The following is a 112,652-nucleotide window of genomic DNA, read 5'->3' on the forward strand; positions in this document are numbered from 1 at the left end:
CGAGAAACCCCAGCGCTGCGTGCGCTGGGGTTTCTCGCGCGAGAAGGCCGCCCACCGGTCCGCGAGGACCGCGCTCCCCGGACAAACAAACTGGGCACACGCCCGTCGCGTGTGCCCAGCTGCTCCCCCTGCGGTGCCTGCTTCAGGCAGCGCAGTCACGGCAGATGAACTGACCGTTCTTCGTCTCGGCCAGCCGGCTGCGGTGGTGAACGAGGAAGCAGCTCGAGCAGGTGAACTCGTCAGCCTGCTTCGGGAGCACCTTGACGGTCATCTCCTCGCCGGACAGGTCCGCGCCCGGCAATTCGAAGTTCTCCGGAATCGCACCTTCGTCTTCGTCGACGACCCCGGATTGCGCATCGTTGCGTCGCGCCTTCAGCTCCTCCAACGAGTCCTCCGCCAAGTCGTCGGACTCGCGGCGCGGAGCATCGTAGTCGGTCGCCATCGTGATTCACCCCTGCGTTTGTGGAGACTGCAATGGTGTGCCGCTGGTCAACGTTCCAGGAACCGGATTTGTGCCCGAGCGGGCAGTGATCGCGGTCTCTCCCTGCAACGTGCTTTAGTTCCCCCGTGTTGAGCGACTCGCCTCATCCGGCACTCCGTGAGGCGCCGAGAGGGTAGCTCATAACTTCTGCGAACATGCATCAGGTCACCCTCGGGTGTGTTATTCGGCGCATCCGGGCGGCGACGAAGATCGAACCCGGAGGTGCGAGCGCCCCGTCGCCCAGAAGCCTCCGCACTGCGGTTGCCCGCCCGAAACCCGCGTGATGCGATGCTCCAGCGGCGGCGTGCTCAGCATCGATTCAGCCGGAACTCACGGCATCGAGCGCGACACGGCGGCACCGGCCGACACCGCGCGCCGCACGATCAACACCTACGCTGATCGTGTGCGGAGGCGCACGCGATCGAGGCATCCAGGGAGGGGCGGGACGTGGCAGCCGCAGGTGCAAGGTGGGGACGGCGAGCCGGATACCGTCGGCGGCGGCCGCTGCCCGCACTGGCCGTACTGGTGGCCCTTGTCGTGCTCTCGGGCCTGGTGTGGACCAACGTGTTCGATTCCATCCCGAGCCTCGAAGCCGCCACCACGTGCAACAAGCCGGGACGCGCCACCCAGCCGCCGGAGGCCTCCGGCATGCCCCCGCAGGTGCCGCTCGGCGAGATGAAGAACCGCGACGCGCTGAACTCGGTCACCCCGATCCCGCCGGAGGACGTGCACGTGCGGGTGCTCAACGGGAACGGGGAGAGCAGGCAGGCCACGCTGGTCAGCGACGAGCTGGAGAGCCTCGGGTTCACCCCGATCGGCGCGGACGACGACGCGGTCTACGTCAACTACGACCTCAAGTGCCACGGCCAGATCCGCTACGGCGGCGCCGGGGTCAGCGCCGCGCGGACGCTGAGCCTGATCGCGCCGTGCGCGCAGCTGGTCCGCGACGAGCGCGCGGACGCGGGGGTCGATCTCGCGCTGGGCTCGGAGTTCGACGACATCAAGACCACGCAGTCGGCCAAGCAGGTCCTGCAGCAGCTGGAGAGCTGGGTGCCGCAGCGCGAGGCCCAGGACGACGGGCGCGGCGAGGTCAGCCCGCCCAAGATCGACAAGAAGCTGCTGCAGGACGCCCGCGACGTGCACTGCTGAGCCCGTCCCGACGCGCTTCGCGAGCGCGGGCCCGGAGCCGGTCGGCCCCGGGCCCGCGCTCGATCACACCTCGCCGGCACCGACCTCGCGCAGGACGTCGGTGAGCTTCCGGGTGATGCCCGGCGTGGAGCACACCACCATCTCGTCGCCGAGGCCGTCCTCGGCGCCCTTGGCGGGCAGGCGCAGGTCCGCGCCCGCCTCGGCGGCGACCAGCGCGCCCGCGGCCCAGTCCCAGCGGTTGAGCCCGACCTCGTAGGCGCCGTCGATCCAGCCCGCCGCGACCGCGCAGAGGTCCAGCGAGGCCGCTCCGGCGCGACGAACATCACGCACCTCGCCGAGCAGTTCGCCGACCACGCGCGCCTGCGCGGTGCGGCGCTGCACCGAGTAGGAGAACCCGGTGGCGAGCAGCGACAGCTCCAGCCGCTCGGTGCTCGACACGCGCAGCGGCTCGCCGTCCAGGAACGCCCCACGCCCCTTCGCCGCGCTCCACACGCGTCCGGAGACGGGCTCGACGACCGCGCCCGCGATCGACTCGCCGTCGAGCTGGGCGGCCAGCGAGACCGCGTAGAAGGGGAACCCGTAGAGGTAGTTCACCGTGCCGTCGATCGGGTCGACGACCCAGCGCAGACCGTCCAGAGCGTCCTCGCCGCCCCCTTCCTCGCCGAGCACGGACTCACCGGGCCGCAGCTCGGCCAGCCGGTCGCGCACCAGGCGCTCGACGGCCCGGTCCCCGGCCGTCACGACGTCGGTCTCGCTGCTCTTGGTGTCCACACCGTCGGTGATCGCCTCGTCACGCACGGTCTTGGCCAAATCGGCCGCCTCGCGCGCGATCCGGACCGCGACCTCGGACAGAGCTGTTGCGTCGACTTCATTTCCCAATCCCACGCAGACATCGCAACACAGCACCGTTAAGGTCTGCACACCTTGGTCTGAATCGAATAGGAAGGATCAGCCATGGCGGAAGCCCGCGGTTTCGGCGTGGATATCGGCGGGTCCGGTATCAAGGGGAGCCTGGTCGACACCGAAGGCGGTGTGCTGGCCGAGGAGCGCATGCGCATCCCCACGCCACAACCATCGACACCGGACGCCGTGGCCGATGCCGTGGCCGAGATCGTCGAGAAGTTCGCGTGGTCCGGTCCGGTCGGCGTCACCCTGCCCTGCGTCATCAAAGACGGCGAAGCGCTCACCGCTGCCAACATCGACAAGAACTGGATCGGCACCGACGCCCAGTCGCTGTTCGCCGACCGGCTCGGCCGCCCGCGCGACGAGATCGTCGTGCTCAACGACGCCGACGCCGCCGGCATCGCCGAGATGCGCTCCGGCGCGGGCGTGGGCCACCGCGGCCAGGTCGTGGTGCTCACCTTCGGCACCGGCATCGGCAGCGCGATGTTCATCGACGGCAAGCTCGTGCCCAACACCGAGTTCGGCCACATCGAGGTCGACGGGCACGACGCCGAGACCCAGGCCGCGGCGTCGGTCAAGGACGACCTGGAGCTGAGCTACGAGGAGTGGGCTCCCCGGGTCACCCGCTACGTCCAGGGCCTGGAGAAGTTCCTGTGGCCGGACCTGATCATCGCGGGCGGCGGCGTCAGCAAGAAGGGCCACAAGTGGATCCCGCTGCTGGAGACCCGCACGCCGGTGGTCGCGGCCGCGCTGCGCAACGACGCCGGCATCGTCGGTGCCGCGATGGCCGCGGAGACCAGGGGCAACAACTGACCTCGCGGCCGTTTAGCACATCGGGGACTCGCGGAATCCACCTCACAGCGGAACCGCACCCCCGTGTCGCGGTTACAATGGAACACGCCCCACCTGATCCGAAGTCGTAATGGCTGGTGAGCGCTGGTGAGCCGCCTTCGCGGCGAACATCGGCGCCCACTGCGCAGGATGCAGGGTCCGGTGGGTTGTTCCCGACCTTTGGCGGCCGAGGTTTCGCGCCCTCCGGCCCGCCCTGATCGACCGTCGCGAAAGGGCGTACGTGGCAGCCGCAGAAACCGCAACCCGACGCTCCAGCTCCGCCGCAACCGACGGTGGCGCCCAGACCGAGTCGGGCCAGTCCCAGGCCACCCCAGCTTCGGAGGCGGCTGCTTCGTCTGAGGCCCAGACGAAGCCCGCTACGCGCAAGAGCACCGCCAAGAGCTCGACGGGTGCGAAGTCGACGACCCGAAAGACCGCGGCCAAGTCCGGCGCGGCCAAGAAGGGCACCGCCAAGACGGCGAAGAAGTCGGACCAGTCGGCTTCCTCCGCCGCGCCAGGCGAGGGCATGGAGATCGACGAACCGATCGAGACCGACCTGACCTCCCCGGAGGTCGGCGATCTCGGCGACGTCGAGGTGGAGATCCCCGAAGAGCCGGTTCCGGACGAGAACGACAAGCAGTCGGGCGACTTCGTCTGGGACGAGGAGGAGTCCGAGGCGCTCCGCCAGGCGCGCAAGGACGCCGAGCTCACCGCCTCCGCGGACTCGGTGCGCGCCTACCTCAAGCAGATCGGCAAGGTGGCGCTGCTCAACGCCGAGGAAGAGGTCGAGCTGGCCAAGCGCATCGAGGCCGGCCTCTACGGCACCGAGCGGCTGCGCCAGGTCGAGGAGTCCGGCGAGCAGCTCAGCACCCAGATGCGGCGCGACCTGCGTTGGATCGTGCGGGACGGCGAGCGGGCCAAGAACCACCTGCTGGAGGCCAACCTCCGACTGGTGGTCAGCCTCGCCAAGCGCTACACCGGCCGCGGCATGGCGTTCCTGGACCTCATCCAGGAGGGCAACCTCGGCCTGATCCGCGCAGTCGAGAAGTTCGACTACACCAAGGGCTACAAGTTCTCCACCTACGCGACCTGGTGGATCCGGCAGGCCATCACGCGCGCGATGGCCGACCAGGCGCGCACCATCCGCATCCCGGTGCACATGGTGGAGGTCATCAACAAGCTCGGGCGCATCCAGCGCGAGCTGCTGCAGGACCTCGGTCGTGAGCCCACGCCGGAAGAGCTCGCGAAGGAAATGGACATCACCCCGGAGAAGGTGCTGGAGATCCAGCAGTACGCCCGGGAGCCCATTTCGCTGGACCAGACGATCGGCGACGAGGGCGACAGCCAGCTCGGTGACTTCATCGAGGACTCGGAGGCCGTCGTCGCGGTCGACGCGGTGTCCTTCACGCTGCTGCAGGACCAGCTGCAGTCGGTCCTGCAGACGCTGTCCGAGCGCGAGGCCGGCGTGGTCCGGCTGCGCTTCGGGCTCACCGACGGTCAGCCGCGCACGCTGGACGAGATCGGCCAGGTCTACGGGGTGACCCGGGAGCGGATCCGGCAGATCGAGTCCAAGACGATGTCGAAGCTGCGCCACCCGTCCCGCTCCCAGGTGCTGCGCGACTACCTGGACTGAGCGCGAAGACCCGGGAAGGGCCGCCGACCGCTCCGGTCGGCGGCCCTTCTCGTCGTTCGAGCCACCCGCTCCGGCCGGCGCTTTGCCTGATTTGTCGTCCGCGGAGTGGGATTCGCCGTTCGCTTCCAGCGGAACGCCGCGTGATCACCGACCCCCGAAACTGTGATCCGGGACACCGAAATGGGGGCATCGACGGGACTCCGTCATCCCAGCTAGATCGACCGGATTCGGCGTTTTGGCTCGTCACAGCGCTGCCGCTGAAAATGATCACACTCCGCGCAGGGCGCTGCTGCAACCGGGTACTTCATGGTGACCGGGCTCTCCGGTCCGAAAAGGAACACTGACTCCGGCCAAAACGTCTGGAAGAGTAGGGCCAACGAGCACCGACCCCGCAGCCAGTGGGACACCGGTGGTCGTAGCAGGATCGAGGGCGTCGGGATGAAATCCGACGCCGGGACGGAGGGAGATATCGATGCCGGGAACGCTCACCCGCCCCGAGCTGACCGCCGCCGACCGCTGCGACCGCTGCGGGGCCGCTGCCAAGGCTCGCGCCGTACTGCCGTCCGGTGGCGAGCTGCTGTTCTGCGGGCACCACTACCGGGCCTTCGAGTCCGGGCTGCGCGATGTGCAGGCCGATGTCCAGCAGGACGAGCAGTAATGACCTGAACAGCCAGACGCGAAGCCCCCGCGGTCCCGGACCGCGGGGGCTTCGCCGTCTCCGGGGTCAGCCGGCCAGCTCGCCCAGCGCGTCCAGCAACCGCGCCACGTCCTCGGCGCTGCTGTAGTGCGACAGGCTCGCGCGGACGCCGCCCTGCGGACCGAGGCCGAGGGCGTGCACGGTCTCCCAGGCGTAGGAGTGGCCCGCGGAGACGTTGATCCCGCGCTCGGAGAGCGCCTCGGCGACCGCCCTGGGGGTCTTGCCGTCGACGCTGAAGAAGGCGGTCGGCGTGACGCGCCCCCGCGGGGCGCCGTGCCGGGTCACCCCGTCGAGGTTGGCCAGGCCGTCGAACAGCTCGGCCGCCAGCTGCTCCTCGTGCTCCCGCGCGGACGCGCGGGAGACCGCAAGCCGCTCCGCGCGGGTACCGCTCGCCGCGCCGTCCAGGTCGGCCAGGTGCTCCACAGCGGCCACCGCACCGGCCAGCTGGGCGAAGGGGTTGGTGCCGCGCTCGAAGCGCTCGGGCGAGCTCTCCGGGGACGGGACGAGCTTGTCCGGGTGCAGGTTCTGCAGCGTCCACGGGTCGTCGGCGACCACGGCCGCCAGGTGCGGGCCCGCCCACTTGTAGGCGCTGGTGGCGTAGAAGTCCGCGCCCAGCTCGGCGATGCGCACGTGCTCGTGCGGGCAGTGCTGCACGCCGTCGACGAACGAGATCGCGCCGACCTCGCGCGCCCGGTCGGTGATCGGCTTGAGGTCGGGCACGGTGCCCAGCACGTTCGACGCGGCCGTCACCGCGACCACCTTGGTGCGCTCCCCGATGAGGTCCACCACGCCGTCCACGGGCAGCTCACCGGTGACCGGATCGAGCTCGGCGGTGCGCACCGCCGCACCGGCCCGCTGCGCGTGCTGCACCCACGGCCGCACGTTCGCGTCGTGGTCGAGCTGGGTCACCACGACCTCGTCGCCGGGGTTCCAGCCCGCCGACAGCGTGGCGGCGAAGCGGTAGGTCAGCGCGGTCGTGGTCGGCCCGAACGTCACGCACGCGGGATCCGGGGCGCCCACCAGGTCGGCGACCGCGGCGCGCGCCTCGGCCACGAGGCCGGCGGAGCGCTCGCTCGACTCGAACGGCGCGCCCACGTTCGAGAGCCCGGCCCGGTAGGCGTCGCTCATCGCCTCGATCACCGGCTCCGGCACCTGCGTGCCGGCCGCACCGTCCAGCCAGGCCCTGCCGTCCGCGAGCGCCGGGTACAGCGCGCGGACCTTCTCCACGTCGAATCCCATACCGGCACCCTAAGACCCGCGGCCCGGGGAAATGATCACCGGGCGCCGGCGACCTCCGGCGCGGTGAAGGCCTCCGCGGTGGCATCGCGGACCAGCTCGACCACGCTGGGACCGTAGGCGTGCGACTCCACCACCCGCAGCACCAGGCAGAAGCGCCCGCGCAGCCCGTGCGCGCGGGCCAGCTCCCGGTAGTGGTCCTGCAGGTAGCGGGTGGCAGCGCGGTTGGAGATCGAGGACTGCCCGCAGATCAGGAACGCGGGGCGGTCCTGGTCCCGGCGCACGATCTTGGCCAGCACCACGTGCTCCAGCCGCCCGGTCTCGGCCGGGTGCTCGTGCTCGCCGACCGCGATGGTCAGCTCCTCCGGATCCCGGTCGTGGCGCGACACCCGCACCCCGGGAAGCATCGATCGCAGGTGCGCCGCGGTGCGCTCGTTGGCGTCGGGCCCGCCGATGCAGAACTCCGCCTTGCCCGCCAACCCCTGGTAGACGTCGTCGTGGAAGACCACCTCGGGTCGCGCTCGGCAGTCGCCCAGCACCGACGAGAGCTCCAGCAGCGCGGCCGCGTCGTTGCGGTGCACGCTGCGCCGCCGGTCCGACGAGGCGTGCCGGGGAACCACCACCAGGCACTCGTCGCCACCGGTCAGCCCGAAGAAGACCTGCTCGCGCCGCAGCCTGCGCAGGGCGAGCGCCTTGGTCGAGAGCCACACCGCCGAGCCGGTGATCGCGCTGGCGATGATGTTCAGCGCGATGTTCCACGCGTCGCCGCTCACAGCCCCCACCCGAGATCGCTTCCGTCCCGGTCGCAGACTAGCGAGCGCGCCACGGGCTCGTACCCCTTTTCGGCCGATCACCAGGAGCGCAGGGTGGCGATCCGCTCCTCCAGCTGCTCGACCGTGGCCATCGCGGTGGGCGGTCCGCCGCAGGCCTTCTGCAGCTCGTTGTAGATCTTGCCGTGCGGTTTGCGGGTGCGGTGGTGGTGCAGCGAGACCAGCGTGTTGAGCTCCTTGCGCAGCTTGGCCAGCCGGTCCTGCACGCTCTGCGGCTTGGCGCGCTGCTCGGCCTGCTCGGCGGCCTTCGCGGCCTTGGCCTCGGCCTCGCGCTTGCCCACGTCCTCGAGCTGCTGCTCCTGGCGCTGCTTGAGCAGCGCGCGCACCTGGTCGGGTTCGAGCAGCCCGGGGAGCCCCAGGTAGTCCTGCTCCTCCTCGGTGGTGCTGAACGCGGCGGTGCCGAACGAGGAACCGTCGTAGATGACCTGGTCCAGCTCGGCCTCGGCGCCCAGGGAGGTGTAGGTCTTCTCCTCCTCCCCCGGCTCGTCGCGCTGCGCGTTGGCCTGGGCCAGCAGCTCGTCGTCCCAGCCGTCCTTCTCCCGGTGCGGCTTGCCGAGCACGTGGTCGCGCTGCTGCTCCAGCTGACTCGCCAGCTCCAGCAGCACGGGCACGCTGGGCAGGAAGATGCTGGCCGTCTCGCCCTTCCGCCTGGCCCGCACGAAGCGGCCGATGGCCTGGGCGAAGAACAGCGGCGTGGAGGCGCTGGTGGCGTACACGCCGACGGCCAGCCGCGGGACGTCGACGCCCTCGGAGACCATCCGCACCGCGATCATCCACCGGTCGTCGGACTCGGCGAACTCGCCGATGCGGCCGGAGGCCTGCGGGTCGTCGGAGAGCACCACGACCGGCTCGGTGCCGGTGATGCGCTCCAAGGTCTTGGCGTAGGCCCGGGCCGTCTGGTGGTCCGAGGCGATCACCAGCCCGCCCGCGTCGGGCATGCCGCCCTTGCGCAGCTGAGTCAGCCGGGTGTCGGCGGCCTGCAGCACCGAGGGGATCCACTCCCCCGCCGGGTCGAGCGCGGTGCGCCAGGCCCGCGCGGTCTGCTCGGCGGTCAGCGGCTCGCCGAGGCGAGCGCTGAACTCGTCGCCGGCGTTGGTGCGCCACCGGGCCTCGCCGGAGTAGGCGAGGAACACCACGGGGCGCACGACGCCGTCGGCCAGGGCGTCGGAGTAGCCGTAGGAGTGGTCGGCGCGACTGCGCAGCGAACCGTCGGCGTCGGGCTCGTAGCCGATGAACGGGATCGGCGAGTCGTCGCTGCGGAACGGCGTACCGGTCAGCGACAGCCGCCGCACCGCCGGGGTGAAGGCCTCGCGGATCGCGTCGCCCCAGGACTTCGCGTCACCGGCGTGGTGGACCTCGTCGAGGATCACCAGGGTCTTGCGCCGCTCGGTGCGCACCCGGTGCAGGTTCTCGTGCGCGGCCACCTGCGCGTAGGTGACCGCCACGCCCAGGTAGTCGCCGGAGGTCACGCCGTCGCTGTTGCTGAAGTTCGAGTCCAGCGGGATGCCCGCACCGGCGGCCGCGGCGGCCCACTGGTGCTTGAGGTGCTCGGTCGGCGCGACCACGGTGACCGCGTCCACGGTGCGATCGGCCAGCAGCTCGGCGGCCACCCGCAGGCCGAAGGTCGTCTTGCCCGCGCCGGGCGTGGCCACCGCGAGGAAGTCCTGCGGCCTGCTCGCCAGGTACTTGGTGAGGGCTCGCCGCTGCCAGTTGCGCAGTGGCCGGGCGGACGCTTGTGCGGGGTCGCTGAGCACCGATCGGACGGAATAGTCGAGTTGCGCTTCGGACACGCCGGCTCGCCGCTCCTTCCCTTGTCTCCCCAAACCGGAATGGCGCGGGCACACCCATGAGCCCCGCGGCCCGGCCACCGCTCCCCCAGCGCGAGTCGATCAGAAGTGGATCGACCAGCACCGATCAACTTGTGGCGGGCCGCCGTGCAGCTTACCTTCGCGCCTCGGTCGTCACCGGTTCGGCCGCTCGAGATGGATCCGACACTCCGGTTTCAACACCTCGACGCCTCACCGCACGATCTATGGCGCATCCTTAGGGGTGACATGGGTTCGCCGAGTTCGTCAGACAGGCAGAGGCGCAGCGCCCCCGCACCGGCCGCGGAGCCACCGGTGCGACGAGGTCCGCTGCGCCTGCTCGTGCGCACCGTCGACAAGGCCTGGTGGGACAACATCTTCTCGGAGTCGGCCGCGGCCGCCTTCTGGCAGACGCTGTCCATGCCGCCGCTGCTGCTGGGCCTGCTGGGCAGCCTCGGCTACCTGGGCGACTGGTTCGGCCCGGCGATGGTCGAGGCCGTGCACGACAAGATCCTGGCGTTCTCCCGCACGGTGTTCACCAGCAGCGTGGTCGACCAGATCATCGGTCCGACGGTCAACGACATCCTGACCACGGGCAAGGGCGAGGTCGCCTCGGTCGGCTTCCTGCTGTCGCTGTGGGCCGGCTCCTCGGCGCTGGCCTCGCTGGTGGACTCGATCACGCTGGCCTACGACCAGTACCTGGTGCGCAACAGCATCTGGCAGCGGATCTTCGCGCTGCTGCTCTACGTGGTCTCGCTGGTCCTCGCGATCGTCGGGCTGCCCGTGGTGGCGCTGGGCCCGGAGTGGCTGCCGACGGTGTTCCCGCCGTTCTGGCAGGACGACGTGACCTGGCTGATCCAGGGCCTGTACTACCCGGCGACTGGCGTGGGGCTGGTGCTGGCGCTGGCCACGCTCTACAAGCTGTCGCTGCCGCGCAAGCTGCCCTGGCACCGGGGCCTGCCGGGAGCGCTGCTGGCGATGGTGATCTTCCTGGTGTCCAGCTACGGCCTGCGGGTCTACATCAGCTGGATCACCAGCACGGGCTACACCTACGGCGCGCTGGCCACCCCGATCGCGTTCCTGCTGTTCGCGTTCTTCATCGGCTTCGCGATCCTGATGGGCGCGCAGTTCAACAACGCGATCCAGGAGATGTGGCCGGCCAAGATGACGCGCCGGGAGCGGCGCCGCTGGCGCAGGCTGGAGATGCGCAGGCTGGCCCAGCGGATGCACACCGAGGAGGGCTACCGGGCCTGGCGCGAGGACCCCGCGAACGAGGCGCGCTCCGCCCAGCCGGAACGGCCGGACGGAGCCGCGCAGTCGGACTCGCCGAGCAGCAGGAACGACAAGCCCGCGGTGTTCAAGCACACGACGGGGCAGCCGGAGCCGCGCGGCGGCTAGCACCACCGCGCGGGTGCGTCACTCGTCGTCGCCACCGCCGGGCGGAAGACCGTTGAAGATCTCCTTGCAGGCGGGGCAGACCGGCGAACCGGGCTTGGGCGATTTGGTGACCGGGAAGACCTCACCGCACAGCGCCACCACGTGCGTGCCCATGACCGCGCTCTCGGCGATCTTGTCCTTCTGCACGTAGTGGAACACCTCCGGACGATCATCACTGGTCTGATCAGTGGTCTCGGTCCGGGTGTCGGTATCCGGCAGCGTCATCGTGCTCATGCCCCAATGATGCCGCACGCCGCGCGCGGATGTCTCCGGGCTCGCCCTTCGCGCCGGCGCGCGCCGCTCGGGTCAGGTGCCTTCGATGACCTGGTGACCGGCGGGCTCGATGCTGCGCCGCGAGCGGTGGAAGCGGTTGACGTCCTCGCTCTTGCGCGCCGGGCGGTCGTTGGCGATGAGCACCGCCATCCACGGCAGCGGGATCGAGATCGCCAGGATGATGAGTGACAACCACCACAGCTGCCACAGCTGGAACACCACGACCGCCGCCACCAGGCAGGGAATCCTGCTGGCCATCATGATCGCGTACTTGCGGCGCCGGGCCGCCTGCTGATCGTCCATCGACGGCTGTGCCTCGGTGATCAGAACCGGGGAGTCGTCACTGTGTGAGCTGTTCACGACGCTACCTCCGCCTTCATGCTCCCACTCGCGTCCGCACCCCGATACCCCTGGGGCGGGCTGTTCCTCACCTCTTCGGAGTGACCGGCGGGACACGTGCTCGAAACCCGCGCAGGCTAGATTCGAGCGGAACCCGTCGTCTGGGGCCCGGGAACGGGCGAGGAGATGTCCATGTCGCTGTACGCGGTGAGCAAGCGAACCTTGGGAGCGCTGGCCAGGGCGGTGTACCGGCCGGAGGTCATCGACGCGGACAAGGTGCCCGCCGAAGGACCGGTGATCCTGGCGCCGAACCACCTGGCCGTGCTGGACAGCTTCATCGTCCCGCTGGTGCTGCCGCGGCCGGTGTCGTTCCTGGCCAAGGCCGAGTACTTCAGCGGAACCGGCGCGAGGGGCGCGCTGACCAGGTGGCTGTTCAGCTCGCTGGGCGCGATCCCCGTCGAGCGCGGCCGCGGCCGGGCGGCCATGGAGGCGATCGGCACCGCCGAGGAGGTCCTGCGCAACGGCGGCGCGTTCGGCATCCACCCGGAGGGCACCCGCTCGCCGGACGGGAAGCTCTACCGCGGCCGCACGGGAGTCGCCCGGCTGACGCTGGCCACCGGCGCCCCGGTCGTCCCGGTCGCGCTGACCGGCACCGACAAGCTGCAGCCGCGCGGAACCAAGATCCCCCGGCCGGCGCCGGTGACGGTGCGCTTCGGCGACCCGCTGGACTTCTCCCGCTACGCGGGCATGGACTCCTCGCTGCCGGTGCTGCGCTCGATCACCGACGAGATCATGTACGCCATCTCCGAGCTCTCCGACCAGCAGTACGTGGACAAGTACCAGAAGCCGGGCTCGGCGGCGGCCTGAGCGGTTCGGCCCGGAACCGCGGGCCTCAGCACGCGCGGTTCCGGGCCGAAGCGCCCGCTCACTTCTTCGCGGCGGCCTTCTGCTCCTTCTTGAAGGCCCGCACCTCCTGCAGCGTGTGCTCGTCGACGACGTCGGCGATGGAGCGACGCGCGCCGTCCTCGCCGTAGGCGCCCGCGGCCTCCCGCCAGCCCGCGGGCTCGACACCGCGCTGCTTGCCCAGCAGGGCGAGGAAGATGCGGGCCTTCTGGTCGCCATAACCCGGCAGCGCCTTGAGCCGCTTGAGGACTTCCTTGCCGTCCGGATCGCCGTCGGTCCAGATCCGCTCGGTCTCGCCGTCGTAGTTCTCGACGACGTACTGCGCGAGCGCGTGCACCCGCTTGCCCATCGAACCGCCGTATCGGTGGATCGCCGGCTTCTGCACGCAGAGCTCGACGAACTCGTCGAGATCCCACTCGGCGATCCTGGCGACGTCGAAGCCACCCATCCGCTCGGCGATCTTCTTCGGCCCGGCGAAGGCCACCTCCATCGCCACCTGCTGGTCCAGCAGCATGCCCGTCAGCAGCGCGAACGGGTCCTCGGACAGCAGCTGGTCCGCCTCGGCGTCACCGGTGAGATTGAGCTTGCTCGCCATGCGCCCATCTTCGCACGCACAGCGGCCGGGCAACGCGCGTCGCGGCCGCCTCCGGACAACCCGGCTCCGGACCACAAACACCGCACACGTGTGCTCCATCGTTCTACGACGTGCTACGTGCTCGACGAGCTTCGGTGGGATGACGAGGATGCCACCCACGTACGCAGACGCTCGGTGCGATGTCCCGGTGCGACCGACCTCGAACCTGCGTGGACGCTGCCGCCGATCCGCACTGCATCGTGCGCAACCCCGACCCCGAGAGCCGCATCGGCCACGTCCGACTGATCGGGTAGTCGGTCGAGGAGATCGCCCGCCGCATCGCCCGCGAGGAACTTCAACGCTGATCCGCAGCGGCGTCGCCCGCCACCCCTGAGCCGGTTCGCCCGGGGTGGAGCCACCTGCGATCCGGCGGCGTGCCCGTCAGCAGCGCGTCCGGTCGCGGTCAGGCGAAGTCGAGGTCGCGGGTGCTCGTCGTGGTGGCCGTGCGTCCCGGTGCGGTCTGGTACTGCCAGTAGAGGTTGGTGTGCGCGATGACCTCCGCGGGCCCGGGGGCTCCGTGGGCGGAGAGGTCTTCGGTGGTGTGCGCGTCGCCGACCAGGGTGACGTCGTAACCGCGGACGAAGCCGCCGTGCAGCGTCGAGCGCACGCAGGCGTCGGTCTGCGCCCCGGTGATGACCAGGCGCCCGACCGCGCGTTCGGACAGCACCTGTTCGAGATCGGTGGCCTCGAACGAGTCGCCGTGGGACTTGTGCACCAGCGGCTCGCCGTCCTGGCGGGACAGCTCGGGCACGTGCTCCCAGTCCTCGCTGCCGACGGGCAGGCCCTCGTCGCTGTGCTGGATCCACACCACCGGCACGTCCCGCGCGCGAGCGCGATCGACCAGCTCGCCGATGTTGCGCACCACTCCGTCCCGGTCGTGCGCCCGCGCGACCACTCCCCGCTGCACGTCGATCACCAGCAGCGCCGTGTTCGGCCGATCGTCCAAGGTGGTCATGCTGCCTCCCGAGCTGCGCGAACGCGATGCCGGGAACGCTAGCCCTCCCCACCGACGAATCCGGCGAACCTGCCCACCCCTTCCCCCATCGGCTGAACCTCCGAAGACCCTCGGATTCGCCACGCGGATTGGGAGGTGATTCGGGGTGCGGATTGGGAGGTGATTCGGGTGCGGAGGGTTAGCGCGGGGTGAGCGGGGTGCCCGGGGTGATCCAGTAGCGGTGCTTGGGCGGTTCGCCGTCGCCCACGTCGATGGTGGACTCGTAGCGGCCGCCGCAGGCCTCGATGACCTTGGCCGAAGCCGCGTTGCCGACGTCGCAGGTCAGCAGGGCTTCATCGACGCCCAGCGAACTCGCGACGAGCAGGCTCTGGCGCAGGATCTCGGTAGCGCAGCCCTTCCTGCGGTGCGCCGGCACCACCGCGTAGCCGATGTGCCCGCCGACCCGCGCCAGCGATTCGTTGAGCTCGTGCCGGATCGAGCTGCGCCCGACGATCTGCCCGTCGACCTCGGCGACCAGGAACGTCGCGGGCACCAGGCCGGGCGGCAGGTTCTCGCCGCGCCGCTGGTCCTCCAGCATCTTGAGGTACACGTTCCAGTCCATCGCCGGATCATCGCCCAGCAGGAAGTTGAACTCCCCGCGCATCTCCCGGTGCACCGCGCGGGCCGCGACCTCGTCGGCCGGCCGCAGCGGCCGGAGCCGCAGCGTCGTCATGCGAGCAGTGTGCCGCACCCGGTGACCGGATTCGCGGTGGTGGGGGTGCGTCGTGAGCGATCCGGAGCGCGGACGTGTGAGGATTCAGCACGTGATTCCAGACCTGTCCCCCGATCGCATCGACCGACTCCGCGAAGCCTTCCGCGCGGCGAACTACGACGCCGACGGCGTCCTCGACCTGCTCGGGCCGTCCGCGCACGCGGCGCTGGGCCGCAACGAGCCGGTGCCCGCGCTGCGGGCCACCACCGACGCGGGCCCGCTGGGCACCCTGGTCCGGCTCTTCCTGCTGGGCGTGGCCGAACCGCGGGAGGAGGTGCAGGTCGCGCTCGGCGAGCTCGGCGTCGACGAGGCGCTCGACGCGACGATCGTCGTGGCCGACGGCGACCAGCTCCGCGCCGGGCTGGACATCCGCCCCCACGGCACCGGCGAGGACTCCTGGTGGGTCGTCTCCGACCTCGACTCCGAGCTGCGCGGCGGGCGCACCCTGGAACCCGAGCACGTGCTGGGCGTGGGGCACGCCTCGCTGAGCCTGGTGCGCGCCACCTCGCGCCGCCCGGTCGGCTCCGTGCTGGACCTGGGCACCGGGTGCGGCGTGCAGGCGCTGCACGCCGCCACCCACGCGCGCTCGCTGACCGTCACCGACGTGTCCGAGCGGGCGCTGGCGCTTGCCGAGGCGACCTTCCGGCTCAACGACGTGGAGGCCGACGTGCGCGGGGGCGAGTGGTTCGACCCGGTGCGCGGCCGCAAGTTCGACCTGATCGTGTGCAACCCGCCGTTCGTGGTGGGCCCGGCGCGCACCGACTTCACCTACCGCGACTCCGGCCTGGCCGGCGACGACGCGAGCGCGCTGGTGGTGCGGCAGGCGCCGTCGTTCCTCGAGGAGGGCGGCACCGCGCAGCTGCTGGCCTCCTGGGTGCACAAGGACGGCGAGGACTGGGAGGACCGCGTCGCGCGCTGGCTGCCCCCGGGCGCCGGGGTGGATGCCTGGTTCGTCCAGCGCGACGTGGCCGAGCCGGACCTCTACGTGGGGACCTGGCTGCGCGACGCCGGCTACGACCTGCGCTCCCCGCAGGGCATCGCGAAGGCGAACGAGTGGCTGGACTGGTTCGCCGCCAACGACGTGATCGGGGTCGGGTTCGGGTTCATCACGCTGCGCCGCACCGACGGTCCCGGCGAGGTGGTCTGCGAGGACCTGCGACAAGCCTTCGACGACCCGCTGGGTCCGGAGTCCGACGCGTGGCTGCGCCGCGTCGACTGGTTGCGCGCGCACGGCTCCGACGAGGAGCTGCTGGCCGCGCGCCTGCGCACGGCCGACAGCACGGTGCTCGAACAGGTCTCCAGCCCGGGCGAGGAGGGCTGGGAGACCTTCGTGCACCGGCTGCACCGCACCGACGGCCCCGGCTGGCAGCACGAGGTCGACGAGCTCGCCAAGTCGCTGCTGGCGGGCTGCCGCGGCGCGCTGCCCACGGGCGAACTGCTCGAACTGCTCGCGATGGGATACGGCGAGGACGTCGAGGAGTTGACCGCCAACGCGATTCCGATGGTGCGCGAACTCGTGCGCCACGGAATGCTCCTGCCCGCCGAATGGTCGGGAGAGGATCAATGAGAGCAATCGTCACGCGGGTCACTCGCGCCTCGGTAACCGTCGCCGGCGAAGTCGTCGGCAAGATCGACGAACCCGGCCTTATGGTGCTTTTGGGCGTGACGCATTCCGACGGCACCGAAGAAGCGGCGAAAATGGCGCGGAAACTCCACGAGATTCGAGCGCTCCGGGAGGAGGAGTCCTGCGCCTCGTCGGGCGCGCCGCTGCTGGTGGTCAGCCAGTTCACCCTCTACGGCTCCACCCGCAAGGGACGCCGCCCCTCCTGGACCGAGGCGGCCCGCCCGGAGCAGGCGGAACCGCTGGTCGAGGCGGTCGTGGCGGCGCTGCGCGAGCGCGGCGCGAGGGTGGCCACCGGGGCCTTCGGGGAGATGATGTCGGTCGAGAGCGTCAACGACGGGCCATTCACACTTTTGGTTGACGTCTAAATGTAACGGGGGCTCTCAGGAAATCCTCAGGCTTGGCGGGCCAAAGGTGTGACTCGCGCGACGTCCATCAATCGCCGACTCCGGGAACGAATTCGCGAACCCGCTCGTTTTCCAGGTAACCAAGCTTCGACGGCGCCACAGGCGCGGGGCCGATCCCCGATGGATCGACCCGGCCGGCCGGAGAAGCGGACGCGGAAGCCCGCACTACCGAGCGTACGCGTCTTCGCGCCGCGCACGGACGCGCAGCGCGAATTGCGCCCGCCAAGCCAGCCCGTCAGGGAGGGAGCACATGACCGTCCCGCAGACCACCAAGCCAGACGCCCCCGTCTCCGAGGAACTGGACACCCAGGGCCCATCGGCAGACCTCGTGCGCGTCTACCTCAACGGCATCGGGCGCACCGCGCTGCTCACCGCGCAGGAAGAGGTCGACCTCGCCAAGCGGATCGAGGCCGGGGTCTTCGCCAAGCACCTGCTGGAGACCGAGGACGACCTCTCCCGCGAGCGCCGCAGCGACCTCAATGCCGTGGTGCGGGATGGCCGGCGCGCCAAGAACCACCTGATGGAGGCCAACCTCCGCCTGGTGGTCAGCCTCGCCAAGCGCTACACCGGCCGAGGCATGCCGCTGCTCGACCTCATCCAGGAGGGCAACCTGGGGCTGATCCGGGCGGTGGAGAAGTTCGACTACACCAAGGGCTTCAAGTTCTCCACCTACGCGACCTGGTGGATCCGGCAGGCCATCACGCGCGGCATGGCCGACCAGAGCCGCACCATCCGGCTGCCCGTGCACCTGGTCGAGCAGGTCAACAAGCTGGCCCGGATCAAGCGCGACCTGCACCAGAAGCTGGGCCGGGAGGCCACCGACGAGGAGCTCTCCGAGGAAGCCGGCATGCCGGTGGAGAAGATCCTCGACCTGATGGACCACTCCAAGGACCCGGTGAGCCTGGACATGCCGGTCGGGGCCGAGGAGGACGCCCCGCTGGGCGACTTCATCGAGGACGGCGAGTCCGCCGACGCCGAGAACGCGGTGATCTCCGGGTTCCTGCAGGACGACCTGCGCCGGGTGCTGGGCACCCTGGAGGAGCGCGAGCAGGCGGTCATCCGGATGCGCTACGGCCTCGACGACGGCCAGCCGCGCACCCTGGACCAGATCGGCAAGGCCTTCGGCCTCTCCCGCGAGCGGGTCCGCCAGATCGAGCGAGAGGTCATGTCCAAGCTGCGCCAGGGCGACCGGGCCGACCGGCTCCGCGCCTACGCCAGCTGACCCGACGTCCCAGCGGCCCGGCTTCCCCAGCGGAAGCCGGGCCGCTCCGCTTTCCGCTGGACGGATGTCCCGTTGCCGCCACCCGATCGGCTCGTTGACTCGGCACCGGACCGGGGCGAGGATCTTCACCCCCGCTTTTTCTCGGCGGTGCTTCGCCACCGCCTGCTCGGGAAGGTCGGGCTCGCCACCAGCGCGGGTCCGGCCTTCCCACCCCCGCGGTCGCGCACCTTCCCGTCGTCGGTTGACGGTCATCCGAACCGCCGACGACGCGCGCTTCGCCGGCTTCGCGGTCGAGGTCGGCGACGAAACCCCGCCGCCGACCGCTGACGAGCGCGGCGAGGACATCACCGGCCCCGCGGCGATCGGGTTGCGGGCGCGGCGCCTCAGCCCGCGAGGAACTTGTCGTGCCAGCGGCCCAGCTCCGCGCTGGTCACGCCGTGCGAGCGCAGCCAGCCCGCGGCGGCGCCCGGGTGCTCGCCGAACTCGGCGATCACGCCCTGGATCGCCTCGATCGGCGCGGCCATCAGGTCGGCGACGATGTCCTCGGTCACCCCCGGCGGCAAGCTCGGGGCCAGGTTGAGCCGCTGCAGCACGCGGTACATGTTCTTGTCGGTGCGCGCGTAGTCGGCCACGATCGCGTCCGGGAGCACTCCCGCGGCGCTGAGCAGCATCGCCGAGACCACCCCGGTGCGGTCCTTGCCCGCCGCGCAGTGCACCAGGACCGGACCGTCCGCCTCCACCGCGATGCGGAACACCTCCACCAGCTTGTCGGCCGCTTGGCGCACCATGCGCTGGTAGAACACGGACAGCTCGTCGGAGGTGTCCGGAGCCGACCTGGGCAGGTCGGTCAGCACCGGGACGCGGCGGACCTCGGTGACATCGGCCATCGGGTGCGCCCGTCCCAGGAGCTCGTCGTCCTCGCGCAGATCGACCACGACATGCGGCGGCCACTTCTCCAGGCCCTCCGGGTCGCGGTCGCCGGACCGCGGCGCGTCGCTGCGATAGACCACGCCTGGCCTGGTCAGCACGCCGTCGTCGGTGGGCTGCCCGCCCAGGTCGCGCAGGTTCACCAGGGCGCCGAGGTGATCCGTGCTGGACAATGCGGCCTCCATCGGTCAGGTGGAGCGGGCCCGCGGCGATGGGTGCCGCGGCCGCGGCGGTCCGCCCAGGATCCCAGCCCGGCGGTGCTTCGTTCCAGGTCCCGCCAGGTGAGTCGCGAATCCGGTGCTCCGTCACACCTGGAGCACCCCGGTGGACTCGGTGATCGCGCACGCGGTTACATGGGTTCAACGCGTAACCCGAACGCGCGCAAAGGAGCCGCGACCGTGTCCACCACGAATTTCGATTACACCGACGTGTTGCCCCTCGGCCCGGACGAGACCGAGTACCGCAAGGTCACCGACGAAGGCGTCCGCGTCGTCGAGGCCGCCGGGCGCCGCTTCCTCGAGATCGAACCCAGCACGCTGACCTCGTTGGCCTCGGAGGCCATCAAGGACATCCAGCACCTGCTGCGCCCCTCGCACCTGGCCCAGCTGAAGTCGATCGTCGAGGACCCCGAGGCCAGCGGCAACGACCGGTTCGTGGCCACCGACCTGCTGCGCAACGCGTGCGTGTCCGCCGGCGAGGTGCTGCCGATGTGCCAGGACACCGGTACCGCGATCGTGATGGGCAAGCGCACCGAGTCGGTGCTCACCGGCGGCGGTGACGAGGAAGCCATCGCCCGGGGCATCTTCGACGCCTACCAGGACCTCAACCTGCGCTACTCGCAGATGGCGCCGCTGAACTTCTGGGAGGAGCGCAACACCGGCAGCAACCTGCCCGCCCAGATCGAGCTCTACAACAAGCCGGGCACCGACCCGGTCTACGAGCTGCTGTTCATGGCCAAGGGCGGCGGCAGCGCGAACAAGACCTTCCTGTACCAGGAGACCAAGGCGCTGCTGAACCCCAAGCGGCTGGGCCGGTTCCTGGAGGAGAAGCTGCGCTCGCTGGGCACCTCCGCGTGCCCGCCCTACCACCTGGCCATCGTGGTGGGCGGCATGTCGGCCGAGTACAACCTCAAGGTCGCCAAGCTGGCCTCGGCCCGCTACCTCGACGGCCTGCCCACCGAGGGTTCGTCCTCCGGGCACGCGCTGCGCGACCCGGAGATGGAGCAGCAGGTCCTGGAGATGACCCGCCAGTTCGGCATCGGCGCGCAGTTCGGCGGCAAGTACTTCTGCCACGACGTGCGGGTCATCCGGCTGCCGCGGCACGGCGCCTCGCTGCCGGTGGGCGTGGCGGTGTCCTGCTCGGCCGACCGGCAGGCCAAGGCCAAGATCACCCCGGAGGGCGTGTTCCTGGAGCAGCTGGAGCGCGACCCGGCCAAGTACCTGCCCGAGGTCACCGACTCCGACCTCTCCGACGAGGTCGTCAAGATCGACCTGACCCGCCCGATGGACGAGATCCGCGCCGAGCTGTCCGAGCTGCCGGTCAAGACCCGGGTGTCGCTGACCGGTCCGCTGGTGGTGGCGCGCGACATCGCGCACTCCAAGATCGCCGAGCGGCTGGAGGCCGGCGAACCGATGCCGCAGTACATGCGCGACCACCCGGTCTACTACGCCGGTCCGGCCAAGACCCCCGACGGCTTCGCCTCCGGTTCCTTCGGCCCGACCACGGCGGGCCGGATGGACTCCTACGTGGAGCAGTTCCAGGCCGCGGGCGGCTCCATGGTGATGCTGGCCAAGGGGAACCGGTCCAAGCAGGTGGTCGACTCCTGCAAGACCCACGGCGGGTTCTACCTGGGCTCGATCGGCGGCCCGGCCGCCCGGTTGGCCCAGGACTGCATCAAGAAGGTCGAGGTCCTCGAGTACCCCGAGCTCGGCATGGAGGCCGTCTGGAAGATCGAGGTCGAGGACTTCCCGGCCTTCGTCGTGGTCGACGACAAGGGCGACGACTTCTTCGCCAACGCGACCGAGCCGGTCCTGCAGATCTCGTTCAACCGGTGATCCCGCCTCGCTCGGGCTCACCCGCGGGTGAGCCCGAGCGGGCTCGCACCGGCATCAGCGCGGGACCTTGACGTCCCGGTGCTCCAGGACGATCTGGCGATCGTCCAGGGGTTCGCTCAACCGCAGGGCCAGCGGAGGGTAGCGGAGGTCCATGGTGCAGATCCCCGGAGGCTCCGGGGTCTCCTCCACGAACACGATCTTGACGTGGTGCTCGGTCTGCTCGGCCAGCTCGGCGTGCACCTTGCTGCACCCGCCTTCCTGCCCGACGGCCCCGACCGCCCGTCCGTCGTCCTGGGTCCAGACCTTCTTCGGGTAGCTCTTGGGCAGCGCGGTGAAGTCGACGGCGTCCTGCTGCACGGGCTGCCGCTGGGCCTGCGGTGCGGGCTCAACCGGTCCGGGCGGGGCGGGCGGCTGACCGCCGAACCCCACGTCGTTCGGCTGTTGACCACAGGCTGCCAGCGCCAGGAGCAGCGTTCCCGCGCCCACTGCGGAGGTTAGGCGTCTCATGCCCTGAAGACGGACCGACGCGAACCTCCGGTTGCGTCCGGGGCGGGCCGATGGCTCGCCGTCTTTCCCACAATTCACCGCCGCAGCACGCCGCGGATCCACTCGTCGATCCAGGTGGCGAGCTCACCGGCGTTGCGCGCCCACTTGAAGTGGTCCAGGCGCGCCCCCGCATCGGCCTCGGAGTAGTGCCGCCGGGTGCGCGGCGCGGGCGTGCTGCCCGCGAGGTCGTCCATGGCCGATCCGGGCGCCAGGGCATCGTTGTCCACGGTCACCGTCAGCAGCGGCGTGCTCAGCCGCGCCAGGGCCGCGTCGTAGTCGACGTCCGAGCCGCTCAGCCGCCAGCGGGCGGTGCGGCCCTGACGCGCCCAATCGCGCATCAGACCGGTCGCCTGCCTGCCGCCGAAGCCGAACCGCTCCCCCGGCCAGCAACCCAGCAGCGTGGACAGCGCGGCGATGGCCTGCGGGCCCAGCAGGTTGTAGTAGTAGCGCCGCAGCCGTCCCGGGTAGGCGCGGTAGTTGACCGAGCCGGAGGCGATCAGCACCGCCCCGCGCACGCGACCGGGGTGGGCGGCGGTGTGCAGCATGGTGATCTGCCCGCCGAGGCTGTGGCCGAGCGCGAAGCGCGGTGCGGTGGCCGGGACGACCTGGTCGACGACGTCGAGCACCCCGTCGAGGTCGTCGACGAAGTCCTGGTAGCCGAAGCGGGTGCCGCGGGTGGCGCGCGGCCCGGTCTCGCCCTGCCCGCGCACGTCGTAGGAGACCACCTGCAGGCCGAGTCGGTGCAGGTGTGCGACGAACTTCAGGTAGTAGCCCGCGGGCACGCCCATCGCGGGCGCGAGCACCACGACCGGGCTCTCCGGGTCGTCCTGCAGCGCGGCGCGCACCTTGATCCGGTGCTCGCCCGCGGCGACCTCCCCGATCACCGGGGCCGGGGCGTCGAGCTTCTCGGCGATGACCTCGTCCACGCCGGACAGATTAACGGAACCGGCCAGTTTCGAGATGATGAGCTCGATCACCGCAGCCGGCGCGGCCCCCGGTCGGGCAGCTGCGCGGAACCGCCGAGCGAGATCCGCGCACCGGTCACGGACGCACCCCGCGGCGAGGCCAGCACGGGGTGCAGCGACAGCTCCCGCACCTCGGGCAAGTCCTCGGCCAACGTCGCCACCCGCAGCAGCAGGTCCTCCAGAGCCGCAAGGTCGGCCGGCTCGGCGCCCCCGTAGCCGTCCAGCAGCGGAGCCGCCCGCGGCGCCCGCACCAGCGAGGCCACGTCGACGTCGGTGAGCGGCAGCGAGCGGTAGGCCTTGTCCCCCAGCAGCTCGCTGGCCACCCCGGACAGGCCGAAGGCCACGAGCGTGCCGAACGAGGGGTCGTCGAGCAGGTCGATCACGCACGAGGTGCCGCGCTCGGCCATCCGCTGGACGTAGACCTCCTCGGAACCGGAGACCTCGCGCACCGCCTCGTAGGCCGTGCGCACCGCCTCGGCGTTGTCCAGGTCGAGCCGGACGCCGACGAGGTCCTGGCGGTGCCGCAGCCGCGAACTGGTCGACTTCAGCGCTACCGGGTGGCCCAGCGCCTCGGCCGCGGTGACCGCCGCCTTGGCGCTCCGCACCCGCCAGAAGGCCGTGACCTCGATGCCGTAGCACCCCAGCAGCTGCACCATCCGCTGGTCGTCGAGCCGGGTCAGCCCTTCGGAGATCCACTCCTCGACCAGCGATTTCGCCTGCTCGGAGTCGATGCCCTCCGGGCGCACGAAGTGACCCTTGGGCGCCGCGCGCCACTCCGCGTAGCGGGTGACGCGGGCCAGCGCCGCCACCGAGCGCTCCGGGCTCGGGTAGGAGGGCACCGAGCCCTTGCCCGCCATGCCGTCCGCTCCCGGCACGACCAGCTCGTCCGGCACGCCCTCGGCGGCCAGGAAGGTGGTCACCACCGGTTTGCAGCTCGACACGCCCGCTTCCTGCAGCGCCTCGCGCAGGGCGCGGGCGTAGGCCGCGCCGGGCACCGCCACCGGCGGTGCGAACACCGTCACCAGGGCATCGACGTCGTCGCGCAGCGCCGCGTCGCGCACCGCCGCGGCGAACTCCTTCGGCCCGGCCGAAGCGCCCACGTCCACCGGCTCGTGCGCCAGGGTCAGGTCCTGCGCTTGCGCCACGTCGGCGGCGATCATCCCCAGCGCCGCGGAGTTGCCCACGATCGACACCCGGTCGCCCTGCGGCAGCGGCTGGTGGGCCAGCAGCAGCGCGGTGTCGAACATCTGCGCCACGGACTCCACGCGGATCACGCCGGACTGCTCGAACAGCGCCTGCACGCTGTTCTCGTCGACCTGCACCGAGGTCGCCGCCAGGCCCGGTCGCACCGCGTTGCGACCGGACTTGACCACCACCACCGGCTTGTTGCGGGCCAGCCGCCGGGCCAGCCTGCCGAACTTGCGCGGGTTGCCGAACGACTCCAGGTACAGCAGCACCACGTCGGTGGCCGGGTCCGTCTGCCAGTACTGCAGCAGGTCGTTGCCCGAGACGTCGGCGCGGTTGCCCGCCGAGACGAAGGTCGACAGGCCCAGCCCGCGCTCGGTGGCCGTTTCCAGGATCGCCACGCCCAGCGCACCGGACTGGCAGAAGAACCCGGTGCGACCGCGCCCCGGCAGCTGGGGCGCGAGGCTGGCGTTGAGCCGGAACTCGGGATCGGTGTTGACCACGCCGAGCGCGTTCGGGCCGACCACCCGCATGCCGTGCACCCTGGCCGCGCGCACCATCTCGCGCTCCACCTCGCGTCCCTCCGGACCGGTCTCGCTGAACCCGGAGCTGACGATGACCAGGGTCTTGACGCCCTTGGCCAAGCAGTCGTCGAGGACCTCGTCGACCCCGGCCGCCGGGATGGCCACCACGGCCAGGTCGACCTCGTCGGGGATGTCGAGCACCGAGCCGTAGGCCCGGACGCCGCGCACCGAGCGGTGCTCGGGGTTCACCGGGTACACCGGCCCGGTGAAGTCGGCGGTGAGCAGGTTGGTCAGCACCGCGTGGCCGATCTTGCCGTGGTCGGTGGAGGCGCCGATGACGGCCACCGAGTGCGGTCGCAGCAGGTTGTGCACGCTGCGCGCCTCCGCGGCCTGCTCGCGGGCGCGCGCCACGGCGACCGATTCCTCGGTGGGGTCGATGTCGAACTCGAGGTGCACCACGCCCTCTTCCATCGCGCGGCTGACCTGGTAGCCGGCGTCCCGGAAGACGCGCACCATCTGGGAGTTCTCGGCGAGCACCTCGGCGACGAAGCGCTGCAACCCGCGTTCCTGCGCAGCGGCGGCGAGGTGCTCCAGCAGGATCGAACCGAGGCCCCGCCCCTGGTGGTCGTCGCGGACCACGAAGGCGACCTCGGCCGAGTTCTGCTCGCCCAACCGGTCGAAGCGGCCGACCGCCACGATGTCGTCGCCGAGCAGCGCCACCAGCGCGACCCGGTTCTCGTAGTCGACCTCGCTGAAGCGCCGGACGTCGCGCTCGGGCATCCGCGGGTAGGGCCCGAAGTAGCGGTAGTAGCGGGTGCGGTCGCTGAGCTTGCCGTGGAAGGCGACCAGCTTGTCGGCGTCCTCCGGGACGATCGGTCGCAGGTGCACCGTCCCCCCGTCGGAGAGGACCACGTCGGCCTCCCACTGCCGCGGGTACTGCTGCTGCGGCCCCGTTGCCTGTTCCTCCACTTCGGACTCCTCAGTCGCGGCTGTCCGCCGGGTCGAGCCCGTGCAGCGGGAACACCGCGTGCCGGGCGTCGCGGATCGCGGTGTCCACAGCGGAAGTGGTCACCCCGGTCCAGGGCTCGTAGGACGGGTCCGCGCCATCGCTCATCGAGGTCGGCAGCGGCACGTTCTGCGAGCGGCGAGCGGCGTAGGCCATCCAATCCTCGGGGATCGTCGTCTCCGGCGCCACGTCCCGGTTCAGCAGCGTCGCCAGCAGGTGGGCCCAGGCGCGGGGCACCACGCGGAACAACGAGTAGCCCCCGCCGCCCAGCGCCAGCCACCTCCCTCCTGCGCAGCGCTCGGCGAGCTCGCGCAGGTCCTGGTAGATCGCGCGCTGCCCGTCGACGGTCAGCGACAGGTCCGCCAGCGGATCGTCGCGGTGCGGGTCCGCGCCGCACTGGGTGACCAGCACCTGCGGGCCGAACTCCGCGAGCACCGAAGGCACCACCGCGTGGAAGGCCCGCCGCCAGTCGGCGTCCCCGGTCCCCGGGGGCAGCGGGATGTTGACCGCCGAGCCGTCGGCGCCGGTCCTGCCCACCTCGGTGGCGAACCCGGTTCCCGGCCACAGGGTCACCGGGTGCTGGTGCAGCGAGATGGTCATCACCCGCGGGTCGTCGTAGAAGGCCGCCTGCACGCCGTCGCCGTGGTGCACGTCGACGTCCAGGTAGGCGATGCGCTCCACCCCCTGTTCGAGCATCCAGGCGATGGCCACCGAGCAGTCGTTGTAGACGCAGAACCCGGCCGCGTGGTCGGCCATCGCGTGGTGCAGTCCCCCGGCGATGTTGACGGCGCGGTCGGTGCGGCCCGACACGATCTGCTCGGCCGCGTGGATCGAGGCCCCCGCGATCAACGCCGATGCCTCGTGCATCCGCTCGAAGATCGGGTTGTCGTCGGTGCCCAGACCGTGCCCGGCCTCGTAGCCGGTCAGCGGCGCGGAGCGCACCGCGGCGAGGTACTCGGGCGTGTGCACCCGCAGCAGGTCGGCCTCGGTCGCCGGCTCCGGTTTGAGCAGATCGACCCCGTCGAGCAGGCCCAGCGAGCGGGCCAGCCGCATGGTCAGATCAAGCCGGATCGGGTGCAGCGGGTGGTGCCCGCCGAGGTCGTACTCCAGCAGCGTTTCGTCCCAGACGACGGCCAACTCAGAACCCATGCCCGGACGCTACCGTGACTGTGGCCGCTCCCACAGCGCCTCGCGGTGTGTGGCATCGATCTCCCGGACGTGCGGGCCTCTTGCGCGAGTTGCCCGCTGCGCTGGTCGTCGAGCTTTGACCTCCAGCCGCGGCCCCGGGAGCTTCAGCCCGGTTCCTCGCCGGTGGCCGCCGGACGGTCGGGGTCGGCCGACCAGTTCGACCAGGAGCCCGCGTAGAGCGCCGCCGGATTGCGGGCATCGGTGATGCCCGCGTGCTCCAGGGCGAGCAGCACCGAGCAGGCGGTCACGCCGGAGCCGCAGTAGGCGCCGATCGGTTGCCCCGCTCGCACGCCCAGCCCGGCGAAGTGCTCGGCGAGCCGCGCGGGCGAGTGCCACCGCCCCGACTCCCCGGTGTGCGCGCTGAACGGCGCGTTGCGCGCGCCGGGCACGTGACCGGCGCGGGGATCCATCGGCTCCACCTCACCGCGGTAGCGCTCCGGCGCCCTGGCGTCCAGCAGCACGCCCACCCGGGCGAGCTTGGCCGCCTCGTCGGCGTCGACCACCGGCATCGAACCGGGCCGCACGCGGAACCCGCCGTCGCCCGGTTCCGGGACGTCGGTGGCCGTCGGCTTGCCCTCGGCGGTCCAGGCCGCGTAGCCGCCGTCGAGCACCGCGACGTTGCGGTGCCCCGCCCAGCGCAGCAGCCACCAGGCGCGGGCCGCCGAGGAACCGTCGCCGGCGTCGTAGACCACCACCCGTCGGTCGGCGTCGACGCCGGCGCGCCGCAGCACGGCCTGCAACCCCTCCGGCTCGGGCAGCGGGTGCCGCCCGGCCGGTCCGGGATCGCCCGCCAGCTCGGCGTCCAGGTCGACGAACACCGCTCCGGGCAGGTGGCCCGCTTCGTAGGCCTCGCGACCGGGCGGGCCCTGCAGGGACCACCGCACGTCCAGGACTGTCGGGTGCGGCTCCGCGCGCAGCGCGGACATGAGATCATCGGTACTGATCAGAGGATGCATGGCGGCCTTTCCGAGCCCGGCGACAAGGTCTGTCGACAATCCTCGCCTGTCAACTCCCCGGCCACTGACCGTTGTCGCTGGTAGCGACTAGCATCGTGGTTGGGACTTGAATGGGGAGCCGACGTGAACGATCTCATCGATACCACTGAGATGTACCTCCGCACCATCTACGACCTCGAAGAGGAGGGCGTGGTGCCGCTGCGGGCCCGCATCGCCGAACGACTCGAGCAGAGCGGCCCGACCGTGAGCCAGACCGTGGCCCGCATGGAGCGGGACGGGCTGCTGGCCGTCGCCGAGGACCGTCACCTGGAGCTGACCAAGGCCGGGCGCGCTCGCGCGATCAGCGTGATGCGCAAGCACCGGCTCGCCGAGCGCCTGCTCGTCGACGTGATCGGGCTCGAGTGGGAGCACGTGCACAACGAGGCCTGCCGCTGGGAGCACGTGATGAGCGAGGCCGTCGAGCGCAAGCTGGTCAAGCTGCTCGGTGGCCCCACCACCTCCCCCTACGGCAACCCCATTCCCGGTCTGGACGAGCTGGGCGTCGACCACATCGACAACCCCCCGGAGGGCGACCTGCAGCGGGTCGACGAGCTGGCCCGCAGCGGTGGCGGCCGCGCGGTCATCCGCCGGATCGCCGAGCACGTGCAGCTCGACCCCGACCTGATGACCGACCTCAAGGAGGTCGGCGTGCTGCCCGGCAACGAGGTGGAGATCAAGCCGGTCTCCGGCCCGAACAAGCCCATCGAGGTGCAGGGGCAGCACGGCAGCGCCGAGCTGACCTCGGGCATCGCGCACGCGGTGATGGTGGTGCTCGCCCGGTGAGCCCCTCCGAGCGCGCGGCGCAGTTGTTCGCCGAGGCCCACGACCGCGCCCCCGACGCCGTGTTCTCCGCTCCCGGCCGGGTGAACCTGATCGGCGAGCACACCGACTACAACGACGGCTTCGTTCTTCCCTTCGCGCTGCCGCACCGGGTCGCGGTCGCCATCGGCCACCGCGAGGACCGCGTGCTGGCGGCCACCACGCTCGGCGACGACGGGCAGCTGCACACCGCCGACGAGGCCGCGATCGAGGAGCTCGCGCCGGGCAGCCACACCGGGTGGGCCGCGTTCCCCGCCGGGGTCGCCTGGGCCCTGCGGGAGGCCGGCTACCCCGTCGCGGGCGCCGATCTCACGATCGTCGGCGAGGTCCCCACCGGCGCCGGGTTGTCGTCCTCGCACGCCCTGCAGTGCGCGATCGCGCTGGCCCTGCTCGACCGCGCGGGCTTCCCGCAGGACTCGCCGGAGGCCCCGAGCCTCGCCCGGGTGGCGCGGCTGGTGCAGATCTCGGAGAACGACTTCGTCGGCGCGCCCACCGGGCTGCTGGACCAGACCGCCTCGCTGCGCTGCGTCGAGGCCCACGTGCTGTTCCACGACGTGCGCAGCGGCGAGTCCGAGCAGGTTCCGTTCGACCCGCGCGGCGCGGGACTGGAGCTGCTGGCCATCGATACCCGCGCCAAGCACTCGCACAGCGAGTCCGGCTACGGCGACCGGCGCAAGGGTTGTGAGCGCGCGGCCGAGCTGCTGTCGGTGAAGGCACTGCGCGACGTATCCGTGGACGAACTCCCGGCGGCGCTGGACGCGCTCCCGGAGGAGCTTCGGCCGCTGGTACGCCACGCGGTCACCGAGAACGACCGGGTGCTGCGCACCGTCGAACTGCTGCGCGCCGACCGGTACGCCGAGGTCGGCCCGCTGCTGGACGCCTCGCACACGAGCCTGCGCGACGACTACCGGGTCTCGTGCGCCGAGCTCGACCTCGCCGCCGCGTCGGCCAAGTCGGCGGGCGCGCTCGGCGCGCGGATGATCGGCGGCGGGTTCGGCGGCTCGGCCATCGCGCTGATCAACACCGCGGACCGGGACGCGGTCGAGCAGGCGGTTCTGCGGGCCTTCGCCGAGCAGAACCTCGCCGAGCCGCGGATTTTCACCGCGGTACCCTCCGCCGGCGCGGGTCGGGACCGCTGACCGCGGACCGCTCGCCGTCCCCCGAACAGAACTCCCACGGAAGGCAACAGGCACGTGAAGCTCCTCGTCACAGGCGGCGCCGGGTACGTCGGAAGCGTGTGCGCCGCGCGGCTGGTGGAATCCGGGCACGAGGTCGTCGTGGTCGACGACCTCTCGACCGGGCACGCCGACGCGGTCCCGGACGGCTGCAAGTTCGTGCAGGCCGACATCGCGGAGGCGGCGAGCGGCCTGCTGGCGGAGTCGTTCGACGGGGTGCTGCACTTCGCGGCCAAGTCGCTGGTCGGCGAGTCGATGGAGAACCCGCAGAAGTACTGGCAGGGCAATGTGGTGACCTCGCTGCGCCTGCTGGACGCGATGCGGGAGCACGGCACGCCGCGCCTGGTGTTCTCGTCGACGGCCGCCACCTACGGGGAGCCGGACAGCGAGCTGATCACCGAGGACTCGTCGACCCGGCCGACGAACACCTACGGGGCGACCAAGCTGGCCATCGACCACGCGATCAGCTCGTACGCTTCGGCGCACGGCATCGGGGCGGTCAGCCTGCGCTACTTCAACGTCGCCGGTGCGCACGGGTCGATCGGTGAGCGGCACACCGTGGAGACGCACCTGATCCCGATCGTGCTGCAGGTCGCCCTCGGGCAGCGGGAGCAGGTGCAGATCTTCGGCGAGGACTGGCCCACCGAGGACGGCACCTGCGTGCGCGACTACATCCACGTCACCGACCTGGCCGACGCGCACCTGCTGGCGCTGCGGAACGCGCAGGCCGGGCAGCACCGGATCTACAACCTCGGCAACGGCACCGGGTTCTCGGTCAAGCAGGTCATCGACACCTGCCGCGAGGTGACCGGACACCCGATCCCGGCGAAGGTGGCGCCGCGCCGCGCGGGCGACCCGGCCACGCTGGTCGCTTCCAGCCGGGCCGCCCGCGAGGAGCTGGGCTGGCGGCCCGAGCGCGCCGACCTGGGCGTGATCGTCCGCGACGCGTGGGAGTTCACCAGGGCGCGCCACCAGGCCTGACCGCCGTCCACCGGTGGTCCTGCCCGCCGCGCGCATCAGCACGCACCTTCCTCGTCCAGCACCAGCCGAGCGTCCTCGGTCGCGTTGCGGGCGATGGCGCTCAGCTCGGCGGGCGGGATCCCGGCCTCCATGGCCTGGCGCAGCAGCACGCCGAGCCGGTGGTCGGGCTGGACGCGCTCCGCGCGCTCCAGCGCGACCGAGGCCAAGCCGCCCTCGCCGCGCAGGTAGGCCGAGAAGGCCAGCAGCACGGCGACCTCGGGAAGCTCGGCGTCAGGAGCCTTGCGCACCAGGGAGAGCCAGAGCTCCTCGGCCGCCCGGGCGTGCTCGCCGAGCGCGGTGCCCAGCACGATGTCGCGCACCCGGTTGTCGGAGACCGCGAGCAGCACGCCCTGCAGGTCACCCTCGGTGAGCGCGGACCCGGCGGCGGAGCGCCGGATCGCCGCGTGCACCGCGCGCACGTCCCGGGCGACCCGGTCCGGAACTTCTTCGTCTAGGTCGTCCTCGGCCAGCGCGTCCAACTTCGCCGACCAGCGGGCGACGACCTCCGGCGACTCCGGGGCGACGAGCTCGCGGAGCTCGTCCTTGCTGCCGAAGGTCACCGCGCCCCGCGCGGCCAGCACCGCACCGATCGGGGACTCCTTCGGATCGGCGACGGTTCCGGTGCACTCGACGTCGTCGTAGCAGCGCCACGGCGCGCCTTCCCGGATCTCCGAGGTCCACACCGCGTGGGCGGGGACGATGCCGTTGTGCTGCAAGGTTTCCTTGACCACCTCGATCACCGAGCACATCGGCGGCCCCGCTTCCTCCAGCAGGCGGATCCGCTCGGCGTCCTCGGCGGTGGACTCCTGGCAGGTGTCCTCGCAGGTCTCGGCGCAGGCCGCCTCGTCGGCCCGCTCGCCCACCACGATCAGCAGCACGGCTTCGGCGTCCTGCTGGCGAAGCGGGCCGTGCAGCAGGAACTCGCCGAACGCGCGCGCTTGCATCGGGCACGGCAGGTCCAGCCGCATGGTCACGCCGAAGCGCGGCGCGACCGCCAGGTCGTGCAGGGTCACCAGCACGAAGGAATCTTCCGGGTGGAAGCCGAGCAGGTGCGGCAGGGCGGCGAGCACGTCGCCGGGTTCGCTGACCGAGATGCGGGTGTTGAGTCGTGTCGTCATGCCGACCAGGTTGGCCGCGAAAGCCCCTGCGGCGGAACGGTGTTCGGTCAATCTCCGGATGCGCGAGGCCGATGTGGACAACCGGGTCCTGAACCCGCCGGAACAACACCGCGGAGTGACGTTCGACCGGGTGGAATTTCGGCCTGAATCTCCGCGCTCACCGGAAGCGCGGGGATTCAGGCCGACCTGATCACCGCTCCGCGATCGGCAGTCGAAGCCGGGTTCGGGACAGGTCCAGCTCCAGCCCCGTCCCCGGATCGGGCCGCAGCGTGAACTCGTGATCGCTGGAGAGCACCACCAGACCGAGGCGGTGTCCGGGCTCGAAGACGTAGTCGTCGGGCTGCATCCGCACGGTGATCCGGTAGTCCTCCCCCGGCTCGATCGGCACCGTGCGGTCGACGGCCTCGCGGTTCTGCGGATCGGTCCAGCCGCGGGTCACCACCGAAACACCCCCGTCCGGCGCCTGGTCGACCAGCAGGGCGGTCACGTTCGCCGCGGGCCGGTCGAAGCGCAGCGCGAGCTCGGCGCGCACCTCCCCGCTGACCCGCGAGGGCTCGGCCAGCGGCGAGGTGAAGTAGGCCAGCCGGTTCGGAGAGCTCGGCGCGGCTGCCAGATCGCGAGCGAGCCGCCTCGCGTCGTCGGTCAGCCCCTCGACGACCGGTTCACCGGCCCCGCGCGCGGCCAGCCCGCCGCGCTGCCGACCACCGGCGGTCGGGCGCAGTTCGACCGACCGCGCCCCCGGCGCGGGCCACTCCGGCTCCTCGACCCAGCTGCCGTCCTCGCGCTGCACGGTGGCTCGGGGCTCGTCCTCGACGCCGTTGGGCACGTCGTGGAGGTAGCGGGTGAACCAGCGGTTGAGCTCGCGCAGCCACTCCTGCTCGCGCAGCTCGATCGGGTCGGTGTGCCCCGACCGGTGCCACCAGATCTTGTGCGGCACACCGCGTTCGCGCAGCTCCGCGTACCACTGGGCGGCCTGGCGGGTCTTGACGTTCCAGTCGTTGAGGCCGTGCACCTGCAGCACCGCGGCGCGGACGTCGTCGACGTCGTCGAGGTAGTTGCGCTGCGCCCAGAAGGAGTTGTAGTCACCGGTGATCCGGTCCTGCTCGGCGGCGATCCGGTCGATCACCGGTCGGCAGACCTCGCGATCGGCCCGCGTGTGGACGAACTTCGCCAGCACGTCCGCGTCCTCGCCCTGGTAGCCGCCGGGTGCCACCACGGCGCCGTCGCTGCGGTAGTAGTCGTACCAGTTCGAGATCGCCCCGATCGGCACGATCGCGTCCAGCCCCTCGACACCGGTGCTGGCCACCGCGTTGGGCAAGGTGCCGTTGTAGGACACGCCCATCATCCCGACCTGCCCGCTCGACCAGTCGGCCCGCACCGGTCTACCCGCGGTGTCCCGGGCGGGGGCGCGATCGTTGAGCCAGTCCACCACCGCCTTCGCACCGATCGTCTCGTTCCGGCCGCCGGTGGTCGGGCATCCGGTGGACCCGCCGGTGCCCAGCGACTCGGCGTAGACCACCGCGTATCCCCTGGCCAGGAAGAACTGCTCGTACTCCCAATCGATCCGCGCTGCCGCGGCGGTCCGGCGGTCGCCCGCGCTGCTGCGCGCCGACCGCGCTCCCGGCTGCTGCTCGGGCACGTGCAGCTCGGTGTCGACGTCGTGGTTCGCCACCTCGTTCCCGCCCGCGAAGTAGGGGCTCGCCCGGTAGACGACCGGCACCCGCAGACCTCGTTCGGTCTCGGCCGGCCGCACGACCTGCGCGTGCACCCGATCCGGTCGCCCATCTCGGTCGCTGTCCACCGGAGCGGTGACGTGCAGGTCCTCGCGCACCGCCTCGGCCGGGTCGAACACCGGCTGCGCCTGCCCTTCCCGGAAGACCGGCCGCTGCGGCGGGTCCGCGCTCGCGGTCGCGCCGACCAGGGGCAAGGCGAACAACGCCGCGAACAGGACCGCCGCACACCGCCGCATACGCAACTCCCGGGTTGGGTTCGCAAATCGGGCACAACACTGGCAAGCCGTGATCAGCGCGGCAACTCCGTGTCCGGTTCCCGAAGCGGCGACACCGGCACGCGTAAGCTCGTCGACGTGCGAGACCACCGCCCAGCGAGGAGAGCGACCATGTCCATTCCGTCCAGCGCGCTGACCTCCGCCGGTTTGATCGGCGGGTTCGCGGTCGCGCGGGCCAGCGAGCACCGGCACTGGGGCGGCGTGGTCGCGGCGGGTCTCGGCCTGGCCGCGGTGGAGGTCTGCCGCCGCCGCGCTGGTGCCGTGCCCGCGCTCGCCCTCGGCGCCACCTACGCCGGCGCGCTCTACAGCTCGCACCCGTTGGCCAAGAAGGTCGGCGCTTGGCCGTCGGTGTTCGCGGTCACCGGCGCGACGGCCGCTGCCGCCACCGTCCTCGCCCGCCAGCGCTGACCGCGCGAGTCAGTTCGCCAGGAACTCCTCGAACGTTCGGCGACCGGTGGCACCGTCGGGCACCAGGTTGCTCCCCTCGCGCAGCGCGCGGAAGAACCCGCCGGGCGGGCGCACCGGGACCACCAGCCTGCGCCGCCCGGTCGCGCGCAGGTAGGCGCGGGTGAGCGACGCGTGGCTGCGGATCTGCGGACCGCCCACGTCCGGCACCCTGCCGGCGGGCTCGGCGACCGCCAGCTCGGCCAACCGCTGGGCCACCTCGCCCGCGTCGACCGGTTGGAACCGCACCCCGGACAGCGCCGCGAGCACCGGCGACCGGGCCTGGATCCGGGTGAGCCCGGCGATCAGGTCGTGGAACTGGGTGGTGCGCAGGATCGTCCACGGCAGGCCCGAGTCGATCAGCAGCTGCTCGGCCTCCAGCTTGGCGCGGTAGTAGAACATCGGCAGCCGGTCGATGTCCACGATCGAGATGAACACCAGGTGCGGTGATCCCGCGCGTCGCGCCCCGGCCAGCAGGTTGCGCATCGCGGCCACGTCACCGGTGCCGTTGGTGGTCGCGCAGTGCACGATCGCGTCCACGGGATCGACGACGACCCGGTTGCGCAGGTCGCCCACCACGCGGCCGGGTCCTTCCCGCCGGCTCAGCACCCGCACGTCGTGCTCCCGCGCGCGCAGCGCGCGCGCCACGCCGCTGCCGAGGGTGCCGGTACCACCGGTGACCAGAATCGACTTGCCCACAGTCACGCCTCCTCGATCTCGCCCGTGAGACGAGATGCCACCCGCAGGTGTGACGACCGATCAGCTGGCCGACGCACCCGCATCCCGCCGACCCGAGCCGCCGCGAACGAGCTGGACGGTCGCATTAGGCTGTTTACCGGACCGTTGCCCGACGATACGGCTAAGGAATACCCGGTGACCGATCCAGCTTCATCCCTCGAAGAGCTGACCGCCCAGCGCGACCAAGCCCGCAAGGACCACGCCGACCTCGTCGCCCGCGGCCTCAAACTGGACCTCACCCGGGGCAAGCCGTCGCCCAAGCAGCTCGACCTGTCCGACGCGCTGCTCGACATGGGCGGCCCGGCGGTCGGCGCGGACGGCACCGACCTGCGCAACTACGGCGGCCTGAACGGGCTGCGCGAACTGCGGGAGATCTTCAGCGAGGGCCTGCAGGTCCCGACCGACCAGCTGCTCGCCGCGGGCAACTCCAGCCTCGAGCTGATGCACGACGCCATCGTGTTCGCGCTGCTGCAGGGCGTGCCCGGTGGCGAGCGCCGGTGGGCCGACGAACCCGAGATCGCCTTCCTGTGCCCGGTGCCCGGGTACGACCGGCACTTCGGGGTCTGCGAGAAGCTCGGCATCGAGATGATCACCGTGCCGATGACCTCCGAGGGCCCGGACATGGACGCCGTCGAGCGCCTGGTGGCCGAGGACTCCCGGATCAAGGGCATCTGGTGCGTGCCGAAGTACAGCAACCCGGACGGCACCATCTACTCGGACGAGACCGTGCGCCGCCTGGCCGCCATGACCACCGCTGCCCCGGACTTCCGGGTGTTCTGGGACAACGCCTACGCGGTGCACCACCTCACCGAGACCGAGCACGAGATCGCCGACCTGCTGTCGCTGTGCGCCGAGCACGGCAACCCGGACCGCGCTTTCGTCTTCGGGTCCACCTCGAAGATCACCTACGCGGGTGCGGGCGTGTCCTTCTTCGGTTCCTCGCAGGCCAACGTCGACTGGTGGCTGGCCTCGACCGCCAAGCGCAGCATCGGGCCGAACAAGGTCAACCAGCTGCAGCACGTGCGGCTGCTGCGCGACGCCGAGGGCCTGCGCGAGCACATGCGCAACCACGCGGCGCTGATCCGCCCCAAGTTCGAGGCCGTCGACAAGATCCTCGGCTCCGAGCTCGGCGAGACCGGCCTCGCCAGCTGGAGCAAGCCCGAGGGCGGGTACTTCATCAACCTGGAAGTTCCCGAGGGCTGCGCCAAGGCCGTGGTGGCCAAGGCCGGGGAAGCGGGGATCGCGATGACGCCTGCCGGGGCGACCCACCCCTACGGCGAGGACCCGACGGACTCGGTGATCCGGATCGCGCCCACCTACCCCGAGCTGCCGGACGTCGAGGCCGCCACGCAGGCGCTGGCGACCTGCGTGCGCCTGGTGGCCACGGAGAAGCTGCTGGCCGACGAGCAGGGCTGATCCTCAGCGAGAAGCGGGTGGCTCGACTCCACGTCGAGCCACCCGCTTCTCGTCGCGGGGTCGTTCCCGGCGCGATCACGACCTCGGTGCTCAGCGGCGTTCGAACGAATGCGAGCGCCCCACGACCGAGAAGCCCCGGCGTTCGTACCACTGATGCGGCCAGTCCTGCGCATCGGCGATCAGGAACCGGATGCCGCAGGACGCGTCGGCGGCCAACCGAAGCGCGGTGTTCAGAACCGCGCCGGCATGGCCCCGCCGGAGGTGGGGTTCGGCGGTGATCAGGTCTTCCACCTGGGCGGTTCCGGTCGCCGGGTCCAAGTAGAGGTCGGCCCAGAAGGCGAGTTCGCCGTCGCGCGTGCGCGCGCCGAGGAAGAGCACGGCCTCGGCCGCGCGCCTACGGGCCTCGCGCCGGTCGACGAGCTGCCGCACGACCTCGTCCTCGGCATCGGGGAGCATTCCCCGCAGGCGCAGCTCCAGCGGGACGGACAGCTCCGCGAGATCCACCACCTCGGTGGATCCACCGGTCGGCACCCGGCCGACGTGCACCATGATCAGCTGCGTGGACCCGACGTACCCGGCTCGGCGCAGCGGGTCCGCGACCGCGGCTCCCACCGTCTCGTCGAGGACGGTGATCGAGCGGTGCGGCAGGTGCCCCAGCGCTCCCTCGGCGATGGCGGGCAACGCCTCGCCGTCCACCGCACCGTCGATGATCAGCTGGTTGTCCGCGCGGGACCGGGCGAAGGCCTCGTCGTACACCGCGAACCCGCCCGGGACCTCGGCGCTGCGCGCGGCGCGACGACGGGCGAAGGCCGCGCGAGAGGCGTTGATCCGCTGAAGCGCTGCGCTCGGCACGGCGGGGACCCTAGCCGTCCGGACGTTCCGCCCGCCTCGTGCCGGCGCGACGACGAAGGGCCTGGACCCGGTGGAGCACCGAGCCCAGGCCCTTCATCCTGCCTGGCCGTTCAGTTGCGCTTCCCGAGCGTCAGCTGCAGCCGGAGGTGGCGCCGCAGCCCTCGCAGAGGTAGCAGGAGCCCGAGGGGCGCATCTTGGTGCCGCAGGTCATGCACAGCGGCGCGTCGGCCGCCTTGCCGAGCTGCAGCTCCAGCAGCTCGGTGGAGCTGCCCGCGTTGCGCTTGTCCTCGTCCTGGGGCTCGGACTTCTGGTAGTCCACCGTGGACCGCAGGGTGTCCAGGTCGACGTCGTCACCGCCCTGCGCCGGGGCCGGCTCGCCGTTGACCTGGGCGTCCCGCTCCTCGGTGGTGAAGATGCCCAGCTGGGCGCGCTTCTCGTAGGGCAGGTAGTCCAGCGCCAGGCGGCGGAACAGGTAGTCCAGCACGCTGCTGGCCATCCGGATGTCCGGGTCGTCGGTCATGCCGGCCGGCTCGAAGCGCAGGTTCTGGAACTTCGAGACGTAGAACTCCAGTGGGATGCCGTACTGCAGACCCACCGAGATCGACATCGAGAAGGCGTCCATCACACCGGCCAGGGTGGAGCCCTGCTTGCCGAGCTTGACGAAGATCTCGCCCAGCCCGTCGTCCGGGTAGGAACCGGCGTGCAGGTAGCCCTCGGCGCCGCCGACGGTGAACGAGACCGTCTGGCTCGGGCGCTTCTTCGGCAGGCGCTTGCGGACCGGGCGGTACTCGATCTGCTTCTCGACCGCCTTGTCCTGCTCGCCCTTGTCGCCCTTGCCCGCCGACAGCGGCTGGCCGACCTTGCAGTTGTCGCGGTAGATGGCCAGGGCCTTCAGGCCCAGGCGCCAGCCCTCGAAGTAGAGCTCCTCGACGTCCTCGACCGAGGCCTCCTCGGGCATGTTGACCGTCTTGGAGATCGCACCCGAGATGAACGGCTGCACCGCGGCCATCATCCGCACGTGGCCCATCGGCGCGATCGAGCGCTGACCCATCGCGCAGTCGAAGACCTCGTAGTGCTCCGGGCGCAGGCCGGGGGCGTCGATCACGTGGCCGTGCTCGGCGATGTACTCGACGATCGCCTCGACCTGCTCCTCCTGGTAGCCCAGGGCCTGCAGGGCGCGCGGCACGGTCTGGTTGACGATCTGCATGGAGCCGCCGCCGACCAGCTTCTTGAACTTCACCAGCGCGAGGTCGGGCTCGATCCCGGTGGTGTCGCAGTCCATCATCAGGCCGATGGTGCCGGTGGGGGCCAGCACCGAGGCCTGGGCGTTGCGCCAGCCGTTCTCCCCGCCGATCTCCAGGCAGTCCTGCCACACCTTGGTCGCCAGCTTGTGCACCGCGTTGTCGTTGGTGTGGTAGGTCCGGACCAGGTCGTTGGCCGCGGCGTGCTTGCGCATGACCCGCTGGTGGCCCTCGGCGTTGCGGGCGTAGCCCTCGTAGGTGCCGACGACGCCGGCCATCTCGGCCGACCGCTTGTAGGCGGTGCCGGTCATCAGCGAGGTGATCGACGCGGCCAGCGCGCGGCCGCCGTCCGAGTCGTAGGCGTGACCGGTGGCCATCAGCAGCGCGCCCAGGTTGGCGTAGCCGATGCCCAGCTGGCGGAACTTGCGGGTGGTGTCGCCGATCGCCTCGGTCGGGAAGTCCGCGAAGCAGATCGAGATGTCCATCGCGGTGATGACGAACTCGACGGCCTTGGAGAAGGTCTCGGCGTCGAAGGTCAGGTCCTCGTTGAGGAACTTCATCAGGTTCAGCGACGCGAGGTTGCAGCTGGAGTTGTCCAGGTGCATGTACTCCGAGCACGGGTTCGACGCGGCGATCCGGCCGGTCTCCGGCGAGGTGTGCCAGTCGTTGATCGTGTCGTCGTACTGGATGCCCGGGTCGGCGCACTCCCACGCGGCCTTGGCCATCTTGCGGAAGATGTCGCGCGACCGCACGGTCTCGATCACCGAGCCGTCGGTGCGGGCGCGCAGCCCGAAGTCGCCGTCGCTCTCCACCGCGCGCATGAACTCGTCGGAGACGCGGATCGAGTTGTTGGCGTTCTGGTACTGCACGGAGTTGGAGTCCGCACCGCCCAGGTCCATGTCGAACCCCGCGTCGCGCAGCGCGCGGATCTTGTGCTCCTCGCGCGACTTGGTCTCGATGAACTCCTCGACGTCGGGGTGGTCGACGTCGAGCACGACCATCTTGGCCGCGCGGCGGGTGGCGCCACCGGACTTGATGGTGCCCGCCGAGGCGTCGGCGCCGCGCATGAACGACACCGGCCCGGAGGCGGTGCCACCGGAGGACAGCAGCTCCTTGGAGGAGCGGATCCGGGACAGGTTCAGCCCGGCGCCCGAGCCGCCCTTGAAGATCAGGCCCTCTTCCTTGTACCAGTCGAGGATCGACTCCATGGTGTCGTCGACCGACAGGATGAAGCAGGCGGAGACCTGCTGCTTCGAGGCGGTGCCGACGTTGAACCACACCGGCGAGTTGAAGCTGAACACCTGGTGCAGCAGCATCCAGGTCAGCTCGTGCTCGAAGATCTCGGCGTCGGCGTCGCTGGCGAAGTAGCCGTTCTCGACGCCCGCGGCGACGTAGGTCTTCACCACGCGGTCGATCAGCTGCTTGAGGCTGCTCTCGCGCTCCTCGCTGCCGACCGCGCCGCGGAAGTACTTGCTGGTGACGATGTTGACCGAGTTCAACGACCAGAACTCGGGGAACTCGACCCCGCGCTGCTCGAAGTTGACCGAACCGTCCCGCCAGTTGGTCATCACCACATCGCGGTGCTCCCACTTGACCTCGTCGTAGGGGTGCACTCCCTCGGTGGTGTAGACGCGCTCCACCCGGATGCCCTTGCGGGCACCTGCTTCCGGCTCCCCCGCTGCGCCGGCCGGGCTACCGACGGTCTCTGTCATGACCTGCCCCTTTTCCTTCTTCATCGCTCGCTGGTCAGTCGCTCGTCGCGTTACGTCGGCCCCGTCCGGGCTCCCCGTCCGGTTCGGTCGTGACTCTTCGTTTCCGGTGTTCCGCGACGCCCCGCTCCGGGACGTCGCCTGCCGTTTAGCGCTTCCGCCCCCACCGCGGGACGAACGCCGGCGCGGCTTACTCACCGCTGCTCCCCGTGTCCGCTACCTCGCCGACCGGCTCGGCCTCCCGCGCCGCGCGCAGGTCGGCGATCTCCTTCTCGAAATCCTCCACCGAGGAGTAGGCGCGGTAGACGCTGGCGAAGCGCAGGTAGGCGACCTCGTCCAGCTCCCGCAGCGGGCCGAGTATGGCCAGCCCGACCTCGTGGCTGGGCAGCTCGGCCATCCCGGACGACCGGATGGCCTCCTCGACCTTGTGCGCCAGCTGCTGCAGCGCGTCCTCTTGTACCGGACGCCCCTGACAGGCCCGGCGCACGCCGCGGACCACCTTCTCCCGGCTGAAGGGCTCGGTGACCCCCGAACGCTTCACGACCGACAACACCAGCTCTTCGATGGTCGTGAACCGGCGGCCGCACGCCGAGCAGGACCGCCGACGCCGGATCGCCTGGCCCTCCTCGACCTCTCGCGAGTCGACCACCCTGGAGTCGTCACCGCGGCAGTACGGGCACCGCACCGGCCATTCACCCCCTTCCCCCTCGGCACGCCGCCGACCGACTCCCACCAGTCGACGACCGGTTACGCCCATGGGTACCCGCACACCGGGCAGCCCAACCTGTGGACTAAACACATGGACGTAACTACTAGATGTTGTGGTCGACTTTAACCCCAGCCAGATCGTCAAGCAAACCGACACACCCGTGTCCGCCGAGCAGGTTCCGCTACCTGCCGCTGCGCTGCGAAGATCCGCTGTTCGGTAGTCAAACCACAACATGTTGTGGCCGAGTCAGGAGGCCTTCGGCACCACCAGGTGACGACCGACCTCCGCCGAAGGAGCGCCGAGACCGTTCAGCTCGACGATCCGCTGAACCACCGCGCGGGGGTCGGCGTCCGGCGCCACCCGGTTCGCGATGCCCCACAGAGTGTCACCCGAGTGCACCCGAACCACGGCGGTCTCGCCCGCCCCCGGCGCGTCGCCGCCGACCCCGAAGAGGCCCACCATGATGACAAACCCGCAGCTGATCATCGCCACCGAGGCCAGCCAGAACCACTCCCCCGGGCACGCGGCGACGCGCGGGCGGGAGCACGATCTCGCGGTCGCGCCGCTCCACCTGCCACGACCCCGGGGAGCCGCCCCGGCGCGGCGCTCACGGCGCCCCGCATCGCGCGGCCACCCGATCGGTTCGACTTCGGGCCGAGCGGGCAGGACGGCCCGTTCGACCGGGCGAAATCGCCGTACGGTGTCGATGGACGTGGTCATGCCGCCTCCCGCGCGAACGAACGATGATCGAATGACTGTTCGATCGAACCTACGTGCGATTGTGTACCAGGAGCACACCCGTGCGCGATACCTGCGCCCGAAATTAACTCGAACAGGTGTTTGATCTCGGCGTTTGTCCCGTCTACTGTGGAAAGCGGGCGGCGAACCAGGTCTCCGGGGCGATCCCGGGCGGCGGCTGCGCCGGCCACGACGTCCCAGGACCCCACGAGTCCAGCACCGCAGTTCACACGGACAACAGGAGGCAGCGGTGGCGAGCAATGCGACCGGCTCGATCAGGAGCCGCGTGACCGACATCAAGGACGCCCCGGCCGAGGTTGACGAGCTGCCGGAGCAGCCCAGCGGGGCCGAAGAACTCAGCGACCGCCAGCTGCGCGTGCTGCAGGCCATCCGCGAGTGGATGCACGAGCACGGCTACCCGCCGAGCGTGCGCGAGATCGGCGACGCCGTGGGGCTCACCTCGACGTCATCGGTGGCCTACCAGCTCCGCGTGCTCGAGCGGAAGGGCTACCTGCGCCGCGACCCGCACCGGCCGCGCACGGTGGGCGTGCTGGTCGGCAGCGAGGAGGACGCGGACACCGAGTCCAAGCCCGCGGCCTACGTGCCCGTGGTCGGCCGGATCGCGGCCGGCGGCCCGATCCTGGCCGAGGAGTCGATCGAGGACGTCTTCCCGCTGCCCAAGGAGATCGTCGGCGACGGCACGCTGTTCCTGCTGAAGGTCGTCGGGGACTCGATGGTCGACCTGGCCATCACCGACGGCGACTGGGTGACCGTGCGCCAGCAGCCCGATGCCGAGAACGGCGACGTGGTCGCGGCGATGATCGACGGCGAGGCCACCGTCAAGACGTTCAAGCGCACCGACGAGCACGTCTGGCTGATGCCGCACAACGCCGCCTACGAGCCCATCCTGGGCGATGACGCGAAGATCCTGGGCAAGGTCGTGGCGGTGCTCCGCCGGCTGTGAAGACCGCTCCGTCGGTGACCGCGCGCCCGCCGGGCACGCGGTTGCCGGCTGAGACGCTCAGCTCCGCCGCCGGCGCCAGCCGATCAGGTAGACGAACAACCCCGCGGCCAAGCCCGCCAGCAGCAGCGAGCTGCCGGTGGACAGGTCGTCGTCCTCGGCGCCCGGCTGCGCCTCGGCAGAACCGCCGGGCGGGGCTCCAGCGGCCTCGTCAGCGGTCACCGGGCCGCCGTCGGCGCCCGGGATGCGGCGGATCGGGTCGTACTCCTCGGAGCCGGACAGCAGGCCGCCGCCGGGCTCCCAGGCGATGGCCTCGCCCTGCGCCTCGTCGGGCAGCGGGATGCGGACCGGCTCGGTCTTCAGCGCCTCGACCACGTCACCTCCCGGCGCGCGGTAGACGTAGGCGTCGGTGTACGTGCGCAGCGCCACCAGCGCGCCGTCCGCGCTCACCGAACCGCCGGTGACCATCACCGAGCCGACCGACCCGTTGACCGGCCCTCCGGGCGTGCGGGTGGAGCGCAGCGAGACCGTTCCCACCCGCTCCATCGGCACCGTGCGCGCGGCATCCAACGGCCCCGCCGGGCGGTACACGCCCGCCGCGCCGAGCGGCTCCTTGGTGACCACGTGCGGCACGCCGCGCCCGTCCAGCAGCAGCGCCTCGGCGTCGTGCGGGCCGTCCGGGTAGGACATCCGGTACAACGCAGCTCCCCCTCCCGGCGGCAGCACGTGCAGCGCCACGTCGTCGCGCCGGGCGCGGTTGTCGCCGGTGTCGGCCAGCCACAGCGCACCGTCGCGAAGCGCCAGGTCCTCCACGTCGTAGGGGTTCTGCGCCGCGCTGCGCACCCCGCGCACCTCGCAGGTGGCGGGATCGAGCTCGAACACCCGCACCGAGGAGCCGCCGTCGCCGACGGCGTACCAGCGCGACCCGTCGGAGACCAGGCCGGAGAGCTCGGCGAGCCGGGAGTCCTCGGGCGTGCACACCTCGACCGGGTTGATCCGGTCGACCTCGACGGCCCGCGCCGGGCCCGAACCGGCCGCGGTCAGCAGCAGCGCGACCGCCAGCGGGCCGCCGATGCGATCAGACCGCACCACTCGCCGAGAACGATTCGAGCAGCGCGGCCAGGTCCGGGCGGACCTTGGCGCGCAACCGCGTGCCCTCCGGGGTGTGGTCCTCGTCGACGACCTCGCCCTCCGAGTGCACCCGGGCCACCAGCTCGCCGCGGGTGTAGGGAACGAGCACGTCGACGAACACATCCGGCCGCGGCAAGCGGTCGGCGATGATCTCGCGCAGCGACTCGATGCCCTTGCCGCTGTGCGCCGAGACGAACATCGCCTCGGGGAGCAGCCTGCGCAGCTCGGTCATCCGGGTCTCGTCCACCGAGTCGATCTTGTTGACGACCAGCAGCTCCGGCGGCATCGCGGAGTCCTGCTGCTCGGCGATCTCCCCGAGCACCTCGCGGACGGCGGCGACCTGCTGGTGCGGCGACTCCTCGGAGCCGTCCACCACGTGCACCAGCAGATCGGCCTCGCCGACCTCCTCCAGGGTGGAGCGGAACGCCTCCACCAGCTGGTGCGGCAGGTGCCGGACGAAACCGACGGTGTCGGTGAGCGTGTAGGGTCGCCCGTCCGGGGCGACCGCCCGGCGGGTGGTCGGGTCCAGGGTCGCGAACAGCTCGTCCTCGACCAGCACGCCGGCACCGGTGAGCGCGTTGAGCAGGCTGGACTTGCCCGCGTTGGTGTAGCCGGCGATGGCCACGCCCGGGACCTGGTTGGCGTGGCGGCGCCCGCGCTTGGTGCCGCGCACGGTGCGCATCGCGGCCAGCTCCTTGCGCAGCTTGCTCATCCGCTTGTGCACCGCTCGGCGGTCGGTCTCCAGCTTGGTCTCACCGGGTCCGCGGGTGCCCACGCCGCCGTTGGCGCCCGCGCGACCACCGGCCTGCCGGGACATCGCCTCACCCCAACCGCGCAGGCGCGGCAGGAAGTACTGCAGCTGGGCCAGCTCGACCTGGGCCTTGCCCTCCTTGGAGGTGGCGTGCTGGGCGAAGATGTCCAGGATCAGCGCGGTCCGGTCGACCACCTTGACCTTGAGCTTCTCCTCCAGCTGGCGCAGCTGGCCCGGGGACAGCTCACCGTCGCAGATCACGGTGTCCGCGCCGTTGGCGGCCACCAGGTCGCGCAGCTCGCGGACCTTGCCGGAGCCCACGTAGGTGCCCGGGTCGGGCCGGTCGCGGCGCTGGATGACGCCTTCGAGGACCTGCGAGCCAGCGGTCTCGGCCAGTCGCCCGAGCTCGGCGAGCGAGGCGTCGGCCTGCGCGGCGTCGCCCTCGGTCCAGACCCCGACCAGCACCACGCGCTCCAGGCGCAACCGCCGGTACTCGACCTCGGTGATGTCGTCGAGCTCGGTGGACAGCCCGGCGATCCGGCGCAGCGAGGCTCGGTCCTCGCGCTCCATATCACCCGCGGACGGCTCGCCCCCGGGCAGGATCGGTTCGTATTCGTCCGCGTCGAGCTCGGCGGACTCGAGCTCGGCGGGGTCCCATTCGGTGGCGTCGAACTCGGCGGGTGCGGTCAAGGATTTCTTCATATCGACCCCAGTGTCCCACGACCCGCGACCGAATTTCACTGGAGAAACCGGGTGACCCTCGTTGCCCTGGGGTTCCGGCGGCTCAGGGGTGCTGCCACCAGTCGGCGTCGAGCTCGCCGCCGGCGACCAGGACCGCGGGCCCGGTGAGGGTCGATCCGGTGGGGGTGATCTCGACCTCGACCGTGCCGCCGGGGATGTGCACGACGCGCCGACCGGTGTCCTGACCAGCGGCGCGCAGCGCGGCCGCGGTGGCCGCGACGGTGCCGGTCCCGCAGGAGCGGGTCTCGCCCACGCCGCGCTCGTGCACCCGCATGCGCACCTCGTCGCCACCGAGCGGGCGGACGAACTCGACGTTCACGCCCTCCGGGAACAGCGCCGCGTCGTGCAGCGGTGCGGTGGTGAGGTCCAGAGCCTCGACGTCGACCTCGGACACGCAGGCCAGGTGCGGGTTGCCGACGTCGATCGCGACGCCGGCGAGGCGCACCCCGGAGACGGTGGTGGACGACTCGCCGAAGAACTTGACCTGCCCCATCTGCACGGTGACCCGGCCGTCGTCGTGGGTGCGCACCGGCCGAACCCCGGCCCGGGTGCCGACCAGCAGCTCACCGGGCTCGGCGAGACCCGACTCGACCAGGTAGCGGGCGAACACGCGCACGCCGTTGCCGCACATCTCGGCGATCGAGCCGTCGGCGTTGCGGTAGTCCATGAACCACGCCTCGGCCGGGACGTCGGCGGGCGCGTCGGGCAGCGCGGCGGTGCGGATCACGCGCAGCACGCCATCGGCGCCGAGGCCCCGCTGCCGGTCGCACAGCGCGCGCACCCGCTCGTCGGTGAGCTCCAGCTCGCCGTCGACGTCGGGCAGGATGACGAAGTCGTTCTGGGTGCCGTGCCCCTTGACGAACGCGGGTCCTCGATTGCGCACGTGCCCAGTCTACGGACCGAGCAGCCGGCCAACGCGCTCGACCAGCGCCTCCTCGGCGGCGTCGAACCAGCGGATGCGGTGGTCGCGCTTGAACCAGGAGCGCTGCCTGCGCACGAAGCGACGGGTCAGGCGCGCGGTCTCGCCCGCGGCTGCGGCCATGTCGCCCGCTCCGTCGAACTCGGCCAGGACCTGCTGGTAGCCCAGGGCCCGGGAGGCCGTCTTGCCGTGCCGCAGGCCCCGTTCCTCCAGCGCCCGCACCTCGTCGACCAGCCCGGCGTCGAACATCCGCGTCACCCGCCGGTCGACCCGGTCGTCGAGGTCCTCGACGGGCCGGTCCAAGCCGATCAGCGCGGTCCCGTAGCGGGGCTCGCCCGGCGTGGGCAGGTTCGCCGAGAACGGCTCGCCGGTGATCTCGATGACCTCCAGCGCGCGCACGATGCGGCGACCGTTGCCGACCAGGATCGACTCGGCGGCCTTCGGGTCGAGCTCGGCCAGCCGCCGGTGCAGCTCGGCGGGGCCGACCCGGGCGAGCTCCTCCTCGTAGCGCTGCCGCACCTGCTCGTCGGTGCCCGGGAAGGACAGGTCGTCGACCACGGCCTGCACGTACAGCCCGGACCCGCCGACCAGCACCGGGGTGCGCCCGCGGGCCAGGACGTCCTCGACCGCGGCGCGGGCGTGCCGCTGGTAGGCGGCCACCGAGGCGGGCTCGGTGACCTCCAGGACGTCGAGCTGGTGGTGCGGGACACCGCGCCGCTCGGCGACGGACAGCTTGGCGGTGCCGATGTCCATGCCGCGGTAGAGCTGCATCGCATCGGCGTTGATCACTTCGCCGTCGTAGCGCTCGGCCAGCTCCAGGGCCAGCTCGGACTTGCCGGTCGCAGTAGGACCGACCACGGCGATCGGATGAGCGAGTGCGGGCACACGAGAACCTTAAGAGCGCCCGGAAGCGGGATCGAGACGGGCCGCAACACGCCGCCGGGTGAAATTGATCTGTGGAATCGGCCACCCATTCGGCCGGGAAATCCGCCAGACTGGACACGGCGCGCGAACAGGCTCGGCGCGGTCGTCGGCGGAGATCGGCACCCCTGCCCACTGCAGCCGAACGGGTGACCGATGACAATGAGGCCGTGCAGGTCATGGGATCAGCCGGAGGCCTTCGGTGATCCCAACCGGGCACCGGTTCGGGCACGGAGTACCGCATCGGCGCCTGACCTGTTTGAATGCGCCAGCGACGGCCGGACCATCGAGGGGTTCGGGTCGACGCTTGCTGGGCCCCGCCTCGGCGGGGCGCCCGTGCCGGACACGGGCATCGGAGCGGGCACGCAAGGAGGAAGCCGGCCATGACGCACCAGGACACGACCCCCGAGGCGGTCGCCAAGAAGGCGGCCGAGGACTCGACCGCCAGCGCCACCGGGTCACCCGCGGCTGCGCCGGTGGTGCCGAACGCCTCCCAGGACCCCACCAAGTGGGGACGGGTGGACGACGACGGAACGGTCTACGTCAAGACCGCCGACGGCGAACGGGCGATCGGTTCCTGGCAGGCCGGGGACGTCTCCGAGGGGCTCGCGCTCTACGCGCGCAAGTTCGACGACCTGCTCACCGAGGTCGAGCTGCTCGAAACCCGGTTGAACACCCACGCGGGCGAGCCCAAGCACACCCTGTCCAACGCCAAGCACCTGCGCGAGTCGCTGACCGACGCCGCGGTGATCGGCGACCTGGCCGCGCTGGCGGCCCGCATCGACCACCTGGTCGCGCGCGCCGAGCAGGCCGTGGAGGGCGCCAAGCACGAGAAGGAGCGCGTCCGCGCCGAGGCGGTGGCCCGCAAGGAGGCCCTGGTCGCCGAGGCCGAGGAGATCGCCAGCGAGGCGACGCACTGGAAGTCCGCGGGCGACCGGCTGCGCCAGATCCTGGAGGAGTGGAAGAAGGTCAAGGGCGTCGACCGCAAGACCGACGAGCAGCTGTGGCGCCGGTTCTCCAAGGCCCGCGACGCCTTCAGCCGCCGTCGCGGCTCGCACTTCGCCGAGCTGGACCGGCAGCGCGCCGCGGCCAAGGCCCGCAAGCAGGAGCTGGTCGAGGAGGCCGAGGCGCTCACCGAGTCCTCCGACTGGGGCGAGACGGCCACCCGCTACAAGCAGCTGATGTCGGAGTGGAAGGCCGCGGGCCGCGCGCCCAAGGACAGCGACGAGGCCCTGTGGCAGCGGTTCCGCGCCGCGCAGGACCACTTCTTCAGCCGCCGGTCGGCGGCGTTCTCCGAGCGGGACGCGGAGTTCGCCGAGAACGCCAAGCTCAAGGAGGAGCTGCTGGTCGAGGCCGAGCAGATCGACCCCTCCGCGGACCTCAAGGCCGCGCAGAACCAGCTGCAGCGCATCCAGGAGCGCTGGGACGAGGTCGGCAAGGTGCCGCGCGAGCGGATGCGCGAGCTGGAGGGCAGGCTGCGCGCGGTCGGCGACCGGGTCCGCCAGGCGGCCGACGCCCAGTGGCGGCGCACCGACCCCGAGGCCCAGGCCCGGGTGGATCAGTTCCGCGAGCGGGTCGAGCAGTTCGAGGCCCAGGCCGAGAAGGCCCGCGCGGCCGGCGACGAACGCCGGGCCAAGCAGGCCGAGGACCAGGCGGCCCAGTGGCGCGAGTGGCTGACGGCGGCCGAGCAGGCGATCGCGACCCGCTGACCAGACGAGAACGGGGCCCGCACCAGCACCGGTGCGGGCCCGCTTCGTTCGAGGGGGTTTTGGGGATTGCGTTGCTCGGCGGTGCGGGTGGCAGCACCTGCCGCGGTGCCGGCTGAGCCCCGCACCTGAAACAGCGGCTCGGCCGCATCCTCGAACGGCCGCTCGGGTGTTCGAGGTCGTTCGACGAGCCGCCGCGGTGCGGTCAGTCCTCGCGGGTCCAGAGGACGCGGAGCCACTGGACGGCGAGGACGACCATGCAGATTACCGCGAGGCTCAGGCCGATCCCCGGGCCCGCGTGCCCACCGGTGTTGCGCGACCAGATGGCGACCATGCCCTCGAAGGCCACGACCACCCCGGCCACGCCCGAGACGAAGGCCAGCAACCACAACCGCGTCATCAGCGCCAGCGCACCGCAGGCCAGCCCGATGATCGTGCAGTTGATGGCGAACAGCCTGGGCAGCAGGCCCACGTCCTCGGAGGGGTCCGACTGACCGGTGAGCACCTCCCAGCCCGCGCTGTCCGAGGTCCACGGCAGCAGCGCGCTGACCACCAGCACCAGCAGCACGATCGCGATCACGAGCGCCTTGGGCCCCGGGTCGATCCGGGAGGTGATCAGGATCTTCGGCTTGGTCCGGCCGGACCGGGCCGCGTCGTCCGACTCGCTCAACATGCACATCCCTGCTGCTCCGGCTGCGCGGCCGGTGCGCCGATCGTGGGCAGTCCCAGGCTGACCCCGGAGGTCTTGGGCTTGACGCCCTCCTCCCAGTGGTCGCCCGCGCGGGTGCGGCGGTGGCCGCCGATCTCGGTGTCGGCGACCAGGTGGTGCGGGGCGGCCTTGGTGATCGTGGTGCGCACCAGGTCACCGGGCCGGACTTCGCGGTCCACGGCGCCGGTCGGGGTGAAGTGCACCAGTCGTCCGTCGCGAGCGCGCCCGGACATCCGGTGCGTCTCGGCGTTCTTGCGCCCCTCGCCCTCGGCGACCAGCAGCTCGACCTCGCGCCCGACGAGCTTCTGGTTCTCCTCCCAGGAGATCTCGTTCTGCAGCGCCACGAGCCGGTCGTAGCGCTCCTGCACGACCTCCTTGGGCAGCTGGTCGGGCAGCTCGGCCGCCGGGGTCCCGGGGCGCTTGGAGTACTGGAAGGTGAAGGCGCTGGAGAACCGGGCCCGCCGCACCACGTCGAGGGTCGCCTCGAAGTCCTCCTCGGTCTCACCGGGGAAGCCGACGATGATGTCGGTGGTGATGGCCGCTTCCGGCATCGCCTCGCGGACCTTGCCGACGATGTCGAGGAAGCGGGCGCTGCGGTAGGAGCGGCGCATCGCCTTGAGGATCCGGTCCGAGCCGGACTGCAGCGGCATGTGCAGCTGCGGGCACACGTTCGGCGTCTCGGCCATGGCCTCGATGACGTCGTCGGTGAAGTCGCGCGGGTGCGGGGAGGTGAACCGGACGCGCTCCAAGCCCTCGACCTCGCCGCAGGAGCGCAGCAGCTTGCCGAACGCGTAGCGGTCGCCGAACTCCACGCCGTACGCGTTGACGTTCTGGCCGAGCAGCGTCACCTCCAGCACGCCCTCGGAGACCAGCGCCTGCACCTCGTTGAGGATCTCGCCGGGGCGGCGGTCCTTCTCCTTGCCGCGCAGCGAGGGCACGATGCAGAAGGTGCAGGTGTTGTTGCAGCCCACCGACACCGAGACCCAGCCGGAGTAGGCCGAGTCGCGCTTGGCGGGCAGCGTCGACGGGAAGACGTCGAGCGATTCGAGGATCTCGACCTCGGCCTCCTGGTTGTGCCGCGCGCGCTCCAGCAGCGTCGGCAGCGAGCCGAGGTTGTGCGTGCCGAAGACGACGTCGACCCAGGGGGCCTTGCGCACGATGGTGTCGCGGTCCTTCTGCGCGAGGCAGCCGCCGACGGCGATCTGCATGTTCGGGTTGCGGTCCTTCTGCGGCCGCATGTGCCCGAGGGTGCCGTAGAGCCGGTTGTCCGCGTTCTCCCGCACCGCGCAGGTGTTGAACACGACGACGTCGGCGGGGCTCCCCGCACCGCCGTCGGTGCGCACGTACCCGGCGTCTTCCAGCATGCCCGCGAGACGCTCCGAATCGTGCACGTTCATCTGGCAGCCGAAAGTTCGGATCTCGTACGTCTTCGTGCTCACCGTTCCACGGTAGCGCCTGGTCAGATCGCAGATTCACCCGCCCGGAGCACTGCGAGGACACCTTCGAGGAGCGGATCGGGCATCGAGCGCGGATCCGGATACCCGCGCGTCGACGCCTCGCCCGGACGGACGAGCGGGCGCTCGGCCGTTCCGCAGACCGTGATTACCGCGCGCAACCACCGCCCGCGCAATCGGGCGAAGTGCGAGCCCTGCGACTCCGTTGCGTAACCATTTTGCAACAACGCATCAGTTGTTCCCTATGGACTATCGCCCACCTGGCGGCTTAAGTTTCGGCCAACGAAAACCATTCGTCGCTTTTTGGGAGATTGCATGACCGCAGCCCCCACGGACGTTCCGATGATCCGGATGTCCGCGGTCGAGAAGCATTTCGGCTCGTTGCACGTGCTGCGGACGATCGATCTCGAGGTGCCCCGGGGCCAGGTCGTCGTGGTGCTCGGTCCGTCCGGCTCGGGCAAGTCGACGCTGTGCCGCGCGATCAACCGGCTGGAACCCATCGACTCCGGCGAGATCGCCATCGACGGCACCCCGCTGCCGGCGGAGGGGCGCTCGCTCGCCGAGCTGCGCGCCGACGTCGGCATGGTCTTCCAGCAGTTCAACCTCTTCGCGCACAAGACGATCCTGGAGAACGTCACGCTCGGGCCGATCAAGGTCCGCAAGGTCGGCGGCGAGGAGGCCCGCAAGGACGCCATGCGGCTGCTGGAGCGCGTCGGCATCACCGACCAGGCCGACAAGTACCCGGCCCAGCTCTCCGGTGGCCAGCAGCAGCGGGCGGCGATCGCCCGGGCGCTGGCGATGAAGCCGAAGGTGATGCTCTTCGACGAGCCGACCTCGGCACTGGACCCCGAGATGGTCAACGAGGTCCTCGACGTCATGGCCGGTCTGGCCGACGAGGGCATGACCATGCTGGTGATCACCCACGAAATGGGCTTCGCCCGCCGTGCCGCGCACCGCGTGCTGTTCATGGCCGACGGCGAGGTCGTAGAGGACGCCAAGCCCGAGAAGTTCTTCGAGGACCCGAAGAGCGACCGGGCCAAGGACTTCCTCGGAAAGATCCTCACGCACTAGTCACGACCACACAGGAAGGGCGGAGCGAGATGCGAGGCAAGAGGTTCCGGCTCCTCACCGGGGTGACCGCCGCGCTGGCGCTGGCGCTGACCGCATGCGGCGGTGGCGGCGGCGGCCAGGACCAGCTCAGCGGTGGCGGCGACGCTCCCGAGGTCAAGGTCGAGGAGAACGCCCAGTTCGAACCCGGCACGACCATGGAGAAGCTGCAGAAGGCCGACAAGATCCGGGTCGGCACCAAGTTCGACCAGCCGCTGTTCGGCCTCAAGGGCGGCGACGGGAAGCCGCACGGCTTCGACCCCGAGATCGCCAAGATCATCGCGGCCAAGATGGGCATCGCGCCGGACAAGATCGAGTGGGTCGAGGCGCCGAGCAAGACCCGCGAGGAGATCATCGCCTCCGACCGCGTCGACATGGTGGTGGCCACCTACACCATCAACGACGAGCGCAAGGAGCGGATCAGCTTCGCCGGCCCGTACTACCAGGCCGGTCAGGACCTGATGGTCAAGTCCGAGAACAAGGACATCACCGGGCCGGAGTCGCTGCGCCAGACCGGCGCCAAGGTGTGCTCGGTGACCGGATCGACCCCCGCCGAGGAGATCAAGAAGTACGTCGACCCGGCCAACCTGGTGCTCTTCGACGTCTACTCGAAGTGCGCCGACGCGCTGCGCACCGGTCAGGTGCAGGCGGTGACCACCGACAACGTCATCCTGATGGGCCTGGTCAGCGAGAGCGGCGGCAAGTTCAAGCTCGTGGACAAGCCCTTCACCGAGGAGCCCTACGGCATCGGCATCAAGAAGGGCGACGTGAAGTTCTGCGAGTTCATCAACCAGAGCCTGCAGCAGGCGAGCCAGGACGGCAGCTACGCCAAGGCCTGGGAGGCCACCGCGGGCGAGGTCGCCAAGCAGACCCCGCAGCTCCCGCAGCCCGACCCCTGCAGCTGACCTGATCGCGGAAATGAGGGTGCCGTCCGGCGCGGTCGGCACCCTCATCGCATGGCCGGAGTGAGATTTGCAAGTCATCATCGACAACCTGCCGCTGTACGCCAGCGGGCTTCTCCGCACGGTGCACATCTGCCTGCTCGCGGGGGTTCTGGCACTGGTCATCGGCACCATCGCCGCCGGTTTCCGGGTCTCGCCGCTGCCACCCCTGCGAGCGGCGGGCACCACCTGGGTCAACGTGCTGCGCAACTGCCCGCTGACCGTGGTCCTGTTCTTCATGGCCTTCGGCCTGCCCGAGCTGGGCTTCAACGGCTCGTACTTCTGGTTCGGCACGATCGGCCTGGCCCTGTACACCTCGGCGTTCGTCTGCGAGGCGATCCGCAGCGGGATCAACGCGGTGCCGGCCGGGCAGGCCGAGGCCGCCCGTTCGGTCGGGCTGACCTTCGGCCAGACGCTGGGGGAGGTCGTGCTGCCGCAGGCGGTGCGCACGGTGGTGCCGCCGCTGGGCAACGTGATCATCGCGATGATCAAGAACTCGGCGCTGGTCGGCGCCTTCGGCGTCGGCGGTGACCTGTTCTTCGTCGGCGAGACGCTGACCTCGGCGCGCGGCCTCGCGGCGCTGCCGGTGCTGATCGGGGTGGCGCTGGGTTACCTCGTGCTGACCATCCCGGCCGGCCTGCTGCTGGGCTACCTGGAGCGGAAGGTGGCGATCGCGCGATGAGCAACAACGCCGTGCTGTACGAAGCTCCGGGCCCCAAGGCCAAGCGCCGGTCCGCGATCTACAGCGTGATCGTCGGCCTGCTGCTGCTGGCCGTGATCGGCTGGATCGTCTACACGCTGGCCGTGCAGGGCCAGATGACCGCCGAGAAGTGGGGTCCGCTGCTGGACCCGACCAACGCCACGTTCGGCTCGCTGTGGAGCCTGATGGGCCAGGGCCTGCTGAGCACCTTGACCGCCGCCGGGCTGTCCATGGTGTTCTCCCTGGTCATCGGCACCCTGCTGGCGGTCACCAGGCTGGTCAGCGCGCCTTGGTACCGCTGGGCCGTGGTCGGCGTGGTCGAGCTGCTGCGCGGTATCCCGGTGGTCATCATGATCTTCTTCGCCTTCCGGGTGCTGCCCTCGTTCGGGCTCGACCTGGAGCCGATGTGGTTCCTGGTGATCGGTCTGACCGCGTACAACTCGGTGATCATCGCCGAGATCGTGCGCGCCGGGATCCTCTCGCTGCCCAAGGGCCAGAGCGAGGCCGCCTACGCGATCGGCATGCGCCGCGGTCAGGTGCTGACCAACGTGCTGCTGCCGCAGGCGTTCCGGGCGATGCTGCCCGCGCTGATCAGCCAGCTCGTGGTGATCCTCAAGGACACCTCGCTGGGCTTCATCGTCTCCTACGAGGAGACGGTCCGGACGGCGCAGTACATCATCCAGAACCTGAACAACCCGATCCAGACCTACGCGGTGGTCGCGGCGCTGTTCATCCTCATCAACTACCTGCTGAGCAGGCTGGCGACCTACGTCGAACGACGGCTCAGCAGCGGCCGCAAGGGCGCGGGCAAGGCCGTGCACGTCGAGGACGCGGGCAGGGCGGGCGGCACCGCCGCCTGACGCGACCTGCGCGCGCAGGGGGCGCTCCCGGTGCGGGAGCGCCCCCTGCGCGTTGTTGATCCACTACCACGTCCGGGTTTCGCCCGCTCGACGAAAGCGTGTCCGATCGTCATCCCATTTGGCTGGATCGATTGTGAAACGCACAACACACCGGTTAGTGTGACTGCCGCCATGAGGCGCCAACGTCGTCGCCCGGTTCCCGAGCTCAACTTCCGGAGGCGAAATGACGCCGCCATTGCATCCCGTGGTCGAGCAGGTCACCCGGCGGATCGCCGCACGCTCCGCCCGGACCCGCACCGCCTACCTCGAACGCATCCGCGCGGCCGCTGCCGAGGGCCGTCCGGCCCGCACCGAACTGCCCTGCAGCAACCTCGCGCACGGCTTCGCAGCCTGCAGCGGCTCCGATCGCATCGCGGTGCGCGGCACCGAGAAGCCGGGCGTGGCGATCGTGTCCGCCTACAACGACATGCTCTCGGCCCACCAGCCCTACGCCGACTACCCGGCCTGGCTGAAGGACGCGGTGCGCGAGGCCGGCGGGGTCGCGCAGGTCGCGGGCGGAGTTCCGGCGATGTGCGACGGGATCACCCAGGCCCGCACCGGCATGGAGCTCTCGCTGTTCTCCCGCGACGTGATCGCCATGGCCACCGGTGTCGCGCTGTCCCACGAGATGTTCGACGGCGCGCTGATGCTGGGCGTGTGCGACAAGATCGTGCCCGGCCTGCTGATCGGAGCGCTGACCTTCGGCCACCTGCCGACCGTGCTGGTCCCAGCCGGGCCGATGCCCTCGGGTCTGCCGAACGGGGAGAAGAGCCGGATCCGCCAGCTGTTCGCCGAGGGCAAGGCGACTCGCGAGGACCTGCTGGAGGCCGAGTCGGCCTCCTACCACTCCCCCGGCACCTGCACCTTCTACGGCACCGCGAACTCCAACCAGCTGGTCGTCGAGGTGATGGGCCTGCACCTGCCGGGGTCCAGCTTCGTCGCCCCGGGCACGCCGCTGCGCCGGGCGCTCACCGACGAGGCCGGCCGCCAGGTCGTGCGGCTCGCGCGGGACGGCGGCGCGCCGATCGGTGAGCTGCTCGACGAGAAGGCGATCGTCAACGGCGTGATCGGGCTGCTGGCCACCGGCGGTTCGACCAACCACACGCTGCACCTGCCGGCCATCGCCGCGGCGGCGGGAATCGAGCTGACCTGGGACGACTTCTCCGAGCTGTCGTCGGTGGTGCCCTCGCTGGGCAAGGTCTACCCGAACGGTTCGGCCGACATCAACCACTTCGCCGCGGCCGGCGGGGTGCAGACGCTGGTCGGGCAGCTGCTCGACGCCGGTCTGCTGCACCCGGACGTGCGAACCGTCGCCGGGCAGGGGCTCGACCGCTACCGGCAGCAGCCCTTCCTGGAGGACGGCGAGCTGGTGTGGCGCGACGGCCCGGCCAGGAGCCAGGACCCGGACGTGCTGCGCGACGTCGACGAGCCGTTCGCGCCCGAGGGCGGGATGCGGGTGCTGGAGGGCAACCTCGGCCGCGCGGTGACCAAGGTGTCGGCGGTGGCCGCCGAGCACCGCACCGTCACCGCCCCGGCCCGGGTGTTCGACGACCAGCACGCGTTCTCCGCGGCGTTCAAGTCCGGCGAGATCGACCACGACGTCGTGGTGGTCATCCGCAACCAGGGGCCGCAGGCCAACGGCATGCCCGAGCTGCACGGCCTCACCCCCGCGCTGGGCGTGCTGATGGACCGCGGCCACCAGGTCGCGCTGGTCACCGACGGGCGCATGTCCGGCGCCTCCGGCAAGGTGCCCTCGGCCATCCAGCTGACCCCCGAGGCCACCGCGGGCGGCCCGCTGGCCAAGGTCCGCGACGGCGACGTGGTCCGGTTCGACGCCGAGCGCGGCGCGCTGGAGGTCCTGGTCCCCGACGACGAGCTGGAAGCGCGGGAACCCGCGGCCGGGGCGGACCCCGCGCCGTTCGGTACCGGGCGGGAGCTGTTCGCCGCGTTCCGCAGCTCGGTCGGCCGGGCCGATCGGGGCGCGAGCGTGTTCACGCAGTTCCAGCCGGAGAACTCCCAGGTGCGAGCATGAACGGCGGCGGGAAGCACCGCCGCGAGATGAGGAACGGATGAAGATGAACACCGCAGCCGACGTTTTCGACCTGGCACCGGTGGTCCCGGTCGTGGCGCTGGAGGACGCGGGGCACGCGGTCCCGCTGGCCGAGGCGCTGCTGCGCGGCGGGATCCGGACCATCGAGGTCACCCTGCGCACCCCCGCGGGACTGCCCGCGATCGAGCGCATCGCCGCCGAGGTGCCCGGCATGGTCGCCGGGGCCGGCACCGTCACCGAGGTCGGGCAGGCCAAGCAGGCCGCCGACGCCGGCGCGCAGTACTTGGTCACGCCCGGCGCGACCGACCGGCTGCTGGACGACGTGGAGGCCTCCGGCGTGCCCTGCCTAGCCGGGGCGGGCACGGTCTCCGAGGCGATGCGGCTGGCCGAGCGCGGGGCAAGCGCGATGAAGTTCTTCCCGGCCGAGGCCAGCGGCGGCGTGCCCTTCCTGAAGGGCATCGCCGGGCCGCTGCCGAAGCTGCGCTTCTGCCCCACCGGCGGGATCAGCATCGGCAACGCGCCGGACTACCTCGCGCTGCCCAACGTCGGCTGCGTGGGCGGTTCCTGGCTGGCGCCGAAGGACCTGCTCGCCGCGGGCGACTGGGACGAGATCGAGCGGCTGGCAGCCGAGGCGGCCGCGCTGCGCTGACGTCGACCCTTTTTCATCGGAGTCCCCTGCGAGCGGCGCTCGCAGGGGACTCCGATGAAAAAGGGCCAGCGGCACCCCGCTCAGGCCAGGAGCTTCATCGCCTCCGGGATCGAGTCGACGACGGGGAACCCGGCGGCCTCCAGCTTGTTCCGGCCCATCACGCCGGTGGTGACCAGCACGCAGTCCGCCCCGGCCTCGTCGGCGGCGTGGGCGTCGTCGAGGACGTCGCCGATGAGCACCACCTCGGCCGGGTCGAGCTGCTGGGTCCGCAGGTGCTCGCGCAGGTGCGCTGCCTTCGAACCGCCGCCGATCGAGCTGCGCAGGCCGTCCATCCTGGCGAAGCGCTCGTGCAGGCCGCGCGCGGTGACCAGGTCGACCAGCTCCTCGTGGAACCACATCGACAGCAGGGACTGCGTGCCGCCGGCCCGCGCCCAGTCGTCCAGGGCGTGCGGAACGCCCTCGGCCATGCCGCAGCTGTCCAGGAGCCCGCGGTAGGCCTCGTGGTAGAGCACGTCGATGCGCGCCCAGTCCTGCTCGGAGAGCTCGCGGCGCAGCAGGCTGGCGTAGCACTGCGACAGCGGGCGCTTGTACAGCGCGCGCCACTCGTCGATGTCGACGTGCTCCCGGTCGTACTCGGTGCAAACCACGTTCACCGCCGAGACCACGGCGTGGTTGTCGTCGAGCAAGGTGCCGTTCCAGTCCCACACGATGTGCCGAGGAGTCGTCGCCATGGCGGCGACTCTACGAAACCACCCCGACGGACCGGTACCACCGTCCCAGTTCCAGAGACGCGTCCCACGCTCGACGGCCTCGGCACACCGGCCCGGCTCTCCGGACCAGCGGCTCCCCGCGACGTCGCGCCCTCCTCGGCGCGGGCAGGTGCCCGGCGGGCAAGCCCCTGGCCGCGGATCACGGGAGGTCGAGGTCTTCGCCCTCCGCCGAACCGTGGGCTTCGACCTGCTCGCGGACCACGCGGTAGGCGAGGCCTTCCGAGTAGCCCTTGCGGGCGAGCATGCCCACCAGGCGGCGCATCTTGGTCTGGTAGTCGGCCGCGCGCATGCTGCGGAGCTTGCGCTGGACGAGTTCGCGGGCGCGGTCCTCCTCGGCTTCCGCGTCCACGTTGGCCAGCGCGGCTTCCACGTGCTGCTCGTCCACGCCCTTGCGGCGCAGCTCGAAACCCAGCGCCTTGCGGCCCAGCCCCTGGTAGCGCTGGCGAGCGCTGACCCACTCCTCGGCGAAGGAGGCGTCGTCGACCAGGCCCGCGTCGACGAACTTCTGCAGCACGGCGTCGGCGACGTCCTCCTCGATCTCCTTGCGCAGCAGGGCCTGCCGCAACTCGGAGCGACTGCGGGCGCGGGTGGCCAGCAGCCGGTAGACGACATCGCGAGCCTTGGCCGCCGGGTCGTCCGGCTGGCGCTGGGACTTCTTCTCCTCCGGCCCGCCGACGTCGTCGGACCCGGCCGGTCCGGAGGAGCGGCGACCGCTCCTCCGGGTCGCGCCTTCGTCGTTCATCCGAGCTCGGCGGATCAGAACTCGACCGGGGCCGGCTCGGCGGCCTCCTCGGTGCTCTCCTTGTCGAGGGAGGCCCCGATGCCGAGCTTCTCCTTGATCCGCTTCTCGATCTCGTTGGCCACGTCCGGGTTCTCCCGCATGAACTTGCGGGCGTTCTCCTTGCCCTGGCCCAGCTGGTCGCCCTCGTAGGTGTACCAGGCACCCGACTTGCGGATGATGCCCTGCTCGACGCCCATGTCGATCAGCGAGCCCTCGCGGCTGATGCCGACGCCGTAGAGGATGTCGAACTCGGCCTGCTTGAACGGCGGCGCCACCTTGTTCTTGACGATCTTGACGCGGGTGCGGTTGCCGACCGCGTCGGAGCCGTCCTTGAGCGTCTCGATCCGGCGCACGTCCAGCCGCACCGAGGAGTAGAACTTCAACGCCTTACCACCGGTCGTGGTCTCCGGGGAGCCGAACATCACGCCGACCTTCTCGCGGAGCTGGTTGATGAAGATCGCGGTCGTCTTGGCGTTGTACAGCGCGGAGGTGAGCTTGCGCAGCGCCTGGCTCATCAGCCGGGCCTGCAGACCCACGTGGCTGTCGCCCATCTCGCCCTCGATCTCGGCGCGCGGCACCAGCGCGGCCACCGAGTCGATGACGATGCAGTCCAGCGCGCCGGAGCGGATCAGCATGTCGGCGATCTCCAGCGCCTGCTCACCGGTGTCGGGCTGGGAGACCAGCAGCGAGTCGGTGTCCACGCCGATCGCCTTGGCGTACTCGGGGTCCAGCGCGTGCTCGGCGTCGACGAACGCCGCGGTGCCGCCCAGCTGCTGCGCGTTGGCCACCGCGTGCAGCGCCACGGAGGTCTTACCGCTGCTCTCCGGGCCGTAGATCTCGACGATGCGACCGCGCGGGAGACCGCCGATGCCCAGCGCGACGTCCAGCGAGATGGATCCGGTCGGGATCACCTCGACCGGCGGCCGGGAGTCGTCGCCGAGCCGCATGACCGATCCTTTGCCGAACTGCTTGTCGATCTGGGCAAGCGCCAGCTCCAGCGCCTTGCCCTTGTCAGGTGTCGCTGCTGCCATCGGGGTCCACCTCGGTCGGAATCTCAGGGGGTCTCTTCGTCGGTTCAGACGCTACGGGCAGGGACCGACAATCCGGCTCCCGGGGCTGACGGTGCTCCGGTCCCGCGCCGCCCATACTAGGCGAACGGATGTTCGATCATCTGCCCGACACGCCGGCCGGATCACTCCGTCGTGTGATGGTGCGATCTACGGCCCCGCGGTGGACACTCGGAGTCCAGGCTCCTCGCAGAGCGAGAGGAGGTGCGGACCATGCGCATGGACCGCTACCTGCCGCCGGAGCACCCGCTGAACCGCTTCTACCGGGTGGCCGCAGCCATCTTCGGCGCCTGCCTGCTGGCCTTCGGCGTGCTCGGGCTGGCCGACCGCGTCCCGCTGTTCTCCACCAGCGGCATCGACGTCATGGGCCTGTCCAGCAACGGCCTGCTGGCCGTGGTCTCGGTCGCGGTCGGCGCGATCCTGATCGGGGCCGCTGCCTGGGGCGGGCCGGTCGCCTCCACCACCACCGCGGTGATCGGCGTGCTGTTCTTCCTGTCCGGGCTGATCAACATCGGGCTGATGAACACGGCCTGGAACATCCTGGCCTTCGACATCCGCAACGTGGCGTTCAGCTTCGCCGCGAGCATCGTGCTGATGTTCATCGGCTTCTACGGGCGGCTCAGCGGCGGCCTGCCCGAGGACAACCCCTACGTCCGCTACCGGCACCACGAACCCCCGGTTCAGGAGGACACCGACCGGGTCCGGGCCGAGGAGCGCCGCATCGAGGAGCTCGGGCCGATGTGCACCGACGAGATCGCGGTCGCCGAGGGCCACGCGTCCCCGCAGCAGCAGCGCCGGGTCAGCGCGGAGCGCTGGCGCCGGATGCAGGAGGAGCGCCGCCGCGCCTACGAGGCCTACGAGTCGGCGGGCAAGACGCCGCAGCAGCGGATCAGCTCGCAGAACCCGTGGGCCGACTTCGAGCAGGAGAAGAAGCAGATCGGGTCCTGATCGGCGGCGGCGCCGCGAACCGGTCCGGAACTGCTCGAGGACGCGGCGGAGCCGCCCGCACCGAGCGGAGCCTAGCGGCGGACCGCGGGCACCTCGAAGGCGTCGCAGACCGCCTTCCAGACCGCCTTGGTGGACACGCCGGCTTCCAGCGCCTCGTCCACCGTGCGCCCGCCGAGCTCGGAGAAGACGTGGTCCTGCGCGAGCATCTCGGCCCGCACGCGGCCGAACTCGTCGGCCATTCGAGAGCGGAAATCGGTGTGACGCATCGCCGGCCAGCGTACTCGGCCCCGCGGGGCTCCCGTCCCGAACTCGACCCCCGCGATCGGTCGCGGCGGCGGCTCCCGGCCCCGCGGGACGTCTAGGCTGGTGACGTGCTGTTGCTGCTGCAGACCGACCCGACCGGGATGTCCACTCCGCTCGGCAAGATCGTCGTGGCCGCGATGCTGCTGGCCGTGATCGTCGTGCTGGTGCGCTTCCTCTGGCAGAACCGCGGCAAGTAGCGACGTCGGTGCTCTGGTCCAGCATGGGGGGCGTGAACGACGTGCTGGACGGTTTCTCGGCGGCGACCCGCGACTGGTTCCGCGGCGCCTTCGACGCGCCCACCGAGGCGCAGCGGGGCGCGTGGGAAGCGATCGCGGAGGGCGAGCACGCCCTGGTGGTGGCGCCGACCGGTTCCGGCAAGACGCTGGCGGCGTTCCTGTCCGCGCTGGACCGGCTGGCCGCCGAGGGCGAGCCGGCCGACCCCAAGCAGCGCTGCCGCGTGCTCTACGTCTCGCCGCTGAAGGCGCTGGCCGTCGACGTGGAGCGCAACCTGCGCGCGCCGCTGACCGGGATCCGGCAGGCGGCGCAGCGGCTCGGCTCCGCGCCGCCGGAGATCGAGGTCGGGATCCGGACCGGCGACACCCCCGCCGACCAGCGCCGCTCGTTCGCCCGCAAACCGCCGGACGTGCTGGTCACCACCCCGGAGTCGCTGTTCCTGCTGCTCACCTCCGCGGCACGGGAGTCGCTGCGCGGGGTCGAGACGGTGATCGTCGACGAGGTGCACGCGGTGGCCGGAACCAAGCGCGGCGCGCACCTCGCGCTGTCCCTGGAGCGCCTGGACGAGCTGCTGGCCGAGCCCGCGCAGCGCATCGGGCTGTCCGCGACGGTGCGACCGGTCGAGGAGGTGAGCACCTTCCTCGCCGGTGGTCGACCGGTGCGCACCATCCAGCCGGCCCACCCCAAGGAGGTCCAGGTCCGGGTGGAGGTGCCCGTGCCGGACCTCGCCGAGCTGGGCACCGGCGACCAGGACCAGGAGCAGCAGACCTCGATCTGGCCGTCGGTGCAGGACCGGATCCTGGAGCTGATCCGGCAGCACCGCTCCACGATCGTGTTCGCCAACTCCCGGCGACTGGCCGAACGGCTGACCGCGGGCATCAACGAGCTGGCCGCCGAGCAGCCCGAGGAGATGACCCGGTTCCCCGCCGAGGCGGTCGGCGGCTCGGGCGTCGGCGGCGGAGCGCCGCCGGTGGTTGCCAAGGCGCACCACGGCTCGATGTCCAAGGAGCAGCGCGGACTCGTCGAGGAGGAGCTCAAGTCCGGGGAGCTGCCCTGCGTGGTGGCGACCTCCTCGCTGGAGCTGGGCATCGACATGGGCGCGGTCGACCTCGTGGTGCAGGTGGAGGCGCCGCCGTCGGTGGCCTCCGGGCTGCAGCGCATCGGCCGCGGCGGGCACCAGGTCGGCGCGGTCTCCCGCGGCGTGGTGTTCCCGAAGTTCCGCGGCGACCTCGTGGGCTGCGGGGTGGTGGCCGAGCGGATGGCCGACGGGCTGATCGAATCGATCTCCTTCCCGCGCAACCCGCTGGACGTGCTGGCCCAGCAGGTCGTGTCGATGGTGGCCATGGACGAGCTGCCGGTCGCGCGGCTGGCCGCGCTGGTGCGGCGCGCGGCGCCGTTCGCCGGGCTGCCCGACTCGGCGCTGCACGCGGTGCTGGACATGCTGGCCGGGCGGTACCCCAGCGAGGAGTTCGGCGAGCTGCGGGCGCGCGTCGTGTGGGACCGGATCGAGGACGTGCTGCGGCCCCGTCCGGGCGCGCAGCGGCTGGCGGTCACCTCCGGGGGCACCATCCCCGATCGCGGCCTGTTCACGGTGACCACGCCCGGGGACGACGAGGCAGGGCGCGGCGGCGTGCGGGTCGGCGAGCTCGACGAGGAGATGGTCTACGAGTCCCGGGTCGGCGACACGTTCCTGCTGGGCACGAGCTCGTGGCGGGTGGAGGACATCACCCACGACCGGGTGGTGGTCACCCCGGTTCCCGGCACGCCGGGCCGGATGCCGTTCTGGCGGGGCGACCAGCCCGGGCGCCCGCTGGAGCTGGGCCGGGCCCTGGGCGCGTTCGTGCGCGAGCTGACCGGCGCGGGCGAGGAGCGCGCGCGGGAGCGCGTCGCCGCGGCCGGACTGGACCGGTGGGCGCAGGACAACCTGCTCTCCTACCTGGACGAGCAGAAGCGGGCGACCCGGCACGTGCCCGACGACCGCACGATCGTGGTGGAGCGCTTCCGCGACGAGCTCGGCGACTGGCGCCTGGTGGTGCACTCCCCGTTCGGCGCGCAGGTCAACGGGCCGTGGGCGCTGGCCATCGGCGCGCGGCTCCGGGAGCGGCGGGGCGTCGAACCGCAGCTGGCCTCCTCCGACGACGGGATCGTGCTGCGGCTGGCCGACGCGCTCGACGAGTCGGGCGCCGAGGTGCTGCCCACCGCCGAGGACGTGCTGCTGCCGCCGGACGAGGTGCAACAGGTGGTCACCGACGAGGTCGGCGGTTCGGCGCTGTTCGCCGCGCGGTTCCGGGAGTGCGCGGCGCGGGCGCTGCTGCTGCCGCGCCGGGACCCGCGCAAGCGCACCCCGCTGTGGCAGCAGCGGCAGCGCGCCGCGCAGCTGCTCGCGGTCGCCGCGCAGTACGAGCAGTTCCCGATCGTGCTGGAGGCGATGCGGGAGTGCCTGCAGGACGTCTACGACGTGCCCGGGCTGACCGAGCTGATGGGGCAGGTCGCGCAGCGCAAGGTGCGGGTGGTCGAGGTCGAGACGCCCGCGCCGTCGCCGTTCGCGCGCAGCCTGCTGTTCGGCTACATCGGGATGTTCCTCTACGAGACCGACGCCCCGCTGGCCGAGCGTCGTTCGGCGGCGCTGAGCCTGGACTCGACGTTGCTGGCCGAGCTGCTGGGTTCGGAGGCGATGCGGGAGCTGCTCGACCCGGACGCGCTGGCCGAGATCGAGCAGCAGCTGCAGCGGATCGAGCCCGATCGCCACGCGCGCGACGCCGAGGGCGCCGCGGACCTGCTGCGCTGGCTCGGAGATCTGTCCACATCGGAGGCCGAGAAGCGCGGCGTGCGGCCGGAATGGCTGGACCAGCTGGCCGCGCAGCGGCGCGCGCTGCGGGTGCGCATCGCAGGCGAGGAGCGCTGGATCGCCATCGAGGACGCCGGCCGGGTGCGCGACGCGCTGGGCGTGGCGCTCCCGGTCGGGGTGCCGGAGGCGTTCACCGAGCCGGTCGCCGATCCGCTGGGCGACCTGCTCATCCGCTACGCGCGCAGCCGCGGGCCGTTCCCGGCCGAGCAGGCCGCGCACCGGTTCGGGCTGGGCGTCGCGGTGGTGCACGGGGTGCTGGACCGGCTGACCGGGACCGGGCGGCTGGTGCGCGGCGAGCTGCGGCCGCTGGCCTCCGGGGGCGGCGGAGTGCTGGAGTACTGCGACGCCGAGGTGCTTCGCCGGCTGCGACGCGCCTCGCTGGCGCGGTTGCGCGCCGAGGTGGAGCCGGTGGAGCCCGAGGCGCTGGGCCGGTTCCTGCCCACCTGGCAGGGCATCGGCACGCGGTCGAGGAGCGCGCCGAACGTCGATGACGTGTACGCGGTGGTGGAGCAGCTGGCCGGGGTACCGGTCCCGGCGAGCGCGCTGGAGTCGCTGGTGCTGCCCGCGCGGCTGCCCGGCTACTCCCCCGCGCTGCTCGACGAGCTGACCTCGACCGGCGAGGTGACCTGGGTCGGGGCTGGTGCGCTCGCCGGTGGCGACGGCTGGATCGCGCTGGCGCCGACCGATGTGGCCGACCTGCTGCTGCCGGACCTGCCCGAGGAGGCACCGGACTCACCGCTGCACCGGGCCGCGCTGTCCGCACTGGACGGTGGCGCGCTGTTCTTCCGGCAGCTGGCCGACCGCGTCGGGGAGGTGCTGCTGGCCGACGGCGGGCAACCGCCCGCGGACGACGAGCTGACCACCGCGCTGTGGGACCTGGTGTGGGCCGGGCTGATCACCAACGACACGCTCGCGCCGCTGCGCGCGCTGGTGTCCGGGCGCGGTGCCGCGCACAAGCCGCGCCGGAGCGCGCCGCGCGGGCGCTACGCGCGGTTGCGCGCGGGCCGACCTTCGATGCCCAGCCGCACCGGTCCTCCGACGGTCTCCGGCCGCTGGTCGCGGGCACCGCGACCGGAGGCCGCTCCGACCCGCCGGGCGCACGCGCGGGCCGAGGCGTTCCTGGAGCGGCACGGGGTGCTGACCAGGGGCGCTCTGGACGTCGAGCGGGTCAGCGGCGGGTTCTCCGCGGTGTACAAGGTGCTGCGGGCGATGGAGGAGTCCGGCCGGTGCCGCCGCGGGTACGTGGTCGAGGGCCTGGGCGGCGCGCAGTTCGCGGTGCCCGGGGCGATCGATCGGCTGCGCGCCCTGTCCGGCGACGACCGGGAGAGCGGGCGGGCGGTGGTGCTGGCCGCCGCGGACCCGGCGCAGCCCTACGGCGGGGCGCTGGAGTGGCCCGCGCCGGTGGGCGACACCCGGCACCGCCCGGGGCGCAAGGCGGGTGCGCTGGTGGTGCTGGTCGACGGGGCCGTCGTGTTCTACGTCGAGCGCGGCGGCAAGTCGCTGCTGTCGTTCACCGAGGACGAGGCCGCGCTGCGCACCGCCGCGGAGGGGCTCGCCCGGGTGGTCCGGGACGGCTGGCTGGACCAGCTCGCGGTGGAGCGGGCCGACGGCCAGGACGCCTGGAGCTCGCGGCTGGCGGCGGTGCTCACCGAGGCGGGCTTCCGCGCCACCCCCAAGGGCCTCCGGCTGCGATCCTGACCGCGCGGGTCCTTTCGATGAAAAGGGGACGGAGGCCGGGGTTCAGAGCCGCATGAAGGGGTCCGCGTAGCCGAACTCGCCGCGGATGGCCGGGTCGTGGGCGGCCAGCGGCCGCACCTGGAAGTGGGTGGCCCAGTCCGGCACGGGCGGGGTGATGCCGTGCTCGGCCGCCGGCACGAAGCCGAAGCGCGGGTAGTAGTCGAGGTGGCCGAGCAGGCCGACCAGGGGTTCGCCGAGGGCGTCGGCGGCGCCGAGCACGGCGTGCATCAGGGCCGATCCGACGCCCCGCCGCTGCACGCGCGGGAGGACGCCGATCGGGCCCAGCGCCAGCACCGGGACCTCGCCGACGCTGGCCCGGCTGCCCACCACGTGCCCGACGACGTCGCCGTCGAGCTGCGCGACCAGCGCCAGCTCGGGGATCCAGGCGTCGCCGGAGCGCAGCTCGTCGACCAGCCCCACCTCGGCTGGCAGCGGTCGCTCGGGATCGGCGAAGGCGGCGGTGTGCACGGCCCGGACCGCCGGGATGTCGGCGGCCGTCTCGCGGCGGATCAGCATGGGCCCATGCTTCCGGTCGAGCGCGGTGGCGCGGCAAGCGATTTTCGGTGCCGCTCCCCGTCACCGGGTGGCGAGCTGCAGCAGGCCCCAGAGCTGGGCGATGGCGTCCTGGTCCCCGGTGGTTTCGATGGCGCGGTTGGGCAGGCGGCCCCACGCCCAGAGGTAGACCGCTGCCGGATCGCCGCTGACGACGGCGTCCGGGGTGGTGCTCGCGACGTCCTCGGAGCCGAGCACCGCGGTGCCCTCCTCGTCGGCGGTGACCAGCCAGTTGCGGCCCGGCACGTGCACGCCGACCGAGCAGGCGCGGGTCGCGGTGATGCCCAGGGCGCGCAGCCGGTGGTCGAACCAGACCCGCAGCACCTCGTCCACGCCGTCGGCGGCCACCTCCGGGTCGATCTCGGTGACCTCCACCCGGGCGGCGACCTGCACGTCGACCCGGTGCAGGGTCACCGCGTGCAGCAACCGCCGCACCCAGAACCGCACCGTGTGGTCCTCGGGCCACCACGTGGGGCAGCGCGACTCCGGTGGGCGGGCGGCGAACTCGGCGAGCACCTCGGCCAGCCGGACCGAGAACCGGCCGACCGCTTCCGGCAGCTCCGGCTCGGCGGGCAGGTCCCAGCGCCGTTCGGCTTCCGGGGACCCGAGCCAGCACAGCACGTCCTCGCACAGGTCGCCCAGCTGGCGCACGGTCTGCCCGAGCGTGCGGCCCGCCGCGTTGTGCACCGGGGTGTCCGCGTCGACGTCGTGGGTTGCGGCGGTCAGCAGCTGCGCTTCGCTGCTCAGCAGGTCGAGCATCCGCTCGTGGTCGAGTCGCACTTCGGTCCCGTTCACCTCGTCGCCCCCAGCAGGCTGTGGCCCACGACGTCGAGGAAGCGCCTGCTGCGCACGAGCAGTTCGTCCGCCTCCGCGGTGGTCGTGGTCGGCACGCCGGCCTCGGCGGCCGCCCTGCGGTCCGAGCGCGCGGCGAAGTAGGCCGCCCACTCGCGCAGCTCCGGTGCCGCAGCGGTCAGCAGGGTCCACACGCTGGCGGGCTTGCCCTCGCGCTGACCGGCGCGCGCCACCACCACCGCGGAAGCGGCGCGCAACGCCGCGACGTGCGCGGCGACGAACCGGTCGCCGGGCTGGTCGGCCTGGTCGGCCTCGCGCAGGCGGGCGCGCGCGTCGAGCAGCAGCGACACGGCCCCGGCCGGAGCCTCGGCCTGGGGCGAGGGCCGCTCGCCCGGCTCTCGGTCGTCGGCGGAGTGCCGCGGCCACGGGATCAGGTCGGTGGGACAGGTCATCACGCGCTCCCCTCCTTCGTCGGCCGGGTCCGGCGGCGGGGCACTTCCCCTACCCCACCGCCGGACCGCTGTTCGAACTGACGTTCATCGAACTCGCGTTCGAACGACTCCAGATTAGCGGCGGCCGGTGATCGACTCAAGCGATGCGCTGTAGCTCACCTGTTCGAGTCGTGAGCTGCGCGGATGATCACCACGATCGGGTGAGGACCCCACGCGCGCTCCGCACGGGTTACTGTTCGAGCCGTGACCGCCGCGCCATCCCCCAGCTACGACCGGATCGTCGAACTGACCGCAGCGGAACTGCGGGAGAGACTTCCGGAGGCCCTGCGGATCTACGTCGACGCGATGGGATACCCGCCGTCGACCGCGCAGCAGCGCGGCCCGATGTGGGCGGCGCACATGCTGCGCCCCGGCTGGCGCTGCATCGGGGCGTTCAACGACGCCGACGAGCTCGCCGGCGTCGGGTACGGCTACCTCGGCGCGCCCGGCCAGTGGTGGCACGAGCAGGTCCGCCGCGGCCTGCTGTCCACCGGCGGGGACCCGGACAGCTGGCTGGCCGACTACTTCGAGCTCACCGAGCTGCACGTGCGCCCGGACTGCCAGGGCGCCGGCCTCGGCGAGGAGATCCTGCGGCGGCTGCTCGACGGGGCTCAGGGCGCGCGGGTGCTGCTGTCGACCCCGGAGGGCCCCACCCGCGCCTGGAACCTCTACCGCCGCGTCGGCTTCGGCGACGTGCTGCGCAACTACCGCTTCACCGGCGACCCGCGCCCCTTCGCGGTCCTCGGCCGACCGCTGCCGCTCTGATCCCGGCGGCGGGCCGGCCGGCGCCTCCGCGGGCCCGGCCCGCGGAGGCGCCCGCTCCCGCTCAGACCGCGAGCTGGTCGCGGAGGGTGTCGAGCCCCATCGAGCCCATCCGCAGGGCGCTGGTGTGGAAGGCCTTCGGGTCGAAGGCCGCTCCCTGGCGCTTGCGCACCTCGTCGCGGGCCTGCCGCCACAGCCGCTCGCCGAGCTTGTAGGACGGGGCCTGGCCCGGCCAGCCCAGGTAGCGGTCGATCTCGTCGCGCACCCAGGCAGGATCGGTGACGGTCCGGCTGAGCATGAACTCCAGCCCCAGCTCCGGCGTCCAGCGCTCGCCCTCGTGGAAGCCGAACCCGGCCGGGATCGGCAGTTCGAGGTGCATGCCGATGTCGACGATCACCCGCGCGGCGCGGAAGAGCTGGTCGTTGAGCATGCCCAGCAGATCTCCGTCGTCGGCGAGGTAACCGAGCTCGCGCATCAGCCGCTCGGCGTAGAGCGCCCACCCCTCGCCGTGCCCGGAGACGAAGCAGGCGAGCCGCTGGAACTTGTTCAGCCGCTCGGCCTCGTGGACCGCGGTGGCCACCTGGAGGTGATGCCCCGGCACGCCCTCGTGGTAGACCGTGGAGACCTCGCGCCAGGTCGGGAACTCCTGCCGGTCGGCGGGCACCGACCACCACATCCGGCCCGGGCGGGAGAAGTCGTCGGTGGGCCCGGTGTAGTAGGCGCCGACACCGCCCCCGGGCGGGGCGATCTTGCACTCGAGCTTCATCAGCTCGTCGGGGATGTCGAAGTGGGTGCCGCGCAGGTCGGCCAGCGCGGAGTCGGAGAGCCGCTGCATCCACTCGGCGAACTCCGCCTGCCCGCGCACCACGTAGCGCGGGTCGTGGTCGAGCAGCTCGGCGGCCTCGGCGAGGGGCGCGCCGGGCTTGATCCGCTCGGCGACCTGCTTCATCTCGGCCTCGATCTCGGCGAACTCCTGCCAGCCCCACTCGTAGGCCTCCTGCAGGTCCAGCTTCGCCCCGGTGAAGTACCGCGACCACAACCGGTACCGCTCCTCGCCGACGGCGTCCTTCTCCGGCGCCTTGGGCAGCAGCTCCGCGCGCAGGAAGTCGGCCAGGCCCGCGTAGGCCTCGGCAGCGCCCTCGGCGGCGGTGTCCAGCTCGCGGCGCAGGCTCTCGTCGACCTCGTCCGCGCGGCCGACCAGCGAGGCGAAGAACGAGCCCGCCCCGGAGCGCCCGGACCAGGTGTCGCACTGCTCGGCGACCTTGCGGACCTGCCGCTGGGCAGAGACGTTCCCCTCGGCGGCCGCGGCGGTCAGCCCGGCGCGCAGCCCCAGCACCGCCTCGGGCATCTTGGCCAGCCTGCGCGCGACGGTGCGCCAGTCGTCGGCGGTCTCGGTGGGCATCAGGTCGAAGACCTGGCGCAACTCCTGCACCGGGCTGGCGATCACGTTCAGCGCGGACATGTCCGCCCCGATCTCGTGCAGCTCGAGGTCCAGCCCGACCCGCTCGGTGAACACCGCCTCGGCCACCCGCTCGGACTCGTCGGCGGGCTCGGCGGCCGAGACCGCGTCGTAGCTGCGGCGCGCGAGCTCGGCGCGCGCCCGGTGCCCGCTGGGCGAGTAGTCGGTCAGCTCCTCTTCCCCACCGGGCACCCCCAGGTAGGTCGCGGCGATCGGGTCCAGCGCGGCCAGCTCGTCGACGTAGCGGTCGCTGATCGCGTGCACCCCGTTGTGGTCAACTCCCATGGGGCCACGCTAGCGCGGACCGGACGGCCGGACGCACTACGACGGGAAGACGACGAGCGCACGGACGGCGAAGGTCGCGATTCGGTGCGAACATCCACGCGTGGTGGGGAACAGATCGCGTCGCGCGCTCCTGGCCGTCCTGGTCACGGTGCTCGCCACGCTGCTCGGGGGATGTCTGAACGTCAACGCCGCGCTGACCATCTCCGGTGAGGACACGGTCTCCGGCGAGGTCGTGGTGGCGACCGAGACGGTCGACGGCAAGGTGCCCTTCGAGCTGCGGCCGCCGCCGAAGCTGGCCGACCGGGTCAAGGTCGAGCCGTTCACCGAGGGCCAGGAGGCCGGGGCGACCGTGTCCTTCCGCGACCTGGAGTTCGACGAGGTCGGGCAGCTGGCGGCCGCGCTGAGCCCGAACGACTCCCGCTACCACCTGGAGCTGCGGCGGCAGGGTTCGCTGGTCCACTTCGAGGGCGAGGCCGACCTCACGCCGCTGGCCGAGACCGACTCCTCGATCGAGCTCAAGATCAGCGCTCCCGGCGAGATCACCCGCACCAACGGCGAGGAGAGCGCGGGCACGGTCACCTGGAACCTCGAACCCGGTGAGGTCACCCAGCTCTCGGCGGCCTTCCAGTTCTCCGGGGCCGGCGGCCTCGGCTGGTGGCTGTGGGTGTCGCTGGTCGGCGGGCTGACCGTGCTCACCGCGGTGCTGGTCGGGTTGCTGGCGCTACGCACCCACCTGCGCAACCGGCCGCCGGTCAAGGCCTAGCGAGGTGACCACCTCGCGCGTCGCCCTGGAGCGGTTGAGCGTGTAGAAGTGCAGCGCCGGAACGCCTTCGGCGATCAGCCGCTCGCACCAGCCGGTCACCAGCTCGACGCCCGCGGCGCGGAAGGCCGCCGGGTCGTCGGCCAGCGGAAGCAGCCGGTCGGACAGCGACCGCGGGATCTCCACCCCGGCCAGCTCGCCGAACTTGGCCAGCACCTTCGGCGTGGTGATCGGCATGACGCCGGGCAGCAGCGGCACGTCGCAACCGCGCGCGGCCATCCGGTCGCGCAACCGCAGGAAGTGCTCCGGCTCCAGGAACAGCTGCGCGATCGCGAAGCCCGCCCCGGCGTCGATCTTGCGCACCAGGTGGTCGGCGTCGACCTCCGGGTCGCCCGAGCGCGGGTGCCCGTGCGGGAAGGCGGCCACGCCGACGCAGAACTCGCCGAGCTCGCGCACCAGGCGCACCAGCTCCTCGGCGTAGGTCAGGCCTTTCGGGTGGGCCACCCACGGCCCGGTGGGGTCGCCGGGCGGGTCGCCGCGCACGGCGAGCACGTTGCGCACGCCCGCGGCCGCGTAGCTGCCGATCACGTTGCGCAGCTCGGCCACCGAGTGGTCCACCGCGGTCAGGTGGGCCATCGGGGTCAGCGTGGTCTCCTGCGCGATGCGCCCGGTGGTGCGGATCGTGCGGTCCCGGCTGGACCCGCCCGCCCCGTAGGTGACCGACACGAACGCGGGGTCCAGCGGTTCCAGCTCGCGCACCGCGCGCCAGAGGATCCGCTCCTCCTCGTCGTTGCGCGGCGGGAAGAACTCCACCGAGAATCCCGTCCGGCCGCCGTTCAACCGGTCCACCACCGTCGTCATGCACGCCAGAATAAGGCCCACCGGCGAGCCCGATTCACGATGTGGAACGCGCGGGCTCGGGCCGAGCGCACCGGGCCCGAGACCGCCCCCGCACGAACGGGTGAGGGGGCATCGAAGAGTATGTAGGGGTGGCTCCCATTCATCCGGTGACCGTGCGGACGCCCGACGGCGACACCGACTTCGAGAAGGACCTCCCGGGGCACGTCCGGCAGACGCTGGCCGACCACCTGCAGCAGCGGCGCCGCGAAGCGGCCGAGCTCGACCCGGCGGTCGGCGAGGCGGCCGAGCAGCTCAGCGAGTTCGTCCTCGGCGGCGGCAAGCGGATCCGCCCGACCTTCGCCTGGTGGGGGTGGCGCGCCTGCGGCGGCGCCGCCCGGGGCCCGGAGGCCGCCTCGACGCTGCGCGCCGCCAGCGCGCTCGAACTGCTGCAGGCCTGCGCGCTGCTGCACGACGACCTCATCGACGAGTCCGACACCCGCAGGGGCAATCCGACCGCGCACCGGCGGTTCGAGGCGATGCACCGGGAGAACGACTACGCGGGCGACGCATCCAGGTTCGGCATGGCCGCCGCCGTGCTGCTCGGCGACCTGGCGCTGGCCTGGTCCGACGACATGCTGCACAGCTCGGGGATCGGCGCCGAGGCGATGGCCCGCGCGCTGCGGCCCTGGCGGGCGATGCGCACCGAGGTGCTCTCCGGGCAGTACCTGGACGTGCTGGGCCAGGTGCGCGGCGACGAGACCCCCGAGGCCGCGCTGCGCATCTGCGAGCTGAAGTCGGCCTCCTACTCGGTGCAGCGGCCGCTGGAGCTGGGCGCGCAGATCGCCGGGGCGGACCAGGAGGCGCTGACCGCGCTGCACCGCTTCGGCACCGACATCGGCGTGGCCTTCCAGCTGCGCGACGACCTGCTGGGCGTGTTCGGCGACCCCGAGGTCACCGGCAAGCCCGCTGGTGACGACCTGCGCGAGGGCAAGCGCACCGTGCTCGTGGCCGAGGCCGTGGCAGCCGCTCGCGAGCGGGGCGACGACGCCTCGCTGCACCTGCTGCGGGGCGTGCTGGGCGACCCGGACCTCGACGAGGACCGGGTCGCGCAGGCCCGCGAAGCGCTGGAGTCCCTCGGCGCGGCGAGCGCGGTGGACAAGCGGATCGCGGAGCTGACCGGCTCGGCGATGCTGGCGCTGCACGCGGCGGGCCTGGACGAGCCCGCCGCCTCGCGGCTCGCCGAACTGGCCGTGGCGGTCACCGACCGCACCCACTGACGCCGTGCGCACCGTTCCCGGTCCCACCGAGCACGTGGTCGTCGTCGGTGCGGGGCTGTCCGGGCTGTCGGCCGCGCTGCACCTGGCCGGTGCGGGGCGGCGGGTCACGGTGGTCGAGCGCGAGGCGACGCCGGGCGGGCGCGCCGGGCTGCACGAGCTCGACGGCTACCGCATCGACACCGGGCCGACGGTGCTGACCATGCCCGAGCTCGCCGACGAGGCGCTGCGCGCGGTCGGCTCCTCGCTGTCCGAACGGCTGGAGCTGATCGAGCTGCGCCCGGCCTACCGGGCGCAGTTCGCCGACGGCTCGGCGCTGGACGTGCACACCGACGGCGCGGCCATGGAGCAGGAGATCCGCGAGTTCGCCGGAGCGACCGAAGCCGCCGGCTACCGGCGCCTGCGCGACTGGCTGACCAGGGTGTACCGGGCGGAGATGGACCGGTTCATCGACGCCAACTTCGACTCGCCGCTGGACCTGGTCTCCCCCGAGCTCGCGCGGCTGATCGCGCTGGGCGGCTTCGGGCGGCTGGGCCCGGCGATCGGGCGCTTCCTGCGCGACGAGCGGCTGCGCCGGGTGTTCTCCTTCCAGGCGCTCTACGCCGGTTTGGACCCGCGTCGGGCGCTGGCGCTGTACGCGGTGATCTCCTACATGGACACCGTCGGCGGCGTGTGGTTCCCGCGCGGCGGCATGCACGCCCTGCCGCGCGGGATGGCCGAGGCCGCGGCCGAGGCCGGCGTGCGCTTCCGGTACGGCGCCGAGGTCACCGGGCTGGAGCGGAGCGGCGACCGGATCACCGCGGTGCGCACCGCCGAGGAGCGCGTCGCCGCCGACGCGGTGGTGCTCACCCCGGACCTGCCGGTGGTGCGAGAGCTGCTGGGCCTGCGCTCGCGGCGCCGGCTGCGCTGGTCGCCCTCGGCGGTGGTGCTGCACGCGGGCACCACCCGCGGCTGGTCGGAGGCGCACCACACGATCTCCTTCGGCGCCGCCTGGCAGCGCACCTTCACCGAGATCATCCGCGACGGCGCGCTGATGACCGACCCGTCGCTGCTGGTCACCCGGCCGACGGCGACCGACCCGGGATTGGCGCCGGAGGGCCGCGAGCTGCACTACGTGCTCGCGCCCTGCCCGAACCTGGCCACCGGACCGCTGGACTGGGAGCGCATCGGCCCGGCCTACCGCGACGAGCTCGTCGCGGTGCTGCAGCGCCGCGGCTTCCCCGGCTTCGGCGAGTCGGTCGAGGTCGAACGCCTGATCACGCCGCGGGACTGGGCCGCCCAGGGGCACGCCGCGGGCACGCCGTTCTCCGCCGCGCACACCTTCGCCCAGACCGGGCCGTTCCGGCCGCGCAACCTGGTTCCCGGCCTGCGCAACGCGGTGCTGGCCGGTTCCGGGACGACGCCGGGCGTGGGAGTGCCGCCTGTCCTGGTGTCGGGCAAGCTCGCCGCGCAGCGGATCACCGGGTCACGACGAGCGCGCAAGATCGTCGCGGCGTAGCGTCGGCCCCGGCGCGACCCGATCAGCATCCCGCGCCGGGACGTGGCCGCGCCGGATCGACACGACACGACCGAGGAGTTCCTCCATGTCCAAGCCGCCGCTGCCGTCCGACGCGATCGAGATGCTGCGCAAGGCCAACCCGTCGGTCATCACGACGCTGCGCAAGGACGGCACCCCGGTTTCCACGCCCACCTGGTACCTGTGGGACGGCGGCCGGGTGATGGTCAACCTCGACGCCGGACGCGTGCGACTCAAGCACATGCGCAACGACCCGAGGGTCACGCTCAGCGTGATGGACTCCGGCGACTGGTACACCCACGTCACCGTCGTCGGCCGGGTCGTGGAGTTCCGCGACGACGATGGCCTGGTCGACCTCGACGCGCTCGCCCACCGCTACCTGGGCCAGCAGTACCCGAACCGGGACAACCCGCGGGTGAGCGCGTTCATCGAGATCGATCGCTGGCACGGCTGGGGTTCCCTGAAGGACAACGACCAGCCGGGCTGAGGCGCCGGGCGGGCTCCCCTCCCTTCCGGGGAGCCCGCCCGCTTCCGCTTCAGCGCGTGTTCCGCGAGTCCGGGAGCGCGAACGGCCGCGCGCGACGGTCCGCAGGCGGAGCCGTCGGCACACCCGAGCAGCCCGCATTACCGCCGGTTCCCGCGCGCGGCGAGGACGGCCGCGCGAGACGACCGCAGGAACGTCGAAGAGCTAGAAGCCCATGGCCTGGGCCCTTCTCTTCACCTCTCGGCCCCGGTCGCCGCGGAGGGCGTCGATCGGGGAACCCGGGAGGGTCTCGTCTTCGGTGAACAACCACCGGAGGATCTCGTCCTCGTGGTATCCGGCGTCCCGGAGCAGGGTGATCGTGCCGGGAAGGCCCTTCACGATCCCCTCCCCCGCGAAGAACGCCTTCGGCACGCCCAGCTCAGCGTTGCGCTTGAGGGCGAGCAGTTGACCATCGCGAATCATTTGGTGCACCCGGGTCACCGACCGTCCGAGGAGCTTCGCCACGTCGGGCAGCGGGATTACCTCCACATCGGGAGCGAGCACGTCCGGGGCAGCAGGGATAGCAACCACACCGCCACCCTGCCACACGACCGAGCGTGGCGCTGTGCACCGGCTGGGTAAGATTTCAAGATCATGTCCATCCTCGCCACCTCGGCCCGCCCCCGGTGCGGAACCTGCGACAATCGAAGCCGGAATCGGAACCGGGAGTTGGCGCGCGCATGACATCGGAGACGCAGCAGGGACGTGGCAACGGCCTCGTCGGCTCGATGCTGGAGGGGCGCTACCGGGTCGACTCGCTCATCGCGCGCGGCGGCATGTCCACCGTCTACCGAGGCCTGGACACCCGTCTGGAGCGCCCGGTGGCGCTCAAGGTGATGGACGAGCGCTACTCCGGGGACCGGTCCTTCGTCGAGCGCTTCGAGCGGGAGGCGCGCTCGGCGGCGAAGCTGCACCACAACGACATCGTGGCCGTCTTCGACCAGGGCGTGGACCGCGGGCCCGACGGCGACCGCGTGTTCCTCGTCATGGAACTGGTCGAGGGCTGCACGCTGCGCGACCTGATCGTCGACCGGGGCGGCCCGCTGCCGCTGGCCATGGCGCTGAGCGTGCTGGAGCCGCTGCTGTCCGCGCTGTCCGTGGCGCACCGGGCCGGCATGGTGCACCGCGACGTCAAGCCGGAGAACGTGCTCATCGGCACCGACGGCTCGATCAAGGTCGCCGACTTCGGCCTGGTCCGGGCCGCCGCCGAGGCGGGCACCACCAGCGGCAGCGTCATCCTGGGAACCGTCGCCTACCTCTCCCCGGAGCAGGTCACCACCGGCGCCGCCGACGCGCGCACCGACGTCTACGCCGCGGGCATCGTGGCCTACGAGATGCTCACCGGCCGCCCTCCGTACTCGGGCGACACCGCGATGTCGGTGGCCTACCAGCACGTCAACGAGGACGTCCCGCCGCCGAGCGCCTCCTCCGAGGTCCCGACGGTCGTCGACGCTCTCGTGCTGCGCGCCACCCGGCGCGACGCCCAGCAGCGGCCCGCCGACGCCGAGGCCTTCCTCGCCGAGGTGCAGCAGACCCGGAACGACCTGGGCATCGCCCCGGTGACCGTGCCGGTGCCGACCTCGGAGGCGCGCACCGCGCTGCTGCCCCCGGTCGCCGACGGTCCGACGACCGAGGAGTTCACCGCGGTCCGCGCCGAGCCGACCCGGATCGAGCCGGCCGCGCCGGTCCCGGCGACCGCCCAGGCGCAGCCCCCGCGCCAGCACACCCGCGCGCTGGCGCGCCCGGCCACGGGGCAGGACTACGACACCCCGCCCCCGCCGGAGGAACCGCCGTACGCGCCGCCGCGACGCCGCAACCGCCGCCGCGGCGCGATGTGGACGACCGTGGTGCTGGTGCTGGCCGCGCTGGTCGGCGGCGCCGCGTTCTGGCTCGGCCTGGGCAGCAGCGTCGCGGTGCCCAAGGTCGTTGGCCTGTCCGAGGCGGAGGCGCGGCAGAGCGTCGAGCGCGCCGGGCTCAGCGCCAACGTCACGCGGGAGAACGACAACGACGTCCCCGAGGGCATCGTGCTCAGCGTCTCGCCGGAGGAGGGCTCGAACGCGCGCAGCGGCAGCGCGGTCGACCTGGTGGTCTCGCTGGGCAAACCCGCGGTGCCGCAGATCGAGCCGGGCACCTCGCTGGCCCAGGCGCAGACCGCGATCCGCAACGCCAAGCTCAAGCCGGTGCACGACGGCTCGTCCGACGAGTACCACTCCTCGGTCCCGGAGGGCCGGGTGATCCGCACCGACCCCGCGGCGGGCGCGCGGCTGAACATCAGCGAAGAGGTCCAGCTGGTGGTCAGCAAGGGCCCGGAGCCGGTCCAGGTGCCCGACGTGCGCGGCATGGGTCGCGACGAGGCGTTCGCGACGCTGACCAACGCCGGGTTCGCCCCGTACGACGCGGGCCAGCAGTTCGACGCCGACGTCGAGGCCGGGCACGTGATCAGCACGGATCCGGCCATCGGCGCCGAGGTCAAGCTGGTCGGCAAGCCCGAGATCGGCGTGGTGACCTCCAACGCGGTGCCGGTGCCCAACCTCAGCGGCATGCAGGTGGCGCAGGCCCAGCAGCAGGTCGCCTCGATCGGGCTGACGCTGGACGTCAAGTCGCTGTTCCAGCGCGAGGGCATGGTCATCTTCGGCCAGTACCCGACTCCGGGCAGCCGCGTGCAGCCCGGATCGGCGCTCCACGTGACGGCCTTCTGATCCGGACGAATCTCGCCGTTTCGGTGGAAAACCACCGCCGCTGGTGTGATCCTGATCTCCGCGCGGCGCCGTAACGATCCCACCCCTCGCGGGTCTACCTGCGGCGACCGCGCGCCGGAGATCCACTCGATGCTCGCTCGCGCGTGCGATCTCGGCTGGTCAGAGCCGGACGGACCGGCGCCTGTGGAAATATGGGAGCACCATGCCCCCGAGTGCCTCGATCGAATCGGCGCCCGATTGGTCCGAGCGGACCCGCGGTGCCGGCCAGTTCAGCCCCAGCGGAGACCACGACGGTCGTCCGCTGCCGTTGCGCACCATCGCGCTCGGCACCATCGGCTCGCTGATGATGCTCCTCGGCGCCCTCGGCGCGGGCGGCACCCTGATCCACGACCCGATCCTGGGCGACGGCCCGCTGTCGGCGCTGCGCTACGGCCACGGCCGCTACATCGCCACCGCCGTGCTCTACGCGGGCTTCGCGCTGCTGGTGTGGGCGTGGGTGCGGCTGGGCCGGGGCGTGCTGGCGCACCTGGTGGAGTCGCGCGGGGTGCTGCACGCGATGGCCGCGTGGATCGCGCCGATGATCGTGGCGCCGCCGCTGTTCACCCGCGACGTCTACAGCTACCTCGGCCAGGGCCTGCTGGCGCTCAACGGGCTCGATCCCTACGGGGTCGGTCCGGCGATGCTCACCGGCACGATCCCGGAGAACGTGCACCCCACCTGGCAGACCACCCCGGCGCCCTACGGCCCGCTGTTCATGGGGATCGCCAAGGGCGTGATCCTGCTGTCCGGGCACAGCATCATCGCCAACGTCATCGTGATGCGCCTGGTGCTGCTGACCGGGCTGGCGCTACTGGTGCTGTCCCTGCCCGGCCTGGTCCGGCACCTCGGCGGCAGGCTGCCGGTGGCGCTGTGGCTGGTGGCGGCGAGCCCGATGACGGTCGTGCAGCTGGTCGGGGGCCCGCACAACGACATGCTGATGATCGGCCTGCTGGCGGTCGGGACGCTGGCCGTCCTGGACGGGCGCAACGCGACCGGGATCGCGCTGGTCTCCGCGGCGATGGCGATCAAGGCCACGGCCGGCCTCGCGCTGCCGTTCCTGGTGTGGATCTGGGCTTCGCGCTACTCGGGCTCGCTGTGGCGCCGCTTCCTGCACGGGCTCGTGCCCGCGCTCGCCGTGTTCACCGCCGTCTTCGGCTCGTTCACGCTGCTGGCCAAGGTCGGCCTCGGCTGGTTGGGCGCGCTGTCCGCGCCGGGCATGATCGTCAACTACCTCTCCGCCCCGACCGCGCTCGGGCAGGCGGTGCACTCCCTGGCCTCGGTGTTCGGCGAGCTGAACATCTGGCCGTTCGTGGGGACCACGCGCGCGCTGGGCTCGCTGGTGCTGGTGGCGATCCTGGTGTGGAACTGGTGGCAGGCCCGCGAGGGCGGCCCGGAGGCGGTGCGCCGCGCGGCGATCGTGCTGTGCTGCGGCGCGCTGCTCTCGCCGGTGCTGCTGCCCTGGTACCTGAGCTGGGGCCTGGCGATGGGCGCCGCGTTCGCCTGGACGCCGCGCGCCCTGTCCTGCGTCGTCGGCGGCTCGGTCCTGCTGATCCTCGCCTACTACCCCGACGGCGAGGAGGCGATGTACAACTGGCCGTTCATGGCCGTTGCCGCGGCCACCGCGGTCGTCGGGGCCCTCTCGCTGGTCCGCTTCGACCCGCTGGGCCTGAGCGCCCCGCTCCGCGAGCTCGTCCGGGGGAACCCGAAGGTTCCGAGCTGAGCGAGCCCTTTTCCATCAGAAGTCCCTGAGCGCCTTTCGCGCGCTCAGGGACTTCTGATGGAAAAGAGGGACCGCGTGCCCGTGCTCCCTAGCCGCGCAGCATCTCGGCGACGAGGAACGCCAGCTCCAGCGACTGCTGGGTGTTCAGCCGCGGGTCGCAGGCGGTCTCGTAGCGGCCGGAGAGGTCCGAGTCGGAGATCTCCTGGGCACCGCCGACGCACTCGGTGACGTCCTCACCGGTGAGCTCGATGTGGATGCCGCCGGGGTGCGTGCCCAGCTTGTGGTGCACCTCGAAGAAGCCCTGGACCTCGTCGACGACCCGGTCGAAGTGCCGGGTCTTGTAGCCGGTGCTGGCCTCGTGGGTGTTGCCGTGCATCGGGTCGCACTGCCAGATCACCTGGTGCCCGGAGGCGGTGACCTTCTCCACGATCGGCGGCAGCAGATCGCGAACCTTGCCGTTGCCCATCCGGCTGATCAGCGTGAGCCTGCCGGGCTCGTTGTTCGGGTCCAGCCGCTCGACGTACTCCACGGCCTGCTCGGGCGTGGTGCTCGGGCCGATCTTCAGACCGATCGGGTTGGCGATCGTCTCGGCCAGCGCGACGTGCGCGCCGTCGAGCTGGCGGGTCCGGTCGCCGATCCACAGGAAGTGACCGGACAGGTCGAACAGCCGAGGCTTGCCCGCGGAGTGGTCCAGGCGCAGCATCGCCCGCTCGTAGTCGAGCACCAGGGCCTCGTGGCTGGCGTAGAACTCCACCGAGTGCAGGCTGGAGTCGTCCACGCCGCAGGCCTGCATGAACCGCAGACCGCGGTCGATCTCGGCGGCCACCGACTCGTAGCGCTCCCCGGCCGGGGAGTTGAGCACGAAGTCCTTGTTCCAGTCGTGCACCTGGGTCAGCGCGGCCATGCCGGCGCTGGTCAGCGCGCGGGAGAGGTTCATCGCGGCGCTGGCGTTGGCGTAGGCCCGGATCAGCCGCGAGGGGTCGTGCCTGCGGGCCTCCTCGGTGGCGACCAGCGAGTTGACCATGTCGCCGCGGTAGCTGGGCAGGCCGAGGGCGTCGGTGTCGCTGGAGCGCGGCTTGCCGTACTGCCCGGCGATCCGGCCGACCTTGACCACCGGCATGCTCGCGCCGTAGGTCAGCACGACGGCCATCTGCAGCAGGGTGCGGATGTTGCCCCGGATGTGCGGCTCGGTGTTGTCCGCAAAGGTCTCCGCGCAGTCACCGCCCTGCAGCAGAAACGCCTCACCCCGGGCGACCGACGCGAGGTGTCGGCGCAGCCGGTCCACCTCGGAGGGCACGGTCACCGGCGGGACGCTCTCCAGCACCTTGCGCACCGGCCCGACCTCTTCGGCCGGCCAGGAGGGCTGCTGGGCCGCGGGGCGCGCCAGCGCGTCGTCCAGCTGGGCGCGCATCTCCGACGGCAGCGGAGGCAGTTCGGGCAGGTCATCTACGGGGACATCGACGGTCCAGTTCACCCGATTAAGAATAAGGGTTCGCCGCCACCGGATTTCCAGCGGGAGCGCAGTCTCACACCGGACGCCCCGACCTTCCCACCAGGCGGAACGGTCTAGGCCACCCGTCCTGGGGCCACCGGGCGATCGCAGTTCAGTACGCGCCGCCGAGCTTGCGGTGGTCCCAGGAGATCGTTCTCGTCGGGGTGAAGCGCAGGCCCACGCGCTTGGCAGCGCGGCCCCGCATCATCTCGCGCACGCCCGGGTCCTGGGCGTCGGACTCGGAGAGCTGGCCGTAGCGGACCGCGAGCGCCAGGCCGAGGCGTTCGACGTCGTCGGGGTCCTCCAGCAGCTCGACGTCGCACTCCAGGGAGACGCCGCGCAGCTCGCCGTAGTCGGTGCCGGTTTCCACCAGCAGCGTGGCCCGCGGGTCGCGGCGCAGGTTGACCGTCTTCTGCGAGCGGCCGTAGGACCACACCTCGATGGTCTTGCCGTCCGGGACGAACCACATTGGCACCAGGTGCGGGCGGCCGTCGGACTTCACCGTCGCCAGGATCACGACGCGCCGGCTCTCGACGAACTCGGCGATCTCGTCCTCGGACATGGTGATCTGACCGCGTCGCGACATCCGCACGCTCCCCGCTCCCGCCCGTACCGGTGATCAACCGATCCTGCGTCCCGCCGGGTTCGAAGTCAACGCGCCCGCGGGCGCCGGGTGATCGCGGAACTTCGCGAATCGGCCCCTCGGGCCGCCCGGCGGCGCTAAGCTCCCGCCCGGTCGCAGCACGAGAGGAGCAGCGGTGCCGGACACCCGCCAGGAACCGAGCGCGCAGCCGGAGCGGCGCAGCGCCGTCTCGCACCCGGTGTGGGCGCTGCTCGGCATCGCCGCCAACGTCGTCGGCATCGCCGGATACCTGAACAACCCGACGTCGATGGCCACCGCCGCGCTCGCCGTCGCGGCGATCCTGTTCGGGGTCGTGCTGCTGTGGTCGAGCCGCGGGCAGGTCGTCGGCGCGAAGGTCGTGCTGGCGGTGGCGGTGATCGTCGTGGGCGCGGTGCTGGCCGCGGTGATCGTCACGCGCTCCGTGGTCAGCGCGCCGTCGGAGCAGGCGGGGCGGGGCACGCCCGACCCGGCACCGCCCGCGCAGGAGGAGAGCACCGCTCCGCCGACCGGGACCGCGCGTCCGACCAGCAGCGCACCCGGCGCCCCGGAGGTCAGCCGGGCCAGCGGCGAGAAGCCGATCGTGCTCACCGAGGGCTACGGCCTGGACCTCGACTCCCAGGAGCCCTACTGGGTGGCCGAGCCCTCCGGCGAGGACGGCGAGGACCTCACCCTCTCCTCGTCGCACCTCTACGCGCACGAGGACCTCGCCGCCGCCGCGCCGGACTCGACCCTGGAGGACTGCATCCGGGCCGGGTACTACAGCAGGGTCGAGATCGACGAGGTCACCGCCGGATCGGCCTACTGCGCGAAGACCGACGGCGGCGCCTACGCCCGCGTGGTGGTGCGCGAGCGCCGGGAGAACGAGATGGCCCTGGACGTCGTGGTCTGGACGAAGCCGTCCTGAGCCCGGTTCAGACCGCCGCCTTCGCCTGCTGCCACTCGGCCTCCAGCGCGTCCGCGTCGTGGCCCACCGGTTCCCAGCGCTTGGCCAGCAGGGCGACCAGGCCCATCAGGGGCGCCACCGCGATCACCCAGAACACCCCCGAGGCGAGCGCGGAGCTGAGCACCGGGAAGAAGAACAGCGCCAGGGTCGAACCCACGCGCAGCGTCCCCTGGTTGAAGCCCAGCCCGGTGCCGCGCATCGTCGTCGGGTAGCTCAGCGACGCGAAGCTCATGAAGTGCGCGCCGGGGCCCGCGGCCTGGGCGAACATGAACGCGCCGAGGGCGAAGATCGCGAACAGCACGTAGGCCGTGCCCTCCGGGCGCCCGACCAGCGCCAGCACCACCAGCGCGGCCAGCTGCACCGCGAAACCGCCGAAGGTCAGCTTCCACGCGCCGACGGCGTTGGCCAGCCGCATCCCCAGCAGGCCACCGGTGACCGCGAAGACCAGGTTGAGCACCAGCGAAGCGCTGATCGTGTTGAGGTCGCCCTGCGCCAGGATGCTGGCGATGATCACCGGCAGGCCGTAGGCGACGGCGTTGTAGCCGAAGGTCTGCGCCAGCCCGATGGTCAGCGCCTGGAAGGTGCGGGCGCGGTAGCGGGACCGGAACAGCCGCGCGAACTCGGCCAGCCCGGGCCGATCCCGCTCCGGCCGGACCGCCTCGGCGTCCTCGGCGACCACCGCGCGCACCCCGTAGGAGCGGGTCAGGATCTCCGCAGCGCGGTGGAGGTCGCCCTGGTTGGCCGCCCAGGACGGCGACTCGTTCATGTACTTGTTGCGCACCAGCAGGATCACCAGGGCGGGCACGGCGCCGAAGCCGACGGTGAACCGCCACAGCAGGCCGTGCTGGGCCTCCGGCAGCAGGAAGTACAGCGCCATGATCACCACGTAGCAGCCGCTGGTCGCCACGTACCAGGCCGTCGACCAGGACGCGGTGCGCGAGCCCTTGCTGCCCTTGCCGCGAAGCCGGGAGAACTCGGCGAGGAAGGCCATCGCGACCGGGATGTCCATGCCCACGCCGATGCCCATCAGGAACCGGAACAGGATCAGCACCTCGGCGTTCGGCGCCAGCGCGCAGCCCAGCGCCGAGACCACGAAGAACAGCATGTCGGCCATGAAGACCCGGTAGCGGCCGAGGCGGTCGACGAGCACGCCGCCGAACCAGGCGCCGAGGATGGCGCCCACGCTGATCGAGGCGGTCACCGCGCCCGCGCCCACCGAGGTGAGCTCGAACTGCTGCTTGATGTCGGTGATGCCGTAGGCCAGCGAGGTCAGGTCGTAGGCGTCCAGGAAGATCCCGCCCAGCGCCAGCAGCACGATCAACTTCGCGTGGCTGCCCCGCGCCGCCCCCGAGTTGACCAGGTCGCCGACGTCCTGCGCCGAGCGGATGACCACCGGCTCGGCGGCGGATTGCGTTGACACGCGGGCTCCTTCGCGTAGATCGGGCTTTCCGGCCTCAGTGGACCGTTCGCGTCGCGAAGCAAGAGCCTAGCGGGAGTGGGACGGGGCGTCCGGATGGTGAGACGCCGCGGGGTCGAAACGAGGGGCCCGGCGACGCCGCGCGCTGCCGGACCCCTCGTGCGCGGAGCGCGCCTCAGCCGAAGAGGACCTCGGCCTCCTGGTAGCGCTCCAGGGGCACCGTCTTGAGCTCGGCGGTGGCCTCGGAGAGCGGCACGCGCACGACGTCGGTGCCGCGCAGCGCGACCATCTTGCCGAAGTCGCCCTCGGTCACCGCGTCGATGGCGTGCAGCCCGAAGCGGGTGGCCAGCACCCGGTCGTAGGCCGTCGGCGTGCCGCCGCGCTGCACGTGGCCGAGCACCACCGCCCGGGACTCCTTGCCCGTGCGACCGGCGATCTCGTCGGCCAGCCAGGTGCCCACGCCGCCGAGCCGGACGTGGCCGAAGGCGTCCTTCTCGCCGGTCACCAGCATCTCCTTGCCGCCCTGCGGCACGGCGCCCTCGGCCACCACGATGATCGGCGCGTACTGCGCCTCGAAGCGCTGCCGCACCCAGTCGGTGACCTTGTCCACGTCGAACTCCTGCTCGGGAACCAGGATCACGTTGGCGCCGCCGGCCAGGCCGGAGTGCAGCGCGATCCAGCCCGCGTGCCGGCCCATGACCTCCACGACTAGCGCGCGGTGGTGCGATTCGGCGGTGGTGCGCAGCCGGTCGATGGCCTCGGTGGCGATGTGCACCGCGGTGTCGAAGCCGAAGGTGTAGTCGGTGGCGCCCAGGTCGTTGTCGATCGTCTTGGGCACGCCGACCACGGGCACGCCCTCGTGCACCAGCTGCTCGGCCACGCCCAGCGTGTCCTCGCCGCCGATGGCCACCAGCGCGTCCACGCCCTCCTGCTCGAGGGTGGCCTTGAGCCGCTCGACGCCGTTGTCCACCTTGAAGGGGTTGGTGCGCGACGACCCCAGGATCGTGCCGCCGCGGTTGAGGATCTCCTCGACCTTGTCGAGGCCCAGCGGCTTGGTCAGCCCCTCGATCGGGCCCTGCCACCCGCTGCGGAACCCGAGGACCTCGTGCTGGTAGACCGAGATCCCCTTACGCGTCACCGCGCGGAGCACCGCGTTCAGGCCGGGGCAGTCCCCGCCACCGGTGAGCACTCCGACACGCATTCCAGCCGGCATCCTTGCCGCCCTCCTCAGCCCAGAAGTGATCCACGTCTCCCCCCGGGAGAACAGCCTGGCACGGGCTGTATCGGTGCAGCAAGCATCCGGCCGGGCACGCCCGGTTCTCGACCCGGACGGAGACCGCGACCGGGGTTACTGCGCGAAGCCGCGCTTGCGGCGCACGTCCTCGATGACCTTCCAGCGCTCGAGGTTGTGCTTGGCGTCGGCCAGCGCGTCGTGCGCGTTGTCCGGGGCCGCGGGCAGCTTGGGCTTGCCCACGTCCTCCCAGCGCTGGCGCAGGTCGCGGGTGAACTTCGGGATCCGCCTGGGCAGCGTGGGCATCGGCCCCCACAGCTGAGCCAGCGCCACGTGGTCGTAGGCGGCGTACCAGGCCCACAGCTCGACGTCCCCGGTGCGCGAGGTCAGGAAGTCGTAGAGGTCGTCGCGGATCTCCGAGCGGGACTTCCAGGTCCGCTCGGCGGGCGGCGGCAACTGCGGCAGGACGTGCTGGCGAACCCAGGAACCCGCCCGGTTCGCGTCGAACTCCGTCGACACCGCGTAGAACTCGCGGCCGGACTCGTCGACCACCCCGATCGACACCAGATCGATGGTGTGCCCGTCCTCGATGAACTCGCAGTCGTAGAAATACCGCACCCGGCCACCCTAAGCGGCGGCGTTTCAGCCGGTGGGCGCCGGGTGCGCCGGTTCAGCCCGCCTTGGACTCGGGCATCCGGTCGGCCCCGGCGGACTCCCAGCCCGCGACCTGCTTGCCCTGGGCGGCCAGGTCGTCCTTGACCTTCGCGGCGTAGACGTCGACGTAGCGCTGGCCGGAGAGCTCCATCAGCGCGTACATGATCTCGTCGGTGATCGAGCGCTCGACGAAGCGGTCACCGGCCATGCCCTCGTAGCGGGAGAAGTCCAGCGGCTCGCCGACCCTGACGATCACCTTGTGCGGGTACCACATCTTGGAGCCCAGCGGGTTGACCTTGTCGGTGCCGACCATCGCGATCGGGATGACCGGGGCACCGGACTCCAGGGCCATCCGCGCCACCCCGGTCTTGCCCTTGTAGAGCCTGCCGTCCGGGGAGCGCGTGCCCTCCGGGTAGACGCCGAGCAGCTTGCCCTCGGACAGCAGCCGCACGCCGGTGTCCAGCGCCGCCTGCGCGGCCGCACCGCTGGAGCGGTCGATCGGGACCTGGCCGACGCCGGAGAAGAAGGCCTTCTTGAACTTGCCCTTCAACCCGGCCCCGGTGAAGTACTCGCGCTTGGCCAGGAAGGTGACCCGCCGCGGCATCATCAGCGGCATGAAGAACGAGTCGGCCACGGCCAGGTGATTGCTGACCAGGATCGCGCTGCCCTCGGCGGGCACGTGCTCGACGCCCTCGACTCGGGGACGGCAGAACAGCTTCATGAGTGGACCGAGCAAGAGGTGCTTCATCACCCAGTACATCACGGCGCTCGCCGCCTCCTCATCCGCGAAACGTTCCTGTTCAGCCTACGGAGCGCCCGGTTTCCGCACAATGCGCCCGTGACCTAGCCGATCAGGCGCGACCCGCGGAGGCTCCCCGAATCCGGGCAACCGGGACCGGCGAGCCCGTCCCAATCGTCGGCTTGGCGTGCGAACATGAGCATTGGAACCCGGGATGCGAATCGTTGGGAGGCTGGGTGTCCGTGCTCTCCGGTGCCGAACCGTTCGTCCACGAAGGCTCGGAAGACATCGGCGTGCTGCTGTGCCACGGCCTGACCAGCACACCGCAGAGCATGCGACCGTGGGCCGAGCACCTGGCCGCGGCGGGCTTCTCGGTGCGGCTCCCGCTGCTGCCCGGGCACGGCACGCGCTGGCAGGACCTCAACCGCACCACCTGGCAGGACTGGTACGCCGAGGCCGACCGCAACTACGAGGCGCTGCGCGAGCGGTGCCGCGCGGTCTTCGTGTGCGGCCTGTCGATGGGCGGCACGCTCACCCTGCGGCTGGCCCAACGACATCCCGACATCGCCGGGATCGTGGTGGTCAACCCCTCGGTGCTGACCCTGCGCCGCTTCGCGAAGCTGCTCCCGGTGCTGAGCAGGTTCGTGCCCTCGATCGCCGCCATCGCCGGCGACATCGCCAAGCCCGGAGCCAGCGAGCTCGCCTACGACCGCTTGCCGCTGCGGGCGATGGCGAGCCTGCAGCGGCTGTGGGCGCTGGTCCGCGGCGAGCTGGACGCGATCGAGCAGCCGGTGCTGCTGATGCGCTCCGCGGTCGACCGGGTCGTCGAATCCGCCAGCGCCGCCGCGGTGCTGCGCGGGGTCAGCAGCGAGGACGTCCGCGAGATCGTGCTGTCCGACAGCTACCACGTGGCCACCCTGGACCACGACGCTCCGCGGGTGTTCAGCAGCAGCGTGGAGTTCATCCAGCGGATCCACCGCGAACGGGTCGAGGAAGCAGTATGAGCGCGCGCCGCGACTCCTCCGACGGGCCCGAGGACATCGACGCCGCCTTCGCCGAGATCGTCGCAGATCTGGAGCGCGACGAGACCTTCGCGCGCTGGTCGGCGGAGGCGAAGTCCGGGACCGCCGAGGACGAGACCGCCGAGCCCGAGCCGCCCAAGGCCGAGGCCAAGCCCGAGCCCGCCGCCGAACCAGCCGCCGAAACCGGAACGGGGCCGCGCGACTGGACTCCCGGCGAGGAGGACGAGGAGCACTTCGTCCCGCCGGAACCGCCGCCGCTGCCGATCCCGAAGCCGGGGGCGCTGGCCGGCATCGGGGTCGTCGTGCTGGGGCTGGTCGTGCTGCTGATCCCCGGGTTGGCGGGCCTTCCGACCACCGCGCAGCTGCCGCTGGGGCTGGTGCTGATCAGCGCCGGGATCGGGTGGTTGCTGTTCCGGCTGCGCCGCGCCCCGCCGACCGACCCCACCGATCCCGACGACGACGGCGCCCAGGTCTAGCCTCTCTTCATCAGAAGTCCCCCACGAGCCGAGCTCGTGGGGGACTTCTGATGAAGAGAGGCACTCGCTCGCGCTCAGAGCACCTTCGGGCCGTTCAGCACGTGCTCGCGCGCTATGGCGGCGGCCCCGATCATCGCCGCGGGATCACCGTGGTGGGCGACCCGCACCTGCGCCAGCGGCCGGTGCCCGGTGCCGGTGACCGCGGCGGCGTAGTGCTCGCGGGCCTTGTCCAGGAACAGGTGCGCCGAGTCGGAGACGCCGCCGGAGATCACCACGACCTCCGGGTCGTAGACGTCGGCGACCAGCGCCAGCCCCTCGCCGAGCCAGTGCGCGAGCTCGTCCATCGCGCGCAGCGCGACCCGATCGCCGGCCTCGGCGGCGCGGGCCACGTCGAGCCCGGTCGGCTCGGCCGGCAGCGAGCTCGGCTCCTCGCCGCGCAGCTGCACCGCGGTGGCGGCCAGCGCGGTGCCGCTGCAGTAGCGCTCCCAGCAGCCGCTCTTGCCGCACGGGCAGCGCCGCCCGTGCGGAACCAGCCGCAGGTGCCCAAGCTCGGGGGCCACGCCGAACGCGCCGCGGTAGACCTCCCCGCCGATGACCAGCGCACCGCCGATGCCGGTGCCGATGGCGATCAGGACGGCCACCCGCGCGCCCACCGCGGTGCCGAAGCGCTGCTCGGCGACCGCCGCGGCGTTGGCGTCGTGCTCCAGCACCACAGGGAGTCCGAGCCGCGCCGCGAGCTCGTCGGCGACCGCGACGTGCCGCCAGGCCAGGTGCGGGGCGAAGCGCACCACCCGCAGGTCCTCGCTGACGAACCCGGCCACGGCCAGGCCGACCCCGGTGACCGGGTAGCGGTCGGAGAGCACCCGGACCGTCTCGGCGATCGCGGCGTTGAGCTCCTCACCGGTACCGGGGGTGCGGACCCGGTGGGTCTGCAGGATCTGGCCGTGCTCGTCGACCACCGCGGCGCGCACACCGGTGCCGCCGACGTCGACTCCCACCGTCAGCAAGGCGCGTCCTGCTCGGTCAGCACCGGACCGTCGACCCGCTGCACCTGGATGTGCTGCACCTTCGGCGCTTCCGGAACGTCGTCCTCCTCCTCGGCGGAGGGTGCTCCGCCGCCCTGGTGCTCGGCCAGCGCCTGCCGCAACGACCGCACCACGCCCAGCAGCTGCTCGGTGACGTCGGTGCGCTGTCCGCGCAGCAGCGCCATCGCGGCGCAGAACGGGCACCGGCAGCACGCCCGCCCGTCCTCGGCCTCCGCGCACCCGCCGAGGTACTGCTCGGCCCGGCCCACCGCGGCCTCCAGCAGCAGCCGGAGCTCCTCCACCAGCTGCTCGTGCCGGTGCTCATCGCGCATCTCGTCCACCCCGGTTCACCGCATCCACAGCTCGGGGTCGGGCCGGAACCGCACCGTCAGCCCGTCGTCCCCGGCCACCGCCGACGTCACCACGCACCGCTGCAGCACGGCCGGGAGCGTCACCAACCGCCTGCGCCCGTCCACGGTGATCGCCAGCTCCTCGCCGATCCGGGCGAGGGCGATCTCGGCGGCCGGGTGCAGCGGCAACGACACCTCCAGGGTGTACTCCGAGTCCAACGAGCGCCCTCCCCCGCCGACCCGCATCGCGGGTGCCGCGGCGGTGCCCGCCAGCGGGTCGTCCTCGCCGTAGAGCTCGGCGCCGAGCTCCAGCAGCGCGGTCGTGCCCACCGGTTCGGCGGCCCGGTGCGGCACGCGGCGCAGCGGGACGTCGGTGGCCGCGCGCAGCGAGTCGAGGACCACCTCCTGCTCGCGGCGGCGGGTCCGCATCCAGGTCGCCGCGGCCCCTCGGCCCGCTCCCGGGTCCGGGACCATCCGGTTGGCGATCAGCCCGTCCACCCGGATCTGCTGCAGCGCCAGCGCGGTGAGCGTGCGGCGGGTCTCGGCGGCCACCACCGACTCCGGGGTGAGCACCAGCCGGACGCTGGTGCCCTCCGCGGCGAGCATCTCGCGGAGCGCGCTCAGCCGCTCGGCGAGCCTGCCCAGGCCGTCGGCCACGGCGTCCCAGCGCTCCAGCCGGTCGCTGCCGGCCACCCCGGCCAGCAGCCCGCGCACCGCGCGGCGGTGGGCCGGGAAGAGCCGTTCCAGGTAGCCCGACAGGGATTCGGGCAGGGCCAGCAGCCGCAGCGTCTCAGCGGTCGGGCCGCAGTCGACGATCACGGTGTCCCACAGGCCGCTGCCGGCCAGCCGGTGCACCTCGGCGAGCGCGAGCAGGTCCTCCACGCCGGGCAGCACGGTGAGCTCCTCGCTGGTCACCTCGTCGACCCCGGCGCCGTGCAGCAGCGTGCGCAAGTGCTCGCGCAGTTCGCTCCAGCTCCCGTCGAGCAGCTCGCGGGTGTGCACCTCGGCGGCGTGCAGCGCGGTGCCGGTCTCGGCCAACCGCACCTCGCGCGGCCGCGGGCCGAGCTCCTCGCCGAGCGCGTCGGCCAGCGAGTGCGCCGGGTCGGTGGAGACCGCCAGCACCTTGCCGCCCTGCCCGGCGACGCGGGCGGCGGTCGCCGCGGCGAGGGTCGTCTTGCCGACCCCGCCCTTTCCGGTGAACAGCAGAATTCGCAACGGGTTTCTACTCGGCCTTTTCCACGCGGCGCTTGAGTTCCTTGAGCGCGGTATCCATGATCATTTTTTCGGCCTTGCGGCGGAACATGCCGATCATCGGGATCGCCAGGTCGACCGCGAGGCTGTAGGTGACGCGGGTCCGGTTCTCGCCGAGCGGTTCGAGGCGGTAGCTGCCGCGCTGCGCCTTCTGCACCTGTCCCTCGGTCAGCTCCCAGCTGACCGACAGGCCGTCCTCGGCCCAGCTGTAGACGTTGGTGTAGGTGTCCTTGACCACGCCTGCGTCCAGCACGAAGCGGACCTTCTCGGCGTTGCCGCCGGAGTCGGTGGAGAGCACCTCGGTCTCCTTGACCGCTTCCGCCCACTGCGGATAGGCCGGGAAATCCGCGACGACCGCCATGATCCGAGCAGCGGGGGCCTCGATCTCGATGGACTGGGTGGACTGATCGACCATGCGCCGCAGGTTACCGGTTGGCCACTCCCCCGGCGTCAACCAGGAGGAAGGTTCCCGCGGCGATCGTGCGACATCGCCTCACCAGCGAAGCACGTAGGGCTTCCCGGTGCGCTGGAAGTGACCCGCGTTGACGCATTCGGTGCGGCCGATGCGCACCCTCGGGGCCAGCGGCTGGTGCACGTGCCCGAACAACGACCACCGGGGCTGATCAGCGCGGATGCGCTCCAGCAGGGACGGCGCTCCGGCTTCCGGGCGGCGGGCGACGACGTCGTAGGTCAGCTCGGGCACCGCGGGCGGCTGGTGGCTGCACAGCACGTCGACCTCCGGCAGCCCCTCGACCAGGCGGTCGTAGTCGGGCGCCTCCAGCAGGTGCGGGACCCACGCCGAGTGCCTGCGCAGCACCGCTCCCTCGGGCAGCCGGACGCCGCCGACGAAGCCGAACCGCAGCCCGCCGATCTCGGTCGCCTCGCCGTCGAGGACGTGGATGCCCTCTCCGGCGAACTCCGGCCACAGGTGCGGGGCGTCGACGTTGCCCGGGGTGGCGTAGGTGGGCGCGGTCATCGCGCCGAAGAGCTCCGCGTACTGCTCGCGGACCGCGTCGTCGATCGTCCTCGCGGGATCGGTCAAGCTGTCCCACAGCGAACGCACGTAGTGACCGAACTCCGGCCCGCGCTTGCTGCGCCGCAGCTCGGCGAACCGGGCGACCTTCTCCGCCCCGAAGATGCGGCCGAGGATGCCGTTGCCGTGGTCGTGGTAGTCCACGAAGTCGATCAGATCGCCGAGCACGACCAGCGCGTCGGCGCCGTCCCCGGCGCGCTTGAGCGCCTCGACGTTCCCGTGGACGTCGGACACGACGTGGACGCGCAAATGAACAACTCCCCTCGATGGACGCTCCCGTGCGTCGAACTTAGCTGCATCGGGTGGTCAATCGCAGCCGCGGTTGTGCGATGCGCGGTGACTGCAACGGTCGGGAAGGCGGCCCGACCAACCCGGCCGCCGATCTTTTCGAACCGGCTGGGGCTAGGCTGTATCCGCTGCTGTGGGCTGAGAGAACGGGGACTACCGCCGAGTAACAATCGGCGTTAGGTTGTGCCCCACTGACTGCGTGTTTTCCGGAGGTTTCGACGTGCGAGAGTTCAGCGCACCCGCCACGACCAAAGTGGCTGAGGACGAGAACCTCACCGACATGGTGTGGGCCAACGCGGAGCGCTTCGGGAGCACGGTGAGCTTCCGCCGGCGGGTGGACGGCACCTGGGTCGACGTGACCGCGGCCGACTTCGCCGCGCAGGTGCTGGCCGTGGCCAAGGGCCTGGTCGCCGCCGGCCTCCAGCCCGGCGAGCGGGTAGGCCTGATGTCCCGCACCCGCTACGAGTGGACCCTGCTCGACTTCGCGATCTGGTCCGTCGGTTGCGTGACCGTGCCGATCTACGAGACCTCCTCGTCCGACCAGGCCGAGTGGATCCTCACCGACGCCGGCGCGAAGGCCGTCATCGTCGAGTCCGACGCGCACCGCGCCGAGATCGACGAGGTCATCGACCGGCTCTCCGAGATCGGCCACGTCTGGCAGATCGACGGCCCGACCGGTGGCGGCGCCGCCGGAGCCGTCGACGAGCTGACCGCGCTGGGCGCGCAGATCTCCGACGAGCAGGTGCACGAGCGCCGCAGGGCGGTCCGGGCCGAGGACCCGGCGACGCTGATCTACACCTCCGGCACCACCGGCCGCCCGAAGGGCTGCGTGCTCACGCACCGCAACGTGCTCGCCGAGGTGCGCGCGGACATCAACGCGTTCCCGCAGCTCACCGACCCGGGCAACTCGCTGCTGATGTTCCTGCCGCTGGCCCACGTGCTGGCCCGCGCGATCACCGTGATGTGCGTCTACGGCCGGGTCACCCTCGGCCACACCCCGGACATCAAGGACCTGGTCAACGACCTCGGCGAGTTCCGACCCACCTTCGTGCTGGCCGTGCCCCGCGTGTTCGAGAAGGTCTACAACACCGCCAAGCAGAAGGCCCACGGCGAGGGCAAGGGGAAGATCTTCGACGCCGCGGAGGAGACCGCGGTGGCCTACAGCAAGGCGCAGGACACCGGCGGCCCCGGCCTGGCGCTGAGGGCCAAGCACTTCGCCTTCGACAAGCTGGTCTACGGCAAGCTGCGCGGCGCCCTGGGCGGTCGCTGCATCGCCGCGGTCTCCGGCGGCGCGCCGCTGGGCGAGCGGCTGGCGCACTTCTTCCGCGGCGTCGGCGTACCGGTGCTGGAGGGCTACGGCCTCACCGAGACCACCGCGGCCGCGGCGGTCAACGTGCAGGACGGCTTCAAGGTCGGCACGGTCGGCCGCCCGCTGGCCGGCACCACGATCCGCATCGCCGAGGACGGCGAGGTGCTGATCAAGGGCGACGTGGTGTTCAAGGAGTACTGGAACAACGAGACCGCCACCAAGGAGTCCTTGGAGGACGGCTGGTTCCACACCGGCGACCTGGGCTCGCTGGACGACGAGGGCTACCTGCGCATCACCGGGCGCAAGAAGGAGATCATCGTGACCGCGGGCGGCAAGAACGTCGCCCCCGCCGTCCTCGAGGACTCGCTGCGCTCGCACCCGCTGATCAGCCAGTGCATGGTCGTGGGCGACCAGAAGCCGTTCATCGGCGTGCTGATCACCCTGGACCCGGAGTTCGTGCCCTCCTGGCTGGCCAACCACGACCGCCCGGCCGACACGCCGATGTCCGAGCTGATCGAGGACCCGGACCTGCGCGCCGAGGTGCAGCAGGCGGTCGAGGAGGCGAACAAGAACGTCTCCAAGGCCGAGGCCATCAAGCAGTTCCGCATCCTGCCGGAGGACTTCACCGAGGCCACCGGCGAGCTGACCCCGAGCATGAAGCTCAAGCGCAACAAGGTCGCCGAGAACCACGCGGCCGACATCGAGGCGATCTACTCCTGATGCCTTCGTGAACGAGAAGTCCCCCGGGCGCTTCGAGCACCCGGGGGACTTCTCGTTGGTGGGGCGAGAACTCGGGGGCGGGCGCTCGGCGCCCGCCCCCGGTCTCTCGGCGGAGGTGTCAGCCCGCCACGCGGCGGATCGAGGTGACTTCGCCGATGTCGTTGTACTCGTCGACCTTGACCACGTCGCCCGAAGTCGGGGCGTGCACGGCCTTGCCGTTGCCGATGTACATCGAGACGTGGCTGACCGGGCTGTAGTAGAAGATCAGGTCGCCCGGCTTGAGGTTGCTGGCCGAGACGGACTTGCCGTCCTGCACCTGGGTCTTGGTGGAACCGCCGATCGACACGCCCGCCTGCTCGTAGGCCCACTGGGTCAGGCCGGAGCAGTCGAAGCTGCTGGGCCCCTTGGCACCCCAGACGTAGGGCGAGCCCTGCTTGCTCAGCGCCGCGTTGACCGCCTCGACGGCGGCACCCGAACCCGCGAGCAGACCGTGGTCGGTGGAGCCGTCGGAGAGCAGGGAGTCCTGCTCCTCGCTGGAGAGCTCGTTGTAGCGCTCCTCGACCTTCTCGATCTGCTCTTCCATCGCGTCCGTCTTCGCCTCGAGGTCCTTCTCGATGCGAGCGGCGTCGGCCTCGGCCTTGGCCGCGCGGTCCCGCGCTTCCTTGGCGGTCTTCTCGGCGGCCTCGGCCTGGTGGGTCGCGGCGGCGAGCGCCTGGATCGCCTTGTTGTTGTCCTTGGCCAGTTCGTCCAAGGCGGACGCGCGGTCGAGGAACTCCGACGGCGAATCGCTGACCAGCAGCGCGGAGAGCTTGTTCAGCCGCGCGCCCTGGTAGCTGGCGTGGGTGAGCCGGTCGACCTGGCCGCGGAACTGCTCCTCGGTGGCCCGGGCCTGGTTCGCGACCTGCTCGGCCTGCCCCGCCTGGGCCTCGGCCCGCCTGAGCTCCTCTTCCTTGGCGTCGTGGTCGTCCTCGGCCTTCTTCTTCTCCTCGGTGAGCTGCTCGGCCTTGTGCTGCAGCTCGCGGACCTGCTTGGCAGCGTCCGATGCGGTGTCGGGCAGTGCCGGGTCGGCGGATGCGGGACCGGCTGCCACGCCGACGACGGCGGCTACCGCGGTCGCGGCCAGTGCACCTCGCAGTGAGCGCTTGATTCCGTGCGACGCCACGTCGCGCACAGCTCCTTCAGTTTCTCGAACCGCTTCGCCTCGGCGGATCAGCATCCGTCCGGGGCACGGTTCCCCGACAAAACCGGTGCAGCGGCGCCCCGTGGGTCGCCCGTTCTGAGCGACTGATCGCCACGAGGACTCGGCTAGGTTACGAAAGGTGAGTCCGCCCGTCTAGAAGTGGGGCATGTTTTCGCAACAGCCGTGCGGGATTCCCCTAACGGAGGATAGTCATGCGCTCACAGTTACGAATCTTGGGTTGCTCTCACCTGGTTTCGTGAAGATCGATATCCCCCATTCAGGCACTGCGTGTGATCTGCTATGAGATCCACCACATGCCCGAAATCGCCGGGCGGTCCGATTCCCGCGCCGAACGGCTAGACCCGGTGCAACCGCTCCACCAGAACCGCCGAAGGCACCGCGTACGCGCCGCGGCGCTGCACCGAGGTGACCACCGCGCGGTCCGAAGTGGCCACGACCAGCTGCCGCCCCTTCGGCTCGGCCGCCACCAGGTCGCGGATCACGTCGTCGGCCTGCACCCCGGCCTCGCTGAACAGCACCCGCACCCCGCGCGGTCCGGCGGTGGGAACCGCCAGCACGTCGGCGCCGTCGAAGACCACCGTGACCTCCGCACCGGTGCGCGCCGACAGCGCGGCCAGCTGGTGCGCCAGCCGGTCGCGCTGATCGGCCAGCGGCAGTTCCGGATAGCCGGTCTTGGTGACGTTGTAGCCGTCGACGATCAGGTGCACCGCGGGCAGCGTCAACAACCGGTCCAGCGCCGGCGCATCGGCCAGCTCGCCGGCGGTGCCCGCCTGCTCGCGAACCCGCTGGACCACGTCGGCCGGGCGCGGGCCGGAACCCGAAGCGCCCAGCTCGCGGCGCAGACCACCGACCGCGCCCTCCAGGGTTTCCAGCAGCAGGGCCAGCCGCACCTCGTCGCCCTGCCGGGCCTCCCTGGCGCTCTCCCTGGCCACCTGGGCGTCGGCGATCGATCGCTCGGCCCGCTCGTGCTCCCGGCGCGCGCGGTCGCGCTCCCGGTCGCGCTCGGCGGCCACCTCGGCGACCGCGGCCTCCCGCGCCGACTCGGCCTGCTCCAGCTCCCGGCGCGCCTCCTCGGCGGCGTCCTTGGCCTCGCGCAACCGCATCCCCTGCTCGCGGAGCCGCTTGCGCAGCCGGTCGGCCTCCTCGTTGCTCTCCGCCCGAGCGGCCAGCTCGCGCGCCTCGGCCAGCTCCGAGCGCGCCCGCTCCAGCTCCGCGGTGAGCCGATCGACCTTGGCCAGCGCGGAATCCCGCTCCGCGCGGAGCTTGCTCTGCTCGGCGCGGAAGCCGACGAGCTCGACGTAGTGGCCCGCCACCGGCGATCCCAGCAGCACCGCCGCCGCGCCGACGACCACCGGGTCCCCGTCCTCGAGGGACAGCGCCGCAGCGCGGTTCGTGCGGCACCAGTCCAGCACCGCGGCGCGGAAGACCGGGGAGTCCCGCAGCGCGTTCAGCAGCGGACCCTGGCCGAGCTTGGCGCGCTTGGCCGGGGCGAACCGCACCACCGGACGCAGCACCGCCGGAACATCGCGGGAGCGCATGTCCCCCAGCGCATCGGCGGCCAGCTCCGCCAGCCGAGCGCGCAGCGGGGCGGGCAGCGCGTCGAAATCGACGGGCGCGGGTGCGTCGTCCGGCTGCGGATCATCCACAGCGGACTCGTCCCGGTCGGGACCGCCCGGTCCCGTCGTCGAAGGCGCCACCCCCACAGGCTAAGGCCCGACCTCGCCGGTCCGGTCATCCGGCGGCCGTGTCGGTGGGAGGACGTAGCGTGCCGATGATGTCCGCGCACGCCCAGCTGACCTTCGACGAGATCGTCACCAGCGAAGAGATCCCGCTGCACGAGGTGACCTTCGTCGTGGTGGACCTGGAGACCACCGGTGGTGATCGCGCGGGCGACGCGATCACCGAGATCGGCGCGGTGAAGGTCCGCGGCGGCGAGGTCCTCGGCGAGTTCGGCACGCTCGTCGACCCGGAGCGCGACATCCCGCCCGCCGTCGTCTCGATCACCGGGATCACCCAGGCGATGGTGCACGACGCGCCGCGGCTGGACTCCGTGCTGCCGGCGTTCCTGGAGTTCTGCCGGGGCGCGGTGCTGGTCGCGCACAACGCGCCCTTCGACATCGGCTTCCTGCGCGCCGGCTGCGAGCGGCTCGGGCTGGACTGGCCGAAGCCCAAGGTCCTCGACACCGTCCGGCTCGCCCGGCGGGTGCTCACCCGCGACGAGACCCCGAACCACAAGCTGGGCACCCTCGCGCGCGTGCTGGGCGCGCGCACCGAGCCGGTGCACCGCGCCCTCGACGACGCCCGCGCCACCGTCGACGTGCTGCACGCGCTGCTGGAGCGGGTCGGCCCGCTCGGAGTGCGCACCCTCGAAGACCTGCTCGGCCACCTCCCCGACGTCAGCCCGCAGCAGCGCCGCAAGCGGGGCCTGGCCGACGCGCTGCCCAACGCCGCGGGCGTGTACCTGTTCCGGGGCCCCAACGACGAGGTCCTCTACGTGGGCACCGCGAGCGACCTGCGGCGGCGGGTGCGGCAGTACTTCACCGCCGGCGAGCGGCGAGCGCGGGTCAAGGAGATGGTGGCCATCGCCGAGCGGGTGGACCACGTGGCGTGCGCCCACCCGCTGGAGGCGGAGGTACGCGAGCTGCGGCTGCTGTCGGCGCACCAACCGCGCTACAACCGGCGCTCGAAGTTCCCGCAGCGCGCCTGGTGGGTGGTGCTCACCGACGAGGCCTTCCCGCGGCTGTCGGTGGTGCGCACGCCGCGCGAGGACGCGCTGGGCCCCTTCGGGTCCCGGCGGGCCGCGGTGACCGCGATGGAGGCGTTGCAGGCGGGGAGCCTGGTGCGCCGCTGCACCGAGCGCATCCCGGCGAAGCGGCCCAGCGGCAGGCCGTGCGCGCTGCACGAGCTGGGGCGCTGCGGAGCGCCCTGCGCGGGGTTGCAGACCGCCGAGGAGTACCAGCCCGAGGTCGTCGCGGTGCGCGACGTGATCCGCGGGCACCGGGACGACCTGCTCGCCCGGCTGGAGGACGAGCTGCAGCGGCTGTCCGAGGCACAGCGCTTCGAGGACGCGGCGGCGCAGCGCGACCGGCTGGCGGGCCTGGTGCGCTCGCTGGAGCGCGGGCAGCGGCTGGCCGCGCTGGCGGCCGTCCCGGAGCTCGTCGCCGCCCGCCCGGACGGCCGCGGCGGCTGGCACCTGGCGGTGATCCGCCACGGCAGGCTCGCAGCGGCGGGCGGAGCCAAGCGCGGTGTCCGCCCGATGCCGGTGGTCGACGTGCTCCAGATGTCCGCCGAGACGGTCGTCCCGGGCGCCGGTCCGCTCCGCGGCGCCCCGGCCGACGAGACCCGGGTCATCTACCGCTGGCTCACCACCGGCGGCACCCGCCTGGTCCGCACCGCGAACCCCTGGGGCGAGCCCGCCCGCGCGGCGGCCACCTGGCACGCCTGGCTCACCAGGGCCACCAACGGCAGAACCCCCTACCCCACCGACTGACCTCCTCCCGAATCACCTCCCAATCCGTCCCCCGAATCACCTCCCATTCGGGGTGCGGAAAAGGAGGCAATTCGGGGGGTGGATTTCGAGGGTTTTCGGAGAGCCCCTCGATCGTGGGTGGGAGGTCGGTGTGTCGGAGGTCAGGCGGTCATGTCGAAAACCGCGTTGATCTTCGTGGGGGTCAGGCGGACGACCAGTTCGCCCGGGACGCCGTTGCGGCGGCCGAACTCCTCCGCGCGGTCCCGGCCCATGTAGCGGGCGGCGATGGTGGTGGCGGTGCGGATCAGCTCGTCGGGGTCCTCGGAGACCTCCGCGCGCGCTTGGACCTGGACGAAGGCGAAGGGCGGCTCCGGCAGGTCCACGCACAGCGCGACGCGCGGATCGCGCAGGACCGACCGGCCCTTGGCCGTGTCCTTGCCGGTGTTGAACACCAGCTGATCACCCTCGACGACGAACCACACCGGCGCCACCAGCGGGCGGCCGTCCGATGCCGTGAAACCCAGCAAGCCGGTGCGGGTGCCGTAGGACAGGAACTCCCGGACCCGCTGATCGGTGAGTGAGGTCATGCGCGCGACGCTACCGAGATCCACGCCGCTCGCACGCCGGAAGAGCAGCGCGGCCCGGCACCCCGCTCGGGTGCCGGGCCGCGCTGCGGTGTCGCCTTACTCCGCGGGCCTGCCGGAGGTCAGCTCCTCGTGCTCCGCCTCGTGGCGGGCGCGCTCGAGCGCCTCGGTCTCCTCCTGCGGGTCGGGCTTGAGCAAGCTGCCCTCGACCGGCTTGCCGGCCGCGCCCAGCTGGTTCATCTTCTTCGGCACCGGAGCGCCCTGGTAGGGCAGCGGCTCCGGGTGGCCGTGGTCGTCCACCGGGCCGAGCGGCTGGTGGACCTCGATGAACTCACCGTGCGGCAGGCGCTTGATGATGCCGGTCTCCACGCCGTGCTCCAGCACCTCGCGGTCGCTGCGCTGCAGACCCAGGCAGAGCCGGTAGGTGAAGTAGTAGGCGATCGGCGGCAGCACCAGCAGGCCGATGCGGCCGGCCCAGGTCATCGCGTTCAGCGAGATGTTGAACTCGAACGCGATGATGTCGTTGACGCCCGAGATCATCAGGATCATGAAGAACGTCAGCGCCATCGCACCCAGCGAGGTGCGTACCGGGTTGTCCCGGGGCCGCTGCAGCAGGTTGTGGTGCGCGTCATCGCCGCTGAGCTTGCGCTCGATGGCCGGGTAGAAGATCGCGACCGTGAAGATCATGCCCATGAACAGGACGGTCGGGAAGAACACCGCCGGGATCGTGAACGGCCCGAGGTAGACCTCCCAGGCCGGCCACAGGCGCGACGAGCCGTCCGTCCAGATCATGTACCAGTCCGGCTGCGAGGCGGCCGAGATCTGCGAGGCGATGTACGGGCCCAGGTTCCAGATCGGGTTGATCTGGAAGACCCCGGCCATGATCGCGCAGACACCGGTGACCAGGGCGAAGAAGCCGCCGGCCTTGACCGCGAACACCGGCATGATCCGCACGCCGACCACGTTGTTCTCGGTGCGCTTCACGCCCGGGAACTGGGTGTGCTTCTGGTACCAGACCAGCGCCAGGTGCGCCGCGACCAGGCCCAGGATCAGACCCGGCAGCAGGAACACGTGGAACAGGTAGAACCGCGGGATCAGGTCGGTGCCGGGGAACTCGGAGCCGAACAGGATCCAGTGGATCCAGGTGCCGACCACCGGGATCGACATCGCGATGCCCGAAGCGATGCGGACACCGGTGCCGGACAGCAGGTCGTCCGGCAGGGAGTAGCCGGTGAAGCCCTCGAACATGCCGAGGATGAACAGCGTGACGCCGATCATCCAGTTCGTCTCGCGCGGGCGGCGGAACGCACCGGTGAAGAAGATGCGCAGCATGTGCGCCACGATCGCCGCCATGAACAGCAGCGCCGCCCAGTGGTGCAGCTGGCGGGCGAACAGGCCGCCGCGGACCTCGAACGAGATGTTCAGCGCGCTCTCGAACGCCCGCGACATCTCCACGCCGCGCAGGTTGGTGAACGCGCCCTGGTACTCGACCTCCGCCATCGACGGGTCGAAGAAGAACGCCAGGTAGGTGCCCGTGATCAGCAGCAGGATGAACGTGTAGAGCGCGATCTCACCGAGCAGGAACGACCAGTGCGTCGGGAAGACCTTGTTCAGCTGCCGCCGCATCCCGGGGGCCATGCGGTAGCGGCTGTCCAGCTCATCGGCCGCCTCCGCGGCGCGGCTGTACAGCTTGCTCTCCCCCTTCGTGGGCGTGGTGATCGAACTCATGACTTACGCTCCCAGTACGCCGGCCCGACGGGCTCGATGAAGTCGTGCTTCGCCACGAAGTAGCCGTCCTCGTCGACCGTAATCGGCAGCTGGGGCAGCGCCCGCGTGGCCGGGCCGAACACCGGCTTGGCATAGGTGTTGACGACGTCGAACTGCGACTGGTGGCACGGGCAGAGCAGGCGACCAGTCTGCTGCTCGAACAGGGAAGTCGGGCAGCCCAGGTGGGTGCAGATCTTCGAGTAGGCGTAGTAGTCGCCGTAGTTGAAGTCCTCCTGCCCCTCGCGCCGGATCGGCGTGGAGCCGGGGCGCAGCCGGATCAGCATGACCGGGGCGTCGCCCTTGCGCATCGAGGAGATGAGCTCCTCCTCGTCGTGGCGCATGGACTCCCGGAACGGGAAGACCGTCTCGAAGCCGCCCGCGTCGATGTCCTCCGGGCGGACCAGGGAGACGTCGTGCGGGTTGCCGGTGTCGCGGCGCAGGTAGGTCTTCTCGCCGTCTTCCTTCATCCAGCCGGTGTGCAGCAGCGAGGCCTGGCCCTCCTCGGACCAGGGGCTGCGCACCAGGCCGCCGAGCGCGAACACGCCGGCGCCGAGGCCGAAGGCCCCCACGCCGAACCCGGCGGTGCGCTTGATCATCGAGCGGCGCGCGATGCCGCTGCGCTCACCGGCGTCGGCCAGGATCGCCGCGGTGGTCTGCCGGTCCACCTCGCTGGAGGCGTGGCCGTCGTGCCGCTGCTGGATCGCGACCTCGTGCGGGATGAACTTCTTCTGGTACTGCACCACGCCGATGCCCACGGCCAGGATCGACAGGCCGAGGAAGAACCCGATCAGCGGGTTGTACATCGAGTAGATGAAGTGCGCGGTCGGCTCCGACGGCGGCTGGTACTCCCACGGCCACCAGATGAACACCACGATGAACGCCAGCGCGGACAGGCCGGCGAGGGCGAACCACGCGGCCACCGTCCGCTCGGCGCGGCGCTCGGCGCGGGTGCCCTTGACCGGCCAGTTGTCGTGGTACTCGTCGAGTTCGACGTCGTCGAGCGCCAGGCCGAGCCGCATCTTCTCGTCGCGGCTCATCTCGGCCAGCTCGGCCTCGGTGTAGTCCTTCTTCACTTCCTGCTCACTCATGCCCTGGCTCCGATCCACAGGGTGAGGCCGATCAGCGAGCCGAGCCCGATGACCCATACCACCACTGTCTCAGGCCCCGGCCCGTAGCCGCCGAGGTCGTTGCCGCCCGGGTTGTTGTTCCCGTTGGACACCGACTTGACGTAGGCGATGATGTCCTTCTTCTCCTCCGGGGTGAGCTGCCGGTCCGAGAACTTCGGCATGTTCTGCGGGCCGGTGAGCATCGCCTCGTAGATGTCCTGCTCGCTGGCCTCGTGCAGGTTCGGCGCGAACTTGCCGGAGGACATCGCGATACCACGACCAGTGAAATTGTGGCAGGAGGAGCAGTTCAAGCGGTAGAGCTCGCCGCCGCGCGCCGGGTCTCCGCCCTGCAGGGCCTCGCCCTTCTCCTCCGGCGACTTCGGCCCGCCGCCGTGCGTCTGCACGTAGGCGGCCAGCGCGTCGATCTCCTCCGGGTTGAACTTCGGGGGCTTGCGCTGCGCCTGCGCCTCCTGGCGGACCATCGGCATCCGGCCGGTGGAGACCTGGAAGTGCACGGCGGCCTCGCCCACGCCCACGAGGCTCGGTCCGCGGTCCTGCACGCCCTGCAGGTTGGAGCCGTGGCAGGTGATGCAGGCGTTGTTGTAGAGCTGCTCACCCTGCCTCACCAGAGCCGGGTCCGCCGCGGCGTGCGCGGTCTGCGGCTCGGGAGTCACGACGGTGTACAGCCCACCGGCACCCACCAGCGCGATGCCCAGCGCCAGTACACCGGAGATCCGCCGCTTGAGCTTCGAGCCCGCGCGGTTCCGTTTCTTAGTGGTGGTCATGAGTGCGGCAACCCTTGCTGTCCGGTTCGGGTGTTCGGTCTCGGCTGACCGAGCAGCCGTTCTTCTGAGGCTCGAAGCCCCCCTGTCGTCACGGGACCAGGTAGATCACGGCGAACAGGCCGATCCACACGATGTCGACGAAGTGCCAGTAGTACGACACGACGATCGCTGCGATGGCCTGAGCGGGCGTGAACTTGCTGAGTTTCGTCCGGATGATCAGGAAGACGAAGGCGACCAGTCCGCCGACCACGTGCAACCCGTGGAAGCCGGTCGTCATGTAGAAGACCGTCCCGTAGGCCGACGACGCGATCGTGGTCGCGTGCTCGGTGATCAACTGGTAGTACTCACCGGCCTGCCCGATCACGAAGATGGTGCCCATGATCAGGGTGATCACGTACCACCGGCGCAGGCCGAAGACGTCACCCTTCTCCGCGGCGAACACGCCCCACTGGCAGGTGAACGAGGACGCCACCAGGATGACCGTGAACGGGAGGGCGTACGGGAGGTTCAGGTGAGTGGGCGGTGGAGGCCACTCGCCCTCGTTCTGCGCCTTCACCGTGAAGAACATGGCGAAGAGCCCAGCGAAGAACATCAGCTCGCTGGCCAACCAAACGATGGTGCCCACGCTGACCATGTTGGGCCGGTTCAGCGAGTGCACGCGTTGACTGATTGAGGGCGCTGCCGTTGTCACGCGACGCATTATGTCTTGCGGCTTTTCCGCTCGCGCCCTCGGGTACCCAACGCCACCCCTGGGTGATCGGATCGCAACCTGGAGGTGACGGAACGTGAAAACTGTTCGGACTGTTCTGGCGTCGCTCGGAATCGGACGCCGGACGTCCGGCGAACCCGTGATCAGCGCTGATGACCCCGACCTCGTCGTGGTCGTGGAGTCCTGCGACGACGCCGAGGCGGCATCGGCGGTTCTGGAGCGGTCCAGCGGCTGGCGCCCCGAGGAGCCCGCCGTGCTGCGCCACCACTTGAGCCTCCCGAGTGATGCGATCAACACCGCCCGGGCCCTGCTCGCCCAGGACGGCTGGGAGCTCCGACCCGCGGAGGGCCCCGGCGCGGACGATCGGCCCGATTTGGCCGGCTTCGTGGCGGTCAGGGTGCAGAAGCTCGACGCGTTGCATTGCTCACAGGAGAGCTCCCGGATGGCCTCGCTGGCCCAACGCCACGGCGGCCGCGCGGTCGGCTGGGACGCGCTGCAACCCGCACCGAACTGATCAATTCGGGCCGGGGCGCTACTGCCCGGGCCGGTCGGAGCGCTAGCATTCGGGTCTGTTACGCCCCGTGCTGCGCCGACCGGGTGCGGGTTTCCCGCGAGATGCCGAGGAGCCAGTTGATGAGCACTTCGACCACGCACGTTCTCGTGTTCAGCCACCGCCCCGAGGTCCGGGAGGCGATCATCAACGCCGTCGGACGGCGCCCGGCCCCGGATCTCGACCGGATCACCTACACCGAAGCAGGCACGGTGGCCGACGTGCTCAGCGAGGTCGACGCGGGCCGCCAGGACCTGCTCATCCTCGACGGCGAGGCGCAGCCCACCGGCGGCATGGGCGTGTCCCGCCAGCTCAAGAACGAGATCGACGACTGCCCGCCGGTGGTCGTCGCGGTGCGCCGCAAGGACGACCGATGGCTGGCCACCTGGTCGCAGGCGGACGCGGTGCTGGTGCACCCGCTCGACCCGCTGGCGGCCGCCGAGACCGTCGCCGAGGTGCTGCGCACCCGCGTCCCGGCCTGACCGGGTCGCGCGAACCTCGTCCGCCGCACCCGGGTCTGGCCGGACGAGCCCTCGGCGGTGCGCCCCTCGGGCGCACCGCCATGTTTTGCAGACCCACAACCTTGGAGTAGATCGTGGGAACCATGGCGGGAAGTTGGGCGGAGCTGCTGGGCAGCCTGGTCGCGGGTACGGATCTCTCCGCGGAGGACACCGCCTGGGCCATGGACCTGATCATGGCGGGCGAGGCGACCCCGGCCCAGGTGGCCGGCTTCGCGGTGGCGCTGCGGGCCAAGGGCGAGACGCCCTCCGAGGTGCGCGGCATGGCCGACGCGATGCTCGCGCACGCCCAGACCCTCGACATCGCGCAGCGCGCGGTGGACATCGTCGGGACCGGCGGTGACCGCAGCGGCAGCGTGAACATCTCGACCATGGCCTCGATCGTGCTGGCCGCCTCCGGCATCACCGTGGTCAAGCACGGCAACCGAGCGGCCTCGTCGAAGTGCGGCACGGCCGACGTGCTGGAAGAGCTCGGCGTGGCCATCGACCTGCCGCCGGAGGGCGTGCGCGCGTGCGTGGACGAGGTCGGCATCGGCTTCTGCTTCGCCCCGGTGTTCCACCCGGCGTTCCGGCACGCGGGCGGGCCGCGCCGGGAGATCGGCATCCCGACCGCGTTCAACGTGCTCGGGCCGCTGACCAACCCGGCCCGCCCGGCCGCCGGCCTGATCGGTTGCGCCGACCGCCGGATGGCGCCGGTGGTCGCCGAGGTGTTCGCCGCCCGCGGCAACACCGCGCTGATCGTGCGCGGTGACGACGGGATGGACGAGATCACCACCACGGCGCCGAGCACCGTGTGGGCCGTCAACGACGGGGTGGTCCGGCAGGAGCAGCTGGACCCGCAGGACTTCGGGATCGCCCGCGCGCGGGCCGAGGACCTCGCCGGCGGCGACGCGACGGTCAACGCCAAGGCCGTCCACGACCTCCTGGCCGGTGTCCGGGGCCCGGTCCGGGACGCCGTCCTGGCCAACGCCGCGGGCGCCTGCGTCGCCTACGACGGGCCCGGAACCGACCTGGCCGCCCAGTTCCGCGCGGGACTGGAGCGGGTGGCGGTAGCGATCGACTCAGGCGCGGCAGCCCGCCTCCTGGAGCGGTGGGCGACGGTCTCCACCCGGCTGCGCTGACGGCTTTTTCATCAGAAGTCCCCGCCCGCGACGCGCGAGCGGGGACTTCTGATGAAAGAAGGACGCTCCCTACCGCCGAGCCGTCAGTCCTCGAGGCCGATGGAGAACGCGGCTTCGGTGTCCTTGCGGGAGTAGGAGCGGAATGCGATGTGGGTGTCGGTGTCCAGGACGCCCTCGACCTTGTTGATCTGCCCGGGGACGATGTCGGCTAGGTCCTCGTGCTTGGACACGCGCAGCATCGCGATCAGGTCGACGTCGCCCGCGCAGGAGTACACCTCGTTCACGCCGTCGAGGTCGGCGATCTCCTGGGCCGCCTCGGCGAGGCGGTCGGCGGCGGTCTGGATCAGCACGATCGCGGTGATCACGGGAAGAACCTCCTGCTGCTCAATTCCGGTACCAAGATCCTAGACGGGGTCGGTCGGGCGCACTCACCCGGCGAACCGGGAGGGCCCGCGGACGCGAAGCGGCCCCCCGGACGAATCCGGGGGGCCGCCTTGGACCGCTCAGCTCAGTGCTCGGACCGGCCGGTGTGGTACTCGAACACGAGGCCGGCGACCATGATCAGCACGAAGCCCACCGCCAGCACGATCATCCACACGTGGAAGAAGGCCAGCGCGGTGCCGGCGAATGCCGCGGAGAAGGCCAACCCGACGGGCCAGTAGCTGCCCGGGCTGAAGAAGCCGAGCTCACCGGCACCATCGCTGATCTCCGCGTCCGGGTTGTCCTCCGGCCGCTCCTCGATCCGGCGAGCCACGAAGGAGAAGTAGCTGCCGATGATCAGCGAGAGGCCGCCGACCAGGATCAGCGCGACGGTGCCGACCGGTTCCTTGGCCCAGACGCCGTACACGACCGCGGACAGGAAGAAGAAAACGGTGATGATGTTGAAGATCCTGGATTCGACCTTCATGGAGTCCTCGCTCTCACGCCGTACGCCCCGTCGAGGGCACCCCTAGTTGTTGCTGACGCCCAGACCGGAGGGCTGACCACCGGTGCGGTCGGTGTTGAACGGGACACCGGTCACCGCGTGCGGCGTGCACAGCTCACCGCAGTTCATCTCCGCGAGCGCCTCGGCGGCGGTGTAGGGCCGCTGGGTCTCCGGGTTGACCTGCGTGCGCAGCTGCATGTAGCGGTCGAACTTGTCCTTCGACAGCGCGCGGACCTCGAAGTTCATCATCGAGTGGTAGGTGCCGCAGAGCTCGGCGCAGCGGCCCACGAAGGAGCCTTCCTTCTCGACCGTGTTCTGGAACTTCGTGTTCTGGTCGTTCTTCTCCGGGTTCGGGAACGTGTCCCGCTTGAAGTGCCAGGCGGGCACGAAGAACGAGTGGATCACGTCCGTGGAGCGGATGTCGTACTCGACGCGCTCGCCCACCGGGATGACCAGCAGCGGGATCTCGCTGCTGCTGCCGACGGTGCGCACCGGCTGGCCGTCCGGGGTCTGGTAACCGGGGTAGTTGAACTCCCAGTTCCACTGGAACGCGACGACGTTGACCTTCTCGTCCGGGTTGGCCGGGGTGGCCAGCACCTTGTTCTGCGTGGTCGCGGTGAAGAAGAACAGCACCACGACCATCACGAACGGGATCGCCGTGTAGAGCAGCTCCAGCGGCAAGTTGTACTGGAACTGCCGCGGCAGCTCGTCGTCGTTCTTCTTCTTGCGGTGGAACGCGACCGACCAGAAGATCAGCGCCCACACGATCACACCGACCGCGAGTGCCGCGATGACCGACCAGGTCCACAGGTTGCGCATCGCATCGGCCTGCGGGGTGATTCCCTTCGGCCATCCGAACCGCAGGACCTCGTCGGTCGAGCAGCCAGTGGCCGCGACACCAACCAGGCCGATCAGACCAGCGACCTTGACCAGCCGTGGCACTCGGGTCCCCTCCTTCAGGCCCACTGCGCGACGCCTCCTCGTGCAAAACTTCACCGAAGCGGCTCGGAGGTCGCACGGTCAAGCCGACCGCGGACCCGCCGCCGGAATCCTGCGCAGCAGCCTAGCCCAGGTGTAGCCGCGATACTGCTCCGGGGGCGGAGATCGTGACGCACACCCCGCGCGTGCAGCGCCTCGGCGCGGTGTCTGCATACTGGAACCCAGCCTTTTCCCCTCGACTCGGAGAGGTGCACCAGACGCGTGTGCGGCCTGCTTGGACTCGTATGTCCCACCGAAGAGAACGCCGGTAACGCGGTCAACGCCGTGGCCAACGCGCTGCCGTGCCAGCGGCACCGGGGACCGGACGAGAGCGACACCTGGCAGGGCGGCGAGGCCGTGTTCGGCTTCAACCGCCTGTCGATCATCGACCTCGAGCACTCCCACCAGCCGCTGACCTGGGGGCCTCCGGAGAACCCGCGGCGCTACACGATCGCGTTCAACGGCGAGATCTACAACTACCTGGAGCTGCGCGCCGAGCTCATCGAGCAGTTCGGGGCCCGGTTCGGCACCGACGGCGACACCGAGGTGATCGTCGCCGCGTACCACTACTTGGGCACCTCGATGGTCGGCAGGCTGCGCGGCATGTTCGCGTTCCTGATCTGGGACAACGAGCGCAAGGTCGTCTTCGGCGCGCGCGACCCGTTCGGCATCAAGCCGCTGTTCTACGCGGTGGGGCCCGGCGGCGCGGCGTTCGCCAGCGAGAAGAAGAGCCTGCTGAGCCTGGCCAGCACGCTGCGGATCAACGAGGAGCTCGACCACAAGGCCATGCAGCACTACCTGGTGCTGCAGTACGTGCCCGAGCCCGAGACGCTGCACCGCCAGATCCGCCGCATCGAGTCGGGCACGTCGTTCACCGTCTCCCCGGGCGGCCAGCTGGTCACCGAGCGGTACTTCCAGCCGAACTTCCGCTCCCGGCCCACCAACACCGAGGCCGACGCCAAGCGGCTGCACGACGAGATCGTCGACGTGATGCGCGACTCGGTGGCCAAGCACATGCGCGCCGACGTGACGGTCGGCTCGTTCCTGTCCGGCGGCATCGACTCCACCGCGATCGCGGCGCTGGCCAAGGAGCACAACCCGAACCTGGTCACCTTCACCACCGGTTTCGAGCGGCAGGGCTACTCGGAGGTCGACGTGGCCGCCGAGTCGGCCGCCGCGATCGGGGTCAAGCACGTGGTGCGCACCGTCTCCGCCGAGGAGATGATGGAGTCGCTGCCGCTGATCATCTGGTACCTCGACGACCCGGTGGCCGACCCGGCGCTGGTGCCGCTGTGGTTCATCGCCCGGGAGGCCCGCCAGCACGTCAAGGTCGTGCTCTCCGGCGAGGGCGCCGACGAGCTGTTCGGCGGGTACTCGATCTACCGCGAGCCGCTGTCGCTGGCGCCGTTCGAGAAGGTCCCCGGCGCGCTGCGCAAGGCGATGGGCAAGGTCTCCTCGCACATCCCCGAGGGGGTGCGCGGCAAGGACCTGCTGCGCCGCGGCTCGCTGGACCTCGAGGAGCGCTACTACGGCAACGCGCGCATCTTCCGGGACGACCAGCTGCGCGGGATCATGCGCAGCTTCGACCCGGGCGTGTCGCACAAGGACATCACCTCGGGCCCGTACCGCCAGTCGCAGGGCTGGGACCCGGTCACCCGGATGCAGCACGTGGACCTGTTCACCTGGCTGCGCGGCGACATCCTGACCAAGGCGGACAAGGTCACCATGGCCAACTCGCTGGAGCTGCGGGTGCCGTTCCTCGACAACGAGGTCTTCCGGGTGGCCAGCACGATCCCGCTGGAGCAGAAGGTCACCAGCGAGACGACCAAGTACGCGCTGCGCCAGGCGCTGTCCCAGGTGGTGCCCGCGCACGTGCTCAACCGGCGCAAGCTGGGCTTCCCGGTCCCGATCCGGCACTGGCTGCGGGACGAGATGCACGACTGGGCGCGCAACATCATCCAGCAGTCGCAGACCGATCACCTGCTGAACCGGTCGGCGATCCTGCAGCTGCTGGAGGAGCACCGCTCCGGCGTGCTGGACCACAGCCGCAGGCTGTGGGCGCTGCTGGCGTTCATGCTCTGGCACGCGATCTTCATCGAGGGCCGGCTGTCCCCGGAGGTCCCGGAACCGCACTACCCGGTCCGCCTCTGAAGGCCCCGGCCTCTTCATCGGAAGTCCCCGAGCGCTCGGCGCTCGGGGACTTCCGATGAGAGAAGCGTCCTCCCGGTCGGGGGACATCGAGCGGGCCGTGCTGGCGCGCCGGCGCGCGGCGGTGGATCATGCCCGCGACATCTCCCCGCCACGAATGGAGGCGCCGTGCCCCCGAACCGGGAAGCCCTGCGCGGGCAGCCGACGACCGAGCAGCCGGAACCGCGCGACGCGGACCGCCTGGCCCGCGAGCGCGACCAGGCGGTCCGCGAGCTCCTCGAACTCGAGCACGCCGCCACGGAGGGCCCGAAGGTCCCGCGGCGGCCCTGACGCGGGGCGAGCGGTCAGGCCCCGAGCCAGACCGTCGTGCTCGGCGGCAGCTCCCCGGTCCACTCCCCCGCGCCGTCGCTGCGCGCCAGCAGCTCGCCGGGCAGGTCCAGCGACACCGGGGCGTCGCCGAAGTTGGTGGCGCAGGTGAACCCGGGTTCCCTGCTGAAGGCGAGCACGCCCTCCGGTGCGGGCAGCCAGGACAGCTCGCCGTCGCCCAGCGCGGGGTGCTCGCGGCGGAGGGCCAGCGCCTCCCGGTAGGTCGACAGGACCGATCCCGCGCTGCCGGACTGGGCCGCGACGGTCATCCCGGCCCACTCCCGCGGCGCCGGGAGCCAGCCGGGGCCCGCGCTGAAGCCGTACGGCGGTTCACCGCCCGACCAGGGCATCGGCACCCGGCAGCCGTCGCGGCCGAGGTCGGCGCCGCCGGAGCGGTGCCAGATCGGGTCCTGGCGGGCCTCGTCCGGCAGGTCGAGCACCTCGGGCAGGCCCAGCTCCTCGCCCTGGTAGACGTAGACCGAGCCGGGCAGGGCGAAGCTGAGCAGGGCCGCCGCCCGAGCGCGCGCGTGCCCGATCTCGCCGCCGCCGTAGCGGGTGACCGGGCGGCGCACGTCGTGGTTGCCCAGCACCCACGTGGTGGTCGCGCCGACCTGCGCGGTGGTAGCCAACGACTCGGCGACCACCGAGCCGAACTCCGCGGCCGACCAGGGCGCTTCCAGCAGCGCGAAGTTGAACGCCTGGTGCAGCTCGTCGGGCCGGACGTAGCGGGCCAACCGCTCGCTGGTCGACGCCCACGCCTCGGCGACACCGATGCGCCCGCCCGAGTAGGAGTCGAGCAGCCGCCGCCAGTCGCGGTAGATCTCGTGCACCTCGTCCTGGTCGAAGTAGGGCAGATCGCCCTTGCCCAGCAGCGAGATCTGCTCGTCGAGCCCGGTGTCGGGCAGATCGGGGTGCTTGATCATGCCGTGCGCGACGTCGATGCGGAAGCCGTCCACGCCGCGGTCCAGCCAGAACTCCAGCACCTTCTGGAACTCCGCCCGCACCTGCGGGTTGCGCCAGTTCAGGTCGGGCTGCTCCGGGGAGAACAGGTGCAGGTACCACTGCCCGTCGGGCAACCGGGTCCAGGCGGGGCCGCCGAAGACCGATTCCCAGTCGTTGGGTGGGAGCTCACCGCTCGCGCCGCGCCCGTCGCGGAACAGGTAGCGGTCCCTGGCCACCTCCCCCGGCGCGGCGGCCAGCGCCTCGGCGAACCACGGGTGCGCGTCGGAGGTGTGGTTGGGCACGATGTCGGCCAGCACCCGCAGCCCCGCGGCGTGCGCCTGCTCCAGCAGCGCGTCGAAGTCGGCGAGCTCGCCGAACAGCGGGTCCACGTCGCAGTAGTCGGACACGTCGTAGCCGCCGTCGGCCATCGGCGACGGGTAGAACGGGGTCAGCCAGATCGCGTCGACCCCGAGGTCGACGAGGTGCGGCAGCCGCCGCCGGACACCGGCCAGGTCGCCGACCCCGTCCCCGTCGCCGTCGGCGAAGCTGCGCACGTAGATCTGGTAGACGACGGCCTCACGCCACCAGGACATAGTCTCCTACCCCTCAGATCTCTCGGGTCGACTCGCGGACGATCAGGTTGGGCCGGAACATCCGGCTGAAGCTGGTGGAACCGCGCTCGGCGGTGTCCGGGTCGAGCTGGCGCAGCAGCTCGTCGACGGCCGCGGCGGCCATGTCCCGGATCGGCTGGGCCAGCGTGGTCAGCGCGGGCTGGCAGTGGGCGGCCATCGGGATGTCGTCGAAGCCGACCACCGAGACGTCCTCCGGGGTGCTCAACCCGCGCCGCTTGGCCTCGCCCATCGCGCCCAGCGCCATCACGTCCGAGGAGCACAGCACCGCGGTCGGTCGCGGCCCTTCGAGCAGTCGCGCCATCGCCTCGGCGCCGCCGTCGGCGGAGAACCCGCCGTGGGCTACCAGGTCGGTCGAGGGCTCGACGCCGGCCTCCTCCAGCGCCGCGGCCCACCCCGCCTGCTTGAGCCGGGACGGCAGCGCCCGCGCCGGGCCGCTGACGAAGCCGATCCGCCGGTGCCCCAGGTCCAGGAGGTGGCGGGCGGCGGTGTGCCCGGCGAGGTGCTCGTCGACGGTGATGTCCGGGACGTCGAGGCTCGGCGCCCCGCCGTTGACGAAGACCATCCGGACGCCGTCGCGGCCGAGCTTCTCGTAGTAGCTGCGGCTGCGGCGCTCGTCGTTGTCCGGGTTGGCGATCTCCGGGGACACGAAGATCATCCCCTCCACCCCGCGGGCCAGCAGCATCCGGACGTACTCCTTCTCGGTCATCGCCGCCCGGGTGTTGCACAGCAGCGAGGCGTAGCCGGCCTGCGCGGCGC

Annotated in this window: 105 protein-coding genes (1 of these 105 running past the window's edge); 43 read left to right on the plus strand and 62 right to left on the minus strand. The window is 71.5% G+C overall.

What is annotated here, in order from left to right:
• Positions 1-142 precede the first annotated feature (142 nt).
• On the minus strand, positions 143-442 hold the full coding sequence (locus ACFQRI_RS21620; protein WP_380671490.1) for a DUF4193 domain-containing protein: 300 nt from the start codon (positions 440-442) through the stop codon (positions 143-145).
• 486 nt (positions 443-928) lie between these two features.
• Here ACFQRI_RS21620 and cei point away from each other — a divergent pair, with 486 nt between their 5' ends.
• Entirely contained in the window at positions 929-1,630 is a 702-nt protein-coding gene (cei, locus tag ACFQRI_RS21625) for an envelope integrity protein Cei (protein ID WP_380671492.1), read from the plus strand.
• A 63-nt stretch (positions 1,631-1,693) separates the two neighbouring features.
• On the opposite strand, the gene ACFQRI_RS21630 is transcribed toward cei, so the two are convergent.
• Positions 1,694-2,515 (minus strand): inositol monophosphatase family protein, encoded by an 822-nt coding sequence (locus ACFQRI_RS21630; protein ID WP_380671494.1) that lies wholly within the window; start codon positions 2,513-2,515, stop codon positions 1,694-1,696.
• Between the two features lie 69 nt (positions 2,516-2,584).
• On the opposite strand from ACFQRI_RS21630, the gene ppgK reads away from it, so the two are divergent.
• From ppgK to ACFQRI_RS21645, 3 genes are all read left to right on the plus strand, one after another.
• The gene (gene ppgK, locus ACFQRI_RS21635; protein WP_380671496.1) at positions 2,585-3,346 is read left to right on the plus strand and encodes a polyphosphate--glucose phosphotransferase; all 762 of its coding nucleotides are present in this window, start codon (positions 2,585-2,587) and stop codon (positions 3,344-3,346) included.
• Between the two features lie 259 nt (positions 3,347-3,605).
• The gene (locus ACFQRI_RS21640; RefSeq protein WP_380671498.1) at positions 3,606-4,997 is read left to right on the plus strand and encodes an RNA polymerase sigma factor; all 1,392 of its coding nucleotides are present in this window, start codon (positions 3,606-3,608) and stop codon (positions 4,995-4,997) included.
• 472 nt (positions 4,998-5,469) lie between these two features.
• On the plus strand, positions 5,470-5,655 hold the full coding sequence (locus tag ACFQRI_RS21645) for a DUF7455 domain-containing protein (protein ID WP_380671499.1): 186 nt from the start codon (positions 5,470-5,472) through the stop codon (positions 5,653-5,655).
• A 66-nt stretch (positions 5,656-5,721) separates the two neighbouring features.
• Here the strand turns inward: ACFQRI_RS21645 and ACFQRI_RS21650 are convergent, their stop codons facing one another.
• From ACFQRI_RS21650 to ACFQRI_RS21660, 3 genes are all read right to left on the minus strand, one after another.
• On the minus strand, positions 5,722-6,933 hold the full coding sequence (locus ACFQRI_RS21650; RefSeq protein ID WP_380671501.1) for a cysteine desulfurase-like protein: 1,212 nt from the start codon (positions 6,931-6,933) through the stop codon (positions 5,722-5,724).
• A gap of 35 nt (positions 6,934-6,968) precedes the next feature.
• Positions 6,969-7,703 carry a hypothetical protein gene (locus tag ACFQRI_RS21655; RefSeq protein WP_380671503.1) on the minus strand — a complete coding sequence of 245 codons (735 nt, stop codon included), beginning with the start codon at positions 7,701-7,703 and terminating at the stop codon, positions 6,969-6,971.
• Between the two features lie 77 nt (positions 7,704-7,780).
• The gene (locus tag ACFQRI_RS21660; protein WP_380671505.1) at positions 7,781-9,550 is read right to left on the minus strand and encodes a DEAD/DEAH box helicase; all 1,770 of its coding nucleotides are present in this window, start codon (positions 9,548-9,550) and stop codon (positions 7,781-7,783) included.
• 330 nt (positions 9,551-9,880) lie between these two features.
• Here ACFQRI_RS21660 and ACFQRI_RS21665 point away from each other — a divergent pair, with 330 nt between their 5' ends.
• Entirely contained in the window at positions 9,881-10,963 is a 1,083-nt protein-coding gene (locus tag ACFQRI_RS21665) for a YihY/virulence factor BrkB family protein (protein ID WP_380671507.1), read from the plus strand.
• An 18-nt stretch (positions 10,964-10,981) separates the two neighbouring features.
• On the opposite strand, the gene ACFQRI_RS21670 is transcribed toward ACFQRI_RS21665, so the two are convergent.
• A complete protein-coding gene (locus ACFQRI_RS21670; protein WP_380671509.1) occupies positions 10,982-11,236 on the minus strand; it encodes a DUF3039 domain-containing protein in 255 nt (84 codons plus the stop codon).
• 72 nt (positions 11,237-11,308) lie between these two features.
• Positions 11,309-11,635, minus strand: coding sequence for a DUF3099 domain-containing protein (locus ACFQRI_RS21675; RefSeq protein ID WP_380671511.1), 327 nt, complete (start codon positions 11,633-11,635; stop codon positions 11,309-11,311).
• A gap of 171 nt (positions 11,636-11,806) precedes the next feature.
• Here ACFQRI_RS21675 and ACFQRI_RS21680 point away from each other — a divergent pair, with 171 nt between their 5' ends.
• Positions 11,807-12,481, plus strand: a complete 675-nt coding sequence (locus tag ACFQRI_RS21680) for a lysophospholipid acyltransferase family protein (RefSeq protein ID WP_380671513.1) — start codon at positions 11,807-11,809, stop codon at positions 12,479-12,481.
• Positions 12,482-12,539: 58 nt separating this feature from the next.
• On the opposite strand, the gene ACFQRI_RS21685 is transcribed toward ACFQRI_RS21680, so the two are convergent.
• The 3 genes from ACFQRI_RS21685 to ACFQRI_RS21695 form a co-directional block, all read right to left on the minus strand.
• Entirely contained in the window at positions 12,540-13,112 is a 573-nt protein-coding gene (locus ACFQRI_RS21685; protein WP_380671515.1) for an HhH-GPD-type base excision DNA repair protein, read from the minus strand.
• Between the two features lie 442 nt (positions 13,113-13,554).
• Positions 13,555-14,106: an isochorismatase family protein gene (locus tag ACFQRI_RS21690; protein WP_380671517.1), complete on the minus strand. Its 552-nt coding sequence runs from the start codon at positions 14,104-14,106 to the stop codon at positions 13,555-13,557.
• A gap of 178 nt (positions 14,107-14,284) precedes the next feature.
• A complete protein-coding gene (locus ACFQRI_RS21695) occupies positions 14,285-14,818 on the minus strand; it encodes a GNAT family N-acetyltransferase (protein WP_380671519.1) in 534 nt (177 codons plus the stop codon).
• A gap of 91 nt (positions 14,819-14,909) precedes the next feature.
• Between ACFQRI_RS21695 and ACFQRI_RS21700 the strand changes: the two genes are divergently transcribed.
• The 3 genes from ACFQRI_RS21700 to ACFQRI_RS21710 all read left to right on the plus strand — a co-directional run bounded on the left by ACFQRI_RS21700 (position 14,910) and on the right by ACFQRI_RS21710 (position 18,107).
• The gene (locus ACFQRI_RS21700) at positions 14,910-16,424 is read left to right on the plus strand and encodes a DUF7782 domain-containing protein (RefSeq protein ID WP_380671521.1); all 1,515 of its coding nucleotides are present in this window, start codon (positions 14,910-14,912) and stop codon (positions 16,422-16,424) included.
• Positions 16,421-16,846, plus strand: a complete 426-nt coding sequence (gene dtd / locus ACFQRI_RS21705) for a D-aminoacyl-tRNA deacylase (RefSeq protein ID WP_380671523.1) — start codon at positions 16,421-16,423, stop codon at positions 16,844-16,846. The genes ACFQRI_RS21700 and dtd overlap by 4 nt, the downstream gene beginning before the upstream one ends.
• A gap of 289 nt (positions 16,847-17,135) precedes the next feature.
• Positions 17,136-18,107 (plus strand): sigma-70 family RNA polymerase sigma factor, encoded by a 972-nt coding sequence (locus ACFQRI_RS21710; protein ID WP_380671525.1) that lies wholly within the window; start codon positions 17,136-17,138, stop codon positions 18,105-18,107.
• A gap of 383 nt (positions 18,108-18,490) precedes the next feature.
• Here the strand turns inward: ACFQRI_RS21710 and ACFQRI_RS21715 are convergent, their stop codons facing one another.
• A complete protein-coding gene (locus ACFQRI_RS21715) occupies positions 18,491-19,207 on the minus strand; it encodes a tyrosine-protein phosphatase (RefSeq protein WP_380671527.1) in 717 nt (238 codons plus the stop codon).
• 180 nt (positions 19,208-19,387) lie between these two features.
• Here ACFQRI_RS21715 and ACFQRI_RS21720 point away from each other — a divergent pair, with 180 nt between their 5' ends.
• Positions 19,388-21,088: a fumarate hydratase gene (locus tag ACFQRI_RS21720; RefSeq protein ID WP_380671529.1), complete on the plus strand. Its 1,701-nt coding sequence runs from the start codon at positions 19,388-19,390 to the stop codon at positions 21,086-21,088.
• Between the two features lie 54 nt (positions 21,089-21,142).
• Here the strand turns inward: ACFQRI_RS21720 and ACFQRI_RS21725 are convergent, their stop codons facing one another.
• From ACFQRI_RS21725 to ACFQRI_RS21745, 5 genes are all read right to left on the minus strand, one after another.
• Complete coding sequence (locus ACFQRI_RS21725; protein ID WP_380671531.1) at positions 21,143-21,517, minus strand: hypothetical protein; 375 nt, start codon at positions 21,515-21,517, stop codon at positions 21,143-21,145.
• 152 nt (positions 21,518-21,669) lie between these two features.
• The gene (locus tag ACFQRI_RS21730) at positions 21,670-22,560 is read right to left on the minus strand and encodes an alpha/beta hydrolase family protein (RefSeq protein ID WP_380671533.1); all 891 of its coding nucleotides are present in this window, start codon (positions 22,558-22,560) and stop codon (positions 21,670-21,672) included.
• A gap of 47 nt (positions 22,561-22,607) precedes the next feature.
• Positions 22,608-25,277: a bifunctional acetate--CoA ligase family protein/GNAT family N-acetyltransferase gene (locus ACFQRI_RS21735; RefSeq protein ID WP_380671535.1), complete on the minus strand. Its 2,670-nt coding sequence runs from the start codon at positions 25,275-25,277 to the stop codon at positions 22,608-22,610.
• Between the two features lie 10 nt (positions 25,278-25,287).
• A complete protein-coding gene (locus tag ACFQRI_RS21740) occupies positions 25,288-26,463 on the minus strand; it encodes an acetoin utilization protein AcuC (RefSeq protein WP_380671537.1) in 1,176 nt (391 codons plus the stop codon).
• 143 nt (positions 26,464-26,606) lie between these two features.
• Entirely contained in the window at positions 26,607-27,458 is an 852-nt protein-coding gene (locus tag ACFQRI_RS21745; protein WP_380671539.1) for a sulfurtransferase, read from the minus strand.
• Positions 27,459-27,581: 123 nt separating this feature from the next.
• Between ACFQRI_RS21745 and ACFQRI_RS21750 the strand changes: the two genes are divergently transcribed.
• The 3 genes from ACFQRI_RS21750 to galE are packed head-to-tail and all read left to right on the plus strand — an operon-like array spanning position 27,582 to position 30,472.
• Positions 27,582-28,280 carry a metal-dependent transcriptional regulator gene (locus ACFQRI_RS21750; protein WP_380671541.1) on the plus strand — a complete coding sequence of 233 codons (699 nt, stop codon included), beginning with the start codon at positions 27,582-27,584 and terminating at the stop codon, positions 28,278-28,280.
• The gene (galK, locus tag ACFQRI_RS21755; RefSeq protein WP_380671543.1) at positions 28,277-29,455 is read left to right on the plus strand and encodes a galactokinase; all 1,179 of its coding nucleotides are present in this window, start codon (positions 28,277-28,279) and stop codon (positions 29,453-29,455) included. Before ACFQRI_RS21750 ends, galK begins: the two co-directional genes overlap by 4 nt.
• A gap of 54 nt (positions 29,456-29,509) precedes the next feature.
• Positions 29,510-30,472, plus strand: coding sequence for a UDP-glucose 4-epimerase GalE (galE, locus tag ACFQRI_RS21760; protein WP_380671545.1), 963 nt, complete (start codon positions 29,510-29,512; stop codon positions 30,470-30,472).
• 35 nt (positions 30,473-30,507) lie between these two features.
• Here galE and ACFQRI_RS21765 read toward each other — a convergent pair whose 3' ends face one another.
• Together ACFQRI_RS21765 and ACFQRI_RS21770 are read right to left on the minus strand one after the other, a co-directional pair.
• On the minus strand, positions 30,508-31,629 hold the full coding sequence (locus ACFQRI_RS21765) for a DUF4192 domain-containing protein (protein WP_380671547.1): 1,122 nt from the start codon (positions 31,627-31,629) through the stop codon (positions 30,508-30,510).
• Positions 31,630-31,819: 190 nt separating this feature from the next.
• Positions 31,820-33,598 (minus strand): Xaa-Pro dipeptidyl-peptidase, encoded by a 1,779-nt coding sequence (locus tag ACFQRI_RS21770; RefSeq protein ID WP_380671549.1) that lies wholly within the window; start codon positions 33,596-33,598, stop codon positions 31,820-31,822.
• Between the two features lie 150 nt (positions 33,599-33,748).
• Here ACFQRI_RS21770 and ACFQRI_RS21775 point away from each other — a divergent pair, with 150 nt between their 5' ends.
• Complete coding sequence (locus tag ACFQRI_RS21775; RefSeq protein ID WP_380671551.1) at positions 33,749-34,045, plus strand: hypothetical protein; 297 nt, start codon at positions 33,749-33,751, stop codon at positions 34,043-34,045.
• A 9-nt stretch (positions 34,046-34,054) separates the two neighbouring features.
• Here ACFQRI_RS21775 and ACFQRI_RS21780 read toward each other — a convergent pair whose 3' ends face one another.
• Positions 34,055-34,780: an SDR family oxidoreductase gene (locus ACFQRI_RS21780; RefSeq protein WP_380671552.1), complete on the minus strand. Its 726-nt coding sequence runs from the start codon at positions 34,778-34,780 to the stop codon at positions 34,055-34,057.
• Positions 34,781-34,954: 174 nt separating this feature from the next.
• Here ACFQRI_RS21780 and ACFQRI_RS21785 point away from each other — a divergent pair, with 174 nt between their 5' ends.
• Positions 34,955-36,235 (plus strand): aspartate aminotransferase type Ic, encoded by a 1,281-nt coding sequence (locus ACFQRI_RS21785; protein WP_380671554.1) that lies wholly within the window; start codon positions 34,955-34,957, stop codon positions 36,233-36,235.
• Positions 36,236-36,325: 90 nt separating this feature from the next.
• Here ACFQRI_RS21785 and ACFQRI_RS21790 read toward each other — a convergent pair whose 3' ends face one another.
• From ACFQRI_RS21790 to ACFQRI_RS21805, 4 genes are all read right to left on the minus strand, one after another.
• Positions 36,326-37,087 carry a GNAT family N-acetyltransferase gene (locus ACFQRI_RS21790; RefSeq protein WP_380671556.1) on the minus strand — a complete coding sequence of 254 codons (762 nt, stop codon included), beginning with the start codon at positions 37,085-37,087 and terminating at the stop codon, positions 36,326-36,328.
• A 130-nt stretch (positions 37,088-37,217) separates the two neighbouring features.
• Positions 37,218-40,040, minus strand: coding sequence for a vitamin B12-dependent ribonucleotide reductase (locus ACFQRI_RS21795; RefSeq protein WP_380671558.1), 2,823 nt, complete (start codon positions 40,038-40,040; stop codon positions 37,218-37,220).
• 187 nt (positions 40,041-40,227) lie between these two features.
• Positions 40,228-40,722 (minus strand): transcriptional regulator NrdR, encoded by a 495-nt coding sequence (gene nrdR / locus ACFQRI_RS21800; protein ID WP_380671560.1) that lies wholly within the window; start codon positions 40,720-40,722, stop codon positions 40,228-40,230.
• A gap of 270 nt (positions 40,723-40,992) precedes the next feature.
• A complete protein-coding gene (locus ACFQRI_RS21805; RefSeq protein ID WP_380671696.1) occupies positions 40,993-41,232 on the minus strand; it encodes a LysM peptidoglycan-binding domain-containing protein in 240 nt (79 codons plus the stop codon).
• A gap of 538 nt (positions 41,233-41,770) precedes the next feature.
• Here ACFQRI_RS21805 and lexA point away from each other — a divergent pair.
• Positions 41,771-42,448, plus strand: a complete 678-nt coding sequence (lexA, locus tag ACFQRI_RS21810; protein WP_380671562.1) for a transcriptional repressor LexA — start codon at positions 41,771-41,773, stop codon at positions 42,446-42,448.
• A gap of 57 nt (positions 42,449-42,505) precedes the next feature.
• Here lexA and ACFQRI_RS21815 read toward each other — a convergent pair whose 3' ends face one another.
• From ACFQRI_RS21815 to miaA, 4 genes are all read right to left on the minus strand, one after another.
• A complete protein-coding gene (locus ACFQRI_RS21815) occupies positions 42,506-43,537 on the minus strand; it encodes a hypothetical protein (protein WP_380671564.1) in 1,032 nt (343 codons plus the stop codon).
• Entirely contained in the window at positions 43,524-44,897 is a 1,374-nt protein-coding gene (hflX, locus tag ACFQRI_RS21820; RefSeq protein ID WP_380671697.1) for a GTPase HflX, read from the minus strand. Before hflX ends, ACFQRI_RS21815 begins: the two co-directional genes overlap by 14 nt.
• Before the next feature lie 214 nt (positions 44,898-45,111).
• Positions 45,112-45,951 (minus strand): diaminopimelate epimerase, encoded by an 840-nt coding sequence (gene dapF / locus ACFQRI_RS21825; RefSeq protein WP_380671566.1) that lies wholly within the window; start codon positions 45,949-45,951, stop codon positions 45,112-45,114.
• A gap of 9 nt (positions 45,952-45,960) precedes the next feature.
• A complete protein-coding gene (gene miaA, locus ACFQRI_RS21830) occupies positions 45,961-46,872 on the minus strand; it encodes a tRNA (adenosine(37)-N6)-dimethylallyltransferase MiaA (protein WP_380671568.1) in 912 nt (303 codons plus the stop codon).
• 419 nt (positions 46,873-47,291) lie between these two features.
• On the opposite strand from miaA, the gene ACFQRI_RS21835 reads away from it, so the two are divergent.
• Positions 47,292-48,617: a DUF349 domain-containing protein gene (locus ACFQRI_RS21835; protein ID WP_380671570.1), complete on the plus strand. Its 1,326-nt coding sequence runs from the start codon at positions 47,292-47,294 to the stop codon at positions 48,615-48,617.
• A 202-nt stretch (positions 48,618-48,819) separates the two neighbouring features.
• On the opposite strand, the gene ACFQRI_RS21840 is transcribed toward ACFQRI_RS21835, so the two are convergent.
• Together ACFQRI_RS21840 and miaB are read right to left on the minus strand one after the other, a co-directional pair.
• Positions 48,820-49,287, minus strand: coding sequence for an Rv2732c family membrane protein (locus tag ACFQRI_RS21840; RefSeq protein ID WP_380671572.1), 468 nt, complete (start codon positions 49,285-49,287; stop codon positions 48,820-48,822).
• The gene (gene miaB / locus ACFQRI_RS21845; protein WP_380671574.1) at positions 49,281-50,762 is read right to left on the minus strand and encodes a tRNA (N6-isopentenyl adenosine(37)-C2)-methylthiotransferase MiaB; all 1,482 of its coding nucleotides are present in this window, start codon (positions 50,760-50,762) and stop codon (positions 49,281-49,283) included. The genes ACFQRI_RS21840 and miaB overlap by 7 nt, the downstream gene beginning before the upstream one ends.
• Before the next feature lie 357 nt (positions 50,763-51,119).
• Between miaB and ACFQRI_RS21850 the strand changes: the two genes are divergently transcribed.
• The 6 genes from ACFQRI_RS21850 (at position 51,120) to eda (ending at position 57,123) form a co-directional block, all read left to right on the plus strand.
• Positions 51,120-51,848, plus strand: a complete 729-nt coding sequence (locus ACFQRI_RS21850; protein ID WP_380671698.1) for an amino acid ABC transporter ATP-binding protein — start codon at positions 51,120-51,122, stop codon at positions 51,846-51,848.
• 29 nt (positions 51,849-51,877) lie between these two features.
• Complete coding sequence (locus tag ACFQRI_RS21855; RefSeq protein ID WP_380671576.1) at positions 51,878-52,789, plus strand: glutamate ABC transporter substrate-binding protein; 912 nt, start codon at positions 51,878-51,880, stop codon at positions 52,787-52,789.
• A gap of 67 nt (positions 52,790-52,856) precedes the next feature.
• Positions 52,857-53,507: an amino acid ABC transporter permease gene (locus tag ACFQRI_RS21860; protein ID WP_380671578.1), complete on the plus strand. Its 651-nt coding sequence runs from the start codon at positions 52,857-52,859 to the stop codon at positions 53,505-53,507.
• Complete coding sequence (locus ACFQRI_RS21865; protein ID WP_380671580.1) at positions 53,504-54,385, plus strand: amino acid ABC transporter permease; 882 nt, start codon at positions 53,504-53,506, stop codon at positions 54,383-54,385. Before ACFQRI_RS21860 ends, ACFQRI_RS21865 begins: the two co-directional genes overlap by 4 nt.
• Before the next feature lie 223 nt (positions 54,386-54,608).
• The gene (gene edd, locus ACFQRI_RS21870) at positions 54,609-56,456 is read left to right on the plus strand and encodes a phosphogluconate dehydratase (RefSeq protein WP_380671582.1); all 1,848 of its coding nucleotides are present in this window, start codon (positions 54,609-54,611) and stop codon (positions 56,454-56,456) included.
• 43 nt (positions 56,457-56,499) lie between these two features.
• A complete protein-coding gene (gene eda, locus ACFQRI_RS21875; RefSeq protein ID WP_380671584.1) occupies positions 56,500-57,123 on the plus strand; it encodes a bifunctional 4-hydroxy-2-oxoglutarate aldolase/2-dehydro-3-deoxy-phosphogluconate aldolase in 624 nt (207 codons plus the stop codon).
• An 80-nt stretch (positions 57,124-57,203) separates the two neighbouring features.
• Here eda and ACFQRI_RS21880 read toward each other — a convergent pair whose 3' ends face one another.
• From ACFQRI_RS21880 to recA, 3 genes are all read right to left on the minus strand, one after another.
• Complete coding sequence (locus tag ACFQRI_RS21880; protein ID WP_380671586.1) at positions 57,204-57,854, minus strand: HAD family hydrolase; 651 nt, start codon at positions 57,852-57,854, stop codon at positions 57,204-57,206.
• Positions 57,855-58,032: 178 nt separating this feature from the next.
• Entirely contained in the window at positions 58,033-58,635 is a 603-nt protein-coding gene (locus tag ACFQRI_RS21885) for a regulatory protein RecX (protein WP_380671588.1), read from the minus strand.
• A gap of 14 nt (positions 58,636-58,649) precedes the next feature.
• On the minus strand, positions 58,650-59,705 hold the full coding sequence (gene recA, locus ACFQRI_RS21890; RefSeq protein ID WP_380671590.1) for a recombinase RecA: 1,056 nt from the start codon (positions 59,703-59,705) through the stop codon (positions 58,650-58,652).
• A gap of 249 nt (positions 59,706-59,954) precedes the next feature.
• On the opposite strand from recA, the gene ACFQRI_RS21895 reads away from it, so the two are divergent.
• The gene (locus ACFQRI_RS21895) at positions 59,955-60,689 is read left to right on the plus strand and encodes a DUF4383 domain-containing protein (protein ID WP_380671592.1); all 735 of its coding nucleotides are present in this window, start codon (positions 59,955-59,957) and stop codon (positions 60,687-60,689) included.
• Positions 60,690-60,760: 71 nt separating this feature from the next.
• Here the strand turns inward: ACFQRI_RS21895 and ACFQRI_RS21900 are convergent, their stop codons facing one another.
• The gene (locus ACFQRI_RS21900) at positions 60,761-60,955 is read right to left on the minus strand and encodes a DUF3046 domain-containing protein (RefSeq protein WP_380671594.1); all 195 of its coding nucleotides are present in this window, start codon (positions 60,953-60,955) and stop codon (positions 60,761-60,763) included.
• 105 nt (positions 60,956-61,060) lie between these two features.
• Between ACFQRI_RS21900 and ACFQRI_RS21905 the strand changes: the two genes are divergently transcribed.
• Both ACFQRI_RS21905 and ACFQRI_RS21910 read left to right on the plus strand, forming a co-directional pair.
• Complete coding sequence (locus ACFQRI_RS21905; protein WP_380671596.1) at positions 61,061-61,189, plus strand: hypothetical protein; 129 nt, start codon at positions 61,061-61,063, stop codon at positions 61,187-61,189.
• Between the two features lie 23 nt (positions 61,190-61,212).
• Complete coding sequence (locus ACFQRI_RS21910; RefSeq protein WP_465269731.1) at positions 61,213-65,772, plus strand: ATP-dependent helicase; 4,560 nt, start codon at positions 61,213-61,215, stop codon at positions 65,770-65,772.
• A gap of 42 nt (positions 65,773-65,814) precedes the next feature.
• On the opposite strand, the gene ACFQRI_RS21915 is transcribed toward ACFQRI_RS21910, so the two are convergent.
• Genes ACFQRI_RS21915 through ACFQRI_RS21925 form a run of 3 tightly spaced genes read right to left on the minus strand, consistent with a single transcriptional unit; the run spans position 65,815 to position 67,607 of the window.
• Positions 65,815-66,327: a GNAT family N-acetyltransferase gene (locus tag ACFQRI_RS21915; protein WP_380671600.1), complete on the minus strand. Its 513-nt coding sequence runs from the start codon at positions 66,325-66,327 to the stop codon at positions 65,815-65,817.
• Positions 66,328-66,387: 60 nt separating this feature from the next.
• Positions 66,388-67,158, minus strand: coding sequence for a maleylpyruvate isomerase N-terminal domain-containing protein (locus ACFQRI_RS21920; protein WP_380671602.1), 771 nt, complete (start codon positions 67,156-67,158; stop codon positions 66,388-66,390).
• Positions 67,155-67,607 carry an SAV_6107 family HEPN domain-containing protein gene (locus ACFQRI_RS21925; RefSeq protein WP_380671604.1) on the minus strand — a complete coding sequence of 151 codons (453 nt, stop codon included), beginning with the start codon at positions 67,605-67,607 and terminating at the stop codon, positions 67,155-67,157. The genes ACFQRI_RS21920 and ACFQRI_RS21925 overlap by 4 nt, the downstream gene beginning before the upstream one ends.
• A gap of 243 nt (positions 67,608-67,850) precedes the next feature.
• Between ACFQRI_RS21925 and ACFQRI_RS21930 the strand changes: the two genes are divergently transcribed.
• Positions 67,851-68,411, plus strand: a complete 561-nt coding sequence (locus ACFQRI_RS21930; protein WP_380671606.1) for a GNAT family N-acetyltransferase — start codon at positions 67,851-67,853, stop codon at positions 68,409-68,411.
• Positions 68,412-68,472: 61 nt separating this feature from the next.
• Here the strand turns inward: ACFQRI_RS21930 and ACFQRI_RS21935 are convergent, their stop codons facing one another.
• A complete protein-coding gene (locus ACFQRI_RS21935) occupies positions 68,473-70,152 on the minus strand; it encodes a DUF885 domain-containing protein (protein ID WP_380671608.1) in 1,680 nt (559 codons plus the stop codon).
• A gap of 100 nt (positions 70,153-70,252) precedes the next feature.
• On the opposite strand from ACFQRI_RS21935, the gene ACFQRI_RS21940 reads away from it, so the two are divergent.
• The gene (locus tag ACFQRI_RS21940; RefSeq protein WP_380671610.1) at positions 70,253-70,915 is read left to right on the plus strand and encodes a DUF3153 domain-containing protein; all 663 of its coding nucleotides are present in this window, start codon (positions 70,253-70,255) and stop codon (positions 70,913-70,915) included.
• Here ACFQRI_RS21940 and metF read toward each other — a convergent pair.
• Positions 70,874-71,773: a methylenetetrahydrofolate reductase [NAD(P)H] gene (gene metF / locus ACFQRI_RS21945; protein ID WP_380671611.1), complete on the minus strand. Its 900-nt coding sequence runs from the start codon at positions 71,771-71,773 to the stop codon at positions 70,874-70,876. The two genes, ACFQRI_RS21940 and metF, sit on opposite strands and share 42 nt — an antisense overlap.
• Before the next feature lie 146 nt (positions 71,774-71,919).
• Between metF and ACFQRI_RS21950 the strand changes: the two genes are divergently transcribed.
• From ACFQRI_RS21950 to ACFQRI_RS21960, 3 genes are all read left to right on the plus strand, one after another.
• The gene (locus ACFQRI_RS21950) at positions 71,920-73,029 is read left to right on the plus strand and encodes a polyprenyl synthetase family protein (RefSeq protein ID WP_380671613.1); all 1,110 of its coding nucleotides are present in this window, start codon (positions 71,920-71,922) and stop codon (positions 73,027-73,029) included.
• 4 nt (positions 73,030-73,033) lie between these two features.
• Positions 73,034-74,524 (plus strand): phytoene desaturase family protein, encoded by a 1,491-nt coding sequence (gene crtI / locus ACFQRI_RS21955; RefSeq protein ID WP_380671615.1) that lies wholly within the window; start codon positions 73,034-73,036, stop codon positions 74,522-74,524.
• 85 nt (positions 74,525-74,609) lie between these two features.
• On the plus strand, positions 74,610-75,029 hold the full coding sequence (locus ACFQRI_RS21960; protein WP_380671617.1) for a PPOX class F420-dependent oxidoreductase: 420 nt from the start codon (positions 74,610-74,612) through the stop codon (positions 75,027-75,029).
• Between the two features lie 201 nt (positions 75,030-75,230).
• Here ACFQRI_RS21960 and ACFQRI_RS21965 read toward each other — a convergent pair whose 3' ends face one another.
• Positions 75,231-75,596, minus strand: coding sequence for an Rv2175c family DNA-binding protein (locus tag ACFQRI_RS21965; RefSeq protein WP_380671619.1), 366 nt, complete (start codon positions 75,594-75,596; stop codon positions 75,231-75,233).
• A 149-nt stretch (positions 75,597-75,745) separates the two neighbouring features.
• Here ACFQRI_RS21965 and pknB point away from each other — a divergent pair, with 149 nt between their 5' ends.
• Positions 75,746-77,764 (plus strand): Stk1 family PASTA domain-containing Ser/Thr kinase, encoded by a 2,019-nt coding sequence (gene pknB, locus ACFQRI_RS21970; protein WP_380671621.1) that lies wholly within the window; start codon positions 75,746-75,748, stop codon positions 77,762-77,764.
• A 202-nt stretch (positions 77,765-77,966) separates the two neighbouring features.
• Entirely contained in the window at positions 77,967-79,523 is a 1,557-nt protein-coding gene (gene mptB / locus ACFQRI_RS21975) for a polyprenol phosphomannose-dependent alpha 1,6 mannosyltransferase MptB (protein WP_380671623.1), read from the plus strand.
• Between the two features lie 88 nt (positions 79,524-79,611).
• On the opposite strand, the gene ACFQRI_RS21980 is transcribed toward mptB, so the two are convergent.
• Both ACFQRI_RS21980 and ACFQRI_RS21985 read right to left on the minus strand, forming a co-directional pair.
• Complete coding sequence (locus tag ACFQRI_RS21980; protein ID WP_380671625.1) at positions 79,612-80,997, minus strand: class II 3-deoxy-7-phosphoheptulonate synthase; 1,386 nt, start codon at positions 80,995-80,997, stop codon at positions 79,612-79,614.
• Positions 80,998-81,127: 130 nt separating this feature from the next.
• Entirely contained in the window at positions 81,128-81,601 is a 474-nt protein-coding gene (locus tag ACFQRI_RS21985) for a PPOX class F420-dependent oxidoreductase (RefSeq protein ID WP_380671627.1), read from the minus strand.
• 172 nt (positions 81,602-81,773) lie between these two features.
• On the opposite strand from ACFQRI_RS21985, the gene ACFQRI_RS21990 reads away from it, so the two are divergent.
• Positions 81,774-82,541, plus strand: coding sequence for a hypothetical protein (locus ACFQRI_RS21990; protein ID WP_380671629.1), 768 nt, complete (start codon positions 81,774-81,776; stop codon positions 82,539-82,541).
• Between the two features lie 7 nt (positions 82,542-82,548).
• On the opposite strand, the gene ACFQRI_RS21995 is transcribed toward ACFQRI_RS21990, so the two are convergent.
• From ACFQRI_RS21995 to ACFQRI_RS22010, 4 genes are all read right to left on the minus strand, one after another.
• Positions 82,549-84,000, minus strand: a complete 1,452-nt coding sequence (locus ACFQRI_RS21995; RefSeq protein ID WP_380671630.1) for an MFS transporter — start codon at positions 83,998-84,000, stop codon at positions 82,549-82,551.
• 172 nt (positions 84,001-84,172) lie between these two features.
• Positions 84,173-85,198, minus strand: coding sequence for a 6-phosphofructokinase (locus ACFQRI_RS22000; protein ID WP_380671631.1), 1,026 nt, complete (start codon positions 85,196-85,198; stop codon positions 84,173-84,175).
• Positions 85,199-85,345: 147 nt separating this feature from the next.
• Entirely contained in the window at positions 85,346-85,846 is a 501-nt protein-coding gene (locus ACFQRI_RS22005) for a polyadenylate-specific 3'-exoribonuclease AS (RefSeq protein WP_380671632.1), read from the minus strand.
• Positions 85,847-85,898: 52 nt separating this feature from the next.
• The gene (locus ACFQRI_RS22010) at positions 85,899-86,645 is read right to left on the minus strand and encodes a lysophospholipid acyltransferase family protein (protein WP_380671633.1); all 747 of its coding nucleotides are present in this window, start codon (positions 86,643-86,645) and stop codon (positions 85,899-85,901) included.
• 212 nt (positions 86,646-86,857) lie between these two features.
• Between ACFQRI_RS22010 and ACFQRI_RS22015 the strand changes: the two genes are divergently transcribed.
• Positions 86,858-87,625 carry an alpha/beta hydrolase gene (locus ACFQRI_RS22015; RefSeq protein WP_380671634.1) on the plus strand — a complete coding sequence of 256 codons (768 nt, stop codon included), beginning with the start codon at positions 86,858-86,860 and terminating at the stop codon, positions 87,623-87,625.
• Positions 87,622-88,119, plus strand: coding sequence for a DUF308 domain-containing protein (locus ACFQRI_RS22020; protein ID WP_380671635.1), 498 nt, complete (start codon positions 87,622-87,624; stop codon positions 88,117-88,119). The genes ACFQRI_RS22015 and ACFQRI_RS22020 overlap by 4 nt, the downstream gene beginning before the upstream one ends.
• A 74-nt stretch (positions 88,120-88,193) precedes the next feature.
• Here the strand turns inward: ACFQRI_RS22020 and ACFQRI_RS22025 are convergent, their stop codons facing one another.
• From ACFQRI_RS22025 to ACFQRI_RS22045, 5 genes are all read right to left on the minus strand, one after another.
• Complete coding sequence (locus ACFQRI_RS22025) at positions 88,194-89,126, minus strand: ROK family protein (RefSeq protein ID WP_380671636.1); 933 nt, start codon at positions 89,124-89,126, stop codon at positions 88,194-88,196.
• Complete coding sequence (locus ACFQRI_RS22030; RefSeq protein ID WP_380671637.1) at positions 89,120-89,476, minus strand: hypothetical protein; 357 nt, start codon at positions 89,474-89,476, stop codon at positions 89,120-89,122. Before ACFQRI_RS22030 ends, ACFQRI_RS22025 begins: the two co-directional genes overlap by 7 nt.
• A gap of 15 nt (positions 89,477-89,491) precedes the next feature.
• Complete coding sequence (locus ACFQRI_RS22035; RefSeq protein WP_380671638.1) at positions 89,492-90,709, minus strand: ArsA family ATPase; 1,218 nt, start codon at positions 90,707-90,709, stop codon at positions 89,492-89,494.
• A gap of 7 nt (positions 90,710-90,716) precedes the next feature.
• Positions 90,717-91,160 carry an SRPBCC family protein gene (locus tag ACFQRI_RS22040; protein WP_380671639.1) on the minus strand — a complete coding sequence of 148 codons (444 nt, stop codon included), beginning with the start codon at positions 91,158-91,160 and terminating at the stop codon, positions 90,717-90,719.
• A gap of 78 nt (positions 91,161-91,238) precedes the next feature.
• Positions 91,239-92,027 carry a metallophosphoesterase family protein gene (locus ACFQRI_RS22045; protein WP_380671640.1) on the minus strand — a complete coding sequence of 263 codons (789 nt, stop codon included), beginning with the start codon at positions 92,025-92,027 and terminating at the stop codon, positions 91,239-91,241.
• Positions 92,028-92,286: 259 nt separating this feature from the next.
• Between ACFQRI_RS22045 and ACFQRI_RS22050 the strand changes: the two genes are divergently transcribed.
• Positions 92,287-94,095, plus strand: coding sequence for an AMP-dependent synthetase/ligase (locus ACFQRI_RS22050; RefSeq protein ID WP_380671641.1), 1,809 nt, complete (start codon positions 92,287-92,289; stop codon positions 94,093-94,095).
• A gap of 118 nt (positions 94,096-94,213) precedes the next feature.
• Here the strand turns inward: ACFQRI_RS22050 and ACFQRI_RS22055 are convergent, their stop codons facing one another.
• Entirely contained in the window at positions 94,214-95,257 is a 1,044-nt protein-coding gene (locus tag ACFQRI_RS22055) for a C40 family peptidase (protein WP_380671642.1), read from the minus strand.
• A 374-nt stretch (positions 95,258-95,631) separates the two neighbouring features.
• The gene (locus tag ACFQRI_RS22060) at positions 95,632-96,942 is read right to left on the minus strand and encodes an NYN domain-containing protein (RefSeq protein ID WP_380671643.1); all 1,311 of its coding nucleotides are present in this window, start codon (positions 96,940-96,942) and stop codon (positions 95,632-95,634) included.
• 128 nt (positions 96,943-97,070) lie between these two features.
• Between ACFQRI_RS22060 and ACFQRI_RS22065 the strand changes: the two genes are divergently transcribed.
• Entirely contained in the window at positions 97,071-98,786 is a 1,716-nt protein-coding gene (locus tag ACFQRI_RS22065; RefSeq protein WP_380671699.1) for a DEDD exonuclease domain-containing protein, read from the plus strand.
• Positions 98,787-98,926: 140 nt separating this feature from the next.
• On the opposite strand, the gene ACFQRI_RS22070 is transcribed toward ACFQRI_RS22065, so the two are convergent.
• The 5 genes from ACFQRI_RS22070 to ctaE all read right to left on the minus strand — a co-directional run bounded on the left by ACFQRI_RS22070 (position 98,927) and on the right by ctaE (position 103,707).
• Positions 98,927-99,352: a PPOX class F420-dependent oxidoreductase gene (locus tag ACFQRI_RS22070; RefSeq protein WP_380671644.1), complete on the minus strand. Its 426-nt coding sequence runs from the start codon at positions 99,350-99,352 to the stop codon at positions 98,927-98,929.
• A 96-nt stretch (positions 99,353-99,448) separates the two neighbouring features.
• Positions 99,449-101,077, minus strand: coding sequence for a cytochrome bc1 complex cytochrome b subunit (gene qcrB, locus ACFQRI_RS22075; protein WP_380671645.1), 1,629 nt, complete (start codon positions 101,075-101,077; stop codon positions 99,449-99,451).
• Positions 101,074-102,204 (minus strand): cytochrome bc1 complex Rieske iron-sulfur subunit, encoded by a 1,131-nt coding sequence (qcrA, locus tag ACFQRI_RS22080; protein WP_380671646.1) that lies wholly within the window; start codon positions 102,202-102,204, stop codon positions 101,074-101,076. The genes qcrB and qcrA overlap by 4 nt, the downstream gene beginning before the upstream one ends.
• Positions 102,201-103,007 carry a cytochrome bc1 complex diheme cytochrome c subunit gene (gene qcrC / locus ACFQRI_RS22085; protein ID WP_380671647.1) on the minus strand — a complete coding sequence of 269 codons (807 nt, stop codon included), beginning with the start codon at positions 103,005-103,007 and terminating at the stop codon, positions 102,201-102,203. Before qcrC ends, qcrA begins: the two co-directional genes overlap by 4 nt.
• An 88-nt stretch (positions 103,008-103,095) precedes the next feature.
• Positions 103,096-103,707 carry an aa3-type cytochrome oxidase subunit III gene (gene ctaE, locus ACFQRI_RS22090; protein ID WP_380671648.1) on the minus strand — a complete coding sequence of 204 codons (612 nt, stop codon included), beginning with the start codon at positions 103,705-103,707 and terminating at the stop codon, positions 103,096-103,098.
• Positions 103,708-103,855: 148 nt separating this feature from the next.
• Here ctaE and ACFQRI_RS22095 point away from each other — a divergent pair, with 148 nt between their 5' ends.
• The 3 genes from ACFQRI_RS22095 to trpD all read left to right on the plus strand — a co-directional run bounded on the left by ACFQRI_RS22095 (position 103,856) and on the right by trpD (position 105,905).
• Entirely contained in the window at positions 103,856-104,230 is a 375-nt protein-coding gene (locus ACFQRI_RS22095; protein WP_380671649.1) for a hypothetical protein, read from the plus strand.
• 119 nt (positions 104,231-104,349) lie between these two features.
• On the plus strand, positions 104,350-104,748 hold the full coding sequence (locus tag ACFQRI_RS22100; RefSeq protein ID WP_380671650.1) for a hypothetical protein: 399 nt from the start codon (positions 104,350-104,352) through the stop codon (positions 104,746-104,748).
• Between the two features lie 122 nt (positions 104,749-104,870).
• Complete coding sequence (gene trpD / locus ACFQRI_RS22105; protein ID WP_380671651.1) at positions 104,871-105,905, plus strand: anthranilate phosphoribosyltransferase; 1,035 nt, start codon at positions 104,871-104,873, stop codon at positions 105,903-105,905.
• A gap of 83 nt (positions 105,906-105,988) precedes the next feature.
• Here the strand turns inward: trpD and ACFQRI_RS22110 are convergent, their stop codons facing one another.
• The 3 genes from ACFQRI_RS22110 to ctaC all read right to left on the minus strand — a co-directional run bounded on the left by ACFQRI_RS22110 (position 105,989) and on the right by ctaC (position 107,796).
• Positions 105,989-106,270 carry an Lrp/AsnC family transcriptional regulator gene (locus ACFQRI_RS22110; protein ID WP_380671652.1) on the minus strand — a complete coding sequence of 94 codons (282 nt, stop codon included), beginning with the start codon at positions 106,268-106,270 and terminating at the stop codon, positions 105,989-105,991.
• A 143-nt stretch (positions 106,271-106,413) separates the two neighbouring features.
• Positions 106,414-106,812: a cytochrome c oxidase subunit 4 gene (locus ACFQRI_RS22115; protein ID WP_380671653.1), complete on the minus strand. Its 399-nt coding sequence runs from the start codon at positions 106,810-106,812 to the stop codon at positions 106,414-106,416.
• A 42-nt stretch (positions 106,813-106,854) separates the two neighbouring features.
• Positions 106,855-107,796 (minus strand): aa3-type cytochrome oxidase subunit II, encoded by a 942-nt coding sequence (ctaC, locus tag ACFQRI_RS22120; RefSeq protein ID WP_380671654.1) that lies wholly within the window; start codon positions 107,794-107,796, stop codon positions 106,855-106,857.
• 234 nt (positions 107,797-108,030) lie between these two features.
• Here ctaC and asnB point away from each other — a divergent pair, with 234 nt between their 5' ends.
• A complete protein-coding gene (gene asnB, locus ACFQRI_RS22125; protein WP_380671655.1) occupies positions 108,031-109,959 on the plus strand; it encodes an asparagine synthase (glutamine-hydrolyzing) in 1,929 nt (642 codons plus the stop codon).
• Between the two features lie 165 nt (positions 109,960-110,124).
• Positions 110,125-110,286: a hypothetical protein gene (locus ACFQRI_RS22130; RefSeq protein WP_380671656.1), complete on the plus strand. Its 162-nt coding sequence runs from the start codon at positions 110,125-110,127 to the stop codon at positions 110,284-110,286.
• A 14-nt stretch (positions 110,287-110,300) separates the two neighbouring features.
• Here ACFQRI_RS22130 and ACFQRI_RS22135 read toward each other — a convergent pair whose 3' ends face one another.
• Complete coding sequence (locus ACFQRI_RS22135) at positions 110,301-111,857, minus strand: glycoside hydrolase family 13 protein (protein WP_380671657.1); 1,557 nt, start codon at positions 111,855-111,857, stop codon at positions 110,301-110,303.
• A gap of 13 nt (positions 111,858-111,870) precedes the next feature.
• A protein-coding gene (locus ACFQRI_RS22140) for a LacI family DNA-binding transcriptional regulator (RefSeq protein ID WP_380671658.1) crosses the window boundary here: on the minus strand, positions 111,871-112,652 show its 3' portion. Its footprint extends 241 nt past the window's final position; the window shows 782 of its 1,023 coding nt (coding positions 242-1,023); its start codon lies off the right edge, out of view; it ends in the stop codon at positions 111,871-111,873.

The organism is Saccharopolyspora griseoalba (assembly GCF_042665275.1).
GTDB classification, from domain to species: domain Bacteria; phylum Actinomycetota; class Actinomycetes; order Mycobacteriales; family Pseudonocardiaceae; genus Saccharopolyspora; species Saccharopolyspora griseoalba.

What these genes read in the sequence shown, in the direction of transcription:
- ACFQRI_RS21710 (WP_380671525.1), top strand. Translation starts at nt 17,136, where the DNA reads ATGACCGTCCCGCAGACCACCAAGCCAGACGCCCCCGTCTCCGAGGAA.
- ACFQRI_RS22070 (WP_380671644.1), bottom strand. Translation starts at nt 99,352, where the DNA reads ATGACCTCACTCACCGATCAGCGGGTCCGGGAGTTCCTGTCCTACGGC.
- ACFQRI_RS21885 (WP_380671588.1), bottom strand. Translation starts at nt 58,635, where the DNA reads ATGAACGACGAAGGCGCGACCCGGAGGAGCGGTCGCCGCTCCTCCGGA.
- ACFQRI_RS21925 (WP_380671604.1), bottom strand. Translation starts at nt 67,607, where the DNA reads ATGACCTGTCCCACCGACCTGATCCCGTGGCCGCGGCACTCCGCCGAC.
- ACFQRI_RS21900 (WP_380671594.1), bottom strand. Translation starts at nt 60,955, where the DNA reads ATGCGTCACACCGATTTCCGCTCTCGAATGGCCGACGAGTTCGGCCGC.
- ACFQRI_RS21775 (WP_380671551.1), top strand. Translation starts at nt 33,749, where the DNA reads ATGTCCATTCCGTCCAGCGCGCTGACCTCCGCCGGTTTGATCGGCGGG.
- ACFQRI_RS21915 (WP_380671600.1), bottom strand. Translation starts at nt 66,327, where the DNA reads ATGCTGATCCGCCGCGAGACGGCCGCCGACATCCCGGCGGTCCGGGCC.
- ACFQRI_RS22065 (WP_380671699.1), top strand. Translation starts at nt 97,071, where the DNA reads ATGTCCGCGCACGCCCAGCTGACCTTCGACGAGATCGTCACCAGCGAA.
- ACFQRI_RS21835 (WP_380671570.1), top strand. Translation starts at nt 47,292, where the DNA reads ATGACGCACCAGGACACGACCCCCGAGGCGGTCGCCAAGAAGGCGGCC.
- ACFQRI_RS21685 (WP_380671515.1), bottom strand. Translation starts at nt 13,112, where the DNA reads ATGGCGAGCAAGCTCAATCTCACCGGTGACGCCGAGGCGGACCAGCTG.
- metF (WP_380671611.1), bottom strand. Translation starts at nt 71,773, where the DNA reads ATGACGACGGTGGTGGACCGGTTGAACGGCGGCCGGACGGGATTCTCG.
- pknB (WP_380671621.1), top strand. Translation starts at nt 75,746, where the DNA reads ATGACATCGGAGACGCAGCAGGGACGTGGCAACGGCCTCGTCGGCTCG.
- dtd (WP_380671523.1), top strand. Translation starts at nt 16,421, where the DNA reads ATGAGAGCAATCGTCACGCGGGTCACTCGCGCCTCGGTAACCGTCGCC.
- ACFQRI_RS21805 (WP_380671696.1), bottom strand. Translation starts at nt 41,232, where the DNA reads ATGATCAGCTGCGGGTTTGTCATCATGGTGGGCCTCTTCGGGGTCGGC.
- ACFQRI_RS21985 (WP_380671627.1), bottom strand. Translation starts at nt 81,601, where the DNA reads ATGTCGCGACGCGGTCAGATCACCATGTCCGAGGACGAGATCGCCGAG.
- ACFQRI_RS21645 (WP_380671499.1), top strand. Translation starts at nt 5,470, where the DNA reads ATGCCGGGAACGCTCACCCGCCCCGAGCTGACCGCCGCCGACCGCTGC.
- ACFQRI_RS22000 (WP_380671631.1), bottom strand. Translation starts at nt 85,198, where the DNA reads ATGCGTGTCGGAGTGCTCACCGGTGGCGGGGACTGCCCCGGCCTGAAC.
- ACFQRI_RS21650 (WP_380671501.1), bottom strand. Translation starts at nt 6,933, where the DNA reads ATGGGATTCGACGTGGAGAAGGTCCGCGCGCTGTACCCGGCGCTCGCG.
- ppgK (WP_380671496.1), top strand. Translation starts at nt 2,585, where the DNA reads ATGGCGGAAGCCCGCGGTTTCGGCGTGGATATCGGCGGGTCCGGTATC.
- ACFQRI_RS21770 (WP_380671549.1), bottom strand. Translation starts at nt 33,598, where the DNA reads ATGCGGCGGTGTGCGGCGGTCCTGTTCGCGGCGTTGTTCGCCTTGCCC.
- ACFQRI_RS21865 (WP_380671580.1), top strand. Translation starts at nt 53,504, where the DNA reads ATGAGCAACAACGCCGTGCTGTACGAAGCTCCGGGCCCCAAGGCCAAG.
- ACFQRI_RS21740 (WP_380671537.1), bottom strand. Translation starts at nt 26,463, where the DNA reads ATGGGTTCTGAGTTGGCCGTCGTCTGGGACGAAACGCTGCTGGAGTAC.
- mptB (WP_380671623.1), top strand. Translation starts at nt 77,967, where the DNA reads ATGCCCCCGAGTGCCTCGATCGAATCGGCGCCCGATTGGTCCGAGCGG.
- ACFQRI_RS22115 (WP_380671653.1), bottom strand. Translation starts at nt 106,812, where the DNA reads ATGAAGGTCGAATCCAGGATCTTCAACATCATCACCGTTTTCTTCTTC.
- ACFQRI_RS21620 (WP_380671490.1), bottom strand. Translation starts at nt 442, where the DNA reads ATGGCGACCGACTACGATGCTCCGCGCCGCGAGTCCGACGACTTGGCG.
- ACFQRI_RS21895 (WP_380671592.1), top strand. Translation starts at nt 59,955, where the DNA reads ATGCGCATGGACCGCTACCTGCCGCCGGAGCACCCGCTGAACCGCTTC.
- ACFQRI_RS22030 (WP_380671637.1), bottom strand. Translation starts at nt 89,476, where the DNA reads ATGCGCGATGAGCACCGGCACGAGCAGCTGGTGGAGGAGCTCCGGCTG.
- ACFQRI_RS21765 (WP_380671547.1), bottom strand. Translation starts at nt 31,629, where the DNA reads ATGACGACACGACTCAACACCCGCATCTCGGTCAGCGAACCCGGCGAC.
- qcrC (WP_380671647.1), bottom strand. Translation starts at nt 103,007, where the DNA reads ATGACCACCACTAAGAAACGGAACCGCGCGGGCTCGAAGCTCAAGCGG.
- qcrA (WP_380671646.1), bottom strand. Translation starts at nt 102,204, where the DNA reads ATGAGTGAGCAGGAAGTGAAGAAGGACTACACCGAGGCCGAGCTGGCC.
- trpD (WP_380671651.1), top strand. Translation starts at nt 104,871, where the DNA reads ATGGCGGGAAGTTGGGCGGAGCTGCTGGGCAGCCTGGTCGCGGGTACG.
- ACFQRI_RS21670 (WP_380671509.1), bottom strand. Translation starts at nt 11,236, where the DNA reads ATGAGCACGATGACGCTGCCGGATACCGACACCCGGACCGAGACCACT.
- ACFQRI_RS21695 (WP_380671519.1), bottom strand. Translation starts at nt 14,818, where the DNA reads ATGACGACGCTGCGGCTCCGGCCGCTGCGGCCGGCCGACGAGGTCGCG.
- recA (WP_380671590.1), bottom strand. Translation starts at nt 59,705, where the DNA reads ATGGCAGCAGCGACACCTGACAAGGGCAAGGCGCTGGAGCTGGCGCTT.
- edd (WP_380671582.1), top strand. Translation starts at nt 54,609, where the DNA reads ATGACGCCGCCATTGCATCCCGTGGTCGAGCAGGTCACCCGGCGGATC.
- ACFQRI_RS22100 (WP_380671650.1), top strand. Translation starts at nt 104,350, where the DNA reads ATGAGCACTTCGACCACGCACGTTCTCGTGTTCAGCCACCGCCCCGAG.
- ACFQRI_RS21855 (WP_380671576.1), top strand. Translation starts at nt 51,878, where the DNA reads ATGCGAGGCAAGAGGTTCCGGCTCCTCACCGGGGTGACCGCCGCGCTG.
- ACFQRI_RS21690 (WP_380671517.1), bottom strand. Translation starts at nt 14,106, where the DNA reads ATGACCACCTTGGACGATCGGCCGAACACGGCGCTGCTGGTGATCGAC.
- ACFQRI_RS21960 (WP_380671617.1), top strand. Translation starts at nt 74,610, where the DNA reads ATGTCCAAGCCGCCGCTGCCGTCCGACGCGATCGAGATGCTGCGCAAG.
- ctaE (WP_380671648.1), bottom strand. Translation starts at nt 103,707, where the DNA reads ATGCGTCGCGTGACAACGGCAGCGCCCTCAATCAGTCAACGCGTGCAC.
- ACFQRI_RS21795 (WP_380671558.1), bottom strand. Translation starts at nt 40,040, where the DNA reads ATGACAGAGACCGTCGGTAGCCCGGCCGGCGCAGCGGGGGAGCCGGAA.
- ACFQRI_RS22040 (WP_380671639.1), bottom strand. Translation starts at nt 91,160, where the DNA reads ATGGTCGATCAGTCCACCCAGTCCATCGAGATCGAGGCCCCCGCTGCT.
- eda (WP_380671584.1), top strand. Translation starts at nt 56,500, where the DNA reads ATGAACACCGCAGCCGACGTTTTCGACCTGGCACCGGTGGTCCCGGTC.
- ACFQRI_RS21910 (WP_465269731.1), top strand. Translation starts at nt 61,213, where the DNA reads ATGGGGGGCGTGAACGACGTGCTGGACGGTTTCTCGGCGGCGACCCGC.
- ACFQRI_RS22020 (WP_380671635.1), top strand. Translation starts at nt 87,622, where the DNA reads ATGAGCGCGCGCCGCGACTCCTCCGACGGGCCCGAGGACATCGACGCC.
- ACFQRI_RS21720 (WP_380671529.1), top strand. Translation starts at nt 19,388, where the DNA reads ATGGGTTCAACGCGTAACCCGAACGCGCGCAAAGGAGCCGCGACCGTG.
- hflX (WP_380671697.1), bottom strand. Translation starts at nt 44,897, where the DNA reads ATGGAGCGCGAGGACCGAGCCTCGCTGCGCCGGATCGCCGGGCTGTCC.
- ACFQRI_RS21840 (WP_380671572.1), bottom strand. Translation starts at nt 49,287, where the DNA reads ATGTTGAGCGAGTCGGACGACGCGGCCCGGTCCGGCCGGACCAAGCCG.
- qcrB (WP_380671645.1), bottom strand. Translation starts at nt 101,077, where the DNA reads ATGAGTTCGATCACCACGCCCACGAAGGGGGAGAGCAAGCTGTACAGC.
- ACFQRI_RS21935 (WP_380671608.1), bottom strand. Translation starts at nt 70,152, where the DNA reads ATGGGAGTTGACCACAACGGGGTGCACGCGATCAGCGACCGCTACGTC.
- ACFQRI_RS21850 (WP_380671698.1), top strand. Translation starts at nt 51,120, where the DNA reads ATGATCCGGATGTCCGCGGTCGAGAAGCATTTCGGCTCGTTGCACGTG.
- ACFQRI_RS21745 (WP_380671539.1), bottom strand. Translation starts at nt 27,458, where the DNA reads ATGCATCCTCTGATCAGTACCGATGATCTCATGTCCGCGCTGCGCGCG.
- ACFQRI_RS21680 (WP_380671513.1), top strand. Translation starts at nt 11,807, where the DNA reads ATGTCGCTGTACGCGGTGAGCAAGCGAACCTTGGGAGCGCTGGCCAGG.
- ACFQRI_RS21880 (WP_380671586.1), bottom strand. Translation starts at nt 57,854, where the DNA reads ATGGCGACGACTCCTCGGCACATCGTGTGGGACTGGAACGGCACCTTG.
- ACFQRI_RS22135 (WP_380671657.1), bottom strand. Translation starts at nt 111,857, where the DNA reads ATGTCCTGGTGGCGTGAGGCCGTCGTCTACCAGATCTACGTGCGCAGC.